This window comes from Ignisphaera cupida, assembly GCF_030186535.1.
GTDB lineage: Archaea > Thermoproteota > Thermoprotei_A > Sulfolobales > Ignisphaeraceae > Ignisphaera > Ignisphaera cupida.
Genome location: NZ_JASNVW010000002.1, coordinates 191,845 through 307,187 on the forward strand (window position 1 = coordinate 191,845; position 115,343 = coordinate 307,187).

The 115,343-nt window shown below is 36.4% G+C and carries 107 protein-coding genes and 1 pseudogene (2 of these 108 only partly in view); 54 read left to right on the forward strand and 54 right to left on the reverse strand.

The window, feature by feature from the left end; genetic code table 11:
* On the reverse strand, positions 1–652 hold the 5' portion of the coding sequence (locus QPL79_RS04550) for a formate dehydrogenase accessory sulfurtransferase FdhD (RefSeq protein WP_285273600.1). 50 nt of this gene lie to the left of the window's left edge; the window shows 652 of its 702 coding nt (coding positions 1–652); its start codon is at positions 650–652; the stop codon falls past the left edge of the window.
* Positions 653–771: 119 nt separating this feature from the next.
* Here QPL79_RS04550 and QPL79_RS04555 point away from each other — a divergent pair, with 119 nt between their 5' ends.
* The 4 genes from QPL79_RS04555 to QPL79_RS04570 all read left to right on the forward strand — a co-directional run bounded on the left by QPL79_RS04555 (position 772) and on the right by QPL79_RS04570 (position 4,821).
* Positions 772–1,851 carry a hypothetical protein gene (locus QPL79_RS04555; protein WP_285273601.1) on the forward strand — a complete coding sequence of 360 codons (1,080 nt, stop codon included), beginning with the start codon at positions 772–774 and terminating at the stop codon, positions 1,849–1,851.
* 204 nt (positions 1,852–2,055) lie between these two features.
* On the forward strand, positions 2,056–3,237 hold the full coding sequence (locus tag QPL79_RS04560; RefSeq protein ID WP_285273602.1) for an MFS transporter: 1,182 nt from the start codon (positions 2,056–2,058) through the stop codon (positions 3,235–3,237).
* 90 nt (positions 3,238–3,327) lie between these two features.
* Positions 3,328–4,065 carry a hypothetical protein gene (locus QPL79_RS04565; RefSeq protein WP_285273603.1) on the forward strand — a complete coding sequence of 246 codons (738 nt, stop codon included), beginning with the start codon at positions 3,328–3,330 and terminating at the stop codon, positions 4,063–4,065.
* A gap of 18 nt (positions 4,066–4,083) precedes the next feature.
* Positions 4,084–4,821 carry an MBL fold metallo-hydrolase gene (locus QPL79_RS04570; RefSeq protein ID WP_285273604.1) on the forward strand — a complete coding sequence of 246 codons (738 nt, stop codon included), beginning with the start codon at positions 4,084–4,086 and terminating at the stop codon, positions 4,819–4,821.
* Between the two features lie 25 nt (positions 4,822–4,846).
* On the opposite strand, the gene QPL79_RS04575 is transcribed toward QPL79_RS04570, so the two are convergent.
* The 4 genes from QPL79_RS04575 to QPL79_RS04590 are packed head-to-tail and all read right to left on the reverse strand — an operon-like array spanning position 4,847 to position 8,493.
* Positions 4,847–5,605 (reverse strand): ABC transporter ATP-binding protein, encoded by a 759-nt coding sequence (locus QPL79_RS04575; protein WP_285273605.1) that lies wholly within the window; start codon positions 5,603–5,605, stop codon positions 4,847–4,849.
* Positions 5,606–5,609: 4 nt separating this feature from the next.
* Positions 5,610–6,638 (reverse strand): FecCD family ABC transporter permease, encoded by a 1,029-nt coding sequence (locus QPL79_RS04580; protein WP_285273606.1) that lies wholly within the window; start codon positions 6,636–6,638, stop codon positions 5,610–5,612.
* A 9-nt stretch (positions 6,639–6,647) separates the two neighbouring features.
* A complete protein-coding gene (locus tag QPL79_RS04585; RefSeq protein ID WP_285273607.1) occupies positions 6,648–7,814 on the reverse strand; it encodes an ABC transporter substrate-binding protein in 1,167 nt (388 codons plus the stop codon).
* Positions 7,801–8,493, reverse strand: a complete 693-nt coding sequence (locus QPL79_RS04590) for an FmdE family protein (RefSeq protein ID WP_285273608.1) — start codon at positions 8,491–8,493, stop codon at positions 7,801–7,803. Before QPL79_RS04590 ends, QPL79_RS04585 begins: the two co-directional genes overlap by 14 nt.
* A 240-nt stretch (positions 8,494–8,733) precedes the next feature.
* Here QPL79_RS04590 and QPL79_RS04595 point away from each other — a divergent pair, with 240 nt between their 5' ends.
* Positions 8,734–9,888 carry a radical SAM protein gene (locus QPL79_RS04595; protein WP_285273609.1) on the forward strand — a complete coding sequence of 385 codons (1,155 nt, stop codon included), beginning with the start codon at positions 8,734–8,736 and terminating at the stop codon, positions 9,886–9,888.
* 263 nt (positions 9,889–10,151) lie between these two features.
* Positions 10,152–11,051 (forward strand): hypothetical protein, encoded by a 900-nt coding sequence (locus tag QPL79_RS04600; RefSeq protein ID WP_285273610.1) that lies wholly within the window; start codon positions 10,152–10,154, stop codon positions 11,049–11,051.
* Positions 11,052–11,157: 106 nt separating this feature from the next.
* On the opposite strand, the gene QPL79_RS04605 is transcribed toward QPL79_RS04600, so the two are convergent.
* The 3 genes from QPL79_RS04605 to QPL79_RS04615 form a co-directional block, all read right to left on the reverse strand.
* Positions 11,158–11,853 carry a (5-formylfuran-3-yl)methyl phosphate synthase gene (locus tag QPL79_RS04605; RefSeq protein WP_285273747.1) on the reverse strand — a complete coding sequence of 232 codons (696 nt, stop codon included), beginning with the start codon at positions 11,851–11,853 and terminating at the stop codon, positions 11,158–11,160.
* 71 nt (positions 11,854–11,924) lie between these two features.
* Positions 11,925–12,803: a tetrahydromethanopterin S-methyltransferase subunit H family protein gene (locus QPL79_RS04610; protein ID WP_285273611.1), complete on the reverse strand. Its 879-nt coding sequence runs from the start codon at positions 12,801–12,803 to the stop codon at positions 11,925–11,927.
* A gap of 51 nt (positions 12,804–12,854) precedes the next feature.
* Positions 12,855–14,468: an NAD(P)H-hydrate dehydratase gene (locus QPL79_RS04615; RefSeq protein ID WP_285273612.1), complete on the reverse strand. Its 1,614-nt coding sequence runs from the start codon at positions 14,466–14,468 to the stop codon at positions 12,855–12,857.
* A gap of 77 nt (positions 14,469–14,545) precedes the next feature.
* Here QPL79_RS04615 and QPL79_RS04620 point away from each other — a divergent pair, with 77 nt between their 5' ends.
* Positions 14,546–15,472, forward strand: coding sequence for an HhH-GDP family DNA glycosylase (locus QPL79_RS04620; protein ID WP_285273613.1), 927 nt, complete (start codon positions 14,546–14,548; stop codon positions 15,470–15,472).
* Positions 15,459–16,238, forward strand: a complete 780-nt coding sequence (locus QPL79_RS04625; RefSeq protein WP_285273614.1) for a radical SAM protein — start codon at positions 15,459–15,461, stop codon at positions 16,236–16,238. Before QPL79_RS04620 ends, QPL79_RS04625 begins: the two co-directional genes overlap by 14 nt.
* Position 16,239: 1 nt before the next feature.
* On the opposite strand, the gene QPL79_RS04630 is transcribed toward QPL79_RS04625, so the two are convergent.
* A complete protein-coding gene (locus QPL79_RS04630) occupies positions 16,240–17,679 on the reverse strand; it encodes a tagaturonate epimerase family protein (RefSeq protein ID WP_285273615.1) in 1,440 nt (479 codons plus the stop codon).
* Between the two features lie 72 nt (positions 17,680–17,751).
* On the opposite strand from QPL79_RS04630, the gene QPL79_RS04635 reads away from it, so the two are divergent.
* The 3 genes from QPL79_RS04635 to QPL79_RS04645 all read left to right on the forward strand — a co-directional run bounded on the left by QPL79_RS04635 (position 17,752) and on the right by QPL79_RS04645 (position 22,757).
* Positions 17,752–18,678 (forward strand): sugar phosphate isomerase/epimerase family protein, encoded by a 927-nt coding sequence (locus QPL79_RS04635; RefSeq protein WP_285273616.1) that lies wholly within the window; start codon positions 17,752–17,754, stop codon positions 18,676–18,678.
* A 117-nt stretch (positions 18,679–18,795) separates the two neighbouring features.
* Positions 18,796–20,940, forward strand: a complete 2,145-nt coding sequence (locus tag QPL79_RS04640; protein ID WP_285273617.1) for a transaldolase family protein — start codon at positions 18,796–18,798, stop codon at positions 20,938–20,940.
* Between the two features lie 77 nt (positions 20,941–21,017).
* A complete protein-coding gene (locus QPL79_RS04645) occupies positions 21,018–22,757 on the forward strand; it encodes a glycoside hydrolase family 2 TIM barrel-domain containing protein (RefSeq protein ID WP_285273618.1) in 1,740 nt (579 codons plus the stop codon).
* Positions 22,758–22,815: 58 nt separating this feature from the next.
* Here QPL79_RS04645 and QPL79_RS04650 read toward each other — a convergent pair whose 3' ends face one another.
* From QPL79_RS04650 to QPL79_RS04660, 3 genes are all read right to left on the reverse strand, one after another.
* On the reverse strand, positions 22,816–23,742 hold the full coding sequence (locus QPL79_RS04650) for a carbohydrate kinase family protein (protein ID WP_285273619.1): 927 nt from the start codon (positions 23,740–23,742) through the stop codon (positions 22,816–22,818).
* 9 nt (positions 23,743–23,751) lie between these two features.
* Positions 23,752–24,567 carry a class I fructose-bisphosphate aldolase gene (gene fba / locus QPL79_RS04655; RefSeq protein ID WP_285273620.1) on the reverse strand — a complete coding sequence of 272 codons (816 nt, stop codon included), beginning with the start codon at positions 24,565–24,567 and terminating at the stop codon, positions 23,752–23,754.
* A 661-nt stretch (positions 24,568–25,228) separates the two neighbouring features.
* On the reverse strand, positions 25,229–25,642 hold the full coding sequence (locus QPL79_RS04660) for a phosphate-starvation-inducible PsiE family protein (protein ID WP_285273621.1): 414 nt from the start codon (positions 25,640–25,642) through the stop codon (positions 25,229–25,231).
* A 384-nt stretch (positions 25,643–26,026) separates the two neighbouring features.
* Here QPL79_RS04660 and QPL79_RS04665 point away from each other — a divergent pair, with 384 nt between their 5' ends.
* From QPL79_RS04665 to QPL79_RS04685, 5 genes are all read left to right on the forward strand, one after another.
* Positions 26,027–27,217, forward strand: a complete 1,191-nt coding sequence (locus QPL79_RS04665; protein ID WP_285273622.1) for a DUF401 family protein — start codon at positions 26,027–26,029, stop codon at positions 27,215–27,217.
* A 65-nt stretch (positions 27,218–27,282) separates the two neighbouring features.
* Positions 27,283–28,500, forward strand: coding sequence for an MFS transporter (locus tag QPL79_RS04670; RefSeq protein WP_285273623.1), 1,218 nt, complete (start codon positions 27,283–27,285; stop codon positions 28,498–28,500).
* A 73-nt stretch (positions 28,501–28,573) separates the two neighbouring features.
* Positions 28,574–29,689 (forward strand): sugar phosphate isomerase/epimerase family protein, encoded by a 1,116-nt coding sequence (locus QPL79_RS04675; RefSeq protein WP_285273624.1) that lies wholly within the window; start codon positions 28,574–28,576, stop codon positions 29,687–29,689.
* Between the two features lie 101 nt (positions 29,690–29,790).
* Entirely contained in the window at positions 29,791–30,615 is an 825-nt protein-coding gene (locus QPL79_RS04680; RefSeq protein WP_285273748.1) for a PIG-L deacetylase family protein, read from the forward strand.
* An 11-nt stretch (positions 30,616–30,626) separates the two neighbouring features.
* On the forward strand, positions 30,627–31,196 hold the full coding sequence (locus QPL79_RS04685; protein ID WP_285273625.1) for a DUF998 domain-containing protein: 570 nt from the start codon (positions 30,627–30,629) through the stop codon (positions 31,194–31,196).
* Positions 31,197–31,216: 20 nt separating this feature from the next.
* Here the strand turns inward: QPL79_RS04685 and QPL79_RS04690 are convergent, their stop codons facing one another.
* A complete protein-coding gene (locus QPL79_RS04690) occupies positions 31,217–32,008 on the reverse strand; it encodes a pyrroline-5-carboxylate reductase family protein (protein ID WP_285273626.1) in 792 nt (263 codons plus the stop codon).
* Positions 32,009–32,104: 96 nt separating this feature from the next.
* On the opposite strand from QPL79_RS04690, the gene QPL79_RS04695 reads away from it, so the two are divergent.
* The 4 genes from QPL79_RS04695 (at position 32,105) to QPL79_RS04710 (ending at position 35,676) form a co-directional block, all read left to right on the forward strand.
* A complete protein-coding gene (locus QPL79_RS04695) occupies positions 32,105–33,295 on the forward strand; it encodes a pyridoxal phosphate-dependent aminotransferase (protein WP_350309082.1) in 1,191 nt (396 codons plus the stop codon).
* A gap of 70 nt (positions 33,296–33,365) precedes the next feature.
* Positions 33,366–34,595 (forward strand): NADP-dependent isocitrate dehydrogenase, encoded by a 1,230-nt coding sequence (locus QPL79_RS04700; protein WP_285273628.1) that lies wholly within the window; start codon positions 33,366–33,368, stop codon positions 34,593–34,595.
* 363 nt (positions 34,596–34,958) lie between these two features.
* Positions 34,959–35,345: a HEPN domain-containing protein gene (locus tag QPL79_RS04705; protein WP_285273629.1), complete on the forward strand. Its 387-nt coding sequence runs from the start codon at positions 34,959–34,961 to the stop codon at positions 35,343–35,345.
* The gene (locus tag QPL79_RS04710) at positions 35,326–35,676 is read left to right on the forward strand and encodes a nucleotidyltransferase domain-containing protein (protein ID WP_285273630.1); all 351 of its coding nucleotides are present in this window, start codon (positions 35,326–35,328) and stop codon (positions 35,674–35,676) included. Before QPL79_RS04705 ends, QPL79_RS04710 begins: the two co-directional genes overlap by 20 nt.
* A gap of 519 nt (positions 35,677–36,195) precedes the next feature.
* On the opposite strand, the gene QPL79_RS04715 is transcribed toward QPL79_RS04710, so the two are convergent.
* From QPL79_RS04715 to QPL79_RS04735, 5 genes are all read right to left on the reverse strand, one after another.
* Entirely contained in the window at positions 36,196–36,645 is a 450-nt protein-coding gene (locus QPL79_RS04715; RefSeq protein WP_285273631.1) for a nucleotidyltransferase domain-containing protein, read from the reverse strand.
* Positions 36,603–37,016, reverse strand: a complete 414-nt coding sequence (locus tag QPL79_RS04720; protein WP_285273632.1) for a HEPN domain-containing protein — start codon at positions 37,014–37,016, stop codon at positions 36,603–36,605. The genes QPL79_RS04715 and QPL79_RS04720 overlap by 43 nt, the downstream gene beginning before the upstream one ends.
* A gap of 288 nt (positions 37,017–37,304) precedes the next feature.
* Positions 37,305–38,324 (reverse strand): zinc-binding dehydrogenase, encoded by a 1,020-nt coding sequence (locus tag QPL79_RS04725; protein WP_285273633.1) that lies wholly within the window; start codon positions 38,322–38,324, stop codon positions 37,305–37,307.
* A 49-nt stretch (positions 38,325–38,373) separates the two neighbouring features.
* The gene (locus QPL79_RS04730) at positions 38,374–39,438 is read right to left on the reverse strand and encodes a formate--phosphoribosylaminoimidazolecarboxamide ligase (RefSeq protein ID WP_285273634.1); all 1,065 of its coding nucleotides are present in this window, start codon (positions 39,436–39,438) and stop codon (positions 38,374–38,376) included.
* Positions 39,439–39,579: 141 nt separating this feature from the next.
* Complete coding sequence (locus QPL79_RS04735) at positions 39,580–40,182, reverse strand: adenylate kinase family protein (RefSeq protein WP_285273635.1); 603 nt, start codon at positions 40,180–40,182, stop codon at positions 39,580–39,582.
* Between the two features lie 182 nt (positions 40,183–40,364).
* Between QPL79_RS04735 and QPL79_RS04740 the strand changes: the two genes are divergently transcribed.
* The 5 genes from QPL79_RS04740 to QPL79_RS04760 all read left to right on the forward strand — a co-directional run bounded on the left by QPL79_RS04740 (position 40,365) and on the right by QPL79_RS04760 (position 46,010).
* Positions 40,365–41,027, forward strand: a complete 663-nt coding sequence (locus QPL79_RS04740) for a Snf7 family protein (RefSeq protein WP_285273636.1) — start codon at positions 40,365–40,367, stop codon at positions 41,025–41,027.
* A 121-nt stretch (positions 41,028–41,148) separates the two neighbouring features.
* On the forward strand, positions 41,149–41,424 hold the full coding sequence (locus QPL79_RS04745; RefSeq protein WP_285273637.1) for a 50S ribosomal protein L35ae: 276 nt from the start codon (positions 41,149–41,151) through the stop codon (positions 41,422–41,424).
* Positions 41,425–41,548: 124 nt separating this feature from the next.
* Positions 41,549–43,357 (forward strand): ATP-dependent DNA ligase, encoded by a 1,809-nt coding sequence (locus QPL79_RS04750; protein WP_285273638.1) that lies wholly within the window; start codon positions 41,549–41,551, stop codon positions 43,355–43,357.
* A gap of 188 nt (positions 43,358–43,545) precedes the next feature.
* Positions 43,546–44,892, forward strand: a complete 1,347-nt coding sequence (gene gatD / locus QPL79_RS04755; protein ID WP_285273639.1) for a Glu-tRNA(Gln) amidotransferase subunit GatD — start codon at positions 43,546–43,548, stop codon at positions 44,890–44,892.
* Positions 44,893–44,969: 77 nt separating this feature from the next.
* On the forward strand, positions 44,970–46,010 hold the full coding sequence (locus QPL79_RS04760) for a DsbA family protein (RefSeq protein WP_285273640.1): 1,041 nt from the start codon (positions 44,970–44,972) through the stop codon (positions 46,008–46,010).
* Positions 46,011–46,021: 11 nt separating this feature from the next.
* On the opposite strand, the gene QPL79_RS04765 is transcribed toward QPL79_RS04760, so the two are convergent.
* From QPL79_RS04765 to QPL79_RS04775, 3 genes are all read right to left on the reverse strand, one after another.
* Positions 46,022–46,783, reverse strand: coding sequence for a PRK13768 family protein (locus tag QPL79_RS04765; RefSeq protein WP_285273641.1), 762 nt, complete (start codon positions 46,781–46,783; stop codon positions 46,022–46,024).
* Positions 46,784–46,894: 111 nt separating this feature from the next.
* On the reverse strand, positions 46,895–47,881 hold the full coding sequence (locus QPL79_RS04770) for an MraY family glycosyltransferase (RefSeq protein ID WP_285273642.1): 987 nt from the start codon (positions 47,879–47,881) through the stop codon (positions 46,895–46,897).
* Between the two features lie 95 nt (positions 47,882–47,976).
* On the reverse strand, positions 47,977–48,549 hold the full coding sequence (locus QPL79_RS04775) for a YfcE family phosphodiesterase (RefSeq protein WP_285273643.1): 573 nt from the start codon (positions 48,547–48,549) through the stop codon (positions 47,977–47,979).
* Positions 48,550–48,661: 112 nt separating this feature from the next.
* Here QPL79_RS04775 and QPL79_RS04780 point away from each other — a divergent pair, with 112 nt between their 5' ends.
* The 3 genes from QPL79_RS04780 to QPL79_RS04790 are packed head-to-tail and all read left to right on the forward strand — an operon-like array spanning position 48,662 to position 50,933.
* The gene (locus QPL79_RS04780) at positions 48,662–49,144 is read left to right on the forward strand and encodes a PadR family transcriptional regulator (protein WP_285273644.1); all 483 of its coding nucleotides are present in this window, start codon (positions 48,662–48,664) and stop codon (positions 49,142–49,144) included.
* Between the two features lie 2 nt (positions 49,145–49,146).
* Entirely contained in the window at positions 49,147–50,139 is a 993-nt protein-coding gene (locus QPL79_RS04785) for an ATP-binding cassette domain-containing protein (protein ID WP_285273645.1), read from the forward strand.
* Between the two features lie 5 nt (positions 50,140–50,144).
* Positions 50,145–50,933 carry an ABC transporter permease gene (locus tag QPL79_RS04790; protein ID WP_285273646.1) on the forward strand — a complete coding sequence of 263 codons (789 nt, stop codon included), beginning with the start codon at positions 50,145–50,147 and terminating at the stop codon, positions 50,931–50,933.
* A gap of 13 nt (positions 50,934–50,946) precedes the next feature.
* Here the strand turns inward: QPL79_RS04790 and QPL79_RS04795 are convergent, their stop codons facing one another.
* Positions 50,947–51,546: a MarC family protein gene (locus QPL79_RS04795; protein WP_285273647.1), complete on the reverse strand. Its 600-nt coding sequence runs from the start codon at positions 51,544–51,546 to the stop codon at positions 50,947–50,949.
* A 65-nt stretch (positions 51,547–51,611) separates the two neighbouring features.
* Between QPL79_RS04795 and QPL79_RS04800 the strand changes: the two genes are divergently transcribed.
* Both QPL79_RS04800 and yjjX read left to right on the forward strand, forming a co-directional pair.
* Positions 51,612–52,463, forward strand: a complete 852-nt coding sequence (locus QPL79_RS04800) for a DMT family transporter (RefSeq protein ID WP_285273648.1) — start codon at positions 51,612–51,614, stop codon at positions 52,461–52,463.
* 239 nt (positions 52,464–52,702) lie between these two features.
* Positions 52,703–53,239 carry an inosine/xanthosine triphosphatase gene (gene yjjX, locus QPL79_RS04805; RefSeq protein ID WP_285273649.1) on the forward strand — a complete coding sequence of 179 codons (537 nt, stop codon included), beginning with the start codon at positions 52,703–52,705 and terminating at the stop codon, positions 53,237–53,239.
* An 18-nt stretch (positions 53,240–53,257) separates the two neighbouring features.
* Here the strand turns inward: yjjX and QPL79_RS04810 are convergent, their stop codons facing one another.
* A complete protein-coding gene (locus QPL79_RS04810; protein ID WP_285273650.1) occupies positions 53,258–55,819 on the reverse strand; it encodes a S8 family serine peptidase in 2,562 nt (853 codons plus the stop codon).
* A gap of 116 nt (positions 55,820–55,935) precedes the next feature.
* Between QPL79_RS04810 and QPL79_RS04815 the strand changes: the two genes are divergently transcribed.
* Entirely contained in the window at positions 55,936–56,589 is a 654-nt protein-coding gene (locus QPL79_RS04815; RefSeq protein WP_285273651.1) for an HAD family hydrolase, read from the forward strand.
* Positions 56,573–57,622 carry an L-threonylcarbamoyladenylate synthase gene (locus tag QPL79_RS04820; RefSeq protein ID WP_285273652.1) on the forward strand — a complete coding sequence of 350 codons (1,050 nt, stop codon included), beginning with the start codon at positions 56,573–56,575 and terminating at the stop codon, positions 57,620–57,622. The genes QPL79_RS04815 and QPL79_RS04820 overlap by 17 nt, the downstream gene beginning before the upstream one ends.
* A gap of 330 nt (positions 57,623–57,952) precedes the next feature.
* Here the strand turns inward: QPL79_RS04820 and QPL79_RS04825 are convergent, their stop codons facing one another.
* The 4 genes and pseudogenes from QPL79_RS04825 to QPL79_RS04840 form a co-directional block, all read right to left on the reverse strand.
* Positions 57,953–58,195: a hypothetical protein gene (locus QPL79_RS04825; RefSeq protein ID WP_285273653.1), complete on the reverse strand. Its 243-nt coding sequence runs from the start codon at positions 58,193–58,195 to the stop codon at positions 57,953–57,955.
* A 2-nt stretch (positions 58,196–58,197) separates the two neighbouring features.
* On the reverse strand, positions 58,198–59,139 hold the full coding sequence (locus QPL79_RS04830) for an IS200/IS605 family accessory protein TnpB-related protein (RefSeq protein WP_285273654.1): 942 nt from the start codon (positions 59,137–59,139) through the stop codon (positions 58,198–58,200).
* Between the two features lie 30 nt (positions 59,140–59,169).
* Positions 59,170–59,565 (reverse strand): hypothetical protein, encoded by a 396-nt coding sequence (locus QPL79_RS04835; protein ID WP_285273655.1) that lies wholly within the window; start codon positions 59,563–59,565, stop codon positions 59,170–59,172.
* A gap of 1 nt (position 59,566) precedes the next feature.
* Positions 59,567–59,728: pseudogene (locus QPL79_RS04840) on the reverse strand (helix-turn-helix domain-containing protein); the annotation flags it as partial.
* A gap of 701 nt (positions 59,729–60,429) precedes the next feature.
* Here QPL79_RS04840 and QPL79_RS04845 point away from each other — a divergent pair.
* Complete coding sequence (locus tag QPL79_RS04845) at positions 60,430–60,870, forward strand: hypothetical protein (RefSeq protein ID WP_285273657.1); 441 nt, start codon at positions 60,430–60,432, stop codon at positions 60,868–60,870.
* Positions 60,871–60,939: 69 nt separating this feature from the next.
* Here QPL79_RS04845 and QPL79_RS04850 read toward each other — a convergent pair whose 3' ends face one another.
* Genes QPL79_RS04850 through QPL79_RS04880 form a run of 7 tightly spaced genes read right to left on the reverse strand, consistent with a single transcriptional unit; the run spans position 60,940 to position 69,574 of the window.
* Complete coding sequence (locus QPL79_RS04850) at positions 60,940–61,371, reverse strand: hypothetical protein (RefSeq protein WP_285273658.1); 432 nt, start codon at positions 61,369–61,371, stop codon at positions 60,940–60,942.
* Positions 61,372–61,380: 9 nt separating this feature from the next.
* The gene (locus QPL79_RS04855) at positions 61,381–63,207 is read right to left on the reverse strand and encodes a hypothetical protein (RefSeq protein ID WP_285273659.1); all 1,827 of its coding nucleotides are present in this window, start codon (positions 63,205–63,207) and stop codon (positions 61,381–61,383) included.
* A complete protein-coding gene (locus QPL79_RS04860) occupies positions 63,191–64,633 on the reverse strand; it encodes a type II/IV secretion system ATPase subunit (RefSeq protein ID WP_285273660.1) in 1,443 nt (480 codons plus the stop codon). Before QPL79_RS04860 ends, QPL79_RS04855 begins: the two co-directional genes overlap by 17 nt.
* Positions 64,633–65,319, reverse strand: coding sequence for a hypothetical protein (locus QPL79_RS04865; protein WP_285273661.1), 687 nt, complete (start codon positions 65,317–65,319; stop codon positions 64,633–64,635). Before QPL79_RS04865 ends, QPL79_RS04860 begins: the two co-directional genes overlap by 1 nt.
* A gap of 1 nt (position 65,320) precedes the next feature.
* Entirely contained in the window at positions 65,321–65,686 is a 366-nt protein-coding gene (locus QPL79_RS04870; protein ID WP_285273662.1) for a hypothetical protein, read from the reverse strand.
* A gap of 4 nt (positions 65,687–65,690) precedes the next feature.
* Positions 65,691–67,676, reverse strand: a complete 1,986-nt coding sequence (locus tag QPL79_RS04875) for a hypothetical protein (RefSeq protein ID WP_285273663.1) — start codon at positions 67,674–67,676, stop codon at positions 65,691–65,693.
* Entirely contained in the window at positions 67,673–69,574 is a 1,902-nt protein-coding gene (locus QPL79_RS04880; protein ID WP_285273664.1) for a hypothetical protein, read from the reverse strand. Before QPL79_RS04880 ends, QPL79_RS04875 begins: the two co-directional genes overlap by 4 nt.
* Before the next feature lie 83 nt (positions 69,575–69,657).
* Here QPL79_RS04880 and QPL79_RS04885 point away from each other — a divergent pair, with 83 nt between their 5' ends.
* Positions 69,658–70,209 (forward strand): hypothetical protein, encoded by a 552-nt coding sequence (locus QPL79_RS04885; RefSeq protein WP_285273665.1) that lies wholly within the window; start codon positions 69,658–69,660, stop codon positions 70,207–70,209.
* 42 nt (positions 70,210–70,251) lie between these two features.
* On the opposite strand, the gene QPL79_RS04890 is transcribed toward QPL79_RS04885, so the two are convergent.
* The 3 genes from QPL79_RS04890 to QPL79_RS04900 form a co-directional block, all read right to left on the reverse strand.
* Positions 70,252–72,057, reverse strand: a complete 1,806-nt coding sequence (locus QPL79_RS04890) for a hypothetical protein (RefSeq protein ID WP_285273666.1) — start codon at positions 72,055–72,057, stop codon at positions 70,252–70,254.
* Between the two features lie 11 nt (positions 72,058–72,068).
* The gene (locus QPL79_RS04895) at positions 72,069–73,511 is read right to left on the reverse strand and encodes a type II/IV secretion system ATPase subunit (protein WP_285273667.1); all 1,443 of its coding nucleotides are present in this window, start codon (positions 73,509–73,511) and stop codon (positions 72,069–72,071) included.
* Between the two features lie 158 nt (positions 73,512–73,669).
* A complete protein-coding gene (locus QPL79_RS04900) occupies positions 73,670–73,984 on the reverse strand; it encodes a hypothetical protein (protein WP_285273668.1) in 315 nt (104 codons plus the stop codon).
* A 517-nt stretch (positions 73,985–74,501) separates the two neighbouring features.
* On the opposite strand from QPL79_RS04900, the gene QPL79_RS04905 reads away from it, so the two are divergent.
* Positions 74,502–75,305: a hypothetical protein gene (locus QPL79_RS04905; protein WP_285273669.1), complete on the forward strand. Its 804-nt coding sequence runs from the start codon at positions 74,502–74,504 to the stop codon at positions 75,303–75,305.
* 18 nt (positions 75,306–75,323) lie between these two features.
* Here QPL79_RS04905 and QPL79_RS04910 read toward each other — a convergent pair whose 3' ends face one another.
* From QPL79_RS04910 to QPL79_RS04920, 3 genes are all read right to left on the reverse strand, one after another.
* A complete protein-coding gene (locus tag QPL79_RS04910; RefSeq protein ID WP_285273670.1) occupies positions 75,324–76,709 on the reverse strand; it encodes an ATPase domain-containing protein in 1,386 nt (461 codons plus the stop codon).
* 154 nt (positions 76,710–76,863) lie between these two features.
* Positions 76,864–77,208, reverse strand: a complete 345-nt coding sequence (locus tag QPL79_RS04915) for a hypothetical protein (protein WP_285273671.1) — start codon at positions 77,206–77,208, stop codon at positions 76,864–76,866.
* A 26-nt stretch (positions 77,209–77,234) separates the two neighbouring features.
* Positions 77,235–78,599 carry an RAD55 family ATPase gene (locus QPL79_RS04920; protein WP_285273672.1) on the reverse strand — a complete coding sequence of 455 codons (1,365 nt, stop codon included), beginning with the start codon at positions 78,597–78,599 and terminating at the stop codon, positions 77,235–77,237.
* Positions 78,600–78,909: 310 nt separating this feature from the next.
* On the opposite strand from QPL79_RS04920, the gene QPL79_RS04925 reads away from it, so the two are divergent.
* A complete protein-coding gene (locus tag QPL79_RS04925) occupies positions 78,910–79,683 on the forward strand; it encodes a KaiC domain-containing protein (RefSeq protein WP_285273673.1) in 774 nt (257 codons plus the stop codon).
* A 71-nt stretch (positions 79,684–79,754) separates the two neighbouring features.
* Here QPL79_RS04925 and map read toward each other — a convergent pair whose 3' ends face one another.
* Complete coding sequence (map, locus tag QPL79_RS04930; RefSeq protein WP_285273674.1) at positions 79,755–80,678, reverse strand: type II methionyl aminopeptidase; 924 nt, start codon at positions 80,676–80,678, stop codon at positions 79,755–79,757.
* An 82-nt stretch (positions 80,679–80,760) separates the two neighbouring features.
* Between map and QPL79_RS04935 the strand changes: the two genes are divergently transcribed.
* The 4 genes from QPL79_RS04935 to QPL79_RS04950 all read left to right on the forward strand — a co-directional run bounded on the left by QPL79_RS04935 (position 80,761) and on the right by QPL79_RS04950 (position 84,264).
* Positions 80,761–81,456 (forward strand): metal-dependent hydrolase, encoded by a 696-nt coding sequence (locus tag QPL79_RS04935; RefSeq protein WP_285273675.1) that lies wholly within the window; start codon positions 80,761–80,763, stop codon positions 81,454–81,456.
* A gap of 22 nt (positions 81,457–81,478) precedes the next feature.
* Positions 81,479–82,303, forward strand: coding sequence for a radical SAM protein (locus QPL79_RS04940; protein ID WP_285273676.1), 825 nt, complete (start codon positions 81,479–81,481; stop codon positions 82,301–82,303).
* On the forward strand, positions 82,269–82,517 hold the full coding sequence (locus QPL79_RS04945; protein ID WP_285273677.1) for a hypothetical protein: 249 nt from the start codon (positions 82,269–82,271) through the stop codon (positions 82,515–82,517). Before QPL79_RS04940 ends, QPL79_RS04945 begins: the two co-directional genes overlap by 35 nt.
* Before the next feature lie 595 nt (positions 82,518–83,112).
* Entirely contained in the window at positions 83,113–84,264 is a 1,152-nt protein-coding gene (locus tag QPL79_RS04950) for a CBS domain-containing protein (protein ID WP_285273678.1), read from the forward strand.
* Here QPL79_RS04950 and QPL79_RS04955 read toward each other — a convergent pair.
* From QPL79_RS04955 to QPL79_RS04975, 5 genes are all read right to left on the reverse strand, one after another.
* Positions 84,261–85,049 (reverse strand): mechanosensitive ion channel, encoded by a 789-nt coding sequence (locus QPL79_RS04955; protein ID WP_285273679.1) that lies wholly within the window; start codon positions 85,047–85,049, stop codon positions 84,261–84,263. The two genes, QPL79_RS04950 and QPL79_RS04955, sit on opposite strands and share 4 nt — an antisense overlap.
* A 1-nt stretch (position 85,050) precedes the next feature.
* Positions 85,051–85,692, reverse strand: coding sequence for a potassium channel family protein (locus tag QPL79_RS04960; protein ID WP_285273680.1), 642 nt, complete (start codon positions 85,690–85,692; stop codon positions 85,051–85,053).
* 64 nt (positions 85,693–85,756) lie between these two features.
* On the reverse strand, positions 85,757–87,229 hold the full coding sequence (locus QPL79_RS04965) for a TrkH family potassium uptake protein (RefSeq protein ID WP_285273681.1): 1,473 nt from the start codon (positions 87,227–87,229) through the stop codon (positions 85,757–85,759).
* 29 nt (positions 87,230–87,258) lie between these two features.
* Complete coding sequence (locus tag QPL79_RS04970; protein WP_285273682.1) at positions 87,259–87,654, reverse strand: Zn-ribbon domain-containing OB-fold protein; 396 nt, start codon at positions 87,652–87,654, stop codon at positions 87,259–87,261.
* 12 nt (positions 87,655–87,666) lie between these two features.
* Positions 87,667–88,818 carry a thiolase domain-containing protein gene (locus QPL79_RS04975; protein ID WP_285273683.1) on the reverse strand — a complete coding sequence of 384 codons (1,152 nt, stop codon included), beginning with the start codon at positions 88,816–88,818 and terminating at the stop codon, positions 87,667–87,669.
* A 152-nt stretch (positions 88,819–88,970) separates the two neighbouring features.
* Between QPL79_RS04975 and QPL79_RS04980 the strand changes: the two genes are divergently transcribed.
* The gene (locus tag QPL79_RS04980; protein ID WP_285273684.1) at positions 88,971–90,110 is read left to right on the forward strand and encodes a radical SAM protein; all 1,140 of its coding nucleotides are present in this window, start codon (positions 88,971–88,973) and stop codon (positions 90,108–90,110) included.
* Positions 90,111–90,269: 159 nt separating this feature from the next.
* Here the strand turns inward: QPL79_RS04980 and QPL79_RS04985 are convergent, their stop codons facing one another.
* Both QPL79_RS04985 and QPL79_RS04990 read right to left on the reverse strand, forming a co-directional pair.
* Complete coding sequence (locus tag QPL79_RS04985) at positions 90,270–91,214, reverse strand: hypothetical protein (RefSeq protein ID WP_285273685.1); 945 nt, start codon at positions 91,212–91,214, stop codon at positions 90,270–90,272.
* Positions 91,215–91,533: 319 nt separating this feature from the next.
* Positions 91,534–91,752, reverse strand: coding sequence for a hypothetical protein (locus QPL79_RS04990; protein WP_285273686.1), 219 nt, complete (start codon positions 91,750–91,752; stop codon positions 91,534–91,536).
* A 663-nt stretch (positions 91,753–92,415) separates the two neighbouring features.
* On the opposite strand from QPL79_RS04990, the gene QPL79_RS04995 reads away from it, so the two are divergent.
* Positions 92,416–93,930, forward strand: coding sequence for a hypothetical protein (locus QPL79_RS04995; RefSeq protein WP_285273687.1), 1,515 nt, complete (start codon positions 92,416–92,418; stop codon positions 93,928–93,930).
* Here the strand turns inward: QPL79_RS04995 and QPL79_RS05000 are convergent.
* Positions 93,866–94,678 (reverse strand): nicotinamide mononucleotide deamidase-related protein, encoded by an 813-nt coding sequence (locus QPL79_RS05000; protein ID WP_285273688.1) that lies wholly within the window; start codon positions 94,676–94,678, stop codon positions 93,866–93,868. The two genes, QPL79_RS04995 and QPL79_RS05000, sit on opposite strands and share 65 nt — an antisense overlap.
* A 215-nt stretch (positions 94,679–94,893) precedes the next feature.
* On the opposite strand from QPL79_RS05000, the gene QPL79_RS05005 reads away from it, so the two are divergent.
* From QPL79_RS05005 to QPL79_RS05050, 10 genes are all read left to right on the forward strand, one after another.
* Positions 94,894–95,799 carry a damage-control phosphatase ARMT1 family protein gene (locus QPL79_RS05005; protein WP_350309083.1) on the forward strand — a complete coding sequence of 302 codons (906 nt, stop codon included), beginning with the start codon at positions 94,894–94,896 and terminating at the stop codon, positions 95,797–95,799.
* Between the two features lie 178 nt (positions 95,800–95,977).
* Positions 95,978–97,327 (forward strand): rhomboid family intramembrane serine protease, encoded by a 1,350-nt coding sequence (locus QPL79_RS05010; RefSeq protein WP_285273690.1) that lies wholly within the window; start codon positions 95,978–95,980, stop codon positions 97,325–97,327.
* A gap of 9 nt (positions 97,328–97,336) precedes the next feature.
* Positions 97,337–97,837 (forward strand): MogA/MoaB family molybdenum cofactor biosynthesis protein, encoded by a 501-nt coding sequence (locus QPL79_RS05015; RefSeq protein ID WP_285273691.1) that lies wholly within the window; start codon positions 97,337–97,339, stop codon positions 97,835–97,837.
* Positions 97,838–97,856: 19 nt separating this feature from the next.
* Positions 97,857–99,482 carry an oligosaccharide flippase family protein gene (locus QPL79_RS05020; RefSeq protein ID WP_285273692.1) on the forward strand — a complete coding sequence of 542 codons (1,626 nt, stop codon included), beginning with the start codon at positions 97,857–97,859 and terminating at the stop codon, positions 99,480–99,482.
* A gap of 71 nt (positions 99,483–99,553) precedes the next feature.
* Positions 99,554–100,657 carry an aminopeptidase gene (locus tag QPL79_RS05025; RefSeq protein WP_285273693.1) on the forward strand — a complete coding sequence of 368 codons (1,104 nt, stop codon included), beginning with the start codon at positions 99,554–99,556 and terminating at the stop codon, positions 100,655–100,657.
* 6 nt (positions 100,658–100,663) lie between these two features.
* Positions 100,664–101,014, forward strand: coding sequence for an MGMT family protein (locus QPL79_RS05030; RefSeq protein ID WP_285273694.1), 351 nt, complete (start codon positions 100,664–100,666; stop codon positions 101,012–101,014).
* Between the two features lie 772 nt (positions 101,015–101,786).
* Positions 101,787–103,172, forward strand: coding sequence for a pyridoxal-phosphate dependent enzyme (locus QPL79_RS05035; RefSeq protein WP_285273695.1), 1,386 nt, complete (start codon positions 101,787–101,789; stop codon positions 103,170–103,172).
* 119 nt (positions 103,173–103,291) lie between these two features.
* Positions 103,292–104,647 (forward strand): acetyl-CoA carboxylase biotin carboxylase subunit, encoded by a 1,356-nt coding sequence (locus QPL79_RS05040; protein ID WP_285273696.1) that lies wholly within the window; start codon positions 103,292–103,294, stop codon positions 104,645–104,647.
* Positions 104,648–104,729: 82 nt separating this feature from the next.
* Positions 104,730–105,011 (forward strand): transcriptional regulator, encoded by a 282-nt coding sequence (locus QPL79_RS05045; protein WP_285273697.1) that lies wholly within the window; start codon positions 104,730–104,732, stop codon positions 105,009–105,011.
* Positions 105,012–105,080: 69 nt separating this feature from the next.
* Positions 105,081–107,480, forward strand: a complete 2,400-nt coding sequence (locus QPL79_RS05050) for a DNA-directed DNA polymerase (protein WP_285273698.1) — start codon at positions 105,081–105,083, stop codon at positions 107,478–107,480.
* 3 nt (positions 107,481–107,483) lie between these two features.
* On the opposite strand, the gene dnaG is transcribed toward QPL79_RS05050, so the two are convergent.
* The 4 genes from dnaG to pheS are packed head-to-tail and all read right to left on the reverse strand — an operon-like array spanning position 107,484 to position 113,109.
* Positions 107,484–108,812, reverse strand: a complete 1,329-nt coding sequence (gene dnaG / locus QPL79_RS05055; RefSeq protein WP_285273699.1) for a DNA primase DnaG — start codon at positions 108,810–108,812, stop codon at positions 107,484–107,486.
* Positions 108,813–108,830: 18 nt separating this feature from the next.
* Complete coding sequence (locus QPL79_RS05060) at positions 108,831–109,913, reverse strand: tyrosine--tRNA ligase (protein WP_285273749.1); 1,083 nt, start codon at positions 109,911–109,913, stop codon at positions 108,831–108,833.
* A 10-nt stretch (positions 109,914–109,923) separates the two neighbouring features.
* Positions 109,924–111,597, reverse strand: coding sequence for a phenylalanine--tRNA ligase subunit beta (pheT, locus tag QPL79_RS05065; RefSeq protein ID WP_285273700.1), 1,674 nt, complete (start codon positions 111,595–111,597; stop codon positions 109,924–109,926).
* 6 nt (positions 111,598–111,603) lie between these two features.
* The gene (gene pheS / locus QPL79_RS05070) at positions 111,604–113,109 is read right to left on the reverse strand and encodes a phenylalanine--tRNA ligase subunit alpha (RefSeq protein ID WP_285273701.1); all 1,506 of its coding nucleotides are present in this window, start codon (positions 113,107–113,109) and stop codon (positions 111,604–111,606) included.
* A gap of 147 nt (positions 113,110–113,256) precedes the next feature.
* Here pheS and QPL79_RS05075 point away from each other — a divergent pair, with 147 nt between their 5' ends.
* The gene (locus QPL79_RS05075) at positions 113,257–114,297 is read left to right on the forward strand and encodes an AIR synthase family protein (RefSeq protein ID WP_285273702.1); all 1,041 of its coding nucleotides are present in this window, start codon (positions 113,257–113,259) and stop codon (positions 114,295–114,297) included.
* Positions 114,298–114,561: 264 nt separating this feature from the next.
* Here the strand turns inward: QPL79_RS05075 and QPL79_RS05080 are convergent, their stop codons facing one another.
* Complete coding sequence (locus QPL79_RS05080) at positions 114,562–115,101, reverse strand: macro domain-containing protein (RefSeq protein ID WP_285273703.1); 540 nt, start codon at positions 115,099–115,101, stop codon at positions 114,562–114,564.
* Between the two features lie 188 nt (positions 115,102–115,289).
* Here QPL79_RS05080 and QPL79_RS05085 point away from each other — a divergent pair, with 188 nt between their 5' ends.
* Positions 115,290–115,343, forward strand: the 5' portion of a protein-coding gene (locus QPL79_RS05085; protein ID WP_285273704.1) for a HEPN domain-containing protein. 336 nt of this gene lie beyond the right edge of the window; only the first 54 of its 390 coding nucleotides appear in the window; the start codon lies at positions 115,290–115,292; the stop codon falls past the right edge of the window.

Below are 115,343 nucleotides of genomic sequence, written 5' to 3' on the forward strand. Positions count from 1 at the left end.
TTTCTCTTACATGTGCAATTAATGTTATGTTGTTTTTCTTTGCAATTTCAATAGATTTTCTTGTTGGAGCACCTCTAAAAACAGCTATTGGTATACACATCGCTGCTATGCTCTCTATCATTTCCGATGCTGCTCTTGAAGAAAGAACTACCATTGTTTTTCTAAAATCTATTTTCGCCTCATACGCTTTGCCTATTAGTTTAAGTAATGCACCTACCCTAGAAATGTCTTCAACAATATCAATTAAATTTCCCTCCAATGTGAATAAAGCTGCGAAATGAAAACATCCAGTGGCTTTGAACAATTTTGCTTTTTCACTTGCTTCATTAAATGCTTTAAATATGTCCACGGCTTTTACCTTCACATCTAAAGTATTTAAGCATCTATCCATTGTTTTTGTTAATGTTTTTACATAGAATAGAAGAACATTACTGCCTTCAACAATCACCTTGGACTCTGAAACATCAAATCCATGTGTAATGGCATAGCCTATTCCAAGATATTCAAGCATATGTGGAGATGTTGGCAATCTAAAAACCTCAACACCATCTATATATATTCTTCCCTCAACTTCCTCAGCAACAAAATCATCAAGCTCCTTAGAGCTATTACCATTAACACGAACAATTTTAGATGATGAGATAATGTTCAAGGCGATTCCCATTGAAGACAAGTGTATTGGTTAGATAAGTAGATGACAACATATATAAACCTATTTATAGCTTTACAGCATTGACAGTGTTTTAAACAATATTTTTAAGGGTATTTTGCATGAGGGGTTTTAGGGATAGGGACTTTGTTGAGAGTTTTGATGGATTAATATTTTGTGTTATTGGCAATGTGCATCCAAGGGATGGTGTAATTGGTTATCTAAAATATGTTGCCAATATGGAGTCTAGTATAAGAGTTAAGTGGTCTAGAGATGGGGTTATGTATGGAAGAATACTGCCTTTCTATAGTGCAACAGGTGTTAAAAGTGTTTTGGATTTTTTGAAAAGGAATTATCCAGAGTATGTTAAATTTGATGAGTATAGGGGTATAGAATTTATAAGAGTTCCAAGAAATAAAATTTCTATTCATTACAAGCCTGAGGAGAGGTTAAGGGAAATAGAGAAGGAGCCTAAAGACAGTTTGGAGTCTTTAGCACTAGAACTTGCTTCTAGAATTTCTGAAGAATCTGGCGTTCCACTAACGTTCTTTGGTGTTACAGGTTCAATTCTTCTGAAGATACACAATCTTCAATACTCTGACATAGATTTGATTATCTATGGCGTAGAAAATTCGTATAGAGTTAGAGAAGCGCTGAAAAAGCTTTATAAAGATGAAAAATCTGGGTTTTCACTACCATCAGGAAAACTGTTAGATTCTTGGGCTGAGGAAATATCGAGAATACATCCACTAACAGTTGATGAAGCAAAAATTCTTTATAGTAAACACAAATGGAATAGAGCATTGTATAAAAATAGACAGTTCTCCATACATCCTGTTAAACTTGAAAATGAAGTTAATGAAGAGTGGGAGCAGAAAAGATTTAGATACATAGGTTTGGCAACGATAAGAGCTAGAATTGTAGATGCTAAAGACTCTATATTTATGCCAGCTGTTTATGTTGTTGACAATGTTAAAGTTGTTGAAGGTATTGACGATGCGAAGAAAATTAACTATGTTGTAAGCTATGAAGGGCTATACATAGATATTGCAAGTGAAAATGAAGAAATTATTGCTATGGGCAAGGTTGAGGAAGTGGAGGATATCAAAAAGAATGAGAAATTCTATCAACTAACCATAGGAACTTTTGAAGCAAGAGGAAAAGACTTTATAAAGCCTATTGCATGGCTTAAGAATATTTGAATTCTTTTCAATTCCATTTCAGATTTCAATCTAGACAATATTGGATGAGGCTTTCCATTACTGGATTCTGAAGCATTTACTATAATTATTTTCAGCATTTACTTACTACATTATTGAGATTGCCAAGAGGATAAAAGCAAAAACTTAAAGTATTTATTTCTACCTTAAAATGACATTTTTAGTTGAAAAAGGTGGATATTTAAAATGAGAAAAACAATATTTCTAGTGTCCTCTATAAATATGTTTCTAATGTTCATATCTGGTTTAACATATCCTATAGTACCTCTGTATCTAGTTGGGCATAGAGGTTTCAATGCTTTTGAATCTGGTGTTTTAGTATCTTTATCATCTTTTGTAAGTTTTGTTTTTAGTATTGTATGGGGATATGTTTTGAATAGAATTCGTGGAAGAGAAACGCTTTTTGTTGGTGTTGGTGCATTAATTACTGTCATGTTCTTTCTTTTAGCATCTATTTATGTTGAAAATGTTTTGCTTTTATCAGTTTTCTATGCTCTTGCTGGAATAGGTTTCGCATGTTCACTAGTTTCTTCAACAACTATAGTTTCTGATATTAGTTCTCATGAGAATATTGGTAGAGGTATGGGTGTTTTCTGGGCTGCAGGTTCCTTAGGCTGGGCAACACCTCTTCTCTTTGCTGGATATATTTTGAATAGATTTGGAATTAAAGCTATATTCTACATAGCAATATCAATGTCTCTTATAATAGCTTTAATGTCAATCATTTTAAAGAAAGTAATTAATTCGCTAAAAAATGCTGAGGATATGCTTATTCAAAAACATGTGAAGAGATCTTCCTATAGGTTTTTGAGAAGAAAATCTTATTTAGTGTTTTTAGTTACGTCAATAATGTTCGCTGCTGGTGATGTTGCTAAAAATATTTATGTTCCTCAATACTATGCGTATGGAGTTGGTCTTGGAGAAGAATATGCAACAATTTTGCTAAGCATAGCTAGTTGGTTTGAAATACCAATGCTTATAGCATTTGGTTATTTTGTAGATAAATTTGGTTCAAGATATGTATATACATTGAGTCTTTTATCAATGGCTGTTTTCATGCTATTAAACATCTTCATAGTAAAAGACTTTGCATCAGCATTTGCGAGCATGGCATTTTATAGTATTGTATGGGCATCATATGCATCGTCAGCATATGTTCTTGCAGTTGAATTAGCAAAAAATGAGGAGCCAGCATCACTAGGACTTCTAAACTCCAATATACCACTTGCAAGCATTTTGTATACCCCAATAGGTGGGTACATAACATTTACTCAAGGTTACAAAGCGAATTTCGCATATATTGCAGCTTCGCTAATTGCTTCATCAATAGCATTTCACCATTCCCTCAATTCATCCAATTCTAAGTAACTTTAGATAGTCTCCCTAATCTCAATGCAAAACATAAACCCATATAACCTTAAATTTTAGCACCTTAACATAAAAATAACCGGTGTTGTTATGTCGACAAAGGCTATTTTCCTAATTGGGATAGGCATACTAGTATTCATTATTGGATGGGCGGCAATGCTAAGTGGTGTTGAAGTTAAAACATGTTCAACATATGTTTATGTGCCAAGAGAATTTGTTGGGAGGATGAAGCCACAGTATAGTGAGTGGTACTATTGGAGAAATGTACCAGTTAATTTATCAAATATTGAGTTGAAAGCTAATACACCATTTAACTATACATTCAGCGTTAATAGCACAATAGGTTACATCTACATTGAGATTAGTGGTAGGGTTAGTAATGAGAATTATGAAGGCTATGTGGCAATACTAAATGCTACAAATAATCAAACAGTGATTTACTCTAGTCTAAGCCCAAGCGAGGCGTTTTTTGGGAAAGGATTGAACACAACATTATTTTACCAAAAACCTTTGAACCCAGGAAAATACAAAATTGTTCTACAATTAAACACAGATGCTATTGTAAATAGACTGGCGGTGTACGGACCAAGCTCAAAAGAGTTGGAGATTCAAGCAATAGAAATAACACTAGCACCAGAGTCTGAATCAGCTTATCAACAAATAAAAATCGATTATATATGTGGAATAAGCTTTGCACAAGCACTAGCAGCTTCAACAGCTGTTGGCATAGGTATTTCAATGATTGTAGCAGGTGCTCTAATTGAAGCAGTAAGCACAAGAATAACTCGTTTAAGAATAGCAAAACCTGCTAAGGCAAAAAAGAAGTAAATTTGTTGGTGCCTCTCATTGGTCAAAATACTATTTCTGGGTGTTGGTGGCTGGATATCCAACCCCCTACTTGGCTACACATCATTTGCAGTAATCAATTCAAAAGGTAATTGGATTCTTGTAGAAGCTGGTGAAGGAGCATACCAAAACATAGTAAAGTGTGGACTTAAAATAAATGATAATCTTAAAGGCATAGTCATTTCCCATAGACATGGAGACCACATACTAGGATTGCCAACAATTCTTCAAATAGCTAAGCACTTAGGAATTAAGGAGGTTACTATAATAGGAATAGATGATGTTATAGAAGCTGTTTCAGAACTTATAACAGCTTCAGCATCTCAAAATACAGCAAACATCGTAAAAGCTATTAGACTGGATTTTGGGGAGAAAATAAAAATTGATGATTTCGAAATAGAATTTCTAGAATCTGTTCACACAATACCAGCAGCCTCAATAAAGATAATTGCCAATGGAAAATGCATTGTCTACAGCGGTGACACATCATATAATCCAAGACTAGCTGACTTTGCCAGAAAATGTGATGTGCTCATTCACGAGGTTTCTAGCTATAGCGAAGAAGCCCACAAATATGGCCATAGCACATACAAAGATGCATTTGAGATAGCGCTAAAAAGCAATGTGAAAACATTGGTGCTTACACACTTTTACCAATGGCCTCAGCCAATAAAAACCCCAATTGAAGGCTCCATGGAAATACTTGTTCCACATCCATGTCAAATCCTAGAAATATAAAACGCGAATTCTGCTTGTAACCAGGTTATTGTAAAGGTATAATAGCCTTCAAATTCTTATCCACCTTCACCTTCACCCCATATACCTCTTCTATAATCCTCTCGTTTAAAACCTCCTCTGGTGTTCCAACTGAGTATATTTCTCCCTTGTTCATTAGAATTACCTTATCCGAGAATCTGTACGCTTGTGTAAGATCATGCAATGACATTATTACTGTTAGTGATTTCTCTTTACTTAAACTTTTGATAAGGTTTAGAATATCTATTTGGAATCTCAAATCAAGATTTGCAGTGGGCTCATCAAGAAGCAGTATCCTAGGTTCTGATGCTAAAGCTCTTGCAATTAAAACCCTTTGCAATTCTCCACTACTAAGCTCTGTTAAGTCTCTGTAAATAAATTGCTCTGCTTTCACAGATTTTAAAGCATTGATAGATATTTCAACATCTTTTTTAGTTGGCATAAAATCTATGTGTGGTCTTCGACCTGTTAACACAAAATCTATTACTTTCATACCTGGTGCAATGTTTATATGTTGAGGAACTAGACAAAGCATTTTTGCAAGTTCTCTTCTCGAAAAATCAAACACATTTTTCATATCGATGTACACAGATCCTTTAGTGGGTTTTACAATAGCATCTATTGTTTTTAGCAGTGTTGTTTTTCCAGCTCCATTAGGTCCAACAATGCTTACAATCTCTCCTTCATTAATCTCAAAAGAAACACCATTCAAAGCCTTAACACTGTTATATCTAACCTCAACATCAATAACCTTTATTATAGCCATTGAATCACCTCCTCAGGAGGAGATATATTAAAAGTGGTGAGCCAATCAATGAAAGTGTTATTCCCACAGGCAACACAATTGGCGATAAAACAAATCTGCCAATGGCATCAGCAACTATGAGTAGTATAGCAGCTACAAGCATTGACTGGACAATTAAATATCTGTGGCTATTACCAACAATAAGCCTAGCTATATGTGGTGATACAAGGCATAGAAAAGCTATTACACCAGAAAATGCTGTTGTTATTGATGCTCCAAGTGCAGCAACAATTGAAGTTTCTAATCTAACTCTCTTAGCATCTACTCCACTAGCATAAGCAACATCATCACCTAAAACCATGAGGTCATAATCTATTGATTTAGCAATAAAATATCCTGAAATAATTGCTGCTCCAATAGCCAAAATTCTTAGCTCAACCCAACCAACTCTTCCAACATCACCAAAAGTCCAAAAAACAATTAAGGCTATTTGAAGCTCATTTAGCAAAAGATATTGAACAAGACTTAATAGTGCCTGGTAAAAGAAGTTCATAGCTATAGCAGCTAAAATTAGCGCTTTCTCACTTAAACCAGCTCTAGATGCAAGTAGCAACACAATAGATGTTTGAATAACAGCAAAAACAAATGCAAATATGGGTAATACATATGGATTATTATACAATATAACCCACCTACTTATAGAACCACCAACGCCAGCAAGCAATGCTAGTGCAACACCAAGTGCAGCTGCATTAGATATTCCAAGCGTAAATGGAGAAGCCATGGGATTTCGCAATATTGACTGCATAGCAGCTCCTGAGCCACCAAGAATAAAACCTATTGCAATACTAGCTAAAACTCTTCTCAACCTGAACAACAAAATATCTCTAATATCAGGTGGCATATTGTTTTGGAAAAATATGTACTTGATTACATCTATAAAAGTGATTTTGTAAACTCCTATAGAAATGGATATTGGTATTAAAACTATAAGAATAATTATGGAGAGAATTATAAAAAATAATCTCTCCTTAAATATTCTTTCAATGTACATATAGTAGCCCTAGCCGCATTTAAACTTGTCACTAAGATTTACAAATCCTGGATAACCACCATCAACAAAGTCTTTATATAATGGTTTTCCAAGAAACATCTTGAATATCTCATCAGTTTTGCTAATTGGATCTACATCACTGAACTTATTTGGATACAAAACCTTTCCCATGTAATATGCATCAGCAAGAGCTGTTGCAACATTTGTGTGATAGTAGTTAAATGGTAGTATACCAAAAACCTTTCCCTCCTTAAAAGCATTTAAACCACAGTACTTTGACGAATCCTTTGCAAAATCATTTAAAACAGTATTCAAGTTGTTTTCATCTATGAATATAAATTCTGGTTGTTGCTGCATTAAATACTCAAAATCTATTTGCATGTAGCCACCTTTGCCAGAAACCGAATCAACTATTGATGGAGTATTCAAAAGCAGTAAAGGCGCGAATCTTGCTTGTGTTGCTGTAAATGGCTGTGCACCTTTATATGATATTGCACCAACATAAACCTTTGGCTTTGCAGTTAAATCCTTTGTTCTACTGCTCAGATCAGATACTATAGAATCTATGTATTCTACTAATTTTCGTGCTCTTTCTTCTCTTCCGAGAACCTTTCCAAGCAAGTTCAAAGCACTCTTTATAGCATCTACATCAAGATATCCTGCCATACCATAGTCAATAACAAGCACGCTAGCATTTACCTCTTCAGCTAATCTATCAGGAGAATATAGATCAACATATGTTCTAGACATTATTATGAGCTGTGGCTTTACTGCTCTCAATCTTTCTGGATCAGGTGGCTTATTAGGTCCTCCAGCTCCTACTATAGGCAACTTCTTGAATATGTTGCTAAAAGCCATTGCATAGTCTCTTCCAACAACCCTTTGACTTGTTTCAATTTCTTCTACACCAACAAGAAGATCAGTTGCATTCAGATAAGCAACTAATCTAAGAGCTCCTGGGCCAATGGCAACAACTCTGCTTAAATTCCTTGGTATTTTAACTGTTCTATTGAGAATATCAACAACAGTGAAGTATTCTTGCGAAGACTGTTTCTCCATACTTATTACAGCTTCACCTCTCTTTATCAAAAACAGTGCAACACCTAATGATGCAATAGCTACAGCTATAGCAACAATTATTGCAATTGTTTTACCAATACCTCTATCGAGATACATTTGCAATCACCTTAAATGGTATTTTAACAAATGATATCCCCCTTCCTATAACAGCCAAAGCCTCTTTCCCAGCACATTGAACACAATATGGCTTATTATCCACATAAACAACTTTTGGCGCCATTACAAGTTCTCCACATTTTGAACATCTAATGCTTTCAAATATTGGTGCTCTCTCAATCTCCTCCACAATCTCTACTTCCTGAATAACAAACTCCTCCTCTGGAAGCTCAGCCATTTTATATCCTAATTCAGTCCACATTCTATGCAAATTCTCAATATCCTTCTCACTACCACTTCTCTCAATAACCACTTTTTTAAACAATTCTAGAGCCTCCTTAGAAAAGTGCTTTTCCCTAAGTTTTTGAGAATCTACATATATTCTTATGCCTCTTCTAGCTCCTCTCTTAAAAATTGTAACAGCGTTCTTACCAGTATCTATGTAAATCAAAGAGTTGTTGCCAAAAGTACATCCAGTAGCTATTTGAACACCATCAGCAAAACAGTTATTAACCTCAACAATGGCTATGAGATCCTCTCTTATAGTTTCAGCAACACCAGCCTTAGCAATACCAAGTTTATTTAAGGCTATTTCAGATGCTCTAAGACCCAAAATAAGAAAGGGGCATACATGGCCATGGAAATTCCTTGCCACTTCTATAAGCTCTTTACTTACCACTATAGTGCACCATTTTCACATGTTTGTGTACATTTTTATGTATGTTAGAATATCTTTAAAAGCTTATCGTATTCATGGCAGCAGTTAGGAGAAGCAAAGAAACTGCAAAATAAGTGAAAATGGTCTAGAAATGTTGATGTGGAGAAATGAGGTTCTTGTTTAACAAATCAAGTTAATTTATAAGTGCGTATAGTTGTTGACCTAATTTAAAATGCTTTGCAAATAGTTATGGCTAGTACCATGGCAACTGACATTTCTTTTATCACTAGCTTGAAAAAAGAGTTGAAAGAAAAAATAAGGAAGTTGTTAAGCGAGGAAGAAGCTGAAATTGCTGCTAGAGATGCTCATGCCAAGCGCTCTCCTAGGCCATGTGGATTAACAATTCATACATCAATAGGATGTGTATATCAATGCAGATATTGCTATATTTATGACATGGGCTTTAAACCAACTATAACTCCATATCCTTTAACAGGAATACAGCTAGTCTATGCATTATTGCTCAACAAGTACTTTATACCATCTGCAAATGGGACATATCTTGCTATAGGAAGTGTTTCAGAACCTTTTCACCTACTTGTCAAGGAAAAAACCATTGAGTATATCAAAGCAATTTACACATATCTTGGAAACCCAGTACAGTTTTCAACAAAAGCATTCATAAGCAAATATGATGCAGAGAAAATAGCAAAAGCAAGCAACAACAAGATCTCTCCCCTTATTACAATAATTACGATGAGTAATTGGCATAATTTAGAGCCATATGCACCAACCCCCGAAAAGAGACTAGAGACTGTAAGGAACCTAAGGGAAGCTGGGTTAAAGCCATTTCTATTCATAAGACCGATAATACCAGGTGTTACTGATAGAGAATTTAAAGAGATAATAGATCTTGGTGGTGAGTATGGAGCTGTGGGTGTTGTGGCCGGAGGTCTTAGAGTAACGAAGAATATTTTAGAGAAGCTTAGAGAGGCAGGTGCTAATGTTGGAGAAATATTGAGGAGACTTCGTGTACCACCTGAAAAAATGAAGCCAGGTATGCAATATGAAATCAATGTTGCTGACATCAAAACAGAGATTCAGAGATATGCTAGGAAAAAAGGTTTGGTGTATTTCCCATCTGCATGCATGGCAAATCTTTATACACATGGCATGTTCTGCTGGAGAATGATGTTATATAATGTAAAAGGTCATGACTTGAAAAAGCCATCGCAATCTGAGATAAGCAATCTTCTTAGAGAAATGAATTTCAAACCTCACAACATTGTAATAGGTCAATCAACAATTGTTGCTGAGGGTACATGCTCCGGATGCGACCCAATAATGATTTCAGAAATTGTTAAACACTCATACAAAATTTGTTTGAAATTGCATATCAAAAGAAATATGAAGTAAATCTCTCTACACAATAGTTATTGAAAAACAAATTCAAACTTCGTAACAAATATTTCATGTTGCTGCTTCGGCAATGCGGGAAATACATCACTTATCAGCGCGCGAAGTTCTCCACATCTCAAAAACAAACTATATGCCACTCTACTTTATAAGTTTGTCTTATAAACAACATTTTAAAGAGATGTATGCCTAGTGTTTCCTCATTCTTGCTATAGCTAGGCAAAAACTTTTAAAGTTTTTATGGTATTGTAAGTGCTATGCAAATGAGAGAAGATTTCATACACAATATAAGGGTGCTATTTGTAGATATAGGCAATCTTGTTGTGGGTATAGCCAAAGATGTAGGTCCAAGAATCTTATTTCTAGCGCCAAAAGAGAAACAGGATTTCAATGTTTTTGGCGTGGTTCCAGACTTGGTTGTTGAAACTCCTGAAGGGCTTTGGAGAATATATGGAGGTCATAGATTATGGACATCGCCAGAGGCTATGCCAAGGTCATATTCACTTGATGATAAACCAGTTAAAATAGTTGTGAAGGATAGTGAAATAGTTGTTGAGGGTAATCCAGAACCTCAGAACTGTGTTTTAAAACGTATTAGAATTAGAAGAGGATCTGATGAGAATAGCCTAGAGGTTGTTCATGAAATAGAGAATATTTGTAGATGGCCAATAGAATTTTCCTGCTGGGCCTTAACAGTCATGAGACAAAAAGGATTTGCAATTATACCAATAAAGCCTAGGTGCGTCGATGAGAAATGCCTTTTACCTGATAGATCGTTAGCTCTATGGCCATACACAAAACTGTCTGATAGAAGACTTATTCTAGGCGAGAAATACATATTTATTAAGCAGGATCCTGAAGCAGCTAATCCTCTAAAAATAGGTGTTAACAGTCATGATGAATGGGCTGCTTACTATGTTGATAAATATCTGTTTATAAAGACATTTAGGAAAGAATCTGGTAAATATCCAGACTTTAACTCAGTGATAGAGGTGTATACAAATAACAAAATATTAGAACTTGAAACTCTTGGGCCATTGAGAGTTGTGGAGCCAGGGAAAACAAATATACATGTAGAGTTTTGGAAACTTATTCACGTAGGTGCTGTTGAACCTAGTGAAGAAGTTATTGAAAAAGTATTTAAGAATGTGCTGCAACTATAGACATTTACCTTCATCTCTAATTTTCAACAAAATAATGAATTGGTTGATGCAATAAATTTGCACATTTTAATTTAATTTTATAATGTAAAATATTTTAAATTGATGCTTATGCTAAGGCGTTGAGAACATTTCTTAGTTCAGCAACAAGCTGCTTAGAAACACTACCGTTTCTACCACCAACACAAACAGCGCTTCTAAAACCTATAACATCAAATCCAAGTGTCACAGCATCTTTTATATGGTGTTTATTTAAACCACCAGCAATGGCTGTAAAGAAACCATTTTTCTTTGCCTTGTTAACAAATTCCTGTAGATAATGCCTTGGTAAAATGTCAAATGATGATAAACCCTCCTTACCAAATGTATCAATCATAACGCCTTGAGCACCAGCTTTGATTGCCACATCAATAACTGTTATAGGATCTATAAAGCTATGCTTATGGTAATCAGCATAACTAACAAAAACAATTTTAGATTTTCTCACATTTTCAACAACCTCTCTTCCTATAGCTATAGCTTCTTCAACACTTTTCAAAGCAAAGCCAATTTTAACGTAGTTAACAAAACTATCTAAAGCAGTTACAACATAGCCTAGTTCAGCTGCATTACTACGCACATCACCTATTGCAACACTTACTTCCTTTAAACCATTAACAATTCTCACAACTTCTCTCACAACACTTATTCTAGGCAAGCCCAAACTACCTTTAGCAGGGTCTTTAACATCTATAATATCTGCACCACCCTCCAAAGCATTCAAAACTTCAGAAGATGAGCGAACAGATATGAGAAGCTTTGGCATAGATCTCAAAGTTTTTCACCTAAAGGTTCTAGAGAAGATTTCCTAGATATAAAGCTTAGCTAGGTTCAATGCTAAAGCTGCATCAAATACTCTTTTCTTCTTGCAAGATACTTGTAGGAGTTGTATACGGTGTATGCAGCTGGGAAAATCTCTTTGGCAGCTTCAATTGGTCCATAGAGCAGAAAATCAGCTGCTACTACAAGTGTTGAAATGCTTGCAGCTAGTTCACACGCTTTATACCCATCAGAGCCAAACCTCTCTTTGAATGCCTTTCTTTGAGTTGAAACAGCATTGTGTGCACCGCTACCCACGGGAAGACCAAACCTAGATTTAATTTCTATCATTGTTCTCATGGCTGCTGAGAGACTTGGAATATCAATTACAAAGGTATCTACAAGCAGTTTTTCAATGCCATAGGCAAAGGCTTTGGATAATATAACCTCGAGATTTTTTATTCTTGAATCAACATCAATAATCCTATCTGTGTAAAGCAATGCTATAGCAGCTTTTACACCATAATCTTGCAAAACCTTGTACTCATCATCCTTAGACTTTGCTGTTAAAGAATTGTATATCACCCTATCTATAAAGCCAGCATCTTTAGCATATTGAAAACCAGTTTTCATAATGTTTAAATCTGGGGAGTCTATCAGAATTGGCATTTTTGTTGCATTAGAAACAAACTCTAGATACTTAACCATAGCATTTGGGGTTTCAGCAACAACATCAATCATTGCCGGCATTCTAGTTTTTTGCGACAAATCCTCAACAACTTTGATCAACTCCTCAGCCTTTGCCTTGTCAAACACACCCTGCTTACCATCAACAACAATTTTATGTCCATGGTAAAATATTGTACCTATCAACACTGGAGGGTTTTCAAAAGCATTTCCACCAACCTTAATTCCCCCAATTTCAAAAACTTTTTGTTGTGTTTTATAGTAGAACATTTTCATCACATGTATAACTATCTTCAAACCTGGATTTATAAACACATGGCTTTAAATTATTCTAGGCATGTACTTTTCTATCACATAGCTTATGTTTTCTCTAATTACTTTCAAAGCTTTTGGAAGATACTCAATGACATCATCCGGTGTTACACCATCTTCACCAAGCTCCTCAGCAGCAAGATCTCCTGCAAGGCCATGAATCAAAACACCCATTCTTGCAGCATCCCCAATATCTCTATAGCCAATGCCATACATAGCTGCAATTGTTCCAGTTAAAACATCTCCCATACCAGCTTTCGCCATTCCAGGATTTCCAGTCATGTTAATGTATATATAGCCATCTGGTTTGCATATTAGTGTATGCGCACCTTTCAAAACAATGTAACTGTTCAAGTCTATGCATGTTCTTCTCAAAATGTTGATTGGATCTTCAAGAATTTCAGCAGGCTTTAAATTTATTAGTCTTGAGAATTCACCAAGATGTGGAGTTATTATTGTTGGAAACCTTCTCTTCTTAACCACATCAACATTTCTTGCAATAGCTGTTATCCCATCACCATCAACTATAACAGGTTTTTCAACAACTGCAACAAAGTCTGTTATAAACTCTTGTGTTTCTGGGTTTAGCGATGCTCCAGGCCCAACAGCAACAATATCTATGTCCAAATCTATAACTAGTTTGAGTAAATAGTCTAAGTTACTTTTAGCTATACTCCCTTCACTAGTTTCTTCAAGTGGTATAAACACAATCTCACTGTTTCTAGCGGCAATATATGGCACTATAGACTTTGGAGCTGCTAGTCTCGAATAACCTCCACCAGCTTTAAGAAAAGAGTATGCAACATAGTATGGAGCTCCATAGTAGTATCTAGCACCTGCTACAGCAAGAAACTTTCCAAATGTTCCCTTGTGACCCCATCTAACTCTTTCTGGTGGTGGTAGTGGATAGTTTAGCTCAACTTTAATATCCTCTGATTCAAGAAGTTGTGGAGGGTATGAAAGCCTTGAAACATAGAGTTTTCCACAGTAGTGATAACCTGGATAAAGAATGTTGCCATATTTTGGAAGACCAAAAGTTACTGTGTAATCAGATTTTACAGCAACTCCATACACCTTTCCATTGTCTCCACCAATACCAGATGGCATATCAACACTAATAACAGTTTTCCCAAGCTTGTTAATCGCTTCTATAACACTTCTTCTAAACCCTGTTACCTCACCCTTCAAGCCAATACCAAAAATACCAACAATAAAAACATCACAGTTCTTGGCATAGTCATAAAAGTTCTTGGCATCTTCATCACTTTGAATAAATCTAATTGGTATGCCCATGGACTTAACAAGCTCGAAATTCTTCCTAGCTAACTCAGTAAACTTCGTTGGATCTCCAACAATGTACACCTCAACATTGCATCCAGCAGCATAAAGTCTTCTTGCAGCAACAAGAGCATCACCACCATTATTACCCGTACCAGCAACAACACAAAACCTTTTGTCAAACAATCCAATTTCATTTGCTATCAAACTAAATATAGCTGTTCCAGCATTCTCCATGAGAAGATCATGCGAAACACCAAATTTTTTGAATGCTTCCTCATCAATTCTTCTCATTTCCTCAACACTACAAACCTTTAAACGTAGAGGAATATTTACTTTTGTCATCTAAACACCTGTAGCATTTCAACTACAGAATTTAAGGCTGTTTACTAGAATTTATATTGGCTTTGGTTATCTAAACCATGTTGCTAAAAATCAGTGGAATAGACTATGGACTTTCGCTTTACTATTCATATCTTCTTCCAATGTTTGATGTAAAACCTGTTGAAAGAGGATTTATTTTCAGAAAGGTCATAGGTTTTTGCAGTGGCATTGAATGCAAGTTTGATAGAACTATTCTAAAAACTATATGTACCATTCCTAATAGCTGCCAAAACCATTACACAGATATTCTTGGTCTTAGCACTAACCAATGCTTCAAGGATTTATGCAAATTGTATGGAAATGAAAAATGCATTGCAAGTAAAATAACATTGCTTTATAGCCCAACTGATGCTAGGAATATTCTCTACGCAATTCTATTGTCTAGAAACACAGACTACTTTATAAATACATTGAAGTGGTTTAGAGAATTCATATACAATGGAACTGTAAGAAGTAGAAGCTATGTTGTTAAACAGTTTCTTGAGATAAAGGATAGAATTGAAGAAATTTTCACAAACTTTAAAAACAATATTCAGCAACTAATTGCTGAACTTCTCTCAACAAAGTATGTGGGGCTTAAAACAGTTTCTGCACTTCTTCTCCACGCTTATGGATTAACAGAACATGCCCCAGTTGATAGACATTATCTCATTTACTTGTCAAAGATTTTTCAATGGTTTAAACCAGGGACTGGTAGAAAAAGTATTTGCATTTCCAATATGTTGAATTGTCTTATGTGTAAATATAGAGAGAGGTGTATTTATGGTGTTACAAAAATTTTTGGAAAACTAAATGGTTGTATACAATCCATTGCATACTTATCTAAAAGACTTGCTTTTATTAGAAATGATTTGGAGGAGATTCTCGTACCTAAGGAGCAAAGAGATATAAAAGCTTTGGAAAGAATTGTTTCTATGGTTATTCAAAAAATTGTTGGAGATGCTCAGAAAAATGCAGGGTTATGACCCTTTTCAACTTGGTGAAGCAACTAGGAAGAGTGTTGTTAGAGTTGTTGGTGGTGTTGAGGAGAGGAAGTACTATAGGTTTAGAGGTGGTAGGTGGTATGGGGGAATAGCAACAGGAGATGTTGTTGGCTGTAACCTGAGATGCAAATTCTGTTGGAGTTGGAGATTTACACACATCACAGATAAGGGCTATTTTCGAAGACCTGAGGAAGCATTTGAAAAAATTTTTGCTATAGCTAGTAGAAAAGGCTATAAATATGTAAGGGTTAGTGGTGGAGAGCCAACACTTTCACTAAATCATCTGCAAGAGCTTTTGAAGCTATTTAGCGAAACAAAATATGTGTTTATTCTTGAAACAAACGGTTTGTTGATAGGTAAGGAATATTCGCTTGCAAAAATGCTTTCAAACTATAGCAATGTTGTTGTTAGAGTATCGTTTAAGGGGGCTACAGAAGAAGAATTCAATATGTTAACAGGTGCAAAACCAGAGTTCTTCAATTATCAGTTTAAGGCTTTGGAGAATCTCATAGAGGTTGGTTTCAAGCCTGGGGAAGAGGTATATCCAGCAATTATGCTAAGCTTTAGTACTGATGAAAACTATGCAAAATTCAAAAAGAGATTGATGGAAATAAATCCAAGACTTGTAGAGTCTATAGATGAAGAGTATGTTATTCTATATCCACATGTTATTGAACTTTTAAAGAAAAACAAGTTGAGACCCAGACTAGCATTCACACCAGACAACATACCACAGTGCATGATATGATCTACTGAATTACAAGTGCTCTATATTTCAGCAAGTTGTTTTCATAGCCTATGGACCTAGCCAATCTTTCTACTAGCGACAGCACCTCTTTTTCATAAATTCTTTGAAGCTCAGGAGTGCTCATATAATGATTTATTACTTCATCTCTTAGAAACCTCTTATTGTTAAAGTCTCTCAGTGCTTGAAACACATAGAAGTAATGTCTAAACACATCAGCTCTTGGATTTTTATAACACTCACCACACTTATCATATTTCTCAAGAAGCTTTTCAAGCTCTTGGGAATATAGTGTTGCCTTGGACTTGACAACCTGTCTTAAATGCTCAATAACACCATCATATATTTCTTCATATAATCTTCTTGTTTTAGAACCTGGTGGAAATCTAGACATAACCTCTAGAAGAAGCTGTATAAACACTCCAGACATTTTATATTTGACCATTCCCTGTGTAGCTTCGCCAACAACTCTCCAAACACCAAACCCCTTATCAGAATATGGGTTATGGCCACTACCAGAATGTATAGATATCAGCACATTGTTTGAGTATAGTATTGTGTGTATGTTTCTTAGATAATTGTAAAGCTCTTCTATATTGTCTTCATAGTCCTCTCTTTTCCTAAAACCAATATTTGGTGCTAGAAAATCTGGTTCTATACCAGCTCTTCTCAATTCAAGTACATAGAATAAAACATCTTTAAATTCGCTACGCTTTGGAGTTTCATCAAATGCTACCTCAACTCCAAACTCTTTCTCATTATACTTCTTAATTATATCCAAAACCTTTTTAACATATTCAATGCTTTTTTGATATTTCAGAACAAGCCTAGCTAAGCTCAATCTATCATACTTTATTCTTATTTGTCTATCACCTGATACAAATGTAAATGCTTTTAAATAAAGTCTCTCCATTTCTTTCCTAGTTTCAACATCAATTCTATTCTCATAAAGATCTAAAACATCTTTATCACTTAGCAAATCAATTGAATAATCTATTAATTCACATGTATCTATTGTAACAAAGTCTACACCACCAACTCTTTTAACCTCTCTAAACTCCTCTTCTATGTACTGCAAAGAAAACTCTATTTCACTATCACTAAGAGGCTCAGCAACAGAAACACCTGCAATTTTCTTCAAAGCCCTCTCTACACTACCCATAATAGATACATGATCAGCCTCAATTTCAATAACAGAACCATATAATTCTCCCAAACCTCTACCTTTACTAATATATTCCTCAATAGATGTTCCTGTATGGCCAAAGTAAAACAGTTTAGGATCTGAGGATTGAATATAGCTTGTTGGAGCAGTCTCTCTATTGAAGGATAGCATGAAAGTTCCAGCAATGTTCAAGCTCTTAAAGGCTTTTAACATTGCTGAAGCAACAATGTCAGGAATTCTAATACCAAATGCTGGTCTAGGAAGCTTACCTAAATACATAATCACATCACTTCATGTTAAAAGCAAAAAATTTAAAATTAAAATTTTAATCAAAATGAGGTAGGTGAAACTATGTTATATGGCTACATAAGGAAGAATGAAGTTGATATTGTGGCTAGATTTCCATGGGACATAGGAATAGTTTCATTCATGGTTTTTCCAGAGCTTATGAAAACATCTGAGGGTGCCTCGGAGAAGATTAGGGTTCTGCTAGAGGATCCCTACTTTGACTTGCTAGAAGTCACGATTATTGATGATGGTGAGTGGAGGAAGCTATATGAACTGAATAAGGCATATGGGAAGAAGTTTGCTTTAGGTCTTCAACCAGTTATTTTAACTAGAGGAGTTAATCCAAGTCCTGTTGATGAATCGGAAAGGGTTAGAAATGTTGAGATTTTGGCTAAGGAAATTAGAGTTGCTGGTGAAAGAGGCTATAAAGCTGTGGGTATTTGTTCAGGACCTAATGTCGAGGGGCCTGATAGGGAAAAGGCTAAAAATGCTTTAATCAAAAGCCTAATAGAGCTTGCTTCTGAAGCAGCTAAATACAATATGAATCTCTATCTAGAAACATTCGATGTTGTCTGGGATAGAAAGAGACTTGCTGGTGCATTGCTAGAAACTGTGAAAATTGTTGAGAAAGCGAGGGAACAGGCAAAGAACATCTACATAATGTGGGATTTAAGTCATGCACCATTGTTAAACGAATCACCTGAAATATTAAAATCTTATCCAGAGTTCATAGGGCATATCCACATAGGTTGTGCAAAACAAGTTGGTGATAAGCTTCTAGACACCCATCCAGGCTTTTACAGACCAGGTGCATTAAATACTGAATACGATGTTGCAAAACTATTGACTGTTTTAAGCGACATAAAGTATAGAGGTGCAATAAGTTTTGAGGTTAGACCAGAGGAAGGTCAGCATCCATTAGAGGTTGTAAACTCTGCCAAGAGCGTACTGTTGCGAGCATTTCAACTTTATCTACAATCCAAAGTGTAAATCAGTTTTTTACCCAGTTATAACTTTGTTAAAAAAACAAAGTTTAAATTCTCAAGTTACTGCTTATTACTGCTTAGCTTAACTAAACTAGAAGATTGGTTGAGGTGGTGCAAACCGTTGAGTTCTAAGATACAAAAAGATGTTGTTGTCAAGATAATTAAAAGTGCAGAACCAGAAAAACTTGTGTTGCCTATCCCTCCCCGTGTTGATCATGCTGATCACATAATTAAAACAGCTTTAATGGGCTGGACAAAGTTAGCGGCAGACCATGTACTTCATCCAGAGTTTGCTAAAAATGCTAGGGAAATCTTCTCATCATTGATAAGAAGAGTTGAGCAAATGCTGAAAAGTGAAAAGGTTTTTGATTCTAGTGGCAAGCTTTATGAAGAAGTTGTTTTGAGGAGAGCAAGAATATATGATACATTATTTGAGATTGTTTTCAATTTGGGTGGAGTTGAAAGTAAGTGGGCTGGTTATAGCAGTGAGGATGTGGAGAACTACATAAGGTATTTAACTAATGCTATGAATTATTTCGAGACTCTTGAAAGAGAGGAGCTTGGATATCCAACAATAATGGAGGTTGTGGTAGAGCTTCAACTAAGTGAATTGATGAAGGTTAATAAGGGGAAGAGCCTAGTTGCAAAAGTTGCTCAAGATGTTTCAAAAAGCATTGACAAAAATTCAATTGCTAAAAGCTACATCAATGCTATGCTTAATCAGATAAAGACATTGTTTTATCGTAAAGCCTATGAAAATGGTTTATGCAAATTTGGAAACGACTATGCGCTAGGTCTTAGATTCTTGAGACACCTAGGTTTTGTGCAGGTATCAACTAATCCAGTATTGGCTTCAATAGCATATAACGATGATCCAGAGCTTCTTGAGAAATTCAAGAAGTATGCTAAAGAGGTTTTAGCAAAGGAGCATCCAGAATGGTTTAAGGATCCCGAGAAATATGCTGATGATATTGCGATGGAGGCTACAAGATTTGCTCTCATGGACAATTTCTATGTGTTTAGAGTGCCATTTATATTGTCTAAGTATCATGATGGGCTAGTAAGCTATCAGCTAAATCCACTTATAGCACATGATGCTGAAAAAAGTGTTGAAGCTGTAAAGGTGTTTGCTACAAGATTGGAAAAGGATCTTTCTGTTTATGATGAGTATCTTTGGTGGGGCTACAATGTATCTGAAAAAGGTAGACCAGATCTTGTTGTCAAGGTTGCAGCAGCTTATCCAGCTGCTATGGAAATTGCTGAAAGGATAAATGAAATGGGTGTTGGCCAAAATATTACAGTTAGCTTTACAGTTTCTCAAGAGGTTCTAATAGCCTTTGCAGCAATAAAGGGTATGGCAAAAGCTATTAGAAAAGGCATTATACCAACACAAACTTATGATACTAACATGGGTGGAAGGCTAGAGGATCACTTAAGAGAAGAAACAGCTGCACAGTTATTGTTAAAGGCTTTGGAGAAAGCTGATGAGGGGAAGAGAAATGCTGTTTTAGATAAGCTTGCTAAAGGGTTAGGTGTAAAAGATGATGTGTGGCTTGAGATGAAGAAAAAGGATTTGAAGAGTGTTGCAAACTTCTTGTGTAGTAGAAGAGTTCTTGGTAGAAACTTGTTGAGAGATCCATTTGTAGATGCATTAGTTGAGCTTGGTTTATATGGATCAAGAGACGAGGCTTTAAGCAATTTACAGCCACTTGAAGAGGCTTTGAGATTAAGTGGAACGTTTGTTGCTCAAAGAGTTTACGAGATATTGTTTGCTCCATGGAATAAGGAGAAGTGGATTAATTACCTTATAAAAGAGTTTGGATTGACTAGAGACGAAGCTGAGACTGTAATGGATAGAATAGATCTGCTTCCAGCATCAAAGAGAAAACCCGTAGACACTCTATACACGTTTGCATCTAGAAACATGACAAATACTGAATTCCCAGATCACCAGCTAAATGTTGTTGAAGAAGTTACGAAAAAGAGTATTTCATTAGATGATTTGAGGGAATCCATATATCAGCAACTACCAAGAAAATACCTTGAGATACTAATGCAAATAGAAGACTTTGTAAAAGCATATGAGGCATCTCCAGAGGTAAATGAGCTACTAAGAAAAGTTGGAATAGATAGAGACTATGGAAATAGAGGTGTAAGTCCTGGTGACTGGCCAGCTTATGGACCAAGTGCAAAGACAATGCATGAATTTACCGATGAGTACTTAGCGTTTAGATCAAGAGTTGTGGAAGCTGTAAAGAAGCTATAGAAACACCGCTCCTAACATAGCAAATTTTTCAAAAACTTTTTTTTCTCTTCATATCACGCTTTTTTAGGGGATTCGGGTTGAAATCTTGGTTTAGACCAAAAATTATCCTTGATGGTTTTTGGAGTTTTAAAATAGATAGAGATTTTGTTGGTGATAAGGAGGAATGGTTTAAAGGGTTTAAATCTAGTGATGTGATATATGTGCCTTCGTCTTGGAATGAGCAAAACCCTGAATGGGATCAATATACAGGTGTTGCTTGGTATCAGAGGGATTTCTATGTCGATAAATTGCTAGAAGGTAGAATGGCATGGATTATTTTTGATGGTGCTGGGTACAAAACTAGTGTGTGGGTAAATGGAAAATTTGTTGGTGATCATGAAGGCTCTTTCACACAGTTTAAGTTTAGAGTTGATGAAATTAGGTTTGGTGCTTTTAATAGAGTTGTTGTTAGAATAGATAATACCCCATCAATATACAGCTTTCCACCTGCTAGAAAACTTAATGAAACAGCATTTGACTTTTTCCATTATGGAGGTATCCACAGATCTGTTTATCTGGAGTTTGTAGATGTTTGCCATGTTAACGACATGACGATACATACAAGCCATGCAGGGGATTTGAAAGCTGATATTAGCGTGGAATGCAACAAAAATTTTGATGCTAGGCTTATTCTCATGGATAAAGAGCGTACAGAAATTATTTCCGAGGATATTGTTAGAGGTGTTAGACCTGGGCTATTAAGATTTGAGAGGAGATATGATGGTGTTAAGCCCTGGAGTCCTGAAGAACCAAATCTCTATGTATTTGCTGTGGAGATTTATGTTAATGGTGTTTTGAGAGATTCTGTTTATGAACGTATTGGGTTTAGAAGTGTTGAGGTAAGAGAAGGGAGGGTGTATCTTAATGGAAAACCTGTGTTTTTAAAGGGTTTTGGAAGACATGAGGACTTTCCTGTTACAGGTAAGTATGTACCTGGCTCAGTTCTTGTAAGAGACTTTTACTTGATGAGAAAAATTGGTGCAAATTCCTTTAGAACATCACATTATCCATACTCAAATGAGCATCTGGATTTAGCTGATGAGTTTGGTTTTATGGTTATTCTAGAGCCACCACTGTGTTACTCAGGTTTAGATAGATTGCTTAGCAGAGAGGAGGTTGCAAAGCTTTTTAGTAGTGAAGAGTATTTGGCGAAGGCCAAGAAATTCATAGAGGAAATGATTAGACAACATAAGAATAGGCCATCAGTAATAATGTACAGTGTTATGAATGAACCTCCAAGTGACATACCAGAGGTTGCAGAGGCTATAAAGAAGCTCGCGGAGTTTTTCAAATCAATAGATCCATCAAGACCCGTAACATTTGCATCTCACAGATCTGTCAGAGATCTTGCACTAGGATATGTAGATGTTATATCGCTTAACTATTACCGTGGCTGGTACTCTGAGTGGGGTGATATAGATAAGGGTGTAGAGGTTATGATAAATGAGGTTGAGGAAATACATAGAAGATATTCAGACAAGCCAATAATAATAACAGAATTTGGTGCTGATGCATATCTGGGGTTGCATAGTGATCCTCCGCAAATGTGGTCAGAGGAATACCAAGCAGAGCTAATCAAAAAATATGTTGAAGCACTTACAAAGAGAAGTTACATAATTGGTTTACACATTTGGAACTTTGCAGACTTTAGAACACCTCAAAACCCATTGAGAACAATATTAAACAGGAAAGGTATTTACACAAGGGATAGGCAACCAAAACTAGCTGCACAAATAGTTTCACAACTCTTTAACAGCATTCCAACATACATGAAATGATCAAATTAACTCAATGAATGGTTTTCATTAACTCAATTTTGATATGGATAACTCTATGCTATGTAGCCTCCCAAATATAATCCACTACCTCATCATGTTTCGGGGCTTCGTGAGAACCTAGCCTCATTATCTTTAGTGCTGCAACAGCATTTGCATATAGAATGGCTTTTCTTATGGAATAACCTCTTACAAAACCTGATATAAGACCAGCTGCAAATGCATCACCAGCACCTGTTGTATCAACAACCTTGCTTACTTTTATAGCTGGAACCTCCTCATCAACACCATTTCCAAGTGCATATACACCTCTTGCACCAAGCTTTACTATAACCAGTTCAGGTCCAAGACTCTTTATAATCTTGGCAGCCTCTCTATAGTTATCAGGACTTGCACCTGTTAATGCAGCAGCCTCCATATTATTTAGCAAGACAATATCAACTTGTTTAATAATTGCTTCAAGTTCTTTCAAGCCTTTTTTAGACAATACTCTTCCAGGATCCCAAGAAACTTTAACACTATTCTTCTTAGCTATTTCAATAACTTTTAGCGATGTGTCAACTCTTAAACTTGCTATGTGAACATAGCGAGTACTCGCAACTATGTCATCAATAACATCACTTGGCTCAAGTTCTTCTGCAACTCCTTTAAATCCATACATTGTTATATCACCGTTCTTATCTATAACAACTATTGTAAAACCTGTTTGCCCTTTCGACGAGACTCTTAAACCTGTTATGTCAACTCCTTCTCTTAGAAGCTCATCAACAACTATTCTTCCAAAGCTATCAAAACCTATTTTAGCTATTATAGCTGTTTTAAGTCCTAGTCTAGCACCATCTATAGCAATGTTTACAGCTGAGCCTCCACCACCCCAAACCTGGCTCAAAACCTTGGCTTCTTCATCTGGACCAGGAAACTTTTCAACAACAATTCTGATATCTACAAGAGCATGGCCAACAGAAACCAGGTCATATCTTAATGTCATTTCAATTCACTACTCAACATATTTTATAACATCCTCAGGCTCTTTATTATCATGAACAATAGCCATTATAGCTTTTATCATTCCAGAGGGGTTTTTATGCTGAAAAACATTTCTACCAACAACAACACCACTCGCCCCAGCCTCAACAACATTTTTAACATCTACTAGAAAATCCATTGGTTTTTCTCTAGCAGGTCCTCCACTCATAAGCACTGGAACACCAGCAGCAACCCTCACAACCTCTGCAAATGTTTCTCTAGATCCTGTATAATATGTTTTTATCAAATCAGCCCCACTTTCTATTGCAGCTCTAACCCCATACTTAACAACTTCAACATCATACATATTCTTTATTGCTGGTCCCCTGGGATATGCAAGTTGAAGACATGGCAAGCCATATCTTTCAGCAGCTTCTCTAACACTAAACCACATACTCAGCATAGTGTCTTCGTATTGACTACCCCAGTAAACAGTAGCTGCAACAGCATCAGCACCAAGAGCAATAGCATCCTCAACATAGCCAAAAACACTTTGAAGCATTCTCTGATCCTCAGGCCTTAAATTAGTTTTGCTAGTCACTTTAACAATTAAAGCTGTTTTATTAGCCCAAACATCATGTGTTAAATAAGCCATGCCAGGCAAAAGCATAACAGCATCAACACCAGCATCAACAACTTTTCTAAGTATCACCTTGGGATCGATATGCTCAGAAGGAAAATCCTTTGGACCATGCTCAACACCATGATCAAAAGCAAACACAACAGCCCTTCCACTTCTTAAAATTCTTGAAAGCCTAACTTTTTTACCAATAAAATTAAACACCAAAGTACAACACCAAAATATTATATAGAGGACATAATTATATAAATTTATTGTAAAGTATTTTGAAGAATCTTCAACATTACTTCATTTACAACTGAAAGCATACAAGCTTTCTATTTTATGTTTTCTACTGATGATGATAATAGCATTTAGTGTTTTGATGATGAGTTGCACTAAGAAGTTGATGCGGAATTGGCAACACAGAAAAAAGTTCAGATGGGGGATCTCTAATCATTCTGATTGTTCAGCAAATGACAGATATAAACCCGAATAGATGCTGGAAACCAAGAATTGCCCCCGTTGAAGTCACCGCTCTTTAGAGCTGGGAGGAGGTCAGACCAAGAAACCTACTGTTGTTATAGCTATACCTGAACTAGTTGTGTTGATACTTCTGAAAGTAGCTGCAACAAGGTCTTTACATATCTAAGCAATTCTTACCTAATAATTATCAACTTAGTTAATAGCAAAGCAATATAAACATTTTTAAGACAAACTTTAATACCTATACCATCACAACTCTATAGATAAAGTGAAAGAGAGGGTACCCAAAGGCTTGATGAATCTGAGCGTTATGCTGAAAAGCATATTGAGAGGACAAAACTAGTGATCAACTAGTAAAAGACCTAAGCCTCAAGCATTTACTTCTATATCTTACTTAATTATATTAACTCGATTTACGCCTCATAACTAATATGGCTAGCGCTAATAGCAGTGCTCCTCCACTAGCCATTAACATATGTGTAGGTTCTTTCATTAAAGCTCCTAGAGCTACTTCTCTCACAAGTATTATAATTCCCACTTCAAGAAATTCCTCAACACTATGTTTAGCGCTTTCAAAAACTCTTACGAATGTTCTCAAAAGCTCAATTAATATAATAATTGTAAAAAGTTCTGTGAAAACAAGCTGAAGCTCGGTTACAGGAGAGTAGATGTTTATACTAATTAGATCTTTAATTAAAATGGAAAAAGCTACTCCGCATAACACTGCTAATATTACGATTATAAGAGACTCTGAAATTTCCATAAACAATTTGCTAAAACGAGGAATTAGTGAACGAAGTCTACGTGTCCAAGACATTTTTATTCACTATAGGATTTGTTTTAAAGCTTCAAATAAACTGTGTTATAGTTACAGAAATTAAAATTTTATTAATTTATTAAATCAGATTGGATTTGTATATACAAAAAGCATTGAAAGAAATATAAATGCAGCTGAGTTTTCATTAGAAATAATATAGTTGTGATGAAATATTTTTTAGTTCAATAAAGTTATAGCAATTATTTTAATGCATCAATGAAAAGGCTTTATGCAAATGATTTTGCAATTTACTCTATTTAGTTATGTGCAATACTGAATTCTTGATATAGATTTTTAAATCGTGTTTTATTTTTATTTTCATGTTTTGTGTAGCAACATGGCTATTCATTTTCATTGCATTGTTTAGTATGTTGGTGAATTGTATTGGTTTTACCTACTGAGGTTACACTTTTCGTTGCCTCCATTCTACTTGTATTCATATTGGTTTTTCAAAGACTTAACATTGCTTTTGTTATTGGTTTGGCGATGACTCTATTCTCGATACCTATTTTTGGCTTAAGAATTGTTGAAATTGTTAAGGAATCTTTTGATTGGATTCTTCTAAACACTATTGCATCACTTGTTTTGGCAATGTTTTTAGCTGATTTGTATAGATCTACAGGTGTTGGATATAGAATGGCCTCGTCTCTTGAATCTCTAAGCCCAAGAATTGCAGCAGTTTCTGTTCCAGCAGTGATTGGGCTTTTACCAATGCCTGCAGGTGCATATGTATCAGCAACAATTATCGATCCTTTATACACTAAATGCAGTCTTGAATCACATGAAAAAACCTTTTTGAATTACTGGTTTAGACATGTATGGGTTACTGTATGGCCTTTGTACCAAGGCATTATACTAGCTTCTGCTATTGTTGGTATGAGCTTTAGTGAAATAGCTTATCGCAACTGGCCAATATTTTTAAGTGCTGTACTGGGAGGATTGTTTATGTCTAGAAGAATTTTTCAAAAGCTGAGTAATAACTGTGTTGGAGTCAGGGGAAGCAGGGACTATAGGGGCTTGGTGCACCTATGGCCTTTTATAGTAATTGCTGTAACAAGTCTAGCTATTGACATTCCACTTTCTCTGTCACTTGCAATAACAATTGCGCTTTTTATAGCGATTTACAAACCTTCGCTAAAAACCATTGCGAAAAGCCTTAGATATTCACTAGATCCAACTATAAACATTCTCATAATAGAGTCAATGATTTTCAGCAAAGCAATTGAAAAATCAGGATTGGCAAATCAGCTAATGCAATACCTATCTTCTTATATAGACATAGCGGTTTTTTCAATTCCATTTCTAATGGTCGTTGCAACAGGATTTGAATTCACATATGTAACACTTGCATTTCCATCAATTCTACCACTTCTCAAAGACTATAGAATAACAATAGCATTTCTAGGTGGTTTCGCAGGAGCAATGCTTTCACCATCACATGCGTGCTTCGTGCTTTCTGCAAAATTCTTTAAATCTAGTCTTGGCAGCGTCTATAGAAAGCATTTAATTCAAACTACTGCTTTTACAATACTAATAGGAATTGCAATAACATTGCTTATCTTCAAATTTGCTTAAAACTTTACCTCAATACACCGTTTTTAAATAGTTTCATTATAGTGGCAAATGCTTAGATGAGAAATATGAAAAATAGGGAATCAATTATAATGATTGCAATGCTTCTTGTTACAACAGTTGGTTCCTTATCTGTTTTCATCATAGGAACTGTGGCAAAATTTGTCATGGAAGATCTTAAACTGTCTTACAGTTTAATGGGTTTTGCAATATCTATTCAAAGAATTGCGTCAACAATTACAGCATTGTTCATAGGATATGCAATTGACCGTTTGGGGCCTTTGAATGTGCTTTTCATGACCATGACAATATCAGTTTCATCACTATTTCTAACACCTCTGTCTCAAGGACTGGAGTTGTTACTAGCAACACGAGTTGTTGCGGGTGCTGTTTTTCCTGCTTATTGGCCATCATGTACTAAAATAACTTCTTTTGCTATATCAAGAAGGAGAATAGGGTTTGCAACAGCATTATTTGAGTCAGGCTCTGTTGTAGGTGTTGTAATAACTTATTTGCTTATACCAGTTACAAACTCTTGGAGAGAACTATTTGTTATATCAACACTTATTTCTTTAATCTTAGCTTTTGCAGCAATAGCATTACTATCAAAAGAGGTAAAAACTAGCTACAAAGGTTTGCGGCATGGTATAGGAATGGGTTTTGGTGTTAATGCAAAGAGTAGGGAGATTGTTGAAAGAGCTATCATAATCTTTTTTGCTTTTCTACTTGCTTTACAGCCCTGGGCTTTCTATACTTCATGGCTTTCAACATATATTATGGAGAAAACAAGAACAGAAATCAAGGATATTTGGATTCCAATAACAGTTTTTCTACTAATTGGAATGGTTCTTGGAATAGTATCATCAATTTCATCAGATAAAATAGGAGGGTTAAAGGGAAGGAAAATGGTGTTATCAATAACACTAGGAGTAACAGCAATTTCACTCTACATGCTTACTTTATCAACTTCTAACATATTTGTATGGTTCTTTGTTGCAACATCTATCGTGTCATATAGAGCTTTTTTGCCATTGGCATGGGCGATAATAAATGACATTATTCCGCAGAATCTAGCAGGATTTATTAGTAGTGTAAATGCGTTGGCAGGTCAAATATCGATGATGATAACACCGATTATAATGGCATACATAAGAGATGTTATAGGTTCATTCGACATAAGTGTAGCAATATTGGCGCTTTTTGTATTTATTTCAATACCATTGTACTTGTGTTTAAAACCTGTTTCACCAACTAATCGAAATTGTATACTTCAAATAGGTATTTGAAAATCAGAATCTAGATAAAAATATAAGCTTTGCCTGTTCTTAGAATTATTGTTGAGGTTAGAGGTGAGTAAAAGTGGTTAGATTTGAGGCTTTAAGTAAACTAGATGAGTTTAAGGGGTTTCTCGAGGGAGATGCTGTTGATAAGTTTCTAGAATCTTTTGATATAAAGTTTGGTAGTGGTACTTGGGCTGCTGGAGGATTTAGCGATAGGTTTATGGCGAGAGGATATTTTCCAGATCTTCCATCAGATGTGTTGTCTAGAATTGAGAGAATAAGGAAGGCTGGGATTAGAGCATTTGTTCCCATAAATGTTGAGTTCTTTGATGACAAGCTTGAGATTAGGTGGGATCTCGTTGAAAAAGTTGCTGAATATGCTAAAAGAAATAACATGGTTGTAGCAGGTCTTGCAATGGATCTTTCAGGTGTGCCGGAGCTTAAATTGGGCTCTATAACCAATCCTGATTCAGCTCTTAGAAGAAAATCTGTTGAGATACTTGTGAAGAGTATGGATATAGCTAAGAAGCTTGGAGTTGATGTGGTGTCTTTCTGGCCTGGTCAAGATGGGTGGGACTATAGTTTTGAGAGAAACTATGGAAAGCTTCTTTCACTATATGTTAGTGGTTTGAAGGAGCTTGCTTCAGAAGCTTCTTCAAGAGGTTTAATGCTTTGTATTGAAGCTAAGCTTAAAGAGCCTAAGGAAGGAAACATGGTCATGCCGACAACACATGTAGCAATAGCTATTGCTAGAAGAATAAATGATGAGCTTGGTAAAAATGTTGTTGGCATAACCATTGATTATGGCCACGAGCTTATGTATGCTGTTGAACCCGCCTATACAGTGTACCTTGCAAAATACTTTGATGTGCCACTACTATCAATACACATAAACACTGCAAAAACTCATAGCAATGATGAGGATAGGGTTGTGGGAACAGGCGATATATGGCAATTCATAGACTTTCTATATGCAACAATAGACACAGGATATACTGGGTGGTACATACTAGATCAATTCACATACAGAATGGATCCAGTAGATGGAATGAGGCTATCAAAAGAGTTCTTTGCAAACTCGATGAAAAAAGCACTTGAGATTTACAGACATAGAGATGAGCTGGAGAAGGCCAGGGAACTTGGCAATCAGGCAAAAATATTAGACCTTGTTAAAAAGATTCTATACAACTTCTAAACACAATTTTTCTTTTTATTTTTTATTGCTTAAAACTTCTCAGCATAGAAAAGTTTTATATATGTATTCTCACATAGTAGGTACTTGGTGAAAACTCTTTGATGCAAGACTTAGAAAAAATGATCAATGAAATTTTGAAATTGCCTGAATCAGAGGCTTTAAAAACTATTGTTAGAAGTATTGTTGCACCTGATTTCGATAAAGCCTTTGACAACTCCAGAAGAGTTTTGTGTGTAGCTCCCCATCCTGATGATTGTGAAGTTGGTGCTGGTGGAACTATTGCAGCACTTGTGAAACTAGGTAAGGATGTTTTCTTTGCTGTTTTAAGTGATGGTTGCTTGGGCACCTCAGACCCTAGTCTATATCCACAAAAACTTGCTGAAATTCGTAGACTTGAGCAGGAGGAGGCGGCGAAGATGCTTGGTGTAAAAAATGTTTTTTGGCTTGGATATAAAGATGGTTATGTGCCTTACAATAAAGAGGCTAGGGCAAAACTAGTTACTTTAATTAGATTTTTGAAGCCGGATCTCATTCTTGCACCGGATCCATGGCTTTCATACGAGGCGCACCCAGATCATAGAAACACAGGGTTTTTAGCAGCAGAAGCAACTATGGTTTCTAGTTTGCCACATTATGTTGAAGAAGATTTGCTAAAGGGTTTAGAACCTTGGAAACCAAAATACATAGCATTTTACTATACATCAAAACCTAATTTCTATTACGACATAACAAACTATATAGAGGCTAAGTTAAAAGCGTTGAAAATTCACAAATCTCAATTTGAAGCAAATTGGGATATGTTCGAAGCTTTAATCAAGTTCATTGCTGCAGTCTATGGCAAAAGAGCTGGTGTTAAATATGCAGAAGCTTTTAAACTTCTTCCAACATCACTTATACATGCAGTTCCATTTGCAGAAATAATTTAGAAGTGAGGAACATGGTAAACGATATGATAAACACAATTATCTTCACCATATGGAAATTTACAGGAATTATTGCAGCAGTTTTGGCTTGGATAATCATAGCTATTTCCATATCTCAAAACCCTTGGTTTGATGTTTTTAAGCATGCACTAAGTGATTTAGGTGGGTCAAAGGCTAATAACCCATGGATATATAACATAGGCTTGATAGTTACAGGTGTTATAACGTGTTTATACGCATTATACATAGCTTATGTGGCAAATAGCAAAGTATATGTATATGCATCTGCACTACTATTTGTAGCTGGAATCTTCCTGGCATTGATAGGTATTTACCCAAGTGGGACAAGGCCTCACACCTTTGTATCAACATGGTTTTTCATACAGATGCTTCTTGCAATAATTGCTACAGCTATAGGAATGGCTGTGGAGCATAGAATAGTATACAGCATAGTTTTTGGTGTTGTAGCAATTGCAGGTCCTTTAGGTGCTATATTCTTGAAGTGGCCTTCTGTAGCACTTTTAGAAATATATGGAATAGTGTTGATAGATATCTGCGTAGTTTTAATGACAACAAGGTTTTGATTTTTGAATTGCAACAAAATTTATTTGCCTTGGCTAAGCATTTGCTCATACTCACTGTATGCGTCGTTCAATGCTTTTACTAGTCTCTGCTTAGCCCCATAAACATACATTTTCTCTATAGCTTTAATAGTAACCCCCTTCGGCGTTATTACAGCATCTCTCACTTCACTCACACTTTTTGTTTCAAGCAAGGCTCCAACACCTTTGAATACAGTTGACAAAGCCTTTTTAGCAATGTTATATTGCAGTCCTGCTTTGAGAGCTGACAACAAGAATGCATCAAATATTTCAGCAACTATAGCTGGTGTTGAAGCTGAGTAAAATGTTAGCATATTCAATGTCTCTTCATCAACCCACTCAATCTCTCCAAGAAGTCTAAAGACACTTTCCAAATACTCACTTCTTCTCGACTGAGGGGATAGAGCTATAAACCCTTCATTAACCTCTACAGCAATGTTTGGCATAGCTCTATACACAACTGATTTTGGTAGCAACTCCTCAATTTTCTTCAATGGTACTAAAGCAGCTATAGACACAACAATTTTTCCTTCAGCTGCATTAGCAAAGCTTTTAACAGCTTCTTCAACATCTCTAGGCTTAACAGCCACAATAACTATTTCAGAGTATTTGCAAACCTCTGCAGCTGTTTCTACAACTCTAAACCCATTGGATTCAGCATCTTTTCTAGCTGAAGACAACTTATCATAAACAGTAATACAAGATTTTTCCAAGCCTGCTTTTGAAAAGCCTATGGCCATTGCCTTGCCCATTCTACCAAAACCTATAAAGCTGATTCTTATACACTTAGACATTCTCAACACCTCGCATACTGTCTTTCAATCAACAAACTTTTATATGCTAAGCACAAATCTGTTTTCTTGGTGCAATCATTGCATAGCCCACCAACAATGTCAATAAGAAATATTATAGATGCATTAAGAGGGGAAACAGGCTTCATATACACAGCAAAGGCTAGAGAACTTAGTAAAAAAGGCTTCAAAGTCATAAACTTTGGTGTTGGGCAACCAGATTTTCCAACACCAAAACACATTGTTGAAGAAGCAAAGAATGCTCTTGATAAAGGCTTTACAGGTTATACCGATGTAGCTGGAATACCAGAGCTTAGACAGGCTATAGCAGATTATTTGAATGAGCGATACAATTCTGATGTGAAAGCCGATGAGGTTATAGTGACTCCAGGAGCAAAAGCAGCACTGTTTCTCGCTTTTGCAGCTTATGTGAAACCTGGGGATGAGGTTATTATACCAGATCCATCGTATTACATGTACCCTGAAATAACAAAGTTTCTTGGTGGAAAACCAGTTTATGTACCGCTTAAGTGGATGGGTGGAGACAAGGGTTTTGAGCTTGACTTGAACTCTATAGAAAACTCTATAACGAGTAGAACAAGAGCTATTGTTGTAAACAATCCCCATAACCCTACTGGTGCGGTGTTTTCACAAAGGGAAATGTCAAAATTGCTTGAAATAGCTATGGAAAGAAACATTCTGGTTATAGTTGATGAAATTTATGATAATTTTGTATATGATGGGGATTTCAAGTCCTTTATAAGCTTTAACAACTGGAGAGATTATGTTGTATATGCAAATGGTTTTTCAAAAACATTTTCCATGACTGGCTGGAGACTTGGCTATTTAGTAGTTAGAAAAGAGGTTGCATCTAAATTAACAAAACTTGCTGTAAACATATGGACTTGTGCAACATCGTTTGTTCAAAAAGCTGGTGTAAAAGCGTTGAAGAATTCTTGGGATTCTGTAAGGGAGATGATAGAAACTTTCAAAAGAAGAAGAGATGTTATGGTGAATGAGCTTAGAAAGGTTAGTGGTGTTGAGGTGTTTAAAAGCAAAGGAACATTCTATGTATATCCAAATATTGAGAAAGTGTTAAAGAAAATGGGCATAGATGTTGAGACATTTGCTAACAGGCTCTTAGATGAAAAGCATGTTGTTGTTTTGCCAGGAACGCTATTCTCAGAAACAGAGCTTGGTAAAACCTTCATAAGACTTAGTTTTGCATTAGGTGAGGAACTAATTGCTGAAGGTATTAAGAGATTGAGAGAATTTGTTGAGCGCTTGTAAGTAAATTATTAAACCTGCTTCATCACAAATTAGTGATGACATGGTTTAATCAATACAATGGTGTTTTAAAATGAAGAAAATTGCAATGATGAATCCCATTGTTGAAATTGATGGAGATGAAATGGCTAGGGTTATGTGGCACTGGGTTAAGGAGAAGCTTATAGAGCCTTATGTTGATTTAAAGGTTGAATACTATGATCTTCATATAAAGGTTAGGGATGAGACTAACGATGAGATTACTATTAGAGCTGCTGAAGCCATTAAGAGAGTTGGTGTAGCTGTTAAATGCGCTACTATAACACCTAATGCTGAAAGAGTTAAGGAATACAATCTTAAAAAGGAGTGGAGATCCCCAAATGCCACAATCAGAGAGATTTTGGATGGCACATTGTTTAGAGCACCTATAATTGTTAGCAACATTAAGCCAGCTGTAAGATTTTGGACAAAGCCAATTGTTGTTGCAAGACATGCTTTTGGAGATATCTATTCTGGTATTGGCATAAGGTTTGACGAGCCTGGCGAGGCATATTTAGTTTATAGAAGTGTTGGTGGAAGGGAATACACAGTTAAAATAGGTTCCTTCTCCTCACCAGGAGTTATACAAGCATATTACAACCTAGACAAATCAATATATTCTTTTGCTAGAGCTGTATTTAAATATGCCCTCATATTCAATTTAGATGTGTGGTTCGCTGCAAAGGAAACAATATCCAAGGTTTATGACGCTAGGTTTAAGGAGGTGTTTCAGGAGGTTTATGAGAAGGAGTTTAGAGAGGAGTTCTCTAGAAGAGGACTCAAATACGAGTATTATCTAATTGACGATGCTTATTCAAGGGCTATGAGATCTGAAGGAGGTTTTGTATGGGCTGCTAAAAACTATGATGGAGATGTTTTATCAGACATGATAGCATCTGCATACTCTGGAAGCTTAGCAATGATGACATCAGAACTTCTATCTCCAGAGGGTTACTACATGGCTGAAGCAGCACATGGAACTGTTCAAAGGCACTACTACAAGTATTTGAAAGGAGAAAAAACATCAACAAACCCAACAGCAATAATCTTTGCCTGGGCTAAGGGGCTTAGAAGAAGAGGTGAATTAGATAAGAACAGCGATTTAATTAAGTTTGCTGAAGCACTTGAAAAAGCTGTTATAAAAACAATAGAAGTTGATAGAATCATGACCCAAGACATTGCAAAAGTCTCGGATCCCCCAGTAAACATGGTTGCAACAACAGAGGAATTCATAGAAGCTGTTCGAAAAAACCTTGAACATATTTTACAACATCAAGAATTTTAAAATAATTTTATTAAGGTTAGAACTTCAAACTAAATAATGTTTTGTTTAGGGGCTGTTTCATAGTTGATGATGAGGCGTGAGGTTTATAAGCTCTGATTTTTCTTGTGTTTGTAGAGCTCTGCAAGGTGATGAAAGCGCTGCTCCAAGCCCTGCGAGCTTTCCGTAGATGGGAGCCCCGTGCCGTTGGGTTCGACAGTCACTCATGAACCCACGGTGATTGCTTGTGATTCATGGGCGAGGTGGAAGTCCTTAGAGATGGCCCTAAACAACCCTGCAAACAGAATAGCCCTCTAGGGACAAACGGAATAGAAAACTGGGTTGAGTGTTGGATAGGCTTATAATTGGTGGGGTAGGGTTTCCAAGGTGTCTTATGAGGAAGCTGAGTTATTGAAGGAGAGAGCTGAACGCTTTTTGGAGAACGCGAAAGAATTGATTGAGAAAGGAGTTTACGACTTAGCTGCTTTTAATTTAGAGCAGTACTGTCAGCTAATACTAAAGTACTTGCTTCTCATTGAGACTGGTACATATCCTCGAACTCACTCTCCTATAAGACTCTTAGAGATACTCTCATCTATTAAGCCTGGCTTAAAAATACTGTTAGATAATGAAAATCATTATCTAATGATCACGAAACTTGAAGATGCATATATAGGAGCTAGATATCTACCACGACGATATACTGAGAAAGAAGTTAAAGCCATGTATAGATTTGTTGTTGAGGTGTTTAAACGTGTCGTTGAAGGAGTTTAAAATATATATAGAGTATTCGAAGAGAATTCGAGAGACTTTCTCAAATCCTATTGAATTCCTAAAGAAGGTTAAGGAAGACATACTTAAGATGCTGCCCAATGCAGAAATATACTTATTTGGCAGTGTCTCAAGGGGTAAGTATACACTTTCAAGCGACATCGACGTATTAATCGTTGTTGACAACCTAGAGGGAGTTGATGTTGACTTAGTAAAAGCAAAAATTAAGAAGAAATACATAGATAATCCACTAGAAATACACTTGATTGATAGAAAAATCCTTAAAAACTGGTACTCTAAATTCATACAAAAAGAAGAACTAATTAAAATCTAGCATCCGCCTCTGTCAGCTGTTTTTGAATTTCATGTAAGTTTATAGAAAAAGTTAGTATATGCAAGCCGTTCCTCGCCATCATAAGACAAGCCTTTATGTATCATCTCTTGCATTTGCTACGCGAGCTGTTTTACAACTGAAAGCCTTGCCTTTTAAAGACGGGGATGAAAATTCACAGGTTTTGCACCTCATATTATCTAGTGATGATAAATACTAGCTGCATTCACTATTCAATGATGGATTGCCCAAGAGCTTGATGTGCTGTTGGCAACACGAAGAAAAGCCATTGTTCAGATGGGGATCTCTGACCACCCTAACTGCTCAGCAGATGATAGATGTAGCCACGAATAGATGCTGGGAACCAATGAGCCTGTAAAGAGGAGGAGATCAGAATGTTTAAACAGTATTCTTCACCGGATTTTAACTATAAAATTCATGTACTTATCTTTTGAGAATGGCTCAAAAAGCAGAAGAACGTCCATTTCCTAATTCTCATAGAATTCGATATGGTTGCAACATTTAATTGATTGAAAAACTATTACTAATTGCTTGTTTTGTATTGGGGGAGAGAATTAGCCATGTTCTACCCTTCTTCACGTACATTTTCTTTACCTTTCTCATTAGTTCCATTACTCTAGGACTAGTTTTTAGAGCAATTCCCTCAATTAATGCTGATAGAGCCAGTGGGTTGCCTTTTAAAGACATTGACTCTAATTCTTCAAAAGTGTAGAAAAACGCGTCTACTCTATACTTTTTCAATTCTGCTGAAATAGTGAACCTGTCTAAAGGATTCAATTCTCTAACTTCATCTGTTATAATTAACAAGTCTATGTCACTCCATTCTCCCCCACCACTTCTACTCCAAGAACCAAACACTATCAAAGCTTCTACACCGAATCTCTTCTCTATTTCACTAATCGCCTTTGCTAAATATTCACTCCAATCTCCATTAATCGTTTTTTCACCCACTCAACTATGTTTTTAGCAGCCATAAGAGCTTTTTCAGCTGTTGGCTCATCGTAGTACATTCCAGGATAGCCAGATTCAAAAGCATTAGGATGTCTCGATGGTATATAGTGTCTATCAAGCTCTCTAGCATAAACACAAAGCTCCTCAGGTATATGTTCATCAATACTCAACTCAGTTAGCAATTCAATGATTGAGTGTCCCCATGAGCTCTTGCCATGAGCATACATCAACGCTTTCACAGCTTTCTCAGCTGCTTGCTGAGCTTGGAAACAGCTCCACTCATAGTTACCACTCCTTAAGCTATCTCCAGCAGCCTTCAAATCCCTAAGTGCTTGAAGAAACCATCTCCTAGCCTCCTCAAAACGCTCCAACAACAATCACCAATCCTTACACAACATAATTCTGCTTCATCACTCTAGTTTTATATCTACAACACACTAACTATTTTTGCTTAAACCAACTTTTAACTAGATTTAGATATAGAAAAGCAAGCAACTGGAAAATAGATATCGTTATTTAAATACCTTCAACAAGTAGAATCATTAATTCACATGTGAAGAATTTAATAGGTAATTGAAACTGAAACTCAATGAATTGAATTAATTATGAAAAAATTTGCTAAAAACCTCAACTAGATACCCAAAAAGTTTTGCTTAAACTCAATGTGGTTTTATGACTGCTCTGCCTATGACAGCTCCTCTTCTGAGCTTCTCCAAAACCTCGTTTATTCTTTCAAGAGGAGCAACCTCATCCACTATAATCCTTATTTTTCCTTCAGCAACTAGATTAACTGCTTCTACAAGTTCTTGAAGGGTATTGCCCACAGAACCTATAATAGCGGCTTCTTTGACAACTAGATCCAGTGGATTTACATTTGCAAGCTCTCCTGTGTATCCAATAACAACTATTCTACCCTTTTTAGCAAGCATTTTAACAGAGTTTGAGAATGTTTCTTTAGAACCAACAAGCTCGTAAACAATATCTGCACCTCTACCATTTGTTATGTTCAACACACTTTTAACAACATCTTCTCTAGCTGCATTAACTACATAGTCTGCACCAAGCTCTTTTGCAACTCTAAGCTTTTCATCTCTTCTCCCAATAGCAATAACCTTAGCACCAACAAGCTTATTATACTGTATCAGTGCAAAACCAACACCTCCAACACCATAAACAACAGTATATTCCCCAACTTTTGGAGAAGCCTTTTTAGTAGCGTGAACAGCTGTTGTAACACTACAACCTATTGGAGCTGCATATTCAAATGGGATATTATCAGGTATCTTAACAACATTTCTAGCTGGAACCTTCACGTATTCAGCAAAGCCACCATCTGATATGAAGCCATATTCCGCTTTAGGATTCTCACAAAGATTCTCTTCACCAACTAAGCAATATCTGCATTTACCACATCCAACATAGTAATAGACAACAACCCTATCCCCTGGCTTAACATCTACAACACCATCACCAATCTCTTCAACAACACCTGCAATTTCATGGCCAAGGGTTATTGGATAAACACCTAAATCTAGAACTCCATTAAGAAAATGTAGTTCTGTATGGCAAACACCAGCAGCTTCTACACGAACAAGCACTTCTCCATAGCCAGGTCTAGGCTTAGGAACATCTTCTATAACAAGAGGTTTGTGAGGACCATAAAACCTAGCGGCTCTCATGTTTCAAAACCATTACAAGCTTAATGTTAGGCAATACTTAAATAATTTTCTATGTTAACACCTTTTCAATAGCATTTCTTTCCAGTGCTAATCTAATCTCTCTTGCAATTCTTCTACCTGTGCTCATTGGCTCATTCCAGTATAGATATGAATATGGGCTTCCATTCACATATAGATTAGTTCCAGCAACAATTCTACCAGAGAATTCAAAGACCTTTATATTCATGTTATCATCAATTATACTCTCTAGGCAAAACGGCCCTATTACACCTGGTGGCAAACTCTTCTTTGTTTCTTCAACAAACTTCATTCCAAACTCCAAAACTTTTGGCAACAAACTTTCTCTTAGCACTAAAGGAATGTTGCCAACAACAACAAATGTTGGCTCAGCACCTATTTCAACTAAAACATCTTGTGGAGCTCTTCTCAAACCATCAACATTTGTTTCATACCTTATATCTGCTCCCAAGATCTCTAATCTATTTAGAATTGGGCTGTAGAAATAGTGGTAATAAGCTGTTACACCAACTAAATATTCTTGAATCATAGCCTCTTCAAATGATTTTATAAGGCCTTCCTCAACTCTTTTTCTAAGACCATTAATGACTTCGTCACGATTTCTAGCTATGAAATAGCCCTTGCCACCTTTAGCTCCAGGCATTTTAACAATAACTGGCTTATCTATATAATCATTGATTGTGTATATCCTTGGCGTTGGTATTTCAGCTTTTTGCAGCAAACTCATTTTAGCCCATTGATTAGCCTCAACTCTGAACAGCTTTCTTAAACCAAATATTGGTATGGGGATGTTCTCAGCACAATCAAGCCCAACATACTCCACATAGCTTCCATGAGGAACTATAACAGCGTTCAACGAAATCAACTTATTGATAATATCCTCTCTACACAGATCACTCCAACGATCTAACACAATAAAATAATCAATTAAATGCCTGAAATGCTCATAAAACCAGAGTCTATCTCTAACAACAATTGCTATAGTGCTAAACCCCTCAGCCTTGGCACCATGGAATATCTGAAGAGATGAGTGACTTGCTAACGTGGCTATGGAGATTTTTCCAAAATCATATTTCGACAAGATGTTGCTAATCATGGCTCATCACCATTAATAAAGATGTGCAACACTTGTAATGCTAAGTAAATTAAATAGTGGCTTAGCTTATATTAAGCTTGTTTTGTTATCATCTAAGATAATCATAATCTAAGTGTAATAAGAATTAAGGTATAGACATGGTTATAGCTGTGTTGCTTGGCTGAATTTCTCTATGAATTCCAGTAAATATGCTAGCTCTTCTTTTGATAGCTTTGATAACCAATCTACTGAGTATCCATAGTACACAGGCTTTTCCCCAAAGATTATCTTTATAACCTCCTCAGCCACTTCATTAACACTTTTAGATGTTACATCAATTTCCACAACCATCTCTTCCCCAAGTTCTTCAACAGCATTTGCTGTACACACACCAACAAGTTCTGCTTCAATATTTTCTGCAATCTTTTTACCATCCCATCCCCTGTTCTCCAAAATTTTTATGAGTTCAACTGGGTTTCTCCTCAACACGAAGACTATTTCGAGAACATCTCTAGGAACTATCTCCACATAGTGACCAACTATTATCAAAGGTCCAGACTCTTTTGCAAGTTTCTCAATGGATTTGCCTAGCTTTTCCTCATCAATTATATAGCTCTTCCTCTCACTATCAAAAGCTATTACATAGTTATTTCTTATTGCAAAATCACTTAACTCCACAACATCCAGGCCTAGCTCCTGAGAAACTCTCTTTGCAAGCTGGGATTTTCCAGTTCCAGGAACCCCTGAAATCCCTATTGATTTCATAGCACATCAGCAAATATTAGTATTCATTGCAACATGAATCCTTAAAAAGGTTTTATAAAGTTTTAAGCCCTTTAATATTGTTATCACAATATTGCTTAAGAATACGAAGGGAATAATCTGATCAATTTGCCCTAGCTCTTAAATATAGTGAACCATACTATAATGGTTATCGGGAAAAACCCATGGTCTCAATGTCTGACTTTGAAAAGAGATGGGCTGGCGGGCCATCAGTTGGTGAGAAGTTTAAGGAGCTATTCAAGAAGAAGGAGCCTATAAAGCAGAAGCTTGTCATGGCTGATTACAAGATAAGAGCAATGGTTAGCAGACTCGAGGTCTTCATAGAGAGGCTTAGAGAAAGAGATAGAACATTGTTTGAGAGAGTAGTTGATGCTTTGACTCAGGGAGATGAAGTTAGAGCAGCTATGTATGCAAATGAAATTGCGGAAATTAGAAAAATGGTTAGACAATTGACAGTTACACAAGTAGCTCTAGAGCAAGTTGCGCTAAGACTAGATACTGTTATAACCATGGGCGATGTAATGGCAGGTCTAATACCTGTTGTAGGTGTTATAAGAGAGCTTAGAGGAATTATAAAGGGTATAATGCCTGAAATGTCTCTTGAGCTATCAGAAGTTGAAGAAGGTCTAAGAGATGTTGTGATATCAGCTGGAGAAGCACTTGGAATGCCTGCTGGAGACATATACACAACACCAGAAGCCAGGAAGATACTTGAGGAAGCAAAAATAGTAGCTGAGCAGAGAATGAAGGAAAAGTTCCCAGAACTACCATCAGCAATCACATCAGCAGCTCAAAAAGCCACAGCACCAGCAACAGGCTCTGCTTAAACAATTTTTCAATTCAATTCACGTTTTTAGGTATAGTAAAGCTTTTTTATGTTTCCACACTATTTTTCTTATTAACATGTACTATGTATTTATTATTTAGAACAATATATGGTGAATTATGTTGAGCAATGAAGTAAAGGTTTTTGGCATTGTCAAAGGGTTTAGAAGAGGTGGTGGAAGGCAATACAATAACCAAGTACTTATACAACTCTTTGCAGATTCGAAAGCAATAGGCTCTTTAGTAGGTGCAAAAATAAGAGTTGTCGATGGCTATGGCAACGTGTATAGAGGTAAGATAGTGAAGATACATAGCTTTAGAAACTGCATTGCAATAGCAAGATTCAACAGCAACCTACCTGGACAAGCCATAGGTTCCAGAGTTGAGGTTTATAAATAGAGGTTTTTGTCAGAGCAACTCTGATTAATCATAAATCATTTTTGCCGGGTTCTCATCATCCATTATTTAACACTGTTATCTAGTTATAAACTTGTTTTGGATAAATATAGTTTAGGGTGCTTCAATGGAGTTTTCACTTGTTGCTCAAACACTAGATATATTGGAGAAAACATCTAGCAAGATTCAACAAGCTGCTACTCTAGCTGCGCTTTTCAAGAAAACTCCTGCAATTGATATAGACAAGGTTGTTTACTTTATTCTTGGTATTCTATGGCCTGATTGGAAGGGTATGCCAGAGATTGGTATTGCTGAAAAGGGTATTCAAAAAGCTATTGCCATGGCTACAAACACTACTGAAAGTGAGGTTGAGAAGCTTTACAAGTCTTTAGGAGACTTTGGAGCTGTTGTTGAAAAACTTAAACTGGGTAAGCAAGGCAAGGCATCTGGTCTAATGACCTTTATCAAGAGTGCTAAAGAGGAGAAGAAGAGGTTGGATGTTGAAACAGTTTACAATACTCTTGTTAAAATTGCTATGCTTCAGGGAGAGGGCAGCAGGGATATGAAGCTTAGACTATTAACAGCTTTGCTTATGGATGCTGATGCTAAGGAGGCTAAATACATTGTTAGATTTGTTGAGGGAAGGCTAAGACTTGGTGTTGGAGAAGCAACAGTTATGGATGGTCTTGCAACAGCTTTTGGCGTTTCTCGAGATCTTGTTGAAAGAGCATACAACATATTTCCTGATCTTGGCGCTATAGCTAAGACTCTTGCTGAAAAGGGTGGTGGAGAGCTGAAGAACATTAAACCAACACCTGGAATACCACTAAGACCAATGCTTGCCGAAAGGGGTAGTGACCCAGTTGAAATACTGAACAAAGCCGGTTTTCCAGCATTAGCGGAGTTTAAATATGATGGTGAAAGAGCTCAAATACATAAGAAGGGTGACAAGATTTGGTTGTTTTCTAGAAGACTAGAGGAAATAACTCATCAATATCCAGATGTAGTTGAAATGGCTTTGAAGCATATAAAGGCTTCTGAAGCCATTGTTGAGGGGGAGATAATAGCTGTAGATCCTGAAACAGAAGAGTTTAAACCATTTCAAGAGCTTATGCATAGAAAGAGGAAGAAGGATATTCACGAAGCTGTTAAGGAAATACCTGTAGTTGTTAGACTATTTGATTGTCTTTATGTCGATGGTGTTGATCTTACAATGAAGCCACTTCCAGAGAGAAGGGAGTATCTTAGGAAAATAGTTGAGGAAAGTGATGAGTTTAGAATTGCTGAAGGCGCTATTGTAAAGGATAGTAAAGAGCTTGAGCAGCTGTTTCTAAAAGCTGTTGATGCTGGTTGTGAAGGTCTTGTTGTCAAGTCTCTTGGTAGAGATTCTGTTTACCAAGCTGGTGTAAGGGGGTGGCTATGGATAAAGTATAAAAGAGATTATAAAAGCGAGTTGACAGATACTGTTGACTTGGTGGTTGTTGGAGCATTTCATGGAAGAGGAAAGAGAAGTGGAACATATGGAGCACTGTTACTAGCTGCATACGATCCTGATACAGATAGATTTGTTACTGTATGTAAAGTTGGCACAGGTTTTACTGATGAGGAGCTTGCCCAGCTGCCAAGAAAATTAGAGCCATATAAACTACCCAATAAACATCAAAGAGTTGATAGTGACATAGAAGCTGATGTATGGTTTGAACCAGCTTTAGTAATGGAGGTTACAGGTGCTGAGCTAACATTATCCCCAGTACACACATGTTGCAGAGGCTGGGTAAAACCAGGTGTTGGAATATCAATAAGATTTCCAAGATTCATAAGATGGAGAGAAGATAAATCACCAACAGAAGCTACAACAAGTAAGGAAATATATGAAATGTATTTGAGGAAACTTAGGAAAATAGAGAGAGTTGAGCCTAAGGGAGAGGAAGCATAGATTTAATCACATCTGAAACACCAATACATGTTAAAAACATTTAATTATTTCAAATACACAATTGTTTTTGCAATATTTGTTTTTCAGACGCTATTAAGTATTGTAAAAGGTCTTGGCATATCCAATTGCATGGTTGATTTTAACTTAAATTCTAGTGGCGACAGCAGTTTTTTATTGGTGTAAGCTTTATGGATGATTATTTACCTGGTTATAGGGATTTTGTAAGAAGTGTTCTTGAGAAACATGGAGCAAGGATTGGTTGTAGAATTAGGTTGTGGCTTGCCAATAACATGGTTTTTGAAGGTATTTTGATGCCTCATCATGAGTTTAGCAGTAGTGACATAATAGTTGTTAAGCTTGACAATGGTTATAACATTGGCATATCGATTAACAGAGTTTCTAAAATTGATGTTGTTGAGTGCATTGAGAGAGGTGGGGCAAGAGCTCAGGAAGTGATTCAGAAACAGAAACCAGTTGTTAAAATTCTTGGTTGTGGAGGTACAATAGCTAGTAGAGTTGAGTATGAAACTGGTGCTGTTAAGCCCGCTATGAGCCCTGCAGAACTAATGGAGATAATACCTGAGCTTAAAGATTTTGCGGGATATGATGTTGAGGTTCTATTCAATATCTTGAGCGAGGATATGACACCAGCTCACTGGAAAGCTATTGCAGAATCTGTCTACAAATCAATTGCGAATGGTGTTGATGGCATTGTTGTGACACATGGAACAGACACAATGGGGTATACAGCAGCTGCACTAGCATTTTCTCTTCAAAATCTTCCAATGCCAATAGCTCTTGTAGGTGCTCAGAGAAGTAGTGATAGACCAAGTACAGATGCAGCTCTCAATCTATTGGCAGCTGTTGTAACAACTCTTAAAGCACCATTTGGAGAGGTTGTAGTTGTTATGCACTCAACACCATCGGATACGGAGGCTTTTGCTCATAGAGGTGTGAAGGTGAGGAAGATGCATAGTAGTAGAAGAGACGCTTTTCAAAGCATAAACGATTTCCCACTTGCAAAAATAGATTTGATGAAAATGGAAATAAAAACAATAAACAACAGATTTATTCCCAGATCCAAGGGCTTTGAAGAGATAAAGTTTTCTGCTTCTTTTGATGACAAAGTTGCTTTGGTTAAGGCATATCCAGGTTTTCAAAGTGAAATAATAGATTTTCTAGTTGATAAAAAGTTTCATGGAATAGTTATTGAGGGTACCGGACTTGGACACATTGGAAGCTACACTATAGAGTCTATCAGAAGAGCAGTTGAGGAGGGTATAGCAGTTGTTATGACAACACAAACACTTTTTGGTAGAGTGAACATGAATGTTTACACAACTGGTAGAAGACTTCTGGAAGCAGGTGTTATCCCAGGGGAGGATATGTTGCCAGAAACAGCATATGTGAAATTGTCATGGGTATTGGCACAAACAAGAGATTTGAAGGAGGTTAAAAAAATGATGCTAACAAACTATGTTAATGAGATAAACCCTGTTCACACACACAACCTCTATCCAATATGGATTCACTAAACCTAAAACAATTTTGGTAATCAGTTGCAATAGATTTATATTGGGAAAAAACGATTTGCTTCTCAAGGTGTATTCACTTGAATAAATTATTAATTGTCGTGGTCATAGCTGTGGCTATAGCTGGAGCATTAATAGGTTTGTGGTATTTTTTAAATGTTTCGAGCAAACCATCAACACAAGTATGCCAAATAAATAAAGATAACACATTCTTTGTTATATACTATAGCATTCCCCCCAATGCAACTGTTTTCAATCATTTGATGCAGAGTATTCAAAGCTATATCACCTCTAACAGCAGTGGAGCAATAAACCTAACACTCACACTTTGTATTAGAAAATTCTCTGAGGTGGATGAAGCTACAAGAAACTTGCTAAGCCCTTATAAAACATTCCCCATATTCGGTATTTACACATCAAAGGATTTGTCTGCGGCGAAGGGAATTTCAAATTTATTTGATGTTAGTGGAAGATACTATATTGCAAGAGAGAACATTACAATAGGAGTTTATAGCTACTTGGCATACTACGGTGTTTCGATATTGAAAGAGCCAAGGGTTTTTATTGAAACTTTTGAAAAGCCTAATATTAGTTTGGGGGAAACGCCTGTTATAGGCTCATTGAATGCTAAATACTATCTAATTATATATGAGGATGCTTGGTGCCCATTTTGTGCAAAGTTTTATAAAGAGTCCATACCAACTATAGAGCATTTTGTTTCAAATAATACATTTGCAATTGTTTTAAAGAACCTTATAGTGCATTCAGGTGTTGTTAATATTCACAGAAACTTGACAAGTTTATATGTAGTAACAAAAAATGCTACACTAGTATTCAATTTGATGAAGAAAATATATGATTATGTGTATACTGGATCAAACCCTTCGCCAGAAATTGTTGCTTCAATGATAAAGAATTTAACTGGTATTGATAAATTTGATGTTAATTTGAATAAAATTGATGAAATTATTAAAAACGATGAGCTGGAGTCACGAAGATATGGAGTATTTGGGACACCAGGTATTGTGATATGGAGTAGGGAGAGTGGTAGAGGTGTTGTGATTGTTGGATATGCATCAGCAGATGATATTCTAAATATTGTTAGAAGCTATTTAACATAATATTGAGTATGCTATGTTAAATCGCCACAGCTACATGTGAGTTCATGAACTATTCTATGAAGTTCTTCAAGTCCCTGCATATTTTTTGCTGATACCCTTGGCACTCTAGTTGCTTTGCTGTAAAGCCATATAACATCCATTACCTTTGACAGCATTTCTCCATACAATCCACTGTTTCTCAGTTTCTCAGTCACTATATCCACATCGCTTATCACATCTCCTATAAGCTCCAGATTTGGATAAACATCAATTTTGTTTATAACTGGAACAACATCAATTCCAAGTCTTGCTTGAAGAGCTACAGACATTATTGATGTAAATACATAGTCCTCAACTCTTTTAATAACACCTGCATCAAGAATAAAGAGAGCAAGAACATTGTTAGCCATTCTTTTGAAAACCTCAACAATTTTTGGAGCAACATCTCTAAAAATAAATACCTCCATCTGACCTGGTGTATCAACAAGAATAAAATCAGCATTGGCATCTCCAATAGCTTTTTCAATGATTCGAGTATTCTCAGCAAGCATGTCCATAGACTTTACAAGAGCACCGTTTGGTCCAAGGCCAAACTCCTTAGCAATTCTATGAGCATTTATATAGAAACTCACATCAAAATCAGGTTCATAGGGAATATACTCAGCTGCTGTATCCAAATTAACTTTGAAAACACTTGCACCAAATTCCTTAACCAACCAACTCGAATATGCATAGACTAGTGTTGACTTGCCACATCCAGCAGGACCAATAAACATGATAACGTTTTTTGTCAAATAGTATCACCAGAAAATACTATTTGTTGGCAGATAGAAACAATCTGTTAAGAAGCTAATAGGTTTTCGCATACATGCATTAAATGAAGTGCAGTACTGTTATCTTAAAAACTATCTGTATCCAAGAGCCATTACTAAAAATAGTGAAATAAGTGATGATAGCATGAAAACAGTGTACAGCGTAGTCACAAGCTCTTTTTCGCTTAACCCACTTCTAGAAAACCCTGTTACAAGTCTCACAAGTGTTATCGGAGCTAAAGAGTCTTTTGATGAATGTATACAGCCTGCTTCATCTACGAATGTAGGTCTTTTAACACTTTCCTTCTGTAAAAAGCCTTTAACAGATGCTATGTAGTAAAAACCGTTTATAAACATTGGTATAGAAGCCATTATATAGTATAGCTCTAGCCTGTAATAGGCAATCATAAGAGGTATTGTAACTCCAAGTATAAACGCACCTGTGTTTCCATTGAATATCTTCGCTGGGTAAACATTGAAGATACTGTAAGCTAATACAACAACAATAACTGTTAGCAAAGGTAGGCAAGAATCTATACTCGACTCAGTTAACAGCTTCAGTAGAAACGCAAAAAGATGTGTAAACAATACAAATATTGGCAAGGTACCATTGTGGGTATCTATCATGTTTGCACCATTCTGATAAACAGTGAATGCTACTAGAAGAAGAAGTGGATACAGATTAGATATTCTAATATAGCCAACAAGAGGTATCCACGGTCTTGGAGTATAAACTCCTAGTAGCAATACAGGTGCTGCAGAAACAAAACCAAGTATTATTTTCCACCTAGACTTCAAATCAACTAAGTCATCTACAAAACCTATGACAAAGGATGCGATAATAGATAGTGTAAAGGCCTCAAAATGTTTTGCATCTACATATCCACTGTATAGAAGAAGAGAAAAACCAGTTACCAACCCTATAAAAATGGCAAATCCGCCATTGCATGGAATTTTTGGCTTACTAGGCTTATGCACATCAACACATAGAATACCAAGCCTCTTCTCAATAGCTATTGAGGCAATAGCTGATAATACTGTTGCGAATGCTGTAGCAAGTTGTATGAATAGCCAATCCATATCTGATCAAATTAATGCATTCAAGTTACAAAAATTTAAGCTTGTTGTCTAGACATAGTCAAACAATATATGGCTATGGGGATGAGGAAGCAGAGCTAGCTTGTTGGGTAAAGAGTTATTGTCTCCTCTTTCGATGTAATCCTATTCCTTTCAAGTTGGTAAAGAGTTATATTAGTTACTCCATTGCTGTATAGCTCCATTTCTATAAATGATGGTGTAAATGAGCCTCCTCCACCACCCCATACACCAGTAACAGAACCCGGGTTAATATGCAAAACACTTGAGTATACTGTTACAAATGGTGAGTGTGTATGGCCAGAAACAAGAATTGATACCCCCATTCTCCTTGCGATCATAGTTAAAGCACTTATGTTACCCCTTGGCCTAACCTGATCACCATGAACAACACCAATTCTTATTCCAAAAACATCAAAAACCTCTTCCTCAGGCAAATCAAGATAATCCATATTTCCTTGCACAACAACTAGTCTCTTTCCCAATCTCTCAATATAGTCCAGAACATCTTGATCAACAACATCACCAGCATGTATAACAGCATCATATTTTCTACTCTTAAACATCTCAACAAACTCCTTTGGAAACCAATCAGCTCTCTCATGAATATGGCTATCAGATATTATAAGTATTAAGCGCTTCTCCAAAGCCATGTTTCCACACATTTCACAGCAATGATATTACATGTGTAGTAGCTTAAATTGCTTATTTTCATAAAGTTTTAAATCCTCTGCAGATATATCTGCAGATATATCTGTGATAATAATGTTTAGACCAACGCAAAAGGAATTTGAATTCAATACAGCACTCATAATACTCTATGCTCTTTCCAAAGGCCCTGCACATGGCTATGAGATTATGAGAAGAATAGAGGAAGAGTTCTTTATTCATAAAAGTCCTGGCATTTTATACCCATCTCTAAGAAAACTTGTTTCCATGGGTTATATAGAGGTTAGTGGCCAGGGTATGAAGGGAAGAAAGATTATGAGAATATATAAAATAACTGAAAGTGGTGTGAAGTTTCTTGAAAGCCATATGCAAAGAATTGAGTTTATAAAGAGGTTTTTTAAGGGTATGAGGATTTTTGAAAGTGTTGGTGGGAGTAGGGTTAGGGAAGCAATCTTTAAACTTGTTGAGGTTTTGCCTAGTGCAGGTGAAGATGATTTGAATCTTCTGAGGAGTTACATTGATGTTTTTGTGAAGTCTCTTGAGGATCTTAGAAACAGGATTTTGTCTAGAGGTGAATAGGCATGGAAAATGATATAGTTGTTGAAAATCTTGTTAAAAGATATGGATCTATTGAAGCTGTTAGAGGAATAAGCTTTCAGGTTAGAAGTGGGGAGGTGTTTGGGTTTTTAGGACCTAATGGAGCTGGAAAAACAACAACAATAAACATATTAGCAACTTTGCTTAAACCTACATCAGGTAAAGCTTTTGTAGCTGGATATGATGTTGTTTCGCAACCTGCTAAGGTCAGGAAGAGTATTGGTATTGTGTTTCAAGATCCTTCGTTAGATGATAACTTGACTGGTTATGAGAATCTCTATATTCATGGAAGATTATATGGGTTGAGGGGGCAGAGTCTTAGAGAAAGAATTGAGGAGGCACTAAAATTTGTTGAGCTTTGGGAATTCAAAGACAGACTTGTGAGAAACTATTCAGGTGGTATGAGAAGAAGACTGGAAATTGCTAGAGCAATGCTTCACATACCAAGAATACTCTTCCTAGATGAGCCAACAATTGGTTTAGATCCTCAGACAAGGGTTCATATATGGGACTATATAAAGAGGTTGAACAAGGAGTATGGAACAACAATCTTTTTAACAACGCATTACATGGAGGAGGCTGAGATGTTGTGTGATAGAATAGCTATTATAGACCATGGAAAAATAATAGCCTTGGGAACAGCTGAAGAGCTAAAGTCTATGGTTAGTTCAGACATTGTTTATGTGAAACTGGCTAAAAACGATGGTGAGATATGTTCAAAACTTTCAATAACTGGTGTAGAGAATTGCAAAGTTGTTGAGAGCAATACAGTTGCTTTGCAAGTTAAAAAAGCTTCTGAGGCAATACCTGCAATACTTCTTCATCTAGAAAAACTTGAGATGAGAGTTGTAGAGGTTAGCTATAGAAGACCATCTCTAAATGATGTATTCATACACTTAACTGGTAGAGAGATAAGGGATAGTGAGGGAAGTTTCATAGAAATAGCTAGAATGAGACATAGAGCTAGGATGAGGTGATGAAAATGCTGGAGTATGTTTATATAATGGCTTATAGACAAATAAAAAGGTTTTGGAGAGCAAGATCAAGAATTGCAGGTACGATAGTAAATAACATTCTATGGCTACTATTCTTTGGGCTTGGCTGGGCATATACATTAAGGGGGCAGCAATTCCAAATGCTTTTTAAAGGACTAGACTATCTATCTTTTCTATTACCAGCAACATTTGCAACATCAATATTCCAAGCCAGTTTCATGGGTGGAATATCAGTTATATGGGATAAGCAGTTTGGTTTTCTAAAGGAAGTTCTTGTTGCACCAGCTCCACGATACTTAACAATTCTTGGAAGAGCACTTGGAGACTCAATAGTGTCTCTAACAAATGGTTTGATAATGCTTGCAATGGGCTTTGCATTAACATCTAGACTTAATCCAATGGGGCTTCCAATAGCACTTGCAATAGGCTTTGTAATGGCCATTGGCTTTACCTCAATGGGTATTGCAATAGCATCTTCCATGAGAAGTCCAGAAGGCTTTCAGTTAATAGTTGGAACAGTGACAATGCCAATGACTTTGCTAAGTGGATCCATGTTTCCACTTAACATGACTCCAACATGGATGCAAATTCTTGCACTAATATCCCCGCTAACCTATGCTGTTGATTTGTGTAGATACTACTTATCAGGGGTTTCATTTCTTAACATGGTTTATCCATGGCTTGGTCAAGAAACTGAGATTTTATTGCTAATAGCAACATCTTTAATGTTAATGGTGATTGCCATGAAAATGTTTGAGAGAACAACAATTGAGTAATGAGCGAATATGTTTATCCAAAGCTTTTTACATACTCCCTTATTCCAGAAGCAATCATTTCAACAGCAAAAGACGCTATTATTATTGACATGAATCTTCCAAGACCTTGTAGAAATGTTGTTCCAGCAAGCCTTGCCACCTCTCTTCCCACTATCATAACAAAGTATGTTAATATGAAAGCTATGTATGATGCTATCAACGTGTTTAGAAGTCCATATAGTCTTGCTGATGTAATTAGCAAAGTCATTGTGCCTGGGCCAACAATTAGAGGTGTTGCTATTGGAACTATGACATATGTTCCAACATCTATTTTCTCTGGCTTGTGTCCTGTTATCAAGGTGTCTATTGCTGTTGCCATGAGTATTGCCCCTGCAGCTGTTTTAAGTGCTGATAGGCTTATGCCGAAAAATAGGAGTATGTATCCCCCGACAACACTAAAGATGTTTAGCAAGATGAATATTGCCAAAGCTGCTTTGTTTACAAGTTTTTTGCTTTCATCTGGTGGTAGCAACGAGGTGATATCTAGAAGTGTTGGTAGTGCTGCTAGAGGATCCATTATGGCGAATAGCTGTATTGATAGCATTGCTATAGCGTATGGCTCTATAATTTCCATTGTCAAAACCTTTTATAATGTTATCTGTTGAATTTAAAAACTGAAGTGCTTGATTGTGATGAGAAATGGGTAAAGCAGTTCATGTAATGCTATTCATTGTTGCTTCTATTAGCATTGGGCTTGCATCCATATTTATTAGGCTTTCAAATGCTTCTCCCATTGCTTGTGCTTTTTGGAGACTTTTAATAGCATCAATAATAATAGCTTTTTCACCAAGTGGCTCAACAAAACATATTTTTTCTAAACACACTCTCTACCCCTTTCTAGCTGGGATTGCACTTGCAACTCATTTTGTTCTTTGGATGGATTCTTTATTCAGAGTTTCTGTAGCTGTTAGCACAACAATTGTTGTTTTATACCCAATTCACCTAGCCATTGTAGAGACTTTGAAAGGTGAAAAGCCAAGTATTTTGGAAGTAGCTGGAATTGTAATGGGTTTTGCAAGTGTTATTACACTCTCCCTATACACATCAACACATGTTGGAGGCAGTTTAATAGGTGTCGCAGAATCTTTTGCAGCATCTATAGCAGCTGCAATCTATTTCTACATTGGCAAAATTTCTAGAAAGTTCATGGCGCTAAAAGAATATGCTGTAACAGCATATGCTTCAGCATCCATAACAACACTTCTGTATAGCTTTATTGCCAAAGATAATGTGTTTTCCTATATCCCAAAATCGTGGCCATGGCTATTAGCACTAGCAGTTGTACCCATGATAGGTGGTCACACAACAATGAACTACTTGCTCAAATTCTACAAAAGCTCAACAGTAACATCGATAGCATTAGCAGAACCAGCAATAGCCTCAGCCTTAGCAGTTATTATTCTAGGAGAGAACATGACAACTATACACGGCATTGCACTAGCCTTGGCAATTTCTGGAACATGGATTGTTCTTAAAAGTAGCAAGCAATAACCTTCTATGAGTTTTAAGCTATTCAATTCTATAAACATTTCACACACGCAATACAAGTATAAATCCACAAGAATTTTCTTCATGTATACACCTCCTCAACATCTCTTCTAAAACCTCTCATAAACAGCATGTAATCATCATTACATAAGCTTAACAATATGAAAAGTTTTATACCCCATTCAACACAAATTATAGCAAATGTTTCAAAATTCACTAGAACAAGGGTTGGAGTCTAGCAAATGGAATTGAGGGTATGTGTTGGTAGTAAAAATCCTTCGAAGATAGAGGGTGTTAGAAGAGCTTTCCAAGCGTTTTTCAATAATGTTGATGTTAAGGGGTGCGCTGTTGAAACAGGTCTTCCGCCACAGCCAATAGGTATTGAAATAACTATGAGAGGTGCTAGAATAAGAGCTGAAAAGGCCTTGAAGTGTTTTAGTGATTGTGACTTTGGTGTTGGTGTTGAAGCTGGTTTTATAAGCTTTGGCGAAGTTTTTTACGATGTTCAAGTAACATACATTGTTGATAGAAATGGTTTTGCATCCTATGGCTTCTCCCCAGCTTTTCCAATACCCAAAAAATTTGCTGAGTTGATTATCAAAGGTGTTTTCAAAGAGCTTGAGGAAGTTGTTGACAATTTTTATGGCACTAAAAACATAGGGGAGAAGGGTGGCTTCATAAAACTGCTAACCAAAGGTGTTGTGCGTAGAGAGGATCTAACATACTACTCTGTTATAGCTGCTTTAATACCATTTATCAACAAAGATGTTTACATGTAAAAAAGGTTATAGCCTAGCTCATTTTCTGCGTTGAAGCAATGCTACAACAGCTATGGCTATAGATGCAAAAGCTATTGCATAGGCTATTGTCACCTCTTTTGATATCAAATCAATTCTTTTGCTTATCTCATCATAGCTTTTAGCCAAAGAACTATTAACAATATCCAGATATGTTTTCAAATTGTTTAGTTCTTTAGCAACGCTACTTATTTGCGAAGTCACATTTGCTGCTATACTCAATACAATATTTGTTACACCTTTAGTAGCATTCTTAATTGTGCTGTTAACACCTGTGGCAATGGCTTTTTCAGGACTTTGCCAAAGAATTGTTAATGTTGTTGTATATGGCAATAAACTCTCATTGACATTAACATATATTGTTGCAACAGCTTCTGCATAGCTAAACTGCTTTTTCGCCACAGGCTTTATCCAAATTCTGTACAGGTTGTTGTATGGATTAGAAATATTTACAATCTCCACATCAACTACATCACTTGGCTTTGTAAATATCTCAACCCTTTGAATTGATATGTTAACAGGTGACGATACTTCTATGTAGCTCTCCTCACCAACAACATAATAGCTCTTAGTGCTTATGTGCAATGGCAGAAGTGTATAGAGCTTATATGTCTTCACATATGTGTTGTTTATTACATGTGTTGTATTTACTATTTTCGTTGCATTTATTATTCTAGTAACAACTTCAACAGCTCTAGACGATATATACAAAGGTTTTTGAAGCACAACATTTGGATTTGAAAAGTCATACAATGTCACATTATACCAATTGCTTTCTGCAACAAATGGTGTTACAACAGCTGAATATATTCCGCCTCTCAAATTAGAAATGTCGAAAGAAACAATGTTGTTTCCTATGTAAACAGCTACAATATCGCCAATGCCAATGCCGGCAACGAGTATATTGAGTATCTCACCACTTGAGATGTTAGTGACCTTGCCTACAATACCTGTCGACAGGATTAAATCTGGGTTTATTTTGATTAGTTTTTTGCCATAGTAAACACTCCCCTTCTCAATACCTACTGCAATAACCTCGTTACCACCAATGTGTGTTGGTGGAATTGTGAAAACAGCTACGGTACCTGGTCTATAAAGACCTTTGTAGATTTCTACACCAGCTATGTAAATTGATAGAGCAGTTTCTTTGTAGAGATTGTAGATTTTTGCAACAGCTTTTGACATTGGTGTTGCTTCAGATGGGTAAACATCTACGTTTATCGAATATATGTTGAAGTTAAGTGCTTTTGCAATAGCCTTGAATGCATTTACAAGACCCTTTCCAGAGCCACTACCATTAACAAAATCTGTAGTCGATGTTATAACATCGTAAACAGCTTCAACTAGCTTAGCACCGCTAAGCCCTTTTCTATAAAGAATTTCACTAACAACAGCAGCTACTCCAGCAACAATTGGTGTGGAAGCACTTGTTCCACTATCAATAGCTATTAAACCACCTGGGAAAGCCCCTGGAACATCAACACCAGGAGCAACAACATCAGGTTTTTCATAGGTTTTGGGATAGACCCCTTTAAAAGGCCATGTTGCTGGAGGCTCTGGCCACTCAACAGTTTCGAAACTACTAAACCACGCAACATTATCGTTGAAGTTTGTTGCCCCAACACCTATAACACCCCATATATTTCCAGGATTTGATGATGTATATGGACCATCGTTGCCTATTGCAGCTATAGCCACAATACCATTTTCTATGAGCTTTTCTATTGCTGGTAGAAAAACATTTGAGTAGTTTCCAGATGCTCCAAAACTCATTGAAACAACATTAACTCTACCAACATTTATTGGTTGTTTCCTACAGTCATATGGCTTCAAAACCCAGTCGAGACCAGCTAGAACTTGGGCAGATGTTCCATACCCAGCTGGCAAAACAAGTGCTGAAAGTATTTTAGCATTTGGTGCTACTCCAAAAACATATCTTTTTCCATCACCTCCAGCAGCTATGCTCGCAACCCACGTCCCATGCCCATAGGTATCGTGAGGCTCTGAGCAAACAGGTCTTCCCTTTCTATCAAACTCAATCCACCCAACAAGCTTACCTGCTAATAGTGGATGTGTTGGATCTATACCTGTATCCAGAATAGCTATGTTTATGCTATAGATAGATGCGTTTAAATATCTCAAAGCAATGTCTGCAGCAACTCTTGATACTGCCCAAGACCATGCAAGTGTCACGTTTGTTAACAAGCCATAGCCTTGGCTAATCCTCTGAACACTTCCAACAACTCTTAGACTTGACAATGTTGAGTGAATAGATATGTTTATGTTTGGGTATGTGGAAAAACCAAAGCTTTTGATAATGCTAATAGCGCTTGGTGTACACCTAGCCAAAACTGCTTTAATATTCCAAAAAACATTTTCAACAATACACTGAGTTGTGGAAATGACTTGAAAGAGTTGTGCATGTTCATCAAAGTAGATGATGTACTCATTTGCATTTTCAAGAGCCTTAACCTTTAAAACCCAAAAGACAATGTTGTTTAAGGCAATTGCTAGAAGAAGAACAAGCAAAAGTATTGAGGTCAAGTGTTTGTGATTAAACATTTTTATCCACCTTTGGGAAAAATCCTTGAGAAACACAGAAAATATGTTTTAGTACTGAGCACTAAACTTATTATCCTTTTCTAATCGCATTTGATTTACAAGCATGGTGTGTTTCAGTGGTTGTAGATGCAATAATATTTGATGTTGATGGAACACTAGCTTTGTTTCCAATTGACTGGGACTTTGTAGTGGCTGCTATTAGAAAAGAGTTTTGCACTGCCAATAGCTTTCTAGGCTTTGTAAACAAGTGTTTTGGAACAGACTCTTTCTGGAGGATACACAAAATTTTAACGGAAATTGAGTTAAAATCTATTGAGAAGCTCATAGTATTTGATAATTCTCCAAAAATAGTTTCTAGTTTGTGCAAGTCTCACAGTATTGGCTTTGTCACTATGCAAAGCAGAGATGCTTGTTTCCAAGCTCTTAAAAAGCTTGGTGTTGATTGGTGCACAAAAGCTGTTGTTACAAGAGAAGATGCTAGGAATAGGTTTGAGCAAATAGCAAAGGCTGTTAAGATTCTTGGTGTTAAACCACAGAAAGCTCTTTTCATAGGTGATAAAATTCTAGATGTTTTTGCTGCTTATGTTAATGGCTTAAAAGCAATACTTGTTGCTAGAAACGTTAAGAGCTTCAAGATTAGTGATACTGATGATGTTGAAGAGGATTTGGAGGTTCTTGAAATACCAATTGCACACAGTCTTTCAGAAGCTGTTGAGGTTGCTTCTAGACTTGGCTGGGTGGTAAAACCTGGTTTTGACAAAGGTTTTTAGAATAGATATTAACAATATTGATGAGGATGCTATTAGAGAATGTTGTGAAATTGTTTTGAGTGGAGGCATAGTTGTTTTCCCAACTGAAACAGTTTATGGCTTGGGGGCATCAGCATTCAATGGAGAAGCTGTGAAAAAAGTTTTCATCGCTAAGAACAGGCCCATGGACAATCCTCTAATAGTTCACATATCAAACAAGAAGCAGCTTTATGAAGTTGCTGATGAGATTCCAGAAAAAATATTGAAGGCAGTTGAAATTCTTTGGCCAGGGCCATTCACATTGCTTCTAAAGAAAGGTTCTAGAGTAGCTTCAGAGGCTACAGCAAATCTCCCAACAGTTGCTGTTAGAATACCTGCACACCCAGTTGCTTTGAAGCTCATAGATTGTACAGGACCTATAGCAGCTCCAAGTGCAAACATATCTGGTAGGCCAAGTCCAACAACAGGTTTTCACGTAATGGTTGACATGTTTGGAAGGGCAAACGCTATTATAGATTCTGGAGAGACAATATATGGTGTAGAGTCAACAATTGTTGATGCAACAACAAAACCAATGAAGCTTCTAAGACCAGGTGCAATGCCAATTGAGAAAATATCTGAGGCTCTAGGTGAGGAGATAATAGTGACACAAGAGTCTAGAGGACTTGCTGAAAGCGAAAAAGCTTTAGCACCTGGAATGAAGTACAAACACTACTCTCCAGAAACACCAATAATACTTGTTGAATACAGCAATCAAAATAAAATGGTTAGCACCGTGACTAAAATTGCTGAAGAGCTGAAGAAAGCAGGTAGGAGAATAGCAGTTATAGCATCCACAGAAACAGCAAACATGTATACTACATACACAGATAAAATCATTGTTTACGGCTCTAGAAAAAACATTTTCGAAATAGCAAAAAACCTATTCAAAATTCTGAGAGAACTAGATAGAGAAGGTGTTGAAATAGCCATTGCCGAAGGTGTTGAGGAGAAAGGACTTGGGCTAGCAGTAATGAATAGACTTAGAAAAGCATCAACAAAAATAGTTAAATAATTTGCATTCTATAAATGAAGGAAAAACTTATATATTCTGTTACCTATATTACGTAGTGTGCAGGGTGTGTAGAAGCTATGACATCCAAACGGGGGGGGGGAGAGGGGAAGAGTAGAAGTAGAAATCCTCAACATGCATTACGCAACATTTCTTCGCTACTCACACCTCCCCACATCATTTACTTATTGAAAAGATTTTGGTGGTGTAGCTAGCCATGGATAAAGCACAGATAGCTCTAATTATAAAGAGGTATATACAGCAAAGAGTTCCAGGCTTTTATAGCTCAACGGGAAAATGTGTATTAATTTTTGTGTAAACAATTGAGGTTTTTCATAGCGAATGTGTTTTTGGTATGGCTATTCTTGGAGTAATGAACAATGAACTTAGCATTTTCTTGAATTCCTCTGGGTTGTTTAGAAAACTTGTTGCAAGCTCTTCTTCTTTATCAAGTCTATTCTTCTCAATTAGCAGTGGTCTAAGAAGAAGATATTTGATGATGAAGTACACAGAGGTTGTGTCACCATATTTATCGAGAAGAATGTTTCTAAGCTTTTCAGGCTCGTTCAGAAGCAAGTCTATGCAGCTAGAACCATAGGTTTTTCTACAGCTAATCTCAATAGCTTCAAAGAAGCGTTTCCCCACTCACGGTACTTATAATTGGTTTCAACTACTTTTAACTTCATGAGTGGGGTTGGCCCTTGATGTGGGTTCACTAGCTTCACCCACACCTCATGGGGCCCTGTCGAGCCCAACGCCACAAGGCTCCCATCTGTGGATAGGTGCTTCAACCCAATGTTTATGGCTCCAATGATGTCCCTGTCTAGGATCAGCCCATTTCCCAGCCTAACTAGTCTTAGGGTGATCTTGGCTACTCTTACTCTCTTACCCCCTCTCAACGCAATGCGAATCACAGAGGGGGTGTAGTTTTTGATGGGCTTTCCACTAAAAGGATCTTTTGAGGAAGAGTATGCCTCTGACTCCTCAACAACATATAGGGGCTTGTTATTCAATATTTCTACTAGCTTTGAGACACTCCACTGGTGAATTCTATGCCTGAGCTTGCTGTTCCTCGACTTACTAACAAACTTTCCTTTACTCTTGTGAACATTTCCAACAACCACAACAGCGTTGTTTATATAAGCCAGCTTCTCAATGAATCTAGCGGTCTTGTAGATAATGTCCATCTTCCTCTCCCTCTCCCTCAGCTTCCTAAGTGCTTTCTTCACGCTTCTGTCCTTTGTTGACTTGCCCTCAGTTATTCTCTTCCTCCTCTCGGAGTATGCAATAACAACTCTACCTAGCTTTGTCTCAACTCTGTAGACCTCACTGAGCTTACCATCCTTAAACAGTGCTAGCGTAACGTTGTTTTCGTTAACATCCACAGCAGCAACGTTTCTTGGATTGCAAGAGACCTCGAAGTCTTTCTTAAAGGTCAAGTAGAGCAAGACCCTCTTTCCATTAAGCTTGATTCTAAGCTCACTTGAGAGTTTCCAGTCGTTGTAGAGGTACTTATGCAATTGCTTGTGGCTTCTGTAATGGATCTTTATCTAGTCCCTATGAGTCCTCAGTTCGACGACTCCACCTACTAATCTCCAATCCTGCGAATCAGAGTAGATCACTGTGATGCTCTTTACAACGGGCTTGCCAGTCTTAGCTATTCCCCTCTTCTTCAACTCCCTAAACGACTTAGCCCTTCTAACCGCATCTCTGTAACAACCCTTGATAACCCTTGTCGGCAACCAGGGGTACTTCTCCCTGAACTTATTGTAGAATACTCTATGTAGAGTGGCCTGCGATGCACTATGTTCAACTGCATAATCAACCATCTGCTGAAGCATGTCTCTATAAGCTTCAAAGATCTCTCTAAGAGCTTCTCTACCAACCCTATTAGTCCAACCCTCTAAGACAACTGTCCTTTCAAGGGTTTTTAGCTGAATGCTCACTGCCTTCACCCCTGATCAGTCTCTCATACTCAGACTCAGGGATATACCACCTACCATGAATATTAACAGCTCTAACTTTCCCCATCCTAATCCACTTAATCACAGCACTACGACTAACACCAACAATCCTAGCAAACTCACTAAGCTTATACAGCTTCTCCATTTCTCATCAAGTAATTAGAAGTAATCAAAAGTATTTAAATTCATCACTAAATCGAAAACAGCCTTGCATTGTGCAGCAACTAAGCAACATGGATAAACACCTAGAAGAAAAGTGTTTGTAGATTCTACAAGGAAAACTGGACAAGTTCGTGAAATAAGTTAAGCCTCTTATTTCCTGTCTCCAGTTTTCACTGTAATGAAGCTACTTGTAAAACCCAAGTTGTTTACAGCAACTTGTTCATACTTTATATGAAATTTCAATGAAAACACTAAAAACTTTTAAGAAATTCCAAAAACAAAAAGCAGCAAAAATTGTGGGAATTGCACCAAGAAATTTCTTCTTCAATTCATCTCAAGAAATAGCATTAAGTATTTCTTGTTAAATGAATCAATTTTTATTGAAAGAGTCGAATTTTGGTGAAAACCAAGATGTTTTTTGCTAAGCAAATGCTGAAGCAATTTTCAGCACTGGAGAAATGAATAGAGTTAAAGAGCAGTGTGCATATATAGTTTACTAGCTGGGAAATTTGGATGGGGTATTTCGTGTTACAAATTTTGCTAAGGCTTACAACTAAACACCCTGCATTCTAAAATAGTGAGATAGCGTCAAGCCCATGTAAAATGTTGTTTGGGCTGAGAACTTTAATAATTTTGTAAAAATTTATAAACTTGTTAGAAAAAGTATGTGAAGAGGTGAGTTAGGTGAGAATAGTCAAAGGAGATTTGAGTGCACCTGTACTAGCAATAATAGTGACAATAGGCATTATAGCAGCAGGTCTAATACTGCTAGCATGGTTCTGGTGGTTTGCGCCAACAGCAGGAAAAACAGGCACACTAGTAGTTGTTGGAACACCCGTGGTAAACTGCTCAAAGGGCCAATCAACCAGCCAATCAACACTGTACATAACTCTCAAAAATGTTGGAAATGAAAATATTACGGTCTCATATATAGTATTAGGCGGTAAACAAACAAATCAGTTCGACACAAGCACTAATGAGGTTACTGTTCCTGCAGGTAGTGCTAAAACAATTAAAGCAACATTTAATGGTGATGTTTGTGGTACTGGAAAGACTGTTGATGGATTTGTGGCAACAACTGCGGGTACCTATTCATTTACAGCATACGTAGTAAAAAGCAGTTGATGATCATTAGTTGTAGTTGCTAATCATATTTAAACAAAATCTTTTTTTATGGAATAATAATTTATTGTTTCATGTTATTTGCGTTAGGTTATATACTATAAACTTTAGTGTTAGTATTCCTTTGTCGAAGTGTATTATTGCTTGTCCTGTTTTAACTGTTTTTGTGGTTGTTATGTTTATTGTTATGTATGCTGTTGATCCTGGGCTCAAGGTGTTGTTTTCGAATCCTATTAGCTTTAGCTGTTGTGGTGTGTAAGCATAGCTTTCACTGTTTATGTACATCACTATTTTTTGTAGCTGCACGGGCTCTCCTCTTTCGTGAGAAACCTTTATAATTATTCTCACTGTGTTTAGTATTGCATATGCTTCTGCTGTTCCCGAAACCACGGGTACTTTGTTAATTTCGTTGACTATGTATATGTAGAGGTATAGTGTGCTAAAAATTATTGCAACAAACATTAGTGCTGCAATCATTGCTAGTACTGGATACTCAATTGCCATGGCTACTCACTATGGAAATGTCATCACTTGTGATGCAAATACTTTTGATAGTGTCATTCCAATGCTGAACAACGTTATCATTATAACTGCTGTTCTAAATCCGTATGCTATCGACCCTCCCCTCATTTTCCCAACTATTGCTGATAGAAATAGCAGTGCTAGCATAATTGTGTAGAACAATATGTTGAATGTCAAAGGATTTATGTTTATTGTGGCTAGGCTTGCTCTCCACGCTCCCTGAGCAGCTAATTTATTCAAAGCTTCTGCAAAACCTGTGAAAATATTTTTTATGAATCCAAGGAATATGCTTAGCATAGCAACAAGACCTATAATCATCATCTCCTGTGTTCTTGCAGTATTCACAAGCTTGGAGTAGGAGTTCATGAGATGCTCATAAGATGATGTAAGCTCCTTCACCATTTCCTGTTTAGCACCCATTGAAATAGCATGCATAAGCGTTTCTATGAATGCTGCGTGGAACATGCTTGGAGCATCTCTAACAATCTCCTCCCTCAAATAGCTTGTTACCTGAGCTAAAACAATTCTATCAACAATTTTCTCAACATCTCTACCATACCTAGGTGCAAGTCTTTTCAAAACAGAAACAAAGTTTTCTCCAAGACTAGCAGAAACTGTTGAAGCATCCATTGCAAGTCTAATAAACTTGTCATAAACTCTTGCTTTTCTAAGCCAAAGCTCAGAATAGATAGTTGCTGGCGCTGCTATAACCAATAGCACTACAGGTAGTGCTGTATCTGCAAAGAAGCTACTTCCACGAATCAATAGAGAAAAACCTGAAAACAGTGTAATCATCGCCATTAGCGAGAAGCTTGCTATGCTGAGATAGCTTAGAATTTTTGGAGGTGTTATCTCAAAAGATGATGGATACATGTTTGCTACCGTGGCATAGATTATGAAGAAGAATAGCGAGAAGAATGCAAGTGGTATTACAAAGCTCATAGCAGGGCTACCACCATATATGGGCGCAACAACAGCAAATGTTATTGGTATGAACAAAAACCCAAATATCAAAACACCATTAACAATAGTCAACTTGTCTACCAAGCTACTTAAACGCATTTCCAGCTGCGAATATATTTGCCCAAAAGCTTTCTCAGCAACATCTCTTATACTACCAACAGAAATTGCTACTACAAGCAATCTTCTAAAAATTTCTCTAACAATTTGAGAAGGATGATTCTCAGAAACAACACCCATGGCAGTTGCAAGCGATGAGCCAAGAACAGATGCAATTCTCTTAGCACTTCTAACCTCATTAGACCAGCTCTTCAAAACACTGCTATTCTCAACAGCATTAAGCATGTCATATAGAGTTAAATGTGTTGAGCTAAGAACTTTGAATAGCAGCAATAGAAATGGAAGCTCAATCTCGGTACTTGTTTTTCTCGACGATACTATGAAGAGAACTTGGAGATTTGGTAACAAGGCTATAACCACAAGTATGGTCATCATAATGAATACTGTTAGCAATAACCACATTGGTATATATCCATAGGCAAGAAAATATGTTGCTCCAATGGCTATGGAAACAATTACTGAATAGCTAAGCATTTGAACTATAACAGCATATGATTCTGCATACCTTGGTGGAAGAGGCCTACCTATGAAAAGCATTTTACTTGCTGAAAGCCTTTCAACAAAACCTGCAAAAAGCTCTAGGATGTAGCTGTGAAGATATGTTGCTAAAAGCAAAAGCATTATTATTGGATAGCCATAGAAAATAGGTAAACCAAGATATCTAAGCGTAGCTCCCATTGCAAATGAGACAATCATTAGAATTGCTAGAAGAACCCAGCCTCTATATCTTATTACCAATAGCATCACCAAGCCTTTTATAAAGCAAATCAGCTAGTTCACACACATCTGGTTTTTCGAGAAGAGGATCAATCTTTTTAGCCTCTTCATAAACACTTCTCATAACATTTCTCATAGCATTATACTCCTTCTCCAAATCATCAAGCGTTATTCCATGGGCTAGAACAACTCTTTTAAAGAATGGAAAACTTTTTATGGGGTTTTCAAAACCTGGGTTTATCTGCACAGCATCGTTTTTTGGATTATATGTGAAGAGTGGGTATAGTTTATACTCTCCACTATCAGAAGCAGCATCATATATGTATATCTCACTTCTTCTAACAAGCTTCTCCTCTTTTCTCAGTGGAATTGTTTTCACAAAAACGTTGAGAAGCTTAAGAGCTTGTGGATTAACCATTATCGGAGGTGTTGTAAGTCTTAGCAATGCTGATTCTGGTGAATCAGCATGAAACGTTGTTACAGCTCCATGACCAAGAAGAATAGCCTGTGCCCAATCCCTCGCCTCCTCACCCCTGACCTCGCCAACAACAACATAGTCAACAGATAGTCTAAGAGCAACTTTCAAAAGACTAAACACTGTAACAGGGTTTTCAGCAGTTTCCCTAGTTGTTGTTCTAGTCCAATACTTTGTACAAAGCTTTATTTCTGGCGCATCCTCAATTGTTATAATCTTCGAGTTTGGTGGAATGAGATTCAGAATAGCTGTTGCAAGTGTTGTTTTACCACTCATCATTTCTCCAACAATCATTATAGGAACCTTATATTTTATTGCTAGCCACAGAAAAGATGCTTCATCCACTGTCAATGTGCCCAGATCTATAATTTTTAGTATAGACCATGGCTTCTTAGGCTGCTTCCTAATGTCAACTGTTGCAGATTTTCTCAAAGTCACATCCGATAGGTATACAATAGAAACCCTAGCCTCGTATCTAGGCTCAATAAAACTTGCCAATGGATTTGCCTCTGAAACTGCTTTTCCAGCAAGTGTTGACATTCTCATTACAAGCTCCTTAATCTCCTCCTCACTCAACATAATGTTTGATTCCATATCCCCATATCTTCTATGAGTAACCTTTATCGGATTATTCATAACAATGTGAATATCTATAACGTTTTCATCCATTAGCATAGGCTCTACAACTCCATAGCCAAAAAGCTGTCTCTCAAGTATATGCCTAATAGGTTTCTCAGCTTGGCTTATAACCTTGGAGAAGTCCCTTTCCCTAGAAACCAAAATGTTTTTCAAATAGCTTTCAGCCTTACTCTCCAAAACAGTGAGAGGCTCTATACCAACAGTTTTATCGAATACCACATACCTTTTATCAAATGTTATGCAAGCTATATACAAATCCTCTATCTCGTAGCTATCAACACATTTCAGCTCTTTAGGTGGATACAGCATTCTTATAACTGGTTTAACCGACATCACATCACCAAACTCAAGAGAATTGATAATACAGACAAAAGTATGTAGGTAAATATGAAGAATATGGAGTAATAGAATATGAATGGATAGTTGGGAATTGTGTAAACAATAGCATTGTCCGAGGCATTCTCTAGAAACTTTCTTAATTTGCTCAAGCTTTTTACAACATCTTTTGGTATTTCCCCTAATCCCTCAACATATATGGGTGTTTCCTTCAAATTGCTATACTTAAGATCTGCAGCATAGCGTGCTTTAGCTCTTACTCTTCCCAAACCCTCTATGTAAACCACTGGAGTTGTTCTCATATAGTGAAATAGGAGATAGCTAGATGCAATAACTATTGCTAGTATTGCTTGAATTGATAAATATTTAAAGTATCCAACAGCAATGCAAGGCGATTGTGCTGTGGTGATAATGGCTATAACCACATCTCCTTCACCTATTAGCCCAGTGAACATATATAGAATTACAAAAATCGTTGCAACAACAGCTAAGCCAATGTATATCTTTAGAAATGTTTGTAGATCCATGGTCAACAGCCTGTAGATTGTAGAGGCTATAGCTATTATAGTATGTGTTGTGACTAGTTGTATTGGCACCCCCCTGAATTTGTAATCAGATACACCCTCTAGAAGTAGTAAAAGAGAGTTTATGACGAAGAACACAAACTCGTAGAAAACATTCATTTCACATCACCTTTAGTATGGGATATGCAAGCAGAAATATGCCTAAGCCAATAAGCATGGAACTAGACATTTCAGATACTTCACCAATATACATGTAGGCATATACATAACCTGTGTGTAGAATGAGAGTAAGAGGTATTGAGAAAAGCAGTGGTGAAACCACGTCAAACAGCCTCCATGTGTAAAACCTTCTCAAAGCGTTTTTCAAAATAGCTTTGCTTGCTACTCCAGCCACGATAAAGGTTATTAAAATTGATAGAAGAGGTGTTAAAGAAACACTAACATGGTTTAGATAGGCAATACCAAGCCCTATAACCATAAGCACAATCCCTGGCATGGATTCATAAACCATTTTAGTTATCTTCATAGAGTCAACCCCTTCTAGCCTTGTTAACAAGCAGTAAAGCAACATAGGTAATACTCGAGGCTAAAACAGCTATGCCAATTGCTGCTAGCGGATCAATTGTCTTCACCTCATATACAACTGGAAACTTCTCTGTTTTTGTTACCACCACAGTTGTTGTTGTAACTCTATCACCTATAACAACTCTTTCCCCTGCTGGAACACTCCACACATTCTCATAATAGACAACATCCAGATCTTGAGAATAGTATGTAATGTTGTTTCTTACGAGAAACACACTCAACTTGTTATCGCCAGGCCTTAGCTTAACACATGCAATGCCTTTACCTAGCGAAGTGTTTTTGTTGTTCAGCACAATCATTATTTCGTCATTCCATGGAGCTTCCAAGTACTTGTTATAACCAGTTAAGCACAGGTTTCCAGAGCCATTGTAAATAGTTTTTATAGCAAGGTAAGGCTCTGAAAAAACTATTTTAATAGTTCTAGACTCTTCTGAGTAATACTCATTGCCACAGGTTATGGTGAAAACCGCTGAGTCTATATCAGGTGTTGCCACAACACTGGTTTCAGATCCCGACAAAACCTTGTATATGTTGCCATGAGAATCTCTGATAACGCATGAAACCCTTGTTTCATAATTGTTTAGAGCATCAAATGTTCTTATAGCTATGGAGATGTTTTGATATGGTCTCACCTCAGCTGGGTAGTAAACAACTAGTTTAAGAGGTTTTGGAATAGATGTTATATTTCCTTCTCTATGAATACATAAAATTCCCAAACACGTTACAACCCCTACTTTGTGAACTCCTTTTGGAAGAGAAATATTTGCCACAATTAAACCATTAGATGATCTAAACATGGAATTATCAATAGATGTTATGACTATGGGGTATGAGCTAGCAACTCTTATGGTAAACAACTGTCCAGCGTAAACAGTTGTTGGATAGTTTATAGAGAGCTCAAGACTTTTCGTACTTGCGATATACACACCCAAGTTTGTTGCTACAGCTATTAAAGGTCCATACCAATCAACAGCATAAACACTATCTACATTGGGTAATTGACACTCCTCAAAATTTATGGAACTGCCATAATCTATTATTTTAACGACTTTTCTTTTTCCAAGCAAGATTAAGCTATTTGGAGAATCTGCGGGGTAGAATATTTTAGAGCCATAATCTATGAGCATGGTTTTGCTTGTTGATAGCTCAACTCTGTACAGCGCACCTTCATCTGTTAAGATGTAAACCGATTTGGATGTGGAAAAGACTTGCAGAGCTGAGCCAATATTTAAAGGTTCATAATAAAATATTTTAGATGATACATTATACTTTAGTATATATGTTGAGGTTTCTGATGATGCTATAATGTAAAGCATTTTGCTAGAGCTATTGTATATAGCCTCAAATATTCTCAAACCCATTTGATATATCTTCTCCTCAACACCTCTATTAACATAGTATAGTCTAAGCCACCCACCATATGTAGCCACAACAGCAAGCTCTCCATCAACATAAACTGGAGCCCCAGGAACATTAACTTTATATGCAAAACCTCTTGATATTATCACATCGCCTATGGAAACACCATATCTATAGATATGTAGTGTTGCATTAGCAGGAACACTAAAATCGTAAACACTGTTTTTGCAAATAATTCTCAGGTTTCCGCTAAAAGCGTTGTAGAATAATGTACATGGGTTTTCATTGTCTTGGAAAAACATTTTAAATGGTATAGAATTTGTTATGTAACTACCTGTTGGAGTTATTATAGCATTGTCTATAACAATCCTATCTGCAATTCCATCAAAATCCGTATCCACTAACACAACATGTTTTGAAATATTACTTGAGATTCGAATCCACTGAGACTCTTTCTCAGCTGCTGTCATGGCATAAGTGTTATGGAGGTGTAGAATAGGTAAAGCAATTAATGCAATAATTAAAAGCTTTAAGATAAGCAATGCAAGTTTCTTTGTGGTTATTTTTATCACCAGTTATAAGGCTTTACATATATTGTTACCAAATTAATTTTTATTGGTATTTCTGTAGACTCACTTTCTATATAGATGCTTATGTAGAGAACGATCTTTGATTCTTGAACAAGTTTTGATGTGAAATAACCATTAATATACATGTAGGCACTCTCCCCACCTCCGATGCTAATAGACCAGTCACTTGTATTTGATGTGAAAAAGCCGTTGTCTATAGCAATGCTTTTCTGTGTTATGGAAATGCCTTTGCTGTTAATAATTGATATGTTTGCTTTCAAATATCTTACAAAACTATGTTCAGTATCTAGACTAAGCCTTATTCTCACAGAAGCTTTATTTCTATTAGTAATATTATTTGCTACAAAACCTACAACACTTATAGAATTGTTTATGTAGGGAAGAGTTATGTTCACAATAGCAATATTGCCATCAAGCACTGGTTTGAAGTAGACCTTTGCTCGACTAAATATCACAAGCGATGTAGGCTCTATGGATGTAGGTGAAATAAATCTAATTGCTATTGGTTTTCCACATAGCGCAGGGTATCTAACAGTGATTACACTTCCTTTCTCAAGATATACAAAGGGAGTTACAATAGAGTTGTTAACAATAGTGCAATTAGCTCCTATAACACAACTCCACTGATTATTGGTTGCCGAATCAAATATTTCGATAATGTAATTGTTTGGAATGCTAGAAATTGTGATGTATGGCGATAAGTATTTTGGTAAAAGAACTAGAAGATCGTATCTAGCTGTTGCATAGTCAACAGCTAAGGAGAGTGTATGTTCCCATGGAACACCTGGTGTACCTGGAAGCTTTACAACGCCATTGACAGATGCAATTCTAGAACCTTCTCTTTCATCGAATAATACTGCTGTTACATTTAGAAAGTTTTTGTTTTTATCCATCTGAACATATGCTATTAAAATGAATGACTTGTTAATGAAACTGTTGATGTTTTTACCATCAATATTCACGCTACTAACTAGACTATACCTATTATTTGAAATGACATAGTCTTCAATAGCAAATTTACTTCCACACGCATTTGCCTCGATACCTATAAAAACAACTTCTTCTTTAGGTTGAGACTCTTTGAATTTGAAATATATTCCTATACCCCATTTCACAAAATTATTGCAGCCACCAACATCTTCCGTAACATTTACTAGAGTCATTCTCGATACTATCCAAGAGCCTTGTGTTAAATTTGTTTCAACATTTAGGTTATAGTATGTAAAGCCCAAACCCTTTGTAGAATCTTTAACAATTAAACTCTCTCCTGTATATACTACTTCAGCTCCCTTAGCAATCCAGTTATCAAAATTCTTAACAAGATTTTCAACATTCCTACTATTTATAATTACATTCATAAAAGCTGTGTCGCAAAATGGTTTCGCATTTTTTAAGGGCTTTGCAATATACATTGGTGTGAAAGAGAATGGGTATATGCCATTGCTAAATACAATGAATCCGCTATAGCTTTTGCCATATTCAAAACTGTAGCATGTGTTATTGAAAACAAGTTCTATTGTATATTGACCTGGGTAAATAACATTTGAGTAAAGCCCATTGGTTTCAACAGCTACACAGCTGTTTTTCATATTCAAATTGCTTATGTTTATCCACTTGCCTCCATCGTATATAGCTATGTAGCGTATTTCCTCAGGAGCTCCACCCTCATGCCTAATTGTTATAGCTACGGTTGTATTAGCTGTTTCAAGATCTTTAAAAGCTTGAGCAAATACGCTAATCAATGGAATGTTATTTACTTGGTAAAGAGTTTGTATTGTTGAGAAAACTACGGAAAACATGAGAGTGGTGAATATCAAAAACGCTATTATTCCCAAAACAGTATGTGAAAGACCCACTGCAGCTCCCGAAATACTCTTCACTTCCTCGGTTAATAACTTTTAAACAAGTTTGTAAAAATTATTTAAAGTTTTCTAATACAAATATTTGTTAGAGGTGTGTTGCGTTGAGAAAAAAGAGATTTGGTCAAACACTGTTTACAGAGGAAGAGGCCAAGGTTTTGGAAGTGTTCATTAGACTTAAATCCATTTCTAAAGTAGCTAAGGAATTGGGAAAGTCTTTGCCTACTGTAAGTATTGTTAAGAAGAGAATTGATGAAAAAATTGCTATGGCTATAGAGACTTTGAGGTTTGTTATGGAGTTGGGCTATATATCATTTGATGAAATTCAAAAAAGGCTTTTCATTGCAAAACCTATTACAGCTACTTTAAGAGGTGCTAGCGATGCTAATGCCACACTTCTTCACACTCTAGATATGTATTGTAGAAGTTTTGCAAACAAAGACTGTAAAACTTTGTTGCTTAGTGATCCAGAAACTCTTAGAAACATTCTTATGAAAGTTTATGGTTCCTTGTCCGGAGCTGAGGTAGCTGTAAAAGTTCTTTTAAGATCTGCATCTGAAATAAGATTTTGTAAATCTGTTGATGTATTAGCTAAGTTGTTTTTAGAGGATTCGAACAAGTTCTTAAAAGAGTTGATGTTTTGCAGTGAGACATAGGATTTGTTTGTAGCTGGAAACATTTTTGGGTTTTGGAAAAGGTTAGAAGGGTTTTATAATTGATGCTATGAATCTTGCCAATAGAAAAACTATTAGCATTAATATTGCTGTTCTAAAGCTGTATAGTACTGATCCTCCACGAACTTTTCCAACAAAAACTGATGTTAGGATTAGTGATAGAATTGATAGAGACTCTATAACAGTGTAAACTCTTGGATCAAATGTTATTACAGCTATTGTCTTAGGCATTTCAACACCTTTAATGAGATTAGCCATGTAGCTATACACATTGGCTAAATAAACAAGAAATGCTCCAACAAGTGCTGAAAGACCGATCATAACACCTTCTAATGTGTTTGCAAATGATCTAACTCTACTCACAGCAATATTTAATCTTTCATAGCTTGCTGCAAAAGCTTTGAGAGATTCTGGGCTATAGCCTAGTCTAAGTAGTGTCGTAAGAGTTTCAATAAAGGATGCGTGGTAAATGCTTGGAGCTCTTAACACAAGTGCTTTTCTCAATGTGGTAGATGTGTAGCTGCTAACAATAGATCTAACAAATCTTATCATTCTTCTTCCAAATCTTTTAGAGTATTCAGAAAGAAGTATAGCAGGGTTTTCACCAGTTGCAGCTGATAAGCTAAGTGCGTCAGAAGCCATTTTAACAAACCTGTCATAGAATCTCGACTTGAGAATCTCCTTTTCGGAGAGAATTGTTGGTATAGCAAGAATTGCGAGAAGAATAAATATCAATGTTGTATTACTCAAATAATTCATTGTTATAGCCATGAAAATGTTTGTTATTGGTATAGCAATGGATATGATTAACGCAGTTTCTCCAACAAAAAACAGTGTTTTGGGAGGCTTTACAACTAGGCTTGATGGATAGTAGCTTGAGACTAAAGCATAGAGCAAGAAAAATGTCAAAACCTGAACACTGAGAATGATAATAACCAAAAACAGTGTTACACCACCAATTACAGGAGTTATGGATGCTATTAGAATGGGTGCGAAAAAGTATGCGAAAAGAGCTGTGCCAACAATTATTGTAAACTTTTCCACAAGTCCAGAAACCTTTGACTCAAACCATGTGTAAACCTCCTCGAATACTCTCTCAGTAACATCTCTTATGTCCCCCATTGAAATTGCAGCTCCAATAACTCTTCTAAAAAGATCTCTAATCTTATCTGAGGGGTGGTTTGCTGCAACCATGTCTAGAGATGTTAGAAAAGATGTTGATGTAACACTAGAAACCTTTCTTGCAAGTTTAATCTCTTTTGCAAAACTCTTTAGAGCTACACTATCTTCAATTTCTCTAAGAAACTCGTATATGGGTAGTCTAAGAGGTGTTATTGCTCTTAAAAATATTAATACATATGGCAACTCGACTTCAGCATCTATTTTTCTTTGAGAAGAAGCAAAAGCTATGTAGATTTGGGGAAGGTGATATGTGAATAGAATTGAGGATCCAATAACAACTAAAGCAATTAGGTAATATGGTTTAGCAAATGCTATTGCATAACCAAGCACCATGATAAATACTATAACAAGTATTTTAAGAACATATGCAAGTGTTGCTATGGTTTTTGAGCTAAGACCTTTTCCAGATTTAATGAAATTCAGAGTTAGTATAGTGCGAGATCTGTTCTCAAATTTTCTAAGAAATTTGCCAATAAATGATACAACCACAGTTAATCCAAGTAGCGTTGCTAATGTGCTTATACACCAAGCTTTGTAAATTGTTGTTAATAGAATGTATATAGATAATGTGATTAGCAAATCAATGTTCTTAACAACAAAATCCATAACAGTATTTTTAACATTTTTAAAAATATTCAATCCAAACAAGGTACGCATCTCTAACTTGCTCTATTCAGCATCTCCATAAATTTGCTATATAGTATGCTAGGCAATTCTTTATAGCTAGGCCTATCAAGTTTTGGATCTATTTTCACATATTCGCTATATACATTCTTCAATGTTTCTATCATTGATTTGTATTCTTTCTCTAAAAAGTCTCTAGAAACTCTATGGGCACGAACTATTCTCTCTATAAATTTGAGATCCTTTATGGGATTCTTGATGTTGTTATTCAAAATTATTGTGTCTAAATCACTATCGTAGATGAATAGTGGTGTTACGGTACCTTCCTCATGCACGTAAACCTCATGTCTATAAACACGACCTTTGGGTCTTTCAAAAGCATTTGTTTTAACAAAAACATTTAGAAGTTTAATGACTTGTGGATCAACTGAAATAGGTGGAGATATGAGTCTTAGTAATGCAGCTTCTGGGCTTTCAGCATGAAATGTTGTTATTGCTCCATGTCCAAGAAGAATTGCGTTTGCCCACTCCCTTGCCTCCTCACCCCTGATCTCACCTATTATGAGATAGTCAAGAGATAGTCTAACACCTGTTTTCACTAAATCAAACACAGTTATTTTATATTCTCCAAACTCCCTAGTTGTTGTACGAACCCAGTACTTTACTGGTAGTCTAAACTCTGGCGCATCTTCTACTGTCATAATTCTTACCCATGGAGGAACAAGTGCAAGCAAAGCTGATGCAAGTGTTGTTTTACCTGTCATCATTTCTCCAACAATAATTATAGGAATTTTATATTTAACCATAAGCCACAGAAAAGCAGCTTCCTCAAAACTTAGGCTACCATAATGAATAAGCTTTAGAATTGTCCATGGGTTTTCAGGTGGTTTTCTAATGTCAACAACAATGTTTCTTCTCATGGTAACATCAGACATGTAGACAATAGACACTCTAGACTCGTATCTAGGCTCAATAAAACTTGCTAATGGCATTGCTTCTGAAAGAGGTTTTCCAGCAGTAGCTGCAAGCCTCATTGCAATTTCCTTAACCTCCTCCTCGCTCAGCTCAATATTTGTTTCAAGAACACCATAAACTCTATGAATAACCTGTATAGGTCTGCCAATCATTATATGTGCATTGATTATGTCTGGATCCATGTAAAAAGGCTCTAAAACACCATAGCCAATAAGTTGTCTCTCAACAACATGTCTCAAACTATCATCACCTATTCTCGCTATTTCCTCATCGATAGACTCTTTAACCATAACAATATCGTAGAGCTTCTCTTCCAACTTCCTAATTCTGTTCATAGCATTGGAGTCCTGCAGAAAAGCGTCATAGACTATGTATTTCCCATTTGAAATACACACAATGTAAACGGGTTTCCCACTACGAGGTAAAGAATATTGCTCAACACACTGAATTTTCTCCTTAGGTGGATAAAGCAAGCGAAGCTTTATTTCAAATCTAACTGACATATTTCCTCTTCTATTTCAGAGGTTTAATGAAATAAGACTTAAAAACTATAATTCTAAAAACCCATTAATGGATCTAGATCTAGATTTAGAGAAGACTTCTGTAAAAGAAAATATGGGCGAAAATTACATGTTGTACCCAGTGTTTTCAGTTAATCCCATTAGTTCAAAAAAATCTTTATGTCATTACCTGTTTTCACCATATGCGATAGCTCATCAACAATTTCAGGTTTTTTCAACAGCTCAGCTATTGGGTTTAGGAATAGTATTTTGAATGTGTAGTCTGTTGTTGTTATATCTCCTTTGAAATGTGTTAGTATGAGTTGATATAGTTTGCTTGGTGATGTGAGGAAAAGTGTTATACAATCCATACCGGTTAAGGAAATTGAGAGAATATTAAGCAAATTAAGCATACCAGGAACACGACTTGAAATATAGCTATGGATTTTATATCTCAACTCCTCTAAAGTACTCATATGCAACACCTCTAACCTCAATAACATATTTTATACAACAACATAATCTCTTTTTCATTCATGATAATGAAGTCATTAAATTACCGAAAAATTTATATAGCAGTCTCAGTTAGAGCTATGCAAATTATTTGCCTTCCCCAACGAAGAATGAAGCTTCTTTAAATATTTATGTGCATCTCCAATGTTTAAATCTAATTCGTTTTCATAAATTGCAACAGCCATTTTCTTACTAACAATACTTAGCATAATCTTGTGACTCTAACCAGATTTGCTCTCTTCAGAATAATCACAATCATTTAATCGTACTAAATGTAGATATTTTGTAGATGGTTACAGGTATTGAATATAGTATTAACTCCAAATAGTGTTTCCTTACCTAATGAGACACAGCTATTTTACAAATGTTCAAGTTTATTATTAGAATAATCTTAATGTGTGCAATGTTTATATTTTCATATAGCTTTTACTAATGTTCAGAAATTCACGATAAAACACTATATGTGCAAGGTGAATGTATGTGGGTGTGGAGCATCCATATCTAGCAATTCTTGCAACAATAGCTTTTATGGGTGTTGTTATAAGCTCCATATTTCTCTATGTCTATGTTGTTGACCAGGTCAATAAATCTCCTGCTCTAGGTGTTTATGCAGAAGCCTACACAGTTAGTGATAGTGTAGCTGAGGTATTGATAAAGATAAGGCATGAGCGTGGAAATCCTGTTAAGATACAGCAAATTATTGTGTATGCTGGTAAAAACACCATAACAATAAGTGGTAGTGAGATTGGCTCTAACCCAAGTATTGGAGTAGAGGGATGCAATGGCAATGTTGTTATACCTGGAAGCATATGTGTAATAAAATTCAATGTAAGTTTGCCTAGCCTTAATGCAATGTATCAAGGACTTGTATTTTTAAGTGAAGGAACATATCCAATAGCATTCATACCGATAAACAAAACCACCTTAGCACCTCCAGTAATAACACTAACAACTACAAGAACATTGACAATTACAAGAATAGTTCCTCCAGAAAACATAGCTTTAAATCTCAATAAGAGTGTATACATTGGTGAAGCCGAAATAGGCTTTACCAAATCAGTAGTGGAACTTAGAGTGTATGCTAGACAAACAATTACTATAACAAAGACAGCAACTCTTATCATAACATTATATGATGTAAATGGAAATATAATAACACAGACAAGCACCACTATAACTCCAACAACAGTTGCACCGGGAGGAAAACTGATAGGGGAAAAAATAAAAATAGAAAAGGTTCCTATTGATAAATTGGGTTGGATTGATGTTGACTTAGTCTATTAGCGTACCTCGTCAAAGATTCTATGCATTCTTTAAAATCTCAATGCAATCACTTATACAATCATCTATGTCTCTCTGATTTAATATCGCTGGTTTTTCCATTCCTCGTCTCCAAACATACAATGTGTATTCAGCATCTTTGCTATTGATTTTCTCTAGATTGAATCTTAGTATGGTGTCAGCCATTAACACATTGTATTCATATAACTCATTTATTGCCCCCATTCTAACAACAGTTACTCCTAAACTTCTTAGGTACAGCAACTGGTTAAGCAAATCTCTTTTCCAAATAAATTCATTTTCTATAGAATAAGTGCCAACACCATGGAATATTACAATATCTGGTTTTACTTCATTTACTATTTCTAGTTCTTGCATCATTAACTGTGTTAGTGGTAGAGATGAAGGATTCAAGCTTCTTATCACTATATGCTCATTAATTATTTTATCAATTTTTTCTTCATCTATGCCATGTGTCAATAGCTGATTCTTTATAAAGGTCTTCATATCTTTTGGTGAATACTTGTAGCTTATTATCAACGCCTTGAAGTTATTGAGTTTAGCGATAGAAAGTAGCAGCATTAATATGTTTGCTGGTCTAGCATCAGCTGGATAGGCTATGTACACTACTTCACCTTTTCTAATGCTATTAAAGTAGCTGCTAAGCTTTTTGCATGGAAGTTTTATGAACTCTTCACGAATCTCTGGTATCTCCTCTAGAATTATTGGTGTGAAAAATACAAGTCCCTTCTTTTCAACAAATGTGAATGGTATTTGAACTGTGTGTATAGAGGATCCCCTAGCTTTTCTAACCTCCAATTCTCTAATCAAAAAACCATGCTCAATTCTATGCTTAAGAATGAAAACAATATCTGAAACAAATTCTATGTCTCCAAGATCTATAGATTCTTTGCCTATTGGTATTTCAGCTATTAAAATAGCTAAGCCATTGACTAATCTGGGAAGCTCTGCAAAAAAGTTTTGTATAAAAGCTCTTGCAGCAACATCACTTTCAACAGCTTTTAGAAGTGGCGTAACAGAGTCCACAACAATTATATCTGGCTTGAAATTTGCTAAAACCTCAGAAATGCTATTTATAGTATGTTCAACAACTTCATGCTTAGAAATTAACGGAAATTTCACAAACAGTAATAAACCACTTTTCTCTACACTCTCCAAATCAATGCCAAGTCTCTTCATATATGCATAAAGCTTATCTCTATGCTCTTGAAAAGATATGTAAAGACACTTCCTCCCATTAACAGCATTAGCGTAGCACATTGTTGAAGCCAATGTGGTTTTACCAGATCCTGGATGACCAGCTACAACAAGAAGTGTTCCTGGAGCAAGTGATTTGCCAAGAACCTTATCAAGATTTTCAATACCAAAAACAAATAATTTACTCATTAAATCACTCTTAACACTTCTAGAGCTTAACATAGCCTATTCTAGCATATGTTTAAATTGTTACACAAGTATTAAATCATTTAGCCCTTAAACTAAAATAATGCTAGTTATATAAAATCATTGAAATTCATATATTAAACAAAATCTTGTGTAATTACTGTGAATACTTTTTGATAAGCTCAAAAAATTCTCTATCCCTACCTATCTTTGCCAAGTGCAACAACTCATTAACAATATTTGAATTCCTTAAATATTCAGCTATTGGGTTTAGGAATAGTATTTTGAATGTGTAGTCTGTTGTTGTTATATCTCCTTTGAAATGTGTTAGTATGAGTTGGTATAGTTTGCTTGGTGATGTGAGGAAAAGTGTTATACAATCCATACCGGTTAAGGAAATTGAGAGAATATTAAGCAAATTAAGCATACCAGGAACTCTCTTAAGAATGTGATTATGCATATAACTTTTTAGGTTTTGTATCCAAGCCTCTTCCTCACTCATTAACAAACACCAAAAACAAAATGATGCTAACCAAGAATTAAGAGTTTGCTTATTAACTTTTCAACATCGGCTTTTGTCAGTAGAGTTTCTTCTCCCCATTCAACAATCCTAACTGTATAATCAAGACAATAGTTATCAATACAATCAATATGTATCATGCTATCTGCTAGCATTCTCTTAATTGTAGATAGTTCTGGAGGTGATTTAGCTTCAGCTAGTATTACTTCAACACCTCTAGACTTTAAAGCAAGTGTTTCGTTAAATAATGTGCGTAAATACCTTTCCTTATTTGATTCAAGCATAAGTGGTAGTGAAGAGTTGTAAAACACTACAGCTCCTGGCTTAACCTCATCAACAAGAGATAACTCCATTGCTGTTCGCTCATAAATGCTATAGGCTAGCGGATTAACGGCTCTAATAACAATTCTGTTTAAAACTCTTTCAATTGTTTCTTCATCAGCATATTTCCTAAACACATCAATGATATAATGTTTAAGCTCATCTTCGGAATGTTTATAGCTTATAATTAGTATTTTCTCGTTTCTAGGTGCATGCATAAGTATTGATAGTAGTAGGCATGTAGATGGTAAGATTTGTGGAGTAAACTCTATTAGTGTTACATGTACGGGTTTTCTAACTTCTTCAAACTCATATTCGTTGTTAACTCGCTTAAGTTTTAAATGTGATTTAGCAATGGACTTAATTTCTCTGGGTATTACTGGTGGATGAAGAACAATTCCCTGGACACCTCTTATAGAAAATGGTATTTCAGCTACTAAAAGTTCTCTACCTCTAATCTTTCTAATCTCCATGAATCTCTCAATCAATCCTTCATCAATTCTGTGCTTCAATATGAGAATAGCATCAGCAATAAATTCTATGTCACCTAAACTCGGATATTCCTGCCCTAAAGCAACTTCTACAACCATTACAATACTGCCTAAAACAATTTTTTGCAATTCCCAAAAAAGATTTTGTAAATATCCTCGAATTTTAACATCATCTCTAAGACCTTTAAACAATGCTGTAATAGAGTCTATGACAATGATCCTGGGATTAAAATCGCTAATACTTTTCAGCATCTCATTCATGAAAATATGTACAGCTTCTTCATCACCTGGAATAGGAAGTTTAATAAATCTTAAAAGCCCTTTAGCATCAAAATAATCAAGAGCTATACCAACACCTGCAAGTTGCTTAAACAACCTGTTTTTATCCTCCTGAAAAGACATGTACAAGCACTTCTCATTAGTTTGCATAGCATGTAAACAAATAATTGAGGCGAGAGTGGTTTTTCCAGCTCCTGGATGACCAGCTACAACAATAAGCCTAGGCTCTTTAACAAAATCCCCCAAAACACTTTTTAAATACTCAATAGTCCTGCTATCCATGTCATGTAAACCTTTTACAACCATACCACATTACATGAAGATGAAAATTTATAAATTTTATCCTTACTTTCTCCATTATTAGTTCCATTACTAGCTGTTTGCATTGTGAGTATCAACTTCTCTCTTAATTGCCTTTGCATGTAATAGATGTGAAAAGAAATAGATATATTAAGAATAGATGAGTTGTTTAATGAATTTTACTGTAAAAAATTAAGGAAGGGCTAAACCAAAAGCAATAATTGATCAGCACAACAAATAAAGAAGTAAAACTAATAATGCTCTTTCGACAAATATTTTTTGGTGATTTGTCTTGTCAGAGAGGGTTAAAACAGGTATACCAGGTTTTGATGAGATATTGCATGGGGGCATTCCAAAGAGAAACATTGTTTTGGTTAGTGGGGGTCCGGGGACTGGGAAGACTATTCTTAGTCAACAGTTCATATGGAATGGTCTTCAAATGGGTGAGCCAGGAATATATGTTGTTCTTGAGGAGCATCCAGCACAGGTTAAGCAAAATATGAAGCAATTTGGGTGGGATGTTACACCATTTGAGAAGAAGGGAATGTTTGAAATTGTTGATGCTTTTACTGGTGGCATTGGGGAATATGCTAAGAGGGAAAAGTATGTTGTTCCAGATCCTACAGATGTTGGACATTTAGTTGATGTTGTTAGAGATGCTATTAAGGATCTCAATGCTCAGAGAGCAGTAATAGACTCTGTTTCAACTCTGTACATAACAAGACCTTCTCTAGCAAGAGGAATTATTATGCAAATAAAAAAGGTTTTGAGTGGATTGGGTGTTACAGCTTTTCTTGTTAGCCAAGTATCTGTAACTGAGAGAGGGTTTGGAGGACCTGGAGTTGAGCATGCAGCTGATGGCATAGTGAGACTTGATCTTGATGAAATTGGTGGAGAGCTCAAAAGAAGTTTGATAGTGTGGAAAATGAGAGGAACAAGCCACAGCATGAGAAGACACCCATTTGAGATAACAGATAAGGGTATTGTTGTTTACCACAACAAGGTGCTAAAGGTTTTCAGAGGAAGCTATGAAGAAATTGAGAAAGGAAAGTCTGAGGAAGAATAGAATAACAGCCTAGATGTTTTTATTTTAAAGGAATTTTAGAATCAGTAAATGGAATTGAAAGAAAAATGATATCAGGAATTAGCACAGATAGTTGTAATGATTTTCTCTTTTTTACCTGTAAACAATATTGTGTGTTCGTATTGTGCAACAACCCCCCCGCTTCTCTCAACTAGAACTGGATAGGCTATTGCAAGCCCATTTGAAACAAGAATCTTCATTGCATCTTCAAGAATTCTCAAATCAAACTTGCTTTTATACCATCTTAATGCAAATGGCAGTGTTTTTCTATCATCATATATTGTGTTGTAAATATTTTGAATTTCTTGGCTAAGTTTAGAAAGCTTTTTGGGGTTTGGCTTAAGAGCATATATAACCACCTTTTTATCCTCCACCACATACCCATCTCCATTAGTTGCGAAAGGCTCTATGGCATACGCTCTTCCAGCTTTGAAAGAGCCAAAAACAAGTCTATTTCTGTAGTTGGGAATGACTTCTCCAGCATGTATAGAGAATCTGTCTAGGCTATGCCCACTAAGATTATATATTGGTTTAAAGCCATAGCTTCTAATAACAGATTCCACAACATGTCCAACCTCATTAAACTTTACACCAACATCTGCAATAGTTAAAGCCTTTTCCAAAGCATTTTTAGCAGCTTCACACAACAAGTTATACCTATCATCAAAAGCTATGGTTATTGCTGTATCAGCTATGTATCCATCAACATGAACACCAACATCAACTTTAACAACAGAATTGCTTGGCACAACAAAATCATCATCTGGATGTGGTGTATAGTGCGCTGCTACACTATTTATAGATATGTTCACGGGAAATGCTGGTTTACCACCTAACTCAACAATTCTATTCTCAATATATTCAGCAATCTCAATAACCTTTGCACCAATTCTAACGATTTTCGTAGCCTCATTCAAAACTTTGCAAGCAATTTGACCAGCTTTGATATAGCTTTCAATCTCGATTTGAGTAGACATAGACCTTGAAACACCTGAAACATTTAAATGATCTTTCAAAACTTTTTAACGTGTTAAAATTATGACTGTTCTGTGATTAAAAATGGTTTTGATTAGATGGCTTGGACATGCAGCTTTTATTGTAGAAGTTGGTGAATCAAGAATTTTGATTGATCCTTGGATTACAAATCCACTATCTCCTTATAGAAGTGTTGAATCATTTTTGAAGGATTATCGAGAAGTGGACTTTATTGTTGTTACACATGATCATGGGGATCATGTTGGAGAGGCTGAAGAGCTTTTGCGAAGATGTAGAAATGCAAGAATTGTTGCTGTTTTTGAGCTTGCTGAGGAACTGGCTAGAAAGGCTGGAGCTGTTGATAGAAGCATTCCAGCAAATATAGGAGGTTTTATAAAACTTGGGAAAGACCTTGGAATTGTTTTAACACCAGCATTTCACAGTTCATCTCGTGGCAGCCCCACAGGTGTTATTATTTTTGGAGAGGGAAAGGCTGTTTACCATGCTGGAGACACAGGAGTTTTTGGGGATATGAGGCTTATTCAAGAGTTGTACAAACCTGTTGTTGCTATGCTTCCAATAGGAGGTCATTTCACCATGGGAATTGAGGAAGCTGTTAAAGCTGTTGAGCTTTTGAAGCCTTCAATAGTAATACCAATGCATTACAACACATTCAATGTTATTTCAGCAGATCCAAATAGATTTGCTGAACTTGTTAAACAGAGGATTCCAGGTGTTGAGATAAGAATTCTAAAGCCAGGTGAGGAAACAAGGGTATAGCTTCATCAACAGGCCTCATAATATGTCCAAAGCTTTTGGCATTGGATACAACCCGGTGGAGGTTGCCAAGACAGTTGAAAAAATTGTTGCAACTGAAATTGATGGTGAAGTTGCTAGAAAGTATTTTGGATTTGCTTCAACAAAATTCTATGGAGGGTCTGCAACAGGTTATGTAACTGGTTGCAATCTTAGTTGTGCTTATTGCTGGAGCTGGAAAGCAAACAAAACTTTTATTGGCTCATTCTACAAACCTTCTGTTGTTGCTCAGAAGCTAACTCAAATAGCTTTAAGCAAAAAACATGTTTACATTAGACTAAGTGGGGGAGAACCAACACTAGTTATAAATCATCTTCTCCAGGTTTTGGACTATGTAAAAGCGTTTGGAAGATCTAGAGAAATGCTGTTTATTTTAGAAACAAATGGTATTATGATTGGATATGACAAGTTAATTGCAAAGAAACTAAGCGAATACAGCTTCGTGATTGCCAGAGTCTCTGTGAAGGGTTGTAGCGAGGAAGAGTTTTACATGATAACTGGTGCTGAAAAAAGCTTCTTTAATTTGCAGCTGCAAGCTGTGAAGAATCTTGTTGATAATGGTGTTAAAACAATTGTTGTGGTTATGCTTAGTTTTTGCAACAAGGAATCCTTTTCCCAGCTAATCGAAAAACTTACAGCTATAGACACTGCCATGGCTAGCAACATCGAATTAGAGTATGTGAAGCTTTATCCAAATGTTTTGAAAAGACTATGCAAGAAGGATTTAAAGCCTTGGATAGCCATAGACCCAATAAAAAAAGAGGTTGTGAAGCTAGATGAATTCAACAAACTATGCAGAAACAGAGCTTAGAACACTAATAAAAAAGGTTTTGGCTAGAAACCCAAATGGCTTAACATTTGATTATCTTAGAAATGAGCTTGAGGAAATAGAAATGATTTATGTTGATGGAACAAAACTAAGAAAAATAATTGCAGAAATGATAAGAGAAGGCACAATATGCAAAGAGCCATCGCCACAACTCAAAAAATTTGTATTAAAACTCTGCAAACAACTAAACAAGTAAAACAATAGCTAACTCTGAAATCAGATGGGTGTGTACACATCACTAATCAGACACTAGCGGTCTCATCACTTGTTTGCAGCTATGTTAACATTTTGATTAGTCTAGTCATTGCTGTTTAAATGGCTTAGCTGCTAAGCCTCTTCTCATTTTAGTTTAAAAATTAATAATTCAAAATATTAACCTTTTTGATATCACTAGTCATAGATTGTGGCTTCTCCATATGAGCTTCTCATAGATAGTAATGGTATTGTAAAAATTTGTTGAATGGGGGTATATCTGTCACAGTTTTTCAGCTTAGAATCACCAAAGATGCTACAGATAATTGTGTTGCGACGTACAATAGCATATCTACAATGTGAGCATTTAAATCTCATATATACTCACATATAGTGTTATGCTAATTTGGTTTATATATTTTTAAGCTAAAACAAAATTAAGTTAAAATATGTATAAAATCTATATTCACTTAGTGTTTAAACTGGTTAAATGAGGTTGTTAATGATGAGTTTAAAGCAGCTATGTTGTAAAATTGAAGGAGTTGTTGAGAGTCAAATTAAAATAGTCTGAGTTTGACATATAGTGTGTGGTGGGTGTTTTGTCTACAGCAATTGATCTTGCTATTGAGCCACCTATAATACTTAGACCCACGATGAGAATTGGAGAGGTTTTGCCTAAAATGAAAGAGCATAGAGTTGTTACAGCACCTGTTGTAGATGATAGAAATGTTTTGATTGGTGTTCTCAGCTATAGAAATATTCTTATGAGGGGTGTTGGAAGAGATACCAAGGTTCAAACCGTTATGGAACCCCCATTCTCTGTTAATGAGAATACAGAGTTCAATAGAGTTGTTGCTGCCTTTGTTTCTTGGAGAGCAAGGGAAATCCCTGTTACAAATACTCATAATGTTGTTACTGGTTTAATCTCCAGAAACAATCTGTTGGCTTACATGAATAAGAATGGTCTTTTCCCAGCATCTCCAGTTGATAGTGCTATGAGCAAGCCAGCTATAACCATTGAGGAAAGCGAGAGTATTGCAAGAGCTAGATGGTTAATGCTGAAAAGTGGAATTTCAAGACTTGTTGTTATTGATAAATCTGGTAGGATTTCTGGTGTGATAACATTGAGCGATATTGTTGAAAGGCTTTACACAATTAGATTGAGTAGAAGAAGGGGGTATGAGTGGATACAAAGCGAGGAATCATTTCTAGCAGCACCAGTTGCTGACTACATGACGAGTCCTCCAATAACAATTTCAACAGGGTCTAGCATAGACAAAGCTGTGAATATTCTTTTAGAAAACAGAATATCTGGAGCTCCTGTTGCCTCAGCTGATGATAAGCCTCTTGGGGTTTTCAGTGGCTTAGATGCATTGAAACTTTATTTGGATCAGCTAAAGGTTTTAACACCTGTAGAAGCTAAGATAGCAGATGTTGCAAAAGAAGATGTTACAAAACTACAGATAGAGAAACTTGTCAACAATTATCTCTCAAAATTTTCACGATACATAAACGTTATAGATTTTAAGATGTCGGTAAGGGAAGAAACAAAAACAGATAAGGAGGGTAGAAGAAGATACAATGTGAGAGTAAAGATGGTTACAAACATTGGTGCATTAACATCGCAATCAGTATGCTGGGATTTACCAACATGTGTGAGAGAGGCTCTGGAAATAATTGAGAGGAGATTGAGAAAGCAAATAGAAAAAGCAGAAACTATTAAGAGAAGAGAATCGAAGGAAACTGATTAGAGCATTTCTATCCTGAGTCTATGCGAAACATTTTTTGTCAACATTTTATAGATATCTGATAAGCATTGAGTTGCTGAGTCAGGGTTTCTCAAACTAATCTCAATTAGAAATGATACCTCTTCCTCGCGAATTTCCAATAACCTTAACTCATTAATTGCTACAACAAATCTTGATTTTGGCAATACCTCTTTAACAATATTCGATGTTTTATCAATGTCAATGCCATGGCCATGCACAATCAATTTAAACTTCAAGTTTTGAAGAGACTGTTTAATAATGACAGAGTTTAGAACATGTTTATATGGTACATAAACAATTTTGTTATCATGAGTCAGTATCTCCATGAAGTTGCCTTCCAACAGTGATACCCTACCCTCATAAGTAACGCCATTCACATTAATCTGTATGCTTTCCCCATCTCTCAAAATACCAGATGAAACAAGAACTAAATAGCTAAAGGTGTTCTCAATAAATGTTTTCAGCATGATAATTACAAGAGCGAAGGCAATAACTGCTATAGCTATTGAGAACCAGAGGGAGTATTGTATAATATTCGACAATGCAATTGGTATAGATATTAGGATAAGAAAAACTAAAACAATAATTTTTATTAGCTCCTCAATTCTTCTAGATATAACACCTCTTAATCTAAGTCCTCTAAGCACTCTTCCAACAGCAACATATATAGCAATAACTATGGCAATTGCAATTAGTATATAAAGTATGTCATTGAAAATATTTAAATCAATCGGTAGTGAAATAGAAAAAGCGGTGTTGCTACTCATTTTAATCACTGAAAAGCTTATGAGTCAAAGTTTTATCAATGAGTATTATCACGGTATCGCCAACTTCAATCAACGTGTCTTGCTTAAGTTCTTTAGTAGAGCCTTCTCTAATGGCTGCAACAACTTTTATACCATCATCTTCCAACTCTTTAACAGTTTTCGAAGCAATTCTAGAATTAGGTGTTACATTGTGTATCACAATATGTTTTTCACCAGCGTCTACAATATAAGCATTGAGCATTTTTTCAAGAATGGATTTGCTTACTTCTTTTGATTTATCAATAACTTCTGTTACAACACCGTGGTTTTTTAGGAATTTACCGATAAAGCTATTGCTAATAGCCATAACTATTTTAGGCACCTTAATTTCTTTTGCAAGCATAGAAACAAAAACATTTACCATATCATTTTCATGCCCAGCTATCACAACATCTGCTTTATCAATTCCAACCTCAAGATAAAGTTTTTCATCAAATAAATCACCAGTAAAAACAGGTATATCAAATTCTCTTGTTATTGCCTCAGCATCTTTCTGATTATCTGTAACCACAACAAAATCACTTTCCCTAAGCCCAATCTCCCTTCTTATAATGTGAACAAGTTCTATAACCTCCCTAGTGCTTCCAACAATAAAAATTTTCATGTGGCATTCCTCAAAAACATTTACTGAATTTATTTATGGGATTTTTATTTCTATTTGTTTTTATCTATAGCAGAGCCTTTCTTCTGTAGTAGTAACCCAGTAGCAGATATAGAGGCAAGAACTCTAGACGTCCTAAATACATCGCCATAATCAAAATTACCTTTGCTAGAATTGGAAGTGTTGGAGATGTTATGTTTACCGAGAGTCCAACACAGGAAAGAGCTGATGTGACTTCAAACATGGCATCTATATAGTCAAACTCCTTAATATTATTTATAACTAAGCACAGGTATAGAGATGTTGACAAAAGAATCTGAAACAAAATATATATGATGATATATGTGATTGTTGAAGCAACTATTTCGTCGTCTAATACCTCTTCACCAATTCTTTTAACAACCCTATACTCTCTTGGCAACACAGCTCTCTCTATATCCCACAAAATACTTTTCAATGCAATCACAGCTCTTCTAGTCTTTATACCACCAGCTGTTGAAAATGTTGCTCCCCCAATAGCCATGGAGATTATCAAAATAGCTTTGAGAATAGTGGGATAAGACTTTATATCACCAACTTGAAAACCTGTTGTTGTATAACCCGATATAACATGGTATATCAGAACAGCAATGTCATTGCCTATGTTTAAAACTATGGAAGCAATAACTGTTGTTACTATAAGTGCTAAAAGAATTGCAAAGAAACCTCTAACCTCTGAAGATTTTGCAAAACCTTTTAAATTACCTGTTGAAAGCATTTTCAAATCTCTAAAGTTTAGTGCACCTATGATCATAACTATTGATGTGGTTACTAAAATCATTGAATTTCTTCGAAAGTACCAATAACCAATGTTTTCTGTTTTTGTTGACATTCCACCAGTTGCAATAGCTGTCATAGAATGTGTTAATGCATCAATAAAGCTCATTCCACTTACAACAAGCAAAAAAGATCCTAGGAGGGTATAGGCTAGATACATTGTGAATAAGCCTACTACAGATCTTCTAATTGTTGATGCAAATTTAGGTCCTCTCTCAATTGAATATACCTTAAGAAGTGATGCATGAAGAAAGGGAAGAACAATTCCTGCTACAACAACTGTTCCAAGTTCGCCAAGCCACTGTGTAATTGCTCTCCAAGTCAAAACAACATATGGTATGGATTCTAAATTAGCAATTACTGTAAGTCCTGTTCCACTAAATCCGCTAATAGATTCAAAGAATGAGTCTAGGGAATTCATACCTATTGCAATATTATATATTACTGAAGAGGAGAAGGGTACAGTAAGCCACACAAAAGCTGTTACAATCATCGCATCTATAGGACTTTCTATAATATATTCTCTTAGTGCATATGTTAGTACAGACCATAGCATGGCAAGAACTATTGTAGCTTTCAAATAGTTTATTGTAGTGGCATAGCCTTTTACATCCCCTGCAACCACATAATATATTAGAAATGCCAGTCCATTGATAAGAGCTACAACCATTAGAGCTAAATTAATTTGGGAAACAGTTGATACAATAGCAAAAAATCTTCTCATTCAGTATCACTAAAAAGAAGTTATGACCTCTACTCTTTTATGGGAATAAACTTAATTCCGTATACTATAAGCCCTTCGCTAGACTCTTCCCAAATTCTTCTTAATACAGCCTCAACCTCCATACCAATGTACACCTCATCTGGTTTCGCATCTGTTATTGGTGCTAAAACCTTTACACCATTTTCAAGCTCCACCAAAGCTACTATGATTGGTGCTAAATGCCTATAGCCTTCTGGAACAGTATGCTCTATTGCATAACTTACTATTTTTCCTCGCTTTGGAAGCTCAACTTTTTCAACATCTAACGATCCACAGTATGGGCATGCAGGCTTTGGTGGATAGAATACTTTGTTGCATTTTTTGCATTTAGAGCCTTCCAATCTGTATCTAGCTCCTCTTTCTCTCCACACTCTAGCAGGAGACATTCTCACCATAAATCACCTCTTCAAAATAATTACAGATGTTAAAGTAGCTACACCACCAGTGTTCATTGCTAGTCCATATTCTGCCTTACCCACTTTAACACCTGGAAAATCACCTCTAAGCTGCATAACTATTTCAGCTACTTGATACACACCAGTTGCCCCCACTGGATGCCCCCTGGCCTTAAGACCACCACTCAAGTTAATAGATGGTTTATCCCCAGAGGCAAACCTACCATCCTTTATAAACCTCCACGACTCTCCCAATTTAGCAAATCCAAGACCCTCAATAGATAGAAGAGCTGTTATCGTGAATGCATCATGTATTTCAGCAACATCTATATGCATTGGCTCAACACCAGCCATTTTATATGCTTTTTCAGCAGCTATTCTCACACTCATGGGATTTAAAAGATCTTCTCTAGATGTTAAATCAAGACCATCACTACCCATTCCAACACCAACTATCTGAATAGGTGTGTCAGAAACTTTTCTAGCAACATCCTCTGAAACAAGTAAAACTGCTGCTGCCCCATCACCAATTGGTGAAGAATCCATTAGTCTTATAGGATCTGCTATAACAGCTGATTTCAAAACATCTTCAACAGTTATTCTATTTCTTAGCTGAGCATATGGGTTTTGAGAACCATATTCATGCATTCTAACAGGCCATAAAGCAAGATCCTCTCTTCTCGCCTCATATCTGTGCATGTAAAGCCTCATTACAAGAGCATTCAAAGCAGCAAAACTCACACCATATATAGCCTCATGCTCAAAATCAGCAGCCTGTGCTAATGCAGATGTTGTTGTTGCTGTTGGATAGTCAGACATTTTCTCAACACCAACAACAAGAACCTGGTCATAGAGACCAGAAGCAATAAGAGCATAGCCAGCTGCTACTGCATGTCCACCGCTTCCACATGCTGCTTCGACTTTGAATCCTCCCCTCCCTCTAAGTCCAGCAGCATCAGCAACTAGAGCAGCTAAAGAGTCCTGTTGATAAAGAGAACTGCTCATCATATTGCCAACAACAATAGCTTCTGGAGAAAACATCTTAACATCATCAACAAGGTTTTTAACAGCTATATGCACAAGCTCTTGAAACCCCTTGTCATAATGTCTATCGATTTTTGTCATTCCAACTCCAGCTGCGTATACCCTTCTCAAAATACATCACATTGGTAAAAATCCTGTACAAGGGTTATATAAAGCATATTTTTCTGCAAAGCAAATCAAATACTTGATGTCTTAAGTCATGCCCACTGAACTGTGATGAATATCGGGGTATAGGAACAAAACTATGTATATAGGTGTTATCAATGTTTGAAAGACGCTACTGGAGTTTGCTAAGACCTGACGCAGTTGAGGCTTTGCATAACCAGGTATTTAGAAATGTTCTTAGCTGGTACTACTCCATTCTAATTGATGACTATCCAGCAAAGTTTCACATAGCAAAGGTTGTTGAGGTTCCAACAGATGTTCATATTGATGAATGTGATGAAGATTGCTTATGGGGTGTTCACAGAGATCTTGAAAAAGTTTTTACGTCTTTGTGGAGAGAGGTTAGAGCAGAAGATATAAGGTTTAATGAGTTTAGAAAAAGGTATAGAGAAGCTAGCAAGAGTTTCTTAGATGTGAAAATAGCTATTGCTAGGAATATGCTTAGAGGCTGTAGATTTTGTGAGTGGCGATGTGGTATTGATAGATATTCTGAAGGAAGAGGTGTTTGTAGATTAAACACAAAATCCTTTGTACATAGCTGGTTTCTGCACATAGGTGAGGAAGCTCCTCTTGTTCCAAGTGGCACAATATTCTATGGCAGTTGCAATTTCAGATGTGTTTTTTGCCAGAACTGGGACATTTCACAGGAAAGACCATTTAATGGTGTTGAGGTTAACGCATATCAATTGGCTTTGATTCAAAAAGAGCTTAGAGAGAATGGTGCAAGAAACATAAATCATGTTGGTGGTGAACCAACACCAAATCTTCACATAATATTGGAAAGTTTGAAGTACTTGGATGTGAATATTGCTCAGCTGTGGAACAGCAATTTCTATATGAGTCTTGAGGCAATGGATTTACTAAAACATGTTATAGATATATGGCTTCCAGACTTCAAGTACGGGAATAACGATTGTGCACTTAGACTATCTAAAGTGCCAAGATATGTTGATGTTGTTGGAAGAAATCATAAAATAGCAATTGAATGGGGGGACATGATAATAAGACATCTTGTATTGCCAAACCACATTGATTGCTGCTCTAAAAAAGTTTTGAAGTGGATTGCTGACAACCTTCCACTAAACAGGGTACTGGTTAACATAATGGATCAGTATAGACCAGAGTACAAAGCATATGAATACAAAGATATTTCTAGAAGACCACTGCTAAACGAGTTAGAGGAGGTTTATAGCTATGCAGATAAGCTAGGCATTCTATGGAGAGACATATCGAGATAAACAAACAGATAAACAGACTTAGCAACTACACTCAAAACACGTTAATCCTAAAAGATTATTCCTAGACAAGTCTAAATCGCTAAGAATAATGGATCTACTTGTCATAAGAAATGATGGGTAAAAATAGGAGGTGCGTTACAAATATCAATTTACGTGATTTTAACCTTTGATAGCCACCATCAATCCCCGTATCTCCCCGCTATCCCTTATAGTGTCATAGTCTAGTTCATAGTAGCCCTTCATAATGTAGACCGGTACTAAGTAACCATCGTAGGTCATATAATATCGTAGTGTTAAATCTGTTATACGTAGTTTTGTGAATGCTAACCAGCTTATATACCAATTGGTCATAGGCTCCCCTCTAGCTATCTTCCTCTTTAACTCCATCATCAGCTCGTTTACTGGTTTAACCCTGTACTCTCCTACAGTATACACACCAGCTAAGATTGTACCCTCCACTCCAATAATGTCACCTTTTGAGTTCATCAGAACGACAAGTCCAAGGTTATCAACAGTAATATCATCTAGTTTAGCGTTGATTACTACAGCTTTTACTAAGATAGTTCTATTGGCAACTAGGTAACTCCCAACTCTAACCTCATACTCTGAGAAGTATAGTAATCCTCGTTCCTTGAGAAAATCTATAGCTTTCTTAATAAGAATATCATCAGATGGAAATGAACTAACATCACTAGAGGGAGTTTCTCTTAACTTAAATCTTAGAAAACCATTCTCCACAGAGTACTCAAACACATGTGTAGCATTATGGAATATGTACTGCTTAGTTCTCTCATTATAGTAGAGCTTAACAGTGTTGATACCCAGTTTCAAAGCTAAATTAAATACGTCTTGTGAGCTATTATATAGCCTTACTCTAAACACCCTTAGGTACTGTGGTATTACCATACTAGTGCTTAAGTTAGCATCTATATCAAATTCAAATGGATTCCTTTTATGAACAACTAACACACTCCCATTACTTAACTTAAATTGAACCATTGGAAGGAGTATACTAGCTCTATCCTCACTATAAATATTAAACCTGCTAGTCATACTAGTATCATGAACACCCTCATCAACCATGGTACGCTTATTCACAAACATGTTCATAACCACGTGTGATATTAAGATGATGCCAACTAACACTATAATTACTAGAGTGATTGTTTTAGTGAATTTCAAGGTTCCCATAGCTTCCCCAATACTATGGTATGTAAGCTGTATAATTAGCTTTACACTGTCTACATCGGTATACCTATCAAAGTAGTCTATAAAGTCATTGTCTGCTACATATGCGTTTTCAGCAAGTATCCTAGCTACATTATTTCTGTGTATATCCTAAGACCATGTGAATACCTGTTAGTGTGTAAAGCCACGCTGAGACACCAATGGTATCACTAGTATCATCCTTCAATATGCTATATTATATGATAAAAGTCCATATGGCATATCCATAGCCATCAGGACTTTTATATCCAAGTCTAACATCATAGGGGTTAGCACATCCCTTTGCTCCAAATCCCAATACTGTGTCATATTTACCGTTTTGATATATAAGATAACTATGTCCTAACAACAGAGGGATCTCTGTATAATCAGCATAAATGTTATCTTGACCACCTGAACTTTCCTCAACCCACATATAAGGTCCCACTTGGGATAATCATTGAGGAATGCTTTAACCCAATAGGGGTGGGAATCTATTATCTTCACAAAGAGCTTTACTGCATTAAACCAAACATCGTTTACATCATCGTCAAATGTGTTAGCCCCACCAACATCATATGCAAATGTTGTCAAAACTGAAGTTGGTAATGCTAAATGGCATACTATCAACATGTCGAGAAACAGTATGGCGCATAATAAGAGGTGGCGAGAATGTCTTGCCACCTTTTATTATGCTTCTTAACATCAAGAATGGAATTCAATAAGTAAGAGATGTTATGGTTTGGTTCTTATGGTGCCTATCTTATCAAGCGAGGATTGTATTCATTACAATCAGGGTTCTCTAATAATCTAGAGTTTCGTATTCCTAATAACATGTAGACTGTGGTCATTATGTTAACCTAACTGTGGTATTGCTACTTCAAGCTTCTCTTTTTAATTCTTGGCTAGCATTTTAGTTAAGATTAAGCTGTTAATGTCGATATTGTCACGGTGTTGAGGTTAATGCATATCAATTGGCTTTGATTCAAAAAGAGCTTGGCATTCTATGGAGAGATATATCGAGATGAATCATTGTGAAAAATTTGTGCTTCTGCTTATTAATAGTTATTGCTTTGATGAAAAGTTTAGAATACGGTGAGTGGTCATAGCTATGGAGTTTAGCGACATAGTGAAGCACTACTCTAGTGCTGTTGTCAAGGAGACTATTTTTGAGTATTGCAAAAGCAGGTGGGTTGCTCTGGAGGGGGTGGCTGAGAATAGCAAAGTTTTTATTCGTTACCTAGGTGAAAAGCCTTTAAAGCTTGAATCCCCCAACTCGATAATAGATCTGCTTACAAGATATAGGCATTTGAAGCCTAGAACAGTCTATGCAACTCTAAATGTCTATGGCAAGCTCAGCACTGTTGAAGATGTGAATAACGCTCTCAACATTGTTTCTGCAACACCTTTTTGGGATATAGATGTTGAGGGTTTGGAGAACTGGAGACTTGCTATAGAGGTTGCAAAAACAATTATAGATTTTATGGAGACCAGGTATGGAGTGATAAAGTCTCTTTATGTTGTGTGGAGTGGTGAGGGTGCCCATGTGAGACTACATGAAAAAGCTATTCCTCCAGAACTCTACGAAACATATAGTCCAATCGATGTTGCTTATGCCATTGTTGAGCATGTTCTAAGCAATGTGAAAAGTAAATTAGCTGAGGTTTTTCAAAGGTTTGGGAATAAAGTCAAGGTTGAAAATATTGTGGATCCCAAAAGAGTTTTTACAACACCTCTAGCTATTCACAGAAAACATGATTTAGTAGCTGTTGTTATTGATCCTAAGCACATCGACTCTTTCGATATTAGCTGGGCAAGCATCAAAAACTTTAAAACTGATGACTCATGGAAATACTTCAGCCCTGGAGAAGCAGAAAACCTTGTTAAAGACGCCATAAAAATTCTATCCGAGAAGAAACACAGGTTTAGAACATCTGTTGGTGTTAAGCAAGTTACTCGTATTGAGGGGGAAATAGAAAGATTTAATGTTATGGCAATACTTCAAGCTGCTCGATACTATCTACTAACGGGAGATCTTGACAAGGCGAAGAGCTTTGGCTTAAACAGAGCAATATTCTATGCTTATCTAAAGTACTATGGAAGATTCAAAGCATATTCCAGAAGAGGGGAAGCAGGTTCAGCACACATAACCGATTCAGAGACTAAGGAAGGTGTAGTCAGAGGCTCAAAGGCGTCAATACCTGTTGAAGATGGTGTTGAGGTTTCAAATGATGGGTTTTTCATAATAGGTGATAAGATGCAAACACCAGAGGATTTTGATAGGAATGTTGTTAGAAAAGTTGAGGTTATTATGCCATTTGATGTTGTTTGGGAAGCTGCGCTAAAATATGTTGCCAGGTTTCCTAGGCACATTCTTGTTGATCCTCAGAAATTCTATAAGCATGTGTATGAGCCTGTTAGAGATGGTTTCATTAAAAAGGTTGTGAAGGAACTTATACAGCCTCCCGATAATCAGTATGTGAAAAGAGAGAGTAGAAAACCTGTTGATGTTGAGCCTATAATAAAGAATGCTTCTTTGGTTAAGTGGGCTAGGAAACCCTCGTCTCCAGTATCTCAACATGAGCAGAGTAGCCATGGAGAGAATCGAGAATAAGCTTCAAAGCATTTTCTGCAGCCTTGAAAGCGTTCTCAGCTTTTTCATCAGATGCCATTACATATAGCTCTATAACTGATTTGCCTTCTTCTTCACCCTTTGGATGTGACTTAACATATATTCTTGCAAATTTCTTAACAGCTTTCTCTATGTGTGGTGCTAGAGAAGATTCTGGAACACCAACAATTTTAACAGTTATTTCAGCAATGTGTATTTTAGGCCCTATTTCCCTAAGTCTTGGCTCTACCCAGCTTTCCCACATAGCCTCCATCTCACTTGGAACACCAGGTAATGAAATAATTACTGTGTTTTCAAATTCTATCCAACTTCCAGGAGCAGTTCCAACAGGATTTGGAATTGGTGTTGCGCCCTCGGGGAGATAAGCCATTTTAACTCTTTCAGGAGTTAATGGCACACCCCTTCTATCATACTTCTCCTTAACCATTCTAAACGCATCATCATTTAAAACAAGCCTTTTATTCAAAGCCTTTGCAACAGCCTCCAAGGTTCTATCATCATATGTAGGCCCAAGACCACCAGTTGTAACTATAACCCTAGGCTTCTCAGCTAAAATAACGTGGCTCAAATACCTTGAAACCAAATCAACATCATCAACAAGAGTTATAAAGCCAAGCACATTGAAACCCAGCAACGTAAGTCTTCTACCGATATAAGCAGCATTAGTGTTTATAACCCTTCCCTGCACAAGCTCTGTGCCTATTGTGAATATCCATGCATTGTTATTCAAAATTTAATCACCATAGAGTTACACAATTTCTTTGGTTATAAAGATATTGGTTTTAACTATTGCTGCAGAGAACATGAAAAACTCAATGCACTTAAGACAGGTATTCTAATTACCAAACCTTAATATTCGAAATGCAAAGTTAAAATGTTTGTCTAAAGCAACTTTATAACTCAAGTCAAATAACCTATTGAGAAGAGGTTGATTAGACATTGAAAATGCATTCACAGTGTATAGTATGTCAAATTAGTATTAGATATCGAGATTTGGAAAAGAGTAGAAATCTTGGAGAATACGAGAAAATGAAGATAATGAGCGATGTACTTGCAATAGCAAAAGATTTTATGGAAAATTGTTTAAAGAATGGCGAAAATATCTGTGTTCCAACAATGCTAGCAACCAAGCTTTTTAGATATATGAAAAAAGCGTTGAATAATCCCGATCCATATATTGAGGAAAAGACTTTGCTTAATAAAGAGGCTTTGAAACTCTATGAAAATGTTAAAGCCTTTGTGCTTAGTGGAAGTAGTGTTGAGGAGAGACTGGTAAAAGCCATAAGATTTTCAATTATTGGCAATCTTCTCGATATTGGCGTTCTAAACTATACCCCTCCAACAGTTGAAGAAATTATTGAAAAAGCTTTGAAAATGGATATTTATGGAGATCTTGAAAAAGCTGCAAAGATTTTGCTTAATTCAAAGAAAGTTGTTGTTGTTTTGGACAATGCTGGTGAAGCTGTTTTTGATAGACTTCTAGCCGATGTTTTGAGAGCAAATGGCTCTAAGGTTTCCGCCATTGTTAAAGGAGGCTCTTTCCAAAATGATATGACAATACATGATGCAGCGTTGGCAGAGCTTGATAAAAGCTTTGATGAGGTAATAGATAGTGGAACTGATGCTTCAAGCATTTTCTTGGATGAGCTAAGTGAAAAAGCTAGAAAAGCAATAGATGAGGCAGAATCAATTGTTTTTAAGGGTATGGCAAACTATGAGTATGTTACAGAAATTGAGAATGTAATTAAAAAACCAATTATATATTTGCTTGTGGCAAAATGCTTACCAGTCTCAATAGCTTCTGGTATCCCACTGGGAAAAGCAGGTGTTGTTATTCATAATATAGCATAGCTTTTGCAAGTGCTTCATGTAGAAACTAATGCTATTTAACATGTTGAAAATAATTGGCCTTAAATCATTGAACTAAGATTATCAATTTTGCTTATACACTGTTTGTGCAATAGCTTTATAAAACTCTAGCTAAAATTCTGTTTAGATGCTTAAACTGTTTCAATGGTGCTAAACACTAATGTCATATGAATATACGTGGATTGGAAGAGGTAGGTCAAGGCCAATAGCAACAATAGCTATAGTCGCAATAAATGTTGCAGTTTATCTCTACACATCATATCAAAGTTTCTTTTCTCAAACATCTCAAGACTGGATTGATGCTTTGTCATTCATACCAATTCTTCTTCAAGTACCTTCTCAATGGTATAGAATAATAACAAGCATGTTTACGCATGCAGATATTTTTCACATATTCTTTAATATGTGGTTTCTATACTTTTTCGGTTCTGAAGTTGAGAAAAGAATAGGAAGCCTAAAATTCTTAGTACTATACTTTATCTCAGGTCTCATGGCAATAGTATTTCATGTTGCATTCACATCAATTGGTGGTAGCATAAATCTTGTTATACCAGCTCTCGGAGCTTCTGGTGCTATAAGTGGTGTTCTTGGTGCTTACGTTATGCTCTACCCAAGGAGAAAGCTAGCTGGATGCTACCTAATACTCATAATACCGTTGTGTCTTACAATGACAGCTTCCTGGTTTCTCCTACTATGGTTTGCAACCCAGGTGATTTATGGTTATTTAAAGTTTGGCGGCGTAGCGTTTTTTGCTCATGTTGGTGGCTTTGTCAATGGAATAGCACTTATATATCCACTAGCTAAGAAAGCTGAAGCAAAAACTGATTTACTCCCAGGCTACTTCTTCATGGAGTGGCGCCAAAGAGTTGGACTTGGAAAAGCATTGAAAACAACCTTAGTAATATTATTATTGGCTGTTGTTGGTGGAGCAATATATTCAACACTTATAGCTCCATCGATGAGCGGTGTTTATGTATATTCCATAAAAGTTGTTGATAGTAGTGGAAAAACATTTGAAGACCAAGCATATTTTTCACCACCAAGCAACTCTGTGCCTCCATCTCTTGATGCTCCTAGAATTGTTTTCAACAGGTTTTTGTGGTCTGGGCTATTAACAGGGTATCTTCAACCAAGTAACGAGGTTGTAGAGCTAAGGTATACAAGTAGAATTAGAGATCCCAATTATGGTTTGAGAATAAGGCTTTCTATAGATGGGTTGGCAATGTATGATTCTAATCACATTCTCAAAAGCTTTAATGGCACTGTTCAAACAGATGTTATAAAAGTGGGGTACTATTGGCTATGGCCAGTTGCAAGTGTTGGTGAATACGAATCCTTCTCTGTTAAAATGGTTGGAGAAGATGTTGCTGGAGATGCTGGTCCAACAATAGTTTTTCCATGTGCTGTAATCTCAACAATAACATCTATTGCAGCACTCTACATATCTTTGTATAAGGATCGTGAAATTGCTGAGGAGGAGCTATGGGTTATAGCACCATTCCGGATATAGGTGAAGTTATTGAATGAACATGAGCATTTTGTAGTTGAAAACTTCTCCATATGCTTTATAGTAACAAGTGAAAGTGTTTTAGGAGGTTTGAAAAGCGATGAGATAAGGCCATTGGCAGAAAGACTTCATGAGTTATGCCCCAAGGTCTTAGTCAAAAATTATCTGGTTATTGGCAACGACATTGGGGCTATTAGAGAAACTGTGTTGAACTATAGCAAAATTTGTGATGTTATTGTTGTTTCTGGTGGAACAGGGATAAGCAGAAGAGATGTTAGCATAGAAGCTGTTGAACCATTATCAAATAAGAAAATATTGGGTTTTGGAGAGCTTTTCAGAGCTTTAAGCTACAAGCAAATTGGTGTTAGAGCTTATATATCAAGAGCATCTGCATATGTTGTTAACAACTCTCTTGTGTTTGTTGTTCCAGGAAACCCTGATGCTGTGAAGCTTGCTCTGGAAATAATATGTGAAGTAGCTCCTCATGCTATTTACGAAGCTAGAAGAACATAGCTGGTAAAGGGCTTGTAAATTGAGTAGTACTAAAAATGGTGATAACAATTATTTGTTAGAGTATTTGAGAAGCGCTGCTGGAAACACGTTTATTCTATTTTTGGGTGATTTTCTATATAACCTGGTTTTAGCTATAGGCTCAATATTTATTGCAAGAATTCTTGGTAGTGAAGGATATGGTGCTTTTTCCTTGGCCTTGGTGCCTCCACTAACCCTAGTATCTCTACTGTCTCTAGGTATAGACACGGCCGCAACAAGATATATTCAAAAATTTCTTGCTGAAGAAAATAAAAGCAAAGCTATTTATGTTGTTAGATCATCTCTTTTGATGAGATCAATAATAAACATTGTTGGGGCTGTAGCATGCTTTGTGTTTTCATCTCAACTTGCGCAAATTCTTGTTAATAGAGCTGAGCTTGGAGAATATGTTAGGGTTGCATCTGCTATTGTTTTTCTCCAGGGGGTTTACAGCCTAGTTTTATCCATATTCATTGGAGTTAATATGGCAGTTGGAGTTTCTATAGCAAAGATTACATACAGTGTTTCAAAGACTTTAGTATCGATAGTTATGCTAATGGTTTTTAACATGGGTGTCTTAGGAGCGTTAATTGGCAATATAATTGGCTATGTGATAGCCTTGGTTATTGCATTAATTTTCTTAGCTGTTTTGTTGCGCAGGTTTCATAAATACTCTAGTAACGCTGATGGCATGAAAAATGTTTTGTGGGAGCTTCTCTCCTATGGAATACCTCTCTACGCATCATCAATAGTGTCAATAGCTGTTTCAATATACCAAAACCTCTTAATAGCCTATGCCCTACCCCTATCTGATATTGGTGGGTATAGAGCAATATCAAATTTCAATGTGCTTATAACAGTAGTTGCCTCACCTATTTCAGCATCTCTTCTTCCACTTTTCACACATGTTTTCACAAAGTTTCAAGACATGGAGAACATGCTTAAATTATCAAATAAGTACACATCATTTGTGCTTGTACCTGTTACAATGATTGCTATGATATTTTCTAGAGAACTCATATACATATTCTATGGTTCTCAATACCTGTTTGCCTACCACTATCTACCTCTTCTACTAGCACCAAATCTTCTAGTTGGTTTAGGTAGTTTAACAATACCTGTTTTACTAAATGCTGTTGGAGATACAAAAGCAAATATGAAAGCATCTATAGTATCATCAATAGCTCTTGTTGCAACATCATGTTTATTAACCATGGTTTTGAAACTTGGTTTGTGGGGATATTTAACATCTCTTTTAATATCATCAGCTGTGGGAATGCTTCTGGTATTGGCTTATGCAAGGAGGTATGTTAGAAACCCTATTGATATTAATCAAAGCATTAAAATTTATTTAGCGTCAACTATGGCGGCAGCTGCTACAATCCCCATATTCCATATTTCTGTGCCAAGATTTGTAAGTGCTTTTAGAATTGCTGCAGGTTTCACACTTTTTGTACTTATCTATGTTGCTGCATCAGTATATTTCAACATTATTAGAGAAGATGATGTGGAGTTTATTGTAAAGGCATTCAATAGATTTCCCATAGTAAATATTGTAATTAATTTGCTTGCTAAGTACGCACTAACACTAATTAACTTGATGGGCTCTGACAAGAAAACTCGATAGCTAGGAGATCTTGGAATGAGAGAAAATTTTAAATTTAAATATTGTAAAGTTATTATTTGAGGCGTTGATGCTTGAGAGATGTTGATAAATACGCTAAATTGATTGTTGATTACTGTGTATCTGTAAGAAAACTTGATGAGGTTGCTATATACAGTTCCTTAGAGGCTATGCCACTAGTTAGAGAAATTTGGAGAGAGGTTGTTATTAGAGGTGCTTATCCAAGGCTTGTAATCAACGATGATTATTTAACAGAGATTTTCTATAGGTATGCACCTAGGGAATTGCTTGACTATGTCTCGCCAGTAGATAGGGTTATAGCCGAGAAGATCACTGTAAGAATATCTATTCTATCTCCACAACACTCAAAACCTCTTATTGGTGTAGATCCGGAGAAGGTCAAGCTTAGATACCAGGCTGTGAGAGAGCTTAGAGAAATTTTTATAAAGAGAGATGCCTCAGGAGATCTAAGATGGGTTGTGGCACCATATCCAACATATGCAATGGCTCAGGAAGCTGGCATGTCACCAATGGATTTTGAGGAGTTTGTTTACAGAGCTGTGAAGCTCTATGAGAGTAATCCTGTTGAGGCTTGGATTAGGCAAAGCAAGTGGCAAGAGAAAATAGCTAACATGTTGTCAAAAGTTGATGAGCTTAGAATAGTATCTGAAAACACTGATCTTCTTTTAAAGGTTGGTGGTAGAATATGGATTAATGATGATGGAAAGAATAATATGCCTGGTGGAGAGGTTTTCTCAGCTCCTCATGAGGATAGTGTTGAGGGTTTTATAGCATTTGAGTATCCAGCTATATACAGTGGTGTTGAGGTTGAGGGGGTGAGGCTTGTTTTTAAGAAAGGCGAAGTTGTAGAGGCTTATGCTACAAAGGGTTTAGAGTTTTTGAAGAAAATGCTTGAAATTGATGAGGGTGCTAAAAGAGTTGGTGAAATAGCTTTTGGGCTAAACTATGATATTACAAGATTTACCAAGGAGATTTTGTTTGATGAGAAAATTGGTGGAACAATTCACATGGCCCTGGGCTCAGCATATCTTAAGACTGGTGGAAAGAACATGTCATCTCTTCACTGGGACATGGTTAAAGACATGAGAAAGGGGAAGGTGTATGCAGACAAGGATCTGATATACGAAAACGGCAGATTCATAAAGGATTTCGTGTAGTTCAAAATGATTGTTGTAGAAATAAGAGAAGAAAACATAAGTGTTAGGAGGTGGAGTATAGAGGATATTGCAGAAGCTGTTTACACACTTGTTCAGCTTATTCCAATAGGCTGTGTAACAACATATAAAGAAATTGCAAAGGTTTTGGGGATTAGCCCAAGGCTTGTTGCGAAAATATTGAGCAAAAACAAAAAGCTTATTGCAATACCTTGTCACAGAGTTGTAAAATCTAATGGAGAACTAGGTGGCTACACATTAAATGGAAAAAATGTGCCAAAGTTTAAAGAAAATCTTCTGAAACTTGAAGGCTATACCACATGTAAATACAAATTATCTAGACTTTTAAATATAGAGTAGTTTCAGATCTACATAAAGAAAGCGTTTCCCCACTCACGGTACTTATAATTGGTTTCAATCACTTTTAACTCCGTGGGTGGGGTTGGCCCTAGGCTTGGGCTCACCAGCTTCACCCAAGCCTCATGGGACTCTGTCAAGCCCAACGCCACAAGGCTCCCATCTGCAACTCTCACTCTCTCACCCCCTCTCACCGCTAAATCGAAAACAGCCTTGCTTCAAGGTCTTTCAATTCCATTTAATGGATTCCGATCTTTATTCCCTTGAATGAAATTTTCCGTTGTCGGATTCGAAACTGCTCAATATATTTTGTGTTGAATGGAGTGCAAAAGCTTTTAAGCTGGATAGTGCAAGGTTATGGCGATGATCATTATTCATCGATGATCTGATTAGATAATCAGTGCAGTGAAGCTATTGCAATGTTGCTTATAAGCTTTGATTTGAAAGAATAGAGAAAATTATATCCATAGAGAAATTTTATGGTTTGACAAAAGCTTTTAAAGAGTTTATATATCATTGCAATGCCTGCATTGTACTGATGAATTCATCGCACCATCGATGATTTATGATCATAGCCATTGCCTTGGCTTAACAAGCTAAAAAGCTTTTGCACTCCATTCAACATAATTAATAGTGAATAGTTTTGAATCCAATGATGGAAAATCTCAAATGAGAGAACCAGGATCGGAATCCATTAAATGGAATTGAAAGAAGGCTTAGAGCTATAAATCAATTTCTGTTTTTTATCTACTTAAAATCAGAGGTGGCTACAGCTTTGCAATTATTATGTCCTTTGTGTGGCTCTGAATATCCATTTGAAATCAGTGTGAGGCTATGTCCTAAATGTGGTTCCTCACTGTTTGTTGTCTACGATATTTCTTTGAATGAGTATAAGAGGATTTTGATGGAGGCTAGAAGCAGGTGGTACTTGGGTATTTGGAGTTTCCATGGCGTTTTACCGGCTAGGTCCATTGGTAAAACACTTGGCGAGGGGTGGACACCAACAATTAGATTAGAGCATTTTAGCAAAGCTAATGGAGTTGAGGTTTTTGTGAAAAACGAGTCTAGAAATCCCAGTGGAACATTTATTGATAGAGGAACTGCTGTAGATAGCTACTTAGCATACTCTACTGGTTCCAAAAATGTTGTTTCAGCTTCTACAGGTGATTATGCAATTTCATTATCTATGTATGCTAAAGTCTATGGGCTTAGCGTAACTCACTACATTCCAAATTTTATTGAGCAGTGGAAAAAGTATATGCTTATGCTTTTAGGTGATGAAATCATTAGTGTTGATGACTATGATAAAGCGATTAAAAAAGCTTTGAGAATGTCAAATAAAAATGGTTTGTATCTATCCATTCCACTATCACCCATTGTTATAGATGGTTATAGAACACTGGTTTTTGAGTTAATAGATGTTTTAAGCAATGTTGATTGGATAGCAACACCTGTTGGTGATGGCTTATTGGCAACATCAATATTAAAAGGGCTGAAGGAGGTTGAGCATGTCTTAGGTATTGAAACACCAAATATACTAGCTGTTAAACTGAGTGAGGAAAGAGATGCTATGCAAGAATCTTCGAAATTGTTTCTAACAGAGCTTAGAGGAGGAGTTGTGAAGAGTTTGTTAAGCAAAATAATGAGTGGTAAAGGTGTTTTTATAGATGTTGACAAGGAAGCAATATATCTAACTGCGAATGAGATTGCGAATACAGATGGTGTTGTTGTTGATCCCGTTGGTGCTACAAGTCTAGCTGGTATTAAGATTGCTAAGGATCTTGGAGTAATTGGTAAAGGAGATAAGGTTTTAGCAATAGTTAGTGGAAGTCCATCCAAAGACACTTACATTTTGTACAAGATTCTGGAATATAGCAGTAATAGAAAACCTGGCAAAGTTCTTAGTGTGAAAGAAGATTCTATAAGCAGTATTCAAGAAGCTATTCTAAAAATTCTGTATGAAGAAAAGCAGTGTCACGCATATGGGATATGGAAAAAATTGAGAGTGCAAGGCTATAACATAACACTTCAAACAGTTCATGACCATATAAAAAAGTTGTTGAATAAGGGTTTTATAAGAGAGCTTGGATATGATGGAAGGAGGAGAATATATGCTGTTTCAGAACTTGGCAAAGAGTATTTGGAAAGTATGCATGACTGAAACACTAGAGTGTTTTACAGCTTACCTATGTAGTTAGATAAAGTATTGGTTGAGTGTTACATTTAAGAAAGTCTTATAATACCCTTAGTTGCACTTTTAAGGCAAAGAGTGTTATTCTGATGGTGGATAGGATAAGTAGATTGTTGATTGCTAATCGTGGTGAGATAGCGGTTAGAATAATTAAGACTTGTAGAAAATTGGGCATAAAAACCATTGCTATATACACAAATGTTGATAGCGATGCTATGCATGTTAAACTAGCTGATGAGGCATATTCGCTTGGTTCTAATCCATATGCTTATCTCGATATAGACAAGATTATTTCAATTGTTAAGAGAAGTAATGCTGATGCTGTTCACCCAGGCTATGGCTTTCTATCTGAAAATGCAAAATTTGCAAAAGCTGTTGAGGATTCAGGAGCTATTTGGATAGGGCCAAAGTGGAGTGTTATAGAGCTTTTAGAGTCTAAGTCTAGAACAAGAGAAATTGCGAATAGTGTTGGAGTTCCAATAGTTCCTGGCTCAATCAATCCTGTTTCTCTTGATGAGGCTAAGAAAATTGCTAAGCAAATTGGTTTTCCTGTTTTGATTAAAGCTGATAGAGGTGGTGGTGGAAGAGGGATTAGAATAGCTAATAATATGGAGGAGCTCGAAAAGCTATTCACATTAGCAACAAAAGAGGCTGAAACATCCTTTGGGCATGCTAGGCTGTACATAGAAAAATTTATTCCAAGAGTTAGACACATAGAGGTTCAAATACTTGCTGATGTACATGGAAATGTTGTTGCCTTAAGTGAAAGGGAGTGCAGTATTCAAAGAAGATATCAAAAAGTTATTGAGGAAGCACCATCACCTGTGATAACATATGATGATAGGAGAAGGTTATATGATTATGCAATAAGATTTATGAAAAGCGTTAAATATGTTAATGCAGGTACAGTAGAGTTTATCAGAGATGAAAAAGGCAATTTCTATTTGATAGAAGTTAACAAAAGGATACAGGTTGAACATCCAGTTACCGAGGTTATAACAGGTGTTGACATTGTTGAGCAGCAAATAAAAATTGCTGAGGGGAGAGAGCTGGAGATAAAGGAAAGCATATATGAGTTTTCTAAACACGCAATTGAGGCAAGAATATATGCAGAGGATCCTGAGAAAATGCTTCCATCACCAGGTAGAGTAACCTGGATACAGTTCCCAAATGAAGAGAACATTAGAATAGACCACGCACTTGCACCTGGGGTGGAGATACCGCCTTTCTACGACTCTATGATAGCTAAGGTGATTGCATGGGGAAGCACAAGAGAAGAAGCTAGGGCAAGACTTGTTAAAGCATTGTCTAATTTTGTTGTTGATGGTATAAAAACATCGATACCTCTACTCATAGATATTCTAAATACACAAGAGTTTGTTAGAGGAGAGTATGACACAATGTTTTTAAGTGAGTATCTTACAAGAAGAAAGAAGACGGGGTAGTAAATGTTTTGGAACAGAGATGTGCAATAATAAAACTTATTAATACTAGTTATCACAATAGTAATTGTTTGGTGTATCAGAGTTGAATAGAGATAAGCTCGTTGGTTTAGCACTTGTGGTGGGAGCAGCAATATTCGCAATACTAATAATATACCTGTTGTTTTTAGCACCACCACCAATGGATATACTAACCATGAAAATTATTATAGCACTTGCCGTTGTTGTGCTTGCTGGTATTGTTGGGTGGATAGGCTACACATTAGCAACAACACCACCTCCAAAGCCTATTGAGGAAATCGAGAAGGAGATTGAGGAAGAGCTTAAGAAACTAGAACAAGAACAAAAACAGGAGCAAAGTAAGTAGCTTTCTTCAATAGATCGAGACATCAAACTTATTATCTTTTTAAACTGCTAAACTAAAATGGGTTTTCTAATGAATGAAAAGATTGTTAGTATTTATGTTCTCGATGCTAGTTATGAGGTTATAGGCTCAGAGCCTCACATAGTTATATGGGGTGTTGATGATAATGGTAACAGAGTTCTATTGAGAGATAGAAGGTTTAGACCATACTTCTACGCCATTATTGATGATTCTCATACAAACAATATTGAGTTGATAAAGTCTTCTATTAAAAGACTTAGCAAACCCAAATCACCCATAACAAGTGTTGAACTAGTCGAAAAGAGGTTTATGGGTAAAGCTGTTAAAGCTCTTAGAATAGAAACTGTGATACCTGAGTTTGTAAGGGAGTATAGAGCTGATGTATCAAGAATTCCAGGAGTTAAAGCTGTTGTTGAAGCAGATATAAGATTTTCTTTGAGATACCTCATAGATAACGATATTTATCCTTGCACATGGCATAGATTTAAAGTTGTTGAAAAACCCAAGTCTTTTGAGTATAGAGTTGATAAAGAGTATGAGGTTTTGGATATTCTGAACAGGGATGAGGATAGGTTGATGCCTCCAAAACTTAGGGTAATGGCATTTGATATAGAGGTTTATAATCCTCGTGGCTCTCCTAGACCCGATAGAGATCCAATCATAATAATCTCTATTATGAATTCCGATAATGAAACTGTTTTGCTTCAAGCTCAGGGAAAAGATGATAGGCAATTGATTGTAAAGTTCATTGAGTATGTTAATAAGTATGATCCTGATATAATTGTTGGTTATAACTCAAATAATTTTGATTTTCCATACCTAGTTGAGAGAGCTAGGAAACTTGGTATAAAGCTTGATATTTCTAGAAGAAGAGGTGTTGAACCATCTAAAAGTGTTTATGGTCATGTATCGGTTCCTGGCAGATTGCATGTTGATTTGTATGACTATGCTGAGGAGATTACAGAAATAAAGGTTAAGTCACTTGACGAAGTTGCAGAATACTTTGGTGTTATGAAGAAGAGTGAGAGAACTAACGTGCCTTGGTATGAGATATACAGGTATTGGGATGATGAGAAGCTTAAGCCTCTTCTACTTAACTATTCCAGAGACGATGTTGTTTCAACTTATGGTATTGCAGAGAAGATACTTCCATTTGCAATGCAGCTTTCAAGCATAACAGGTCTTCCACTAGATCAGGTAGGATCTGCTAGTGTTGGTTTTAGACTTGAGTGGTTTTTGCTTAGAATTGCTAGAATGAGGGGGGAGCTAGCCCCAAATAGAGTTGAGAAAGAGTATGAGTCTTATAAAGGTGCAATAGTTCTTGAGCCGAAGAGAGGTGTTCATGAAAATGTTTGTGTACTAGACTTTTCAGCCATGTACCCAAGCATAATGATGAAATATAATGTGGGGCCAGATACACTTGTTTTCAATGAGTGTAGCGATTGTTATGAAGCACCTGAAACAGGCTACAAGTTCTCTAAGCAGCCAGAGGCGTTTTTCAAAACGGCTCTAACAATACTTGTAAATGCTAGGAAGAGTGTTAGAGATCTTATGAAGAATTTGCCTCAGGATTCTCCAGAGTATAGAATTCTTGATGCTAGGCAAAGAGCTTTGAAGATTCTTGCAAATGCATGCTATGGCTACATGGCCTGGACAGGGGCGAGGTGGTACTGCAAAGAATGTGCAGAAGCTGTAACAGATTTTGGTAGAGAAACTATTAGAAAGGCTATAGCAATTGCTAAAAACCTTGGGCTAGAGGTTATTTATGGAGATACAGACTCCATTTTCGTGAAATATGATAAGAGCATAGTTGAAAAGTTTGTTGATTTTGTTGAGAAGGAGCTTGGGCTAGAGATAAAGATTGATAAAGTATATCAGAGAGTGTTCTTTACAGAAGCTAAGAAGAGATACATTGGATTGACAGTTGATGGCAGAATAGATGTTGTTGGTTTTGAGGCTGTTCGTGGTGATTGGGCAGAGATAGCTAAAGAGCTTCAGGAGAGAGTTGCGGAGATGGTTCTCAAAACAATGGATCATAGAAAGGCCATAGAGTTTGTCAAAGAGGAAATAGAAAAGATTAGAAAGCTTTCATCCCAGGGCTCTATAGACATTCAAAAATTTGTTATATGGAAAACAATTACAAAGCCTATTAGCGAATACGAAGTTGAGGCACCTCATGTAACAGCAGCTAAATACATGATTAAAAGTGGGTATAGCATCGAGGTTGGGGATAAGATAGGCTATGTCATTGTTAAAGGAGCTGGCAAAATATCTGATAGGGCAAGACCATATATAATGGTTGATGCTAGGGATATTGATGTTGATTACTATGTTGAACATCAAATAGTTCCAGCAGTACTTAGAATACTTGAGTATTTTGGTGTTAGCGAAAAGCATTTGAAAAGTATTGGAAGAACAGGAAAATCACTATTTGACTACTCAAAAAAGTGAGGTTTATGAAGTTATGCTGAAAATGTCTTGGAATGTCACAACAAAAATGTTTTCAGGTTTTCTACTGATATTCCCTATTCTAACACCAAGAATTAGCTTAACACCCTTCTCAGATGCAACATCCAATAACCTTTGCGTTATAACACCATCGAATACTATAGCCTGAATCTTGCCAGGCTCTACTTGCTGAAGTTTTTCAACAAGATCTCTAACAGGAACTCTTTCAACAATGTTCCAACCAGCATCGAAAAGAATAGCCTCTAAAGTTCCAATAAGCTTCTTACCCTCCTCAACTATTTTAAGAGGCATTTCAAAACCCGCAACAGGCTTAACCTCAACAACAGGTGGTGTTACAACTTGTTTTGCTTCCACAACTTGAGTTGCTGCTGTTGCTGGTGTAGCTTGTGAAACTGTGGGGATTTGTTGACTGGGAATCTCCTGTGGTGGTTGAGGTTGTGGAGCTGCAGTTCCTGTTGCTTGGATTTGTTGCTTAGCCTCTGCCTCAATTCTTTTCTCCAAGCTTTCCAAGAATTGCTTAGCTGGAACAAGATTCTTAAGAGCTTTTGCAATCTCCTTTCCAGTTAACTCCTCAACCTCCTTTCCAGGTGGAGCTCTTGTAACAAAATCTATGTCAGCTACTTTAATAACCTCTCTTGCTATGAGCTCTCCAGCTCTGTCACCATCAACAAACAGTATAGCTGTTTTCTTTGAAGCAAGCTTCACAATAGTTTCTGGAACTTTAGATCCATGAGCACCCTCCAAAGCAATTACGTTTCTATATCCATATCTCAGCAAATTTAAAACATCTGCTCTACCCTCAACAATTATGATTGTGTCACTACTTTCAATATCTGGACCAGCTGGAAGCTTCTCAGGGCCATAGTAAATAATTTCCGCTATTCTAACAGCTTCACCTATTTTATTCAAAATTTCTTTAATATCAGGAGCTTTCTCAACAAAATACTTTTTTGCAATTTCACTTGCTCTATCCATTATCTTCTTCAATTTCTCAGCACGAACATCAACAATATCAATAACCTGTATTTTTGCTTGGTATGGACCAACCTTTTCAACATTTTCAATAAGAGCTGCTAAAAGTGCTGTTTCTATTCTGTCTAGGTTAGATGGTATGAGGATTTCCCCTGTTGTTTTTCCCTTCTCTGTTTTAATTTCAACACTTATTCTCCCTATCCTCCCCTTGTCCTGCAGATCCCTCAAATCAAATTCCTCTCCAAACAATCCCTCTGTGAATCCAAAGATAGCTCCAATTATATCAGATTTCTCTACCTCGCCATCAACATCTATTCTCGCTCTAACAACATATTTAGCCATGTGCTTTTCACCAAAACCCTACCTTGTAACACTATGACTAATTACCTCAAGATCAAGCCAAAGATCTTTTTCATTCTGTAACAAATTTCTAATTGGTTTTATAATCTTTATAAGCTCATTTGCTACAGCATTCTTTAAATCAAGTGGATGTATAGAGCCATTTCTATAAAGATTCTCAAGCTCATCATAGCTATAAACCTCTATATCGCCTCCATGTTCAGGCTTTCTCTCTATAACAAATCTTTTCTTTCCTTGAGCAAATATTATGTGTTTTGCTATTGCCATTACAGGATTTGTCTCAACTTCTCTTGGTGGGCAGTAAGCACCTCTAATCTTCTTCACTATAGCATTGTCATCGTCTATCAGAAATATTGCTTCTTCAGGCTTTGACTTACTCATTTTAACTTCTGAAAGAGCATCATCTATATCCATTTGGGTATCCATTCTAGTAAAGCCTTTTAACGATGGTAGAAGAGGTGTGTGAATGGCAATAGGCTTTTTATAACCAAGCTTTTCAGCAACATCTCTTGCAAGCATATGAGCTTTTCTCTGATCCATTCCACCCAAAGCAATGTCTAAATCCATTTGAAAAATGTCAGCAACTTGCATAAGTGGATAGATAAGCTTTGAAAAGTCTAATTCACCTTCACTAGCCTTTCTACCCATTATAGTCAAAGCTCTTTTCACTCTACTTAAACTTGCATGCTTTGCTATTCTAATTACTTTTTCCCAATACTCAACTCTTTCAACAAGCTCTTCAGCATAAACCACTTTAACCATGGACATGTTAACTCCTATAGCCTCTAAAACTCTTGCAACATGCTTTGCAGCAGCTCTAATAAGCTCCATGTTCCCCCCAAGCTTGTCGTTTATCCATGCATGCCAAGTTGCTGCAAATAATATCATCTCAACATTGGCATCTACAAGATCCTTAAATTTATACATCCATATAAGCCAGCCAATGTGACTAATACCACTAGGTTCAAACCCTAGATACCCTCTCAGCTTCCTACCCTCCTCAAGAGCTTTTCTCAGCTCATCCTCTGTCACTATCTCCATGGTGTTTCTCTTAATTAGAGAGAACCTGGTTTCAACATCCATAAGCAAAACCTCACCCAAAATTCTTACTATGCACAGTTTGTAACGCGTTTATAGATATTTCGGCCAAAGTGATTGGGTAAAATATTTCAAGCTTTTCAAGCTTCTCTGGACTAATCTCACCCATAAAACCTATCACCACATCATCAATACTTATCTCTGCACATCTACCTCTCACAAAAAATTCTATATTGCATGGCCTTAAAACAAGTTTTTTCTCAAGCCCAAACTCTCTAATAATTGCATGTAGTGATGCATGCAACTCCTCAAACCTTGTCTCACTATCCATAATAGCCCAGCAAACTCTCAACTCATTTTTCCATTTGTTGTAGCAACTTCTACACTCAGTTACAACATCGCCTATTTCAAATACCTTAACTGGTTGTGGAATATGCTGTGAACTTTTTAAAATAGCTATTATTGACTGTGCCAAGCTCGTTCTTAAAGCATTTATCTCATTGGATGGTGCATTAACAACCATGGGGGTAACTCCATAGCTAATCACCTCAGCAATTTGCTGTGGAATTAGTGTCAATGTGTTTAGCTCTGTATATCCAAGACCAATCAAAACATCTCTAACAATATTTGCAACATCTCTTAAGCCAAAACCCTTTTTGATAATGGGTCTGGGCTCAACATCTAGAAATCCAAGATTCTCATATCCAATCCCCATAGCTATATCCTCAACAACATCAACTTGGTGAAGAATATCCATTCTATAATATGGAACATCAACAATAATGAAGTTCTTGTTGATTTCCACAATTCTGTAACCCATTTTCTCAAGAGCTTTCCTCACCAACTCAACATTGTTTGCAGCATCTATGCCTAGCCAAGAACTTGCAAAACCCATGTCAATTCTCATTCTCTTTGATGTGAGATTTGGAGTTGTAACCTCTTTGTCGGGATACTTCACAATTGCTCCAAGAACCTCTCCTCCATAGAATGTCAATGCATGTATTATGACATTTAAAACACTGTTAACAGCATCAAAATCTGTTCCAGTAACATCTATCAAAATATTTCTAGTTTCCTCTGTTAACCTCGTTATATCACTGTTTATCACTGGTGGTAAGGAAATAACTTTTCCATTCGACAATATTGCTGGGTGGAAAGAGTTATTCAATGATATAAAGCCGTATAACTTTCCTTGCTCAGTTAGTGAAAGAACATCTCTTATGCTAAACTCTCTAAAGTCGTGAAGAGGAATCATAGTTGTTTTATCTATATCAACATCTCTATATTCCAGTACTGGCGATGGGAGTTTATCAAGGTCGTGCAAACCAATAGCGACTCTTCTTCTGTTTCTACCAAATGTTGCATGCAACCTTTCCTGAAAATCTATCAAAAGCTTCAGCCTCTCCTCATCCAACTTAACATTTGTAACAGCTGCCACAGCTATATACGGTCTTTTCGCTGGGGGCTGCTGCACAAATACTTTAAACGGCACATTTTTCAGAACTGGCTCAGAAAATTTCTCTTGCTCTGTGTAAAACCTAATAGCTTTTGCAATGCCCTCCACAGAAAACATGTCTACTCTATCGCTTTGAACCTCTACAGCAATTATGTTGCCCTCCTCAACTTCGGTTTCACACTTCAACTTGAATAGAATATCTCTCAGCATTTCAGCATCAAAAACATTGGCAAGTTTCATCAAAAGCTCTAGTCTAGCCCTCACAACAGGCATACCATTTCACCTCACATAAAATCTCTTGGTGTATGGAAATGATCTTGTGAACTCAACATCTCTTGAAAACAACAGTCTTATATCATCAATGCCATATACAACCATAGCCAATCTCTCTACACCCATACCCCAAGCACCAACAGGAGCATCAACACCAAGAATCTCAAGAACCTCTGGTCTAAACATTCCAGCACCAAAAACCTCTATCCATCCATAGCCAGGGACATAGCCATAGCCCTCAACACTTGGCTCAGTAAATGGAAAGTAAGCTGGTTTGAATTTGAACTTTTCTATTCCTATTGATCGAAGAATTTGCGCTAGCAAACCCAGAAGTTTTCTGAAGTTGAAATCTTTTTCCATTATAACCCCATCAAAATTTGTAAACTCTGGTGAGTGTCTAGGATCTGGGTTATCTCTTCTGAAAACTCTTGCAATTGTGTAAAGTCTTGCAGGAGGTTTTCTACCAATTAAGTACCTAGCTGTAACAGCTGTTGTATGTGATCTTAGTATGAGCTTCGATGCTTTTTCATATGACCACTTATATCTCCAGCCAGTGCTTCCACAAAAACCACCTACCTCATGAACTCTTCTAGTTCTCTCAACAACATCGCTATACATAGACAAATCAGCATATCCATCAACAACAAGAATATCGTGAATATCTCTCGATGGGTGGTCCTGAGCCTGGAAAAGAATGTCGAAATTCCAAAGCTCTGGAATTATGTAATCATCTTTCACTTCCTCAAAACCAAGATCCTCCATAACATCTCTTATCATGTCAACAAAATCCTTGAAAAAGTGTCTCTTTCCTGGATATATCAATGGCGGCAAAGCCTCTAGGTTGTAGGCTTTAAAAACATAGTTTTTCCAATTACCAGATGCAATCATCTCATGTGTAAGCTTTGAAGCAACAGGTTTTTGCATGACTAGTTTCAAAGCTTCTTGATATGGTATAGCAAGTTTCACAATTCTTTGCTTGGTTACCGAAATGTTTATGAGTTTTCTTTTAACAAGTTCTTGAAAAACATCGCTGTTTCTAATACTTTCATCAACTTCCTTACCATTTGCAAATAATGCAAGTATTTCTCTATGTTTAGTTAGAGGTACAAAGCTTTGAAACTTGGCAACACCCCTCTCAATTCTTATCCAACCCCTTCTAACAGCCCAGCTAATTCCTATAGATGCTACAAACTCTCCTAGAAACTTCCTAATCTCCTCTATAGATGCTGAGCCTCCATGTTCTTGAATAAACTTAGCAACTTTTTCTTCAGGTAATGCCTCTAGATATGAAAGACCTTCTTCAGATGTTTTTGCAATGAGAATACTCTTCTCAGCAACTTCAACAATTCCCTTAGACTTTAAAAGCTCTACTATAGATGATAAACCCTCTTCACTGAGACTAGTCACTCTAGCTAGTTCACCAAAATCAACATCTCTATTCAATTCAACAATTTTCTTCAGTACATCAAGTTCACTTTTAGATAACTGAGCTTCTAAAACAATTACAGTCACACCACACAAAACTGTTTTGCTATTAAACATAGTATCTTTAATAAAAAGGCATTTTATGCTTTATTGCTACAAGAAATATAAGTTATGAATGCTATATCAACCAGCTGAGTTTTAGCTAAAACAGCTGAAATAAGGCGATGAATCTACATGTCTGCAAAGCTCTCTCCAAATCTCCTATCAAAATATGTGCTTAGCAGAGTTGGTGTTGTAGATCCTTCTGTTGTGGTGGGGCCCTCTATTGGAGAGGATGCAGCAATTATTGATCTGGGAAGCGATAGTGTTTTAGTTGTTCATGCGGATCCAATAACTGGTGCTGTTGAGAATATTGGTTGGCTTGCAATTCACATTGCTTGTAACGATATTGCTGTTAGAGGTGCTAAACCCAAGTGGCTAGTAACTGTTTTGCTTTTGCCACATTCAGAAAATGAGGATAAGAATGAGGAACTTCTAGATTCCATTACTAAGCAAATGAGTGAAGCAGCTAAAGAGGTTGGTGCAATGATTGTTGGGGGACACAGTGAATTCACAGTAGATATTTCAAGGCCAATAATATCTGTGACTGCCATGGGCATTGCGAAGAAGGGCAGCTATGTTACCACAGGTGGTGCTAGAGTTGGCGACGTTGTTTTAATGACTAAGACTGTTGCTGTTGAAGGAACAGCAATACTTGCAGCAGACTTTAGAGATGTTTTGCTTGAAATGGGTGTTTCAGAAACTGTTTTGGAAAGAGGAAGAAATTTCATTAAGAGAATAAGCGTTGTTAAAGAGGCTATAGCTCTTGCAGAAACTGGATTAGCAACATCTATGCATGATCCAACAGAAGGTGGTTTAATTGCTGGACTAGCTGAAATTGCTTATGCATCAAAAAAATCTATTGAGATTTGGGAAGAGAAAATACCAATAGCAGAAGAGACAATGGCCATAGTCAAAGCCCTTGGAATAGACCCTTTAAAACTCATAAGCTCTGGAACACTAGTTGCGACAATACATCAAGACAAAGCTGATGAAGCTATAAAACTACTTCAAAACATTGGAGTAGAAGCAGCTGTTATAGGCAAGGTTACAGAGCCAAAAGATTTTTACGTAGCTATTCATAGAAGAAGTGGCCAAGTAGAAAAAATTAAAGATGTGTATGTAAAAGACGAGCTATATGATGCGTGGAAGCGTTTCAAATCCCATAGAAGCTAAGGTGATATCAATACCAAATCCCAAGACATAGATGAAAACTGTAGAAAGGCTATTAAGTTGCTTAAGAAACCTTAGTGATATGGAAATGATGAAAACGGCTGTGAGCGGATGCGCAAAGAATTTCGAAAATAACTGGATTTGTTAAGCAATGATAAAATAGATGAAGAACCGTGTTTAAGCTGATTACTCAAAATAAATTTTGAAAATTTGTGGTAACATGGTTAGAATTAAGGCTTTGCATTTGCTTGGCCATGTTTATATATGTTAATGCTTTTCTATTGCTTTGCAAAACTCTTTTGCAAGCTCCTCATCTATTGCAACAAGATATATAGTTGTTAAAGGAACTCTTCTACTGCTCAAAAACTGCTTAATTGTATTCACCATAGCTTCTGCTGCTTGACTATATGATAACCCACCTACACCTGTGCCCATACCTGGAAAAGCTATAGACTTTACACCAAGTTCCAAAGCCTTTTCAAGAGCAGCTAAAACAGCTTTCGATACTTTATCAACTGTTGTTCTCATAGCTGGTTTCTCCATAGTTGGTGAATGAATAACATATTTAGCTGGTAACCTTCCAGCTGTTGTAGCAACAGCTTTTCCTATTGACACAGGAGCATATCTCATTGCCTCTTTCTCTATTTCCTCACCACCAACTCTCTTAATAGCACCAGCAACACCACCACCCATAACCATTAAGCTGTTAGCAGGATTAACAATAGCATCAACAACTAGCTTAGTAACATCCTCAATCAAAACCCTTAACACAACACCATAAAAAATAGAGCTACACAGTTCTTTCACAGGAAAACACCATAAATTTTGTATCGCCATAATCAATTTATTAAGTTTATCAAACAATTAATTTTGGAAGCAAGGCTAATGAGAAGCTAAGTCCATTGTTAAAACAACTGATTTGTGTAACGATGCACATATATGTTCGTAAATACATTTCTAGATTTAGCAAAAATGTTTTGTAGTGGCGAAGTTTGTTGAAGAGCCTTAAACTACTTGTTGACTGGATTGAAAAAGCAGATATTTTTCTA

Bases quoted from the DNA above. Each gene is read 5' to 3' on its own strand.
- QPL79_RS04555 (WP_285273601.1), top strand. From the start codon at position 772: ATGAGGGGTTTTAGGGATAGGGACTTTGTTGAGAGTTTTGATGGATTA.
- QPL79_RS04560 (WP_285273602.1), top strand. From the start codon at position 2,056: ATGAGAAAAACAATATTTCTAGTGTCCTCTATAAATATGTTTCTAATG.
- QPL79_RS04565 (WP_285273603.1), top strand. From the start codon at position 3,328: ATGTCGACAAAGGCTATTTTCCTAATTGGGATAGGCATACTAGTATTC.
- QPL79_RS04575 (WP_285273605.1), bottom strand. From the start codon at position 5,605: ATGGCTATAATAAAGGTTATTGATGTTGAGGTTAGATATAACAGTGTT.
- QPL79_RS04580 (WP_285273606.1), bottom strand. From the start codon at position 6,638: ATGTACATTGAAAGAATATTTAAGGAGAGATTATTTTTTATAATTCTC.
- QPL79_RS04585 (WP_285273607.1), bottom strand. From the start codon at position 7,814: ATGTATCTCGATAGAGGTATTGGTAAAACAATTGCAATAATTGTTGCT.
- QPL79_RS04595 (WP_285273609.1), top strand. From the start codon at position 8,734: ATGGCAACTGACATTTCTTTTATCACTAGCTTGAAAAAAGAGTTGAAA.
- QPL79_RS04600 (WP_285273610.1), top strand. From the start codon at position 10,152: ATGAGAGAAGATTTCATACACAATATAAGGGTGCTATTTGTAGATATA.
- QPL79_RS04605 (WP_285273747.1), bottom strand. From the start codon at position 11,853: ATGCCAAAGCTTCTCATATCTGTTCGCTCATCTTCTGAAGTTTTGAAT.
- QPL79_RS04610 (WP_285273611.1), bottom strand. From the start codon at position 12,803: ATGTTCTACTATAAAACACAACAAAAAGTTTTTGAAATTGGGGGAATT.
- QPL79_RS04615 (WP_285273612.1), bottom strand. From the start codon at position 14,468: ATGACAAAAGTAAATATTCCTCTACGTTTAAAGGTTTGTAGTGTTGAG.
- QPL79_RS04620 (WP_285273613.1), top strand. From the start codon at position 14,546: ATGTTGCTAAAAATCAGTGGAATAGACTATGGACTTTCGCTTTACTAT.
- QPL79_RS04625 (WP_285273614.1), top strand. From the start codon at position 15,459: ATGCAGGGTTATGACCCTTTTCAACTTGGTGAAGCAACTAGGAAGAGT.
- QPL79_RS04630 (WP_285273615.1), bottom strand. From the start codon at position 17,679: ATGTATTTAGGTAAGCTTCCTAGACCAGCATTTGGTATTAGAATTCCT.
- QPL79_RS04635 (WP_285273616.1), top strand. From the start codon at position 17,752: ATGTTATATGGCTACATAAGGAAGAATGAAGTTGATATTGTGGCTAGA.
- QPL79_RS04650 (WP_285273619.1), bottom strand. From the start codon at position 23,742: ATGACATTAAGATATGACCTGGTTTCTGTTGGCCATGCTCTTGTAGAT.
- QPL79_RS04660 (WP_285273621.1), bottom strand. From the start codon at position 25,642: ATGTCTTGGACACGTAGACTTCGTTCACTAATTCCTCGTTTTAGCAAA.
- QPL79_RS04670 (WP_285273623.1), top strand. From the start codon at position 27,283: ATGAAAAATAGGGAATCAATTATAATGATTGCAATGCTTCTTGTTACA.
- QPL79_RS04680 (WP_285273748.1), top strand. From the start codon at position 29,791: ATGCAAGACTTAGAAAAAATGATCAATGAAATTTTGAAATTGCCTGAA.
- QPL79_RS04685 (WP_285273625.1), top strand. From the start codon at position 30,627: ATGGTAAACGATATGATAAACACAATTATCTTCACCATATGGAAATTT.
- QPL79_RS04690 (WP_285273626.1), bottom strand. From the start codon at position 32,008: ATGTCTAAGTGTATAAGAATCAGCTTTATAGGTTTTGGTAGAATGGGC.
- QPL79_RS04695 (WP_350309082.1), top strand. From the start codon at position 32,105: ATGTCAATAAGAAATATTATAGATGCATTAAGAGGGGAAACAGGCTTC.
- QPL79_RS04700 (WP_285273628.1), top strand. From the start codon at position 33,366: ATGAAGAAAATTGCAATGATGAATCCCATTGTTGAAATTGATGGAGAT.
- QPL79_RS04725 (WP_285273633.1), bottom strand. From the start codon at position 38,324: ATGAGAGCCGCTAGGTTTTATGGTCCTCACAAACCTCTTGTTATAGAA.
- QPL79_RS04730 (WP_285273634.1), bottom strand. From the start codon at position 39,438: ATGATTAGCAACATCTTGTCGAAATATGATTTTGGAAAAATCTCCATA.
- QPL79_RS04735 (WP_285273635.1), bottom strand. From the start codon at position 40,182: ATGAAATCAATAGGGATTTCAGGGGTTCCTGGAACTGGAAAATCCCAG.
- QPL79_RS04740 (WP_285273636.1), top strand. From the start codon at position 40,365: ATGGTCTCAATGTCTGACTTTGAAAAGAGATGGGCTGGCGGGCCATCA.
- QPL79_RS04750 (WP_285273638.1), top strand. From the start codon at position 41,549: ATGGAGTTTTCACTTGTTGCTCAAACACTAGATATATTGGAGAAAACA.
- gatD (WP_285273639.1), top strand. From the start codon at position 43,546: ATGGATGATTATTTACCTGGTTATAGGGATTTTGTAAGAAGTGTTCTT.
- QPL79_RS04770 (WP_285273642.1), bottom strand. From the start codon at position 47,881: ATGGATTGGCTATTCATACAACTTGCTACAGCATTCGCAACAGTATTA.
- QPL79_RS04775 (WP_285273643.1), bottom strand. From the start codon at position 48,549: ATGGCTTTGGAGAAGCGCTTAATACTTATAATATCTGATAGCCATATT.
- QPL79_RS04780 (WP_285273644.1), top strand. From the start codon at position 48,662: ATGTTTAGACCAACGCAAAAGGAATTTGAATTCAATACAGCACTCATA.
- QPL79_RS04785 (WP_285273645.1), top strand. From the start codon at position 49,147: ATGGAAAATGATATAGTTGTTGAAAATCTTGTTAAAAGATATGGATCT.
- QPL79_RS04790 (WP_285273646.1), top strand. From the start codon at position 50,145: ATGCTGGAGTATGTTTATATAATGGCTTATAGACAAATAAAAAGGTTT.
- QPL79_RS04795 (WP_285273647.1), bottom strand. From the start codon at position 51,546: ATGGAAATTATAGAGCCATACGCTATAGCAATGCTATCAATACAGCTA.
- QPL79_RS04800 (WP_285273648.1), top strand. From the start codon at position 51,612: ATGGGTAAAGCAGTTCATGTAATGCTATTCATTGTTGCTTCTATTAGC.
- yjjX (WP_285273649.1), top strand. From the start codon at position 52,703: ATGGAATTGAGGGTATGTGTTGGTAGTAAAAATCCTTCGAAGATAGAG.
- QPL79_RS04810 (WP_285273650.1), bottom strand. From the start codon at position 55,819: ATGTTTAATCACAAACACTTGACCTCAATACTTTTGCTTGTTCTTCTT.
- QPL79_RS04850 (WP_285273658.1), bottom strand. From the start codon at position 61,371: ATGGCAATTGAGTATCCAGTACTAGCAATGATTGCAGCACTAATGTTT.
- QPL79_RS04860 (WP_285273660.1), bottom strand. From the start codon at position 64,633: ATGTCGGTTAAACCAGTTATAAGAATGCTGTATCCACCTAAAGAGCTG.
- QPL79_RS04865 (WP_285273661.1), bottom strand. From the start codon at position 65,319: ATGAATGTTTTCTACGAGTTTGTGTTCTTCGTCATAAACTCTCTTTTA.
- QPL79_RS04870 (WP_285273662.1), bottom strand. From the start codon at position 65,686: ATGAAGATAACTAAAATGGTTTATGAATCCATGCCAGGGATTGTGCTT.
- QPL79_RS04895 (WP_285273667.1), bottom strand. From the start codon at position 73,511: ATGTCAGTTAGATTTGAAATAAAGCTTCGCTTGCTTTATCCACCTAAG.
- QPL79_RS04900 (WP_285273668.1), bottom strand. From the start codon at position 73,984: ATGAGTACTTTAGAGGAGTTGAGATATAAAATCCATAGCTATATTTCA.
- QPL79_RS04910 (WP_285273670.1), bottom strand. From the start codon at position 76,709: ATGAGTAAATTATTTGTTTTTGGTATTGAAAATCTTGATAAGGTTCTT.
- QPL79_RS04915 (WP_285273671.1), bottom strand. From the start codon at position 77,208: ATGAGTGAGGAAGAGGCTTGGATACAAAACCTAAAAAGTTATATGCAT.
- QPL79_RS04920 (WP_285273672.1), bottom strand. From the start codon at position 78,599: ATGGATAGCAGGACTATTGAGTATTTAAAAAGTGTTTTGGGGGATTTT.
- map (WP_285273674.1), bottom strand. From the start codon at position 80,678: ATGTCTACTCAAATCGAGATTGAAAGCTATATCAAAGCTGGTCAAATT.
- QPL79_RS04935 (WP_285273675.1), top strand. From the start codon at position 80,761: ATGGTTTTGATTAGATGGCTTGGACATGCAGCTTTTATTGTAGAAGTT.
- QPL79_RS04940 (WP_285273676.1), top strand. From the start codon at position 81,479: ATGTCCAAAGCTTTTGGCATTGGATACAACCCGGTGGAGGTTGCCAAG.
- QPL79_RS04945 (WP_285273677.1), top strand. From the start codon at position 82,269: ATGAATTCAACAAACTATGCAGAAACAGAGCTTAGAACACTAATAAAA.
- QPL79_RS04955 (WP_285273679.1), bottom strand. From the start codon at position 85,049: ATGAGTAGCAACACCGCTTTTTCTATTTCACTACCGATTGATTTAAAT.
- QPL79_RS04960 (WP_285273680.1), bottom strand. From the start codon at position 85,692: ATGAAAATTTTTATTGTTGGAAGCACTAGGGAGGTTATAGAACTTGTT.
- QPL79_RS04965 (WP_285273681.1), bottom strand. From the start codon at position 87,229: ATGAGAAGATTTTTTGCTATTGTATCAACTGTTTCCCAAATTAATTTA.
- QPL79_RS04970 (WP_285273682.1), bottom strand. From the start codon at position 87,654: ATGTCTCCTGCTAGAGTGTGGAGAGAAAGAGGAGCTAGATACAGATTG.
- QPL79_RS04980 (WP_285273684.1), top strand. From the start codon at position 88,971: ATGTTTGAAAGACGCTACTGGAGTTTGCTAAGACCTGACGCAGTTGAG.
- QPL79_RS04985 (WP_285273685.1), bottom strand. From the start codon at position 91,214: ATGTTTGTGAATAAGCGTACCATGGTTGATGAGGGTGTTCATGATACT.
- QPL79_RS04990 (WP_285273686.1), bottom strand. From the start codon at position 91,752: ATGTGGGTTGAGGAAAGTTCAGGTGGTCAAGATAACATTTATGCTGAT.
- QPL79_RS05005 (WP_350309083.1), top strand. From the start codon at position 94,894: ATGCATTCACAGTGTATAGTATGTCAAATTAGTATTAGATATCGAGAT.
- QPL79_RS05010 (WP_285273690.1), top strand. From the start codon at position 95,978: ATGTCATATGAATATACGTGGATTGGAAGAGGTAGGTCAAGGCCAATA.
- QPL79_RS05030 (WP_285273694.1), top strand. From the start codon at position 100,664: ATGATTGTTGTAGAAATAAGAGAAGAAAACATAAGTGTTAGGAGGTGG.
- QPL79_RS05040 (WP_285273696.1), top strand. From the start codon at position 103,292: ATGGTGGATAGGATAAGTAGATTGTTGATTGCTAATCGTGGTGAGATA.
- QPL79_RS05050 (WP_285273698.1), top strand. From the start codon at position 105,081: ATGAATGAAAAGATTGTTAGTATTTATGTTCTCGATGCTAGTTATGAG.
- dnaG (WP_285273699.1), bottom strand. From the start codon at position 108,812: ATGGCTAAATATGTTGTTAGAGCGAGAATAGATGTTGATGGCGAGGTA.
- QPL79_RS05060 (WP_285273749.1), bottom strand. From the start codon at position 109,913: ATGGATGTTGAAACCAGGTTCTCTCTAATTAAGAGAAACACCATGGAG.
- pheT (WP_285273700.1), bottom strand. From the start codon at position 111,597: ATGCCTGTTGTGAGGGCTAGACTAGAGCTTTTGATGAAACTTGCCAAT.
- QPL79_RS05075 (WP_285273702.1), top strand. From the start codon at position 113,257: ATGTCTGCAAAGCTCTCTCCAAATCTCCTATCAAAATATGTGCTTAGC.